76 protein-coding genes and 3 pseudogenes (1 of these 79 running past the window's edge) are annotated in these 115,343 nt (G+C 46.0%); 44 read left to right on the forward strand and 35 right to left on the reverse strand.

Annotation, left to right across the window (positions count from 1 at the left end):
* The first annotated feature begins 102 nt into the window (after nucleotides 1-102).
* A complete protein-coding gene (locus BM135_RS17870; RefSeq protein ID WP_422646150.1) occupies nucleotides 103-204 on the forward strand; it encodes an aconitase X swivel domain-containing protein in 102 nt (33 codons plus the stop codon).
* Between the two features lie 130 nt (nucleotides 205-334).
* Here the strand turns inward: BM135_RS17870 and BM135_RS03260 are convergent, their stop codons facing one another.
* Entirely contained in the window at nucleotides 335-682 is a 348-nt protein-coding gene (locus BM135_RS03260) for a hypothetical protein (protein WP_092517774.1), read from the reverse strand.
* 183 nt (nucleotides 683-865) lie between these two features.
* Between BM135_RS03260 and BM135_RS03265 the strand changes: the two genes are divergently transcribed.
* A complete protein-coding gene (locus tag BM135_RS03265) occupies nucleotides 866-2,548 on the forward strand; it encodes a hypothetical protein (protein ID WP_092517776.1) in 1,683 nt (560 codons plus the stop codon).
* Nucleotides 2,549-2,560: 12 nt separating this feature from the next.
* Nucleotides 2,561-3,796, forward strand: coding sequence for a phosphopyruvate hydratase (gene eno / locus BM135_RS03270; RefSeq protein WP_092517778.1), 1,236 nt, complete (start codon nucleotides 2,561-2,563; stop codon nucleotides 3,794-3,796).
* A 96-nt stretch (nucleotides 3,797-3,892) separates the two neighbouring features.
* On the opposite strand, the gene BM135_RS03275 is transcribed toward eno (BM135_RS03270), so the two are convergent.
* Nucleotides 3,893-4,717 (reverse strand): AraC family transcriptional regulator, encoded by an 825-nt coding sequence (locus BM135_RS03275; protein WP_092517962.1) that lies wholly within the window; start codon nucleotides 4,715-4,717, stop codon nucleotides 3,893-3,895.
* A gap of 285 nt (nucleotides 4,718-5,002) precedes the next feature.
* On the reverse strand, nucleotides 5,003-6,907 hold the full coding sequence (speA, locus tag BM135_RS03280) for a biosynthetic arginine decarboxylase (RefSeq protein WP_092517780.1): 1,905 nt from the start codon (nucleotides 6,905-6,907) through the stop codon (nucleotides 5,003-5,005).
* Between the two features lie 673 nt (nucleotides 6,908-7,580).
* Here speA and metK point away from each other — a divergent pair.
* Entirely contained in the window at nucleotides 7,581-8,735 is a 1,155-nt protein-coding gene (gene metK, locus BM135_RS03285) for a methionine adenosyltransferase (RefSeq protein ID WP_092517782.1), read from the forward strand.
* A gap of 72 nt (nucleotides 8,736-8,807) precedes the next feature.
* The gene (locus BM135_RS03290; RefSeq protein WP_092517784.1) at nucleotides 8,808-9,305 is read left to right on the forward strand and encodes a SprT family zinc-dependent metalloprotease; all 498 of its coding nucleotides are present in this window, start codon (nucleotides 8,808-8,810) and stop codon (nucleotides 9,303-9,305) included.
* 142 nt (nucleotides 9,306-9,447) lie between these two features.
* Here BM135_RS03290 and BM135_RS03295 read toward each other — a convergent pair whose 3' ends face one another.
* Nucleotides 9,448-9,795, reverse strand: a complete 348-nt coding sequence (locus tag BM135_RS03295; protein WP_092517786.1) for a DUF6694 family lipoprotein — start codon at nucleotides 9,793-9,795, stop codon at nucleotides 9,448-9,450.
* An 854-nt stretch (nucleotides 9,796-10,649) separates the two neighbouring features.
* Between BM135_RS03295 and BM135_RS03300 the strand changes: the two genes are divergently transcribed.
* Both BM135_RS03300 and BM135_RS03305 read left to right on the forward strand, forming a co-directional pair.
* Entirely contained in the window at nucleotides 10,650-11,786 is a 1,137-nt protein-coding gene (locus tag BM135_RS03300) for an ABC transporter substrate-binding protein (protein ID WP_092517788.1), read from the forward strand.
* A gap of 289 nt (nucleotides 11,787-12,075) precedes the next feature.
* Nucleotides 12,076-13,560, forward strand: a complete 1,485-nt coding sequence (locus tag BM135_RS03305) for an aldehyde dehydrogenase family protein (RefSeq protein WP_092517790.1) — start codon at nucleotides 12,076-12,078, stop codon at nucleotides 13,558-13,560.
* Between the two features lie 55 nt (nucleotides 13,561-13,615).
* Here the strand turns inward: BM135_RS03305 and BM135_RS03310 are convergent, their stop codons facing one another.
* The 6 genes from BM135_RS03310 to rlmD form a co-directional block, all read right to left on the reverse strand.
* Entirely contained in the window at nucleotides 13,616-15,001 is a 1,386-nt protein-coding gene (locus BM135_RS03310) for an SLC13 family permease (RefSeq protein WP_092517792.1), read from the reverse strand.
* Nucleotides 15,002-15,354: 353 nt separating this feature from the next.
* Nucleotides 15,355-16,656: a phosphopyruvate hydratase gene (gene eno / locus BM135_RS03315; RefSeq protein ID WP_092517794.1), complete on the reverse strand. Its 1,302-nt coding sequence runs from the start codon at nucleotides 16,654-16,656 to the stop codon at nucleotides 15,355-15,357.
* Between the two features lie 100 nt (nucleotides 16,657-16,756).
* A complete protein-coding gene (gene pyrG / locus BM135_RS03320) occupies nucleotides 16,757-18,394 on the reverse strand; it encodes a glutamine hydrolyzing CTP synthase (RefSeq protein ID WP_092517796.1) in 1,638 nt (545 codons plus the stop codon).
* 260 nt (nucleotides 18,395-18,654) lie between these two features.
* Nucleotides 18,655-19,446 (reverse strand): nucleoside triphosphate pyrophosphohydrolase, encoded by a 792-nt coding sequence (gene mazG, locus BM135_RS03330; protein WP_092517809.1) that lies wholly within the window; start codon nucleotides 19,444-19,446, stop codon nucleotides 18,655-18,657.
* A 45-nt stretch (nucleotides 19,447-19,491) separates the two neighbouring features.
* Nucleotides 19,492-21,729, reverse strand: coding sequence for a GTP diphosphokinase (gene relA, locus BM135_RS03335; RefSeq protein WP_092517811.1), 2,238 nt, complete (start codon nucleotides 21,727-21,729; stop codon nucleotides 19,492-19,494).
* Between the two features lie 9 nt (nucleotides 21,730-21,738).
* Nucleotides 21,739-23,076, reverse strand: coding sequence for a 23S rRNA (uracil(1939)-C(5))-methyltransferase RlmD (rlmD, locus tag BM135_RS03340; RefSeq protein WP_092517964.1), 1,338 nt, complete (start codon nucleotides 23,074-23,076; stop codon nucleotides 21,739-21,741).
* A 53-nt stretch (nucleotides 23,077-23,129) separates the two neighbouring features.
* On the opposite strand from rlmD, the gene BM135_RS03345 reads away from it, so the two are divergent.
* The gene (locus BM135_RS03345) at nucleotides 23,130-25,490 is read left to right on the forward strand and encodes an ATP-binding protein (RefSeq protein ID WP_092517813.1); all 2,361 of its coding nucleotides are present in this window, start codon (nucleotides 23,130-23,132) and stop codon (nucleotides 25,488-25,490) included.
* On the opposite strand, the gene dgt is transcribed toward BM135_RS03345, so the two are convergent.
* Nucleotides 25,480-27,006 carry a dGTPase gene (gene dgt / locus BM135_RS03350; protein WP_092517815.1) on the reverse strand — a complete coding sequence of 509 codons (1,527 nt, stop codon included), beginning with the start codon at nucleotides 27,004-27,006 and terminating at the stop codon, nucleotides 25,480-25,482. The genes BM135_RS03345 and dgt overlap by 11 nt on opposite strands.
* A 111-nt stretch (nucleotides 27,007-27,117) precedes the next feature.
* Here dgt and mtnN point away from each other — a divergent pair, with 111 nt between their 5' ends.
* A complete protein-coding gene (mtnN, locus tag BM135_RS03355) occupies nucleotides 27,118-27,816 on the forward strand; it encodes a 5'-methylthioadenosine/S-adenosylhomocysteine nucleosidase (protein WP_092517817.1) in 699 nt (232 codons plus the stop codon).
* Nucleotides 27,817-27,850: 34 nt separating this feature from the next.
* Nucleotides 27,851-28,732 carry a vitamin B12 ABC transporter substrate-binding protein BtuF gene (btuF, locus tag BM135_RS03360; RefSeq protein WP_092517819.1) on the forward strand — a complete coding sequence of 294 codons (882 nt, stop codon included), beginning with the start codon at nucleotides 27,851-27,853 and terminating at the stop codon, nucleotides 28,730-28,732.
* A 183-nt stretch (nucleotides 28,733-28,915) separates the two neighbouring features.
* On the opposite strand, the gene erpA is transcribed toward btuF, so the two are convergent.
* Nucleotides 28,916-29,260: an iron-sulfur cluster insertion protein ErpA gene (gene erpA / locus BM135_RS03365; protein ID WP_092517826.1), complete on the reverse strand. Its 345-nt coding sequence runs from the start codon at nucleotides 29,258-29,260 to the stop codon at nucleotides 28,916-28,918.
* A 239-nt stretch (nucleotides 29,261-29,499) separates the two neighbouring features.
* Here erpA and hemL point away from each other — a divergent pair, with 239 nt between their 5' ends.
* Nucleotides 29,500-30,783: a glutamate-1-semialdehyde 2,1-aminomutase gene (hemL, locus tag BM135_RS03370; protein ID WP_092517827.1), complete on the forward strand. Its 1,284-nt coding sequence runs from the start codon at nucleotides 29,500-29,502 to the stop codon at nucleotides 30,781-30,783.
* A 43-nt stretch (nucleotides 30,784-30,826) separates the two neighbouring features.
* Here hemL and BM135_RS03375 read toward each other — a convergent pair whose 3' ends face one another.
* From BM135_RS03375 to hrpB, 3 genes are all read right to left on the reverse strand, one after another.
* A complete protein-coding gene (locus BM135_RS03375; protein ID WP_092517828.1) occupies nucleotides 30,827-31,600 on the reverse strand; it encodes a sulfite exporter TauE/SafE family protein in 774 nt (257 codons plus the stop codon).
* Nucleotides 31,601-32,109: 509 nt separating this feature from the next.
* Nucleotides 32,110-34,584, reverse strand: coding sequence for a bifunctional glycosyl transferase/transpeptidase (gene mrcB / locus BM135_RS03380; protein ID WP_092517829.1), 2,475 nt, complete (start codon nucleotides 34,582-34,584; stop codon nucleotides 32,110-32,112).
* A 99-nt stretch (nucleotides 34,585-34,683) separates the two neighbouring features.
* A complete protein-coding gene (gene hrpB / locus BM135_RS03385) occupies nucleotides 34,684-37,200 on the reverse strand; it encodes an ATP-dependent helicase HrpB (RefSeq protein ID WP_175485931.1) in 2,517 nt (838 codons plus the stop codon).
* A 91-nt stretch (nucleotides 37,201-37,291) separates the two neighbouring features.
* Between hrpB and sfsA the strand changes: the two genes are divergently transcribed.
* From sfsA to BM135_RS03455, 14 genes are all read left to right on the forward strand, one after another.
* Nucleotides 37,292-38,002, forward strand: coding sequence for a DNA/RNA nuclease SfsA (gene sfsA, locus BM135_RS03390; protein ID WP_092517831.1), 711 nt, complete (start codon nucleotides 37,292-37,294; stop codon nucleotides 38,000-38,002).
* A gap of 196 nt (nucleotides 38,003-38,198) precedes the next feature.
* Nucleotides 38,199-38,654, forward strand: coding sequence for an RNA polymerase-binding protein DksA (dksA, locus tag BM135_RS03395; RefSeq protein WP_092517832.1), 456 nt, complete (start codon nucleotides 38,199-38,201; stop codon nucleotides 38,652-38,654).
* A gap of 57 nt (nucleotides 38,655-38,711) precedes the next feature.
* Nucleotides 38,712-39,593 (forward strand): tRNA glutamyl-Q(34) synthetase GluQRS, encoded by an 882-nt coding sequence (gluQRS, locus tag BM135_RS03400; RefSeq protein ID WP_092517833.1) that lies wholly within the window; start codon nucleotides 38,712-38,714, stop codon nucleotides 39,591-39,593.
* A 309-nt stretch (nucleotides 39,594-39,902) separates the two neighbouring features.
* Entirely contained in the window at nucleotides 39,903-41,258 is a 1,356-nt protein-coding gene (gene pcnB / locus BM135_RS03405) for a polynucleotide adenylyltransferase PcnB (RefSeq protein WP_217644284.1), read from the forward strand.
* A gap of 1 nt (nucleotide 41,259) precedes the next feature.
* The gene (folK, locus tag BM135_RS03410) at nucleotides 41,260-41,742 is read left to right on the forward strand and encodes a 2-amino-4-hydroxy-6-hydroxymethyldihydropteridine diphosphokinase (RefSeq protein ID WP_092517835.1); all 483 of its coding nucleotides are present in this window, start codon (nucleotides 41,260-41,262) and stop codon (nucleotides 41,740-41,742) included.
* Nucleotides 41,743-41,993: 251 nt separating this feature from the next.
* Entirely contained in the window at nucleotides 41,994-42,788 is a 795-nt protein-coding gene (gene panB / locus BM135_RS03415) for a 3-methyl-2-oxobutanoate hydroxymethyltransferase (RefSeq protein WP_092517836.1), read from the forward strand.
* Nucleotides 42,789-42,827: 39 nt separating this feature from the next.
* Nucleotides 42,828-43,685: a pantoate--beta-alanine ligase gene (gene panC, locus BM135_RS03420; RefSeq protein ID WP_092517837.1), complete on the forward strand. Its 858-nt coding sequence runs from the start codon at nucleotides 42,828-42,830 to the stop codon at nucleotides 43,683-43,685.
* Nucleotides 43,686-44,319: 634 nt separating this feature from the next.
* Nucleotides 44,320-45,720: a type VI secretion system baseplate subunit TssF gene (locus BM135_RS03425; RefSeq protein WP_092517838.1), complete on the forward strand. Its 1,401-nt coding sequence runs from the start codon at nucleotides 44,320-44,322 to the stop codon at nucleotides 45,718-45,720.
* A gap of 78 nt (nucleotides 45,721-45,798) precedes the next feature.
* Nucleotides 45,799-46,056, forward strand: coding sequence for a hypothetical protein (locus BM135_RS03430; protein WP_092517839.1), 258 nt, complete (start codon nucleotides 45,799-45,801; stop codon nucleotides 46,054-46,056).
* Between the two features lie 12 nt (nucleotides 46,057-46,068).
* A complete protein-coding gene (tssI, locus tag BM135_RS03435; protein ID WP_092517840.1) occupies nucleotides 46,069-47,958 on the forward strand; it encodes a type VI secretion system tip protein TssI/VgrG in 1,890 nt (629 codons plus the stop codon).
* 15 nt (nucleotides 47,959-47,973) lie between these two features.
* Entirely contained in the window at nucleotides 47,974-49,194 is a 1,221-nt protein-coding gene (locus BM135_RS03440) for a DUF2169 family type VI secretion system accessory protein (RefSeq protein ID WP_092517842.1), read from the forward strand.
* Nucleotides 49,184-49,540, forward strand: a complete 357-nt coding sequence (locus BM135_RS03445; protein ID WP_092517844.1) for a DUF4150 domain-containing protein — start codon at nucleotides 49,184-49,186, stop codon at nucleotides 49,538-49,540. The genes BM135_RS03440 and BM135_RS03445 overlap by 11 nt, the downstream gene beginning before the upstream one ends.
* 12 nt (nucleotides 49,541-49,552) lie before the next feature.
* The gene (locus BM135_RS03450; protein ID WP_092517846.1) at nucleotides 49,553-54,097 is read left to right on the forward strand and encodes an RHS repeat-associated core domain-containing protein; all 4,545 of its coding nucleotides are present in this window, start codon (nucleotides 49,553-49,555) and stop codon (nucleotides 54,095-54,097) included.
* A complete protein-coding gene (locus tag BM135_RS03455; RefSeq protein WP_092517848.1) occupies nucleotides 54,094-54,531 on the forward strand; it encodes a hypothetical protein in 438 nt (145 codons plus the stop codon). Before BM135_RS03450 ends, BM135_RS03455 begins: the two co-directional genes overlap by 4 nt.
* Nucleotides 54,532-54,603: 72 nt before the next feature.
* On the opposite strand, the gene BM135_RS03460 is transcribed toward BM135_RS03455, so the two are convergent.
* Together BM135_RS03460 and BM135_RS03465 are read right to left on the reverse strand one after the other, a co-directional pair.
* Nucleotides 54,604-54,924: a SymE family type I addiction module toxin gene (locus BM135_RS03460; protein ID WP_092517850.1), complete on the reverse strand. Its 321-nt coding sequence runs from the start codon at nucleotides 54,922-54,924 to the stop codon at nucleotides 54,604-54,606.
* 76 nt (nucleotides 54,925-55,000) lie between these two features.
* The gene (locus BM135_RS03465; RefSeq protein WP_339385128.1) at nucleotides 55,001-55,342 is read right to left on the reverse strand and encodes a helix-turn-helix domain-containing protein; all 342 of its coding nucleotides are present in this window, start codon (nucleotides 55,340-55,342) and stop codon (nucleotides 55,001-55,003) included.
* A 130-nt stretch (nucleotides 55,343-55,472) separates the two neighbouring features.
* Here BM135_RS03465 and BM135_RS03470 point away from each other — a divergent pair, with 130 nt between their 5' ends.
* On the forward strand, nucleotides 55,473-58,187 hold the full coding sequence (locus tag BM135_RS03470; RefSeq protein WP_092517854.1) for a CHC2 zinc finger domain-containing protein: 2,715 nt from the start codon (nucleotides 55,473-55,475) through the stop codon (nucleotides 58,185-58,187).
* 218 nt (nucleotides 58,188-58,405) lie between these two features.
* A complete protein-coding gene (xerC, locus tag BM135_RS03475; RefSeq protein WP_092517860.1) occupies nucleotides 58,406-59,488 on the forward strand; it encodes a site-specific tyrosine recombinase XerC in 1,083 nt (360 codons plus the stop codon).
* 218 nt (nucleotides 59,489-59,706) lie between these two features.
* Here xerC (BM135_RS03475) and BM135_RS16535 read toward each other — a convergent pair whose 3' ends face one another.
* A complete protein-coding gene (locus BM135_RS16535) occupies nucleotides 59,707-59,907 on the reverse strand; it encodes a hypothetical protein (RefSeq protein WP_139204072.1) in 201 nt (66 codons plus the stop codon).
* 495 nt (nucleotides 59,908-60,402) lie between these two features.
* On the opposite strand from BM135_RS16535, the pseudogene BM135_RS17875 reads away from it, so the two are divergent.
* The 3 genes and pseudogenes from BM135_RS17875 to BM135_RS03490 form a co-directional block, all read left to right on the forward strand.
* A pseudogene (locus BM135_RS17875) lies at nucleotides 60,403-60,492 on the forward strand (RHS repeat-associated core domain-containing protein); the annotation flags it as partial.
* 270 nt (nucleotides 60,493-60,762) lie between these two features.
* Nucleotides 60,763-60,918 carry a hypothetical protein gene (locus tag BM135_RS16865; RefSeq protein WP_175485933.1) on the forward strand — a complete coding sequence of 52 codons (156 nt, stop codon included), beginning with the start codon at nucleotides 60,763-60,765 and terminating at the stop codon, nucleotides 60,916-60,918.
* Nucleotides 60,918-61,268 carry a hypothetical protein gene (locus BM135_RS03490; protein WP_092517864.1) on the forward strand — a complete coding sequence of 117 codons (351 nt, stop codon included), beginning with the start codon at nucleotides 60,918-60,920 and terminating at the stop codon, nucleotides 61,266-61,268. The genes BM135_RS16865 and BM135_RS03490 overlap by 1 nt, the downstream gene beginning before the upstream one ends.
* 73 nt (nucleotides 61,269-61,341) lie before the next feature.
* Here the strand turns inward: BM135_RS03490 and BM135_RS03495 are convergent, their stop codons facing one another.
* Together BM135_RS03495 and BM135_RS03500 are read right to left on the reverse strand one after the other, a co-directional pair.
* The gene (locus tag BM135_RS03495) at nucleotides 61,342-61,662 is read right to left on the reverse strand and encodes a SymE family type I addiction module toxin (protein ID WP_092517850.1); all 321 of its coding nucleotides are present in this window, start codon (nucleotides 61,660-61,662) and stop codon (nucleotides 61,342-61,344) included.
* A 76-nt stretch (nucleotides 61,663-61,738) separates the two neighbouring features.
* Complete coding sequence (locus BM135_RS03500) at nucleotides 61,739-62,080, reverse strand: helix-turn-helix domain-containing protein (RefSeq protein WP_339385128.1); 342 nt, start codon at nucleotides 62,078-62,080, stop codon at nucleotides 61,739-61,741.
* A 130-nt stretch (nucleotides 62,081-62,210) separates the two neighbouring features.
* Between BM135_RS03500 and BM135_RS03505 the strand changes: the two genes are divergently transcribed.
* Nucleotides 62,211-64,925 (forward strand): CHC2 zinc finger domain-containing protein, encoded by a 2,715-nt coding sequence (locus BM135_RS03505; protein WP_092517854.1) that lies wholly within the window; start codon nucleotides 62,211-62,213, stop codon nucleotides 64,923-64,925.
* Nucleotides 64,926-65,143: 218 nt separating this feature from the next.
* Nucleotides 65,144-66,226 carry a site-specific tyrosine recombinase XerC gene (gene xerC, locus BM135_RS03510; RefSeq protein WP_092517860.1) on the forward strand — a complete coding sequence of 361 codons (1,083 nt, stop codon included), beginning with the start codon at nucleotides 65,144-65,146 and terminating at the stop codon, nucleotides 66,224-66,226.
* A 218-nt stretch (nucleotides 66,227-66,444) separates the two neighbouring features.
* Here the strand turns inward: xerC (BM135_RS03510) and BM135_RS16545 are convergent, their stop codons facing one another.
* Entirely contained in the window at nucleotides 66,445-66,645 is a 201-nt protein-coding gene (locus tag BM135_RS16545; RefSeq protein ID WP_139204072.1) for a hypothetical protein, read from the reverse strand.
* Nucleotides 66,646-67,140: 495 nt separating this feature from the next.
* Between BM135_RS16545 and BM135_RS03525 the strand changes: the two are divergent.
* Both BM135_RS03525 and BM135_RS03530 read left to right on the forward strand, forming a co-directional pair.
* A pseudogene (locus BM135_RS03525) lies at nucleotides 67,141-67,515 on the forward strand (polymorphic toxin type 17 domain-containing protein); the annotation flags it as partial.
* Nucleotides 67,512-67,847, forward strand: coding sequence for a hypothetical protein (locus BM135_RS03530; RefSeq protein WP_092517869.1), 336 nt, complete (start codon nucleotides 67,512-67,514; stop codon nucleotides 67,845-67,847). The pseudogene BM135_RS03525 and the gene BM135_RS03530, both read left to right, overlap by 4 nt.
* A gap of 70 nt (nucleotides 67,848-67,917) precedes the next feature.
* On the opposite strand, the gene BM135_RS03535 is transcribed toward BM135_RS03530, so the two are convergent.
* Nucleotides 67,918-68,187, reverse strand: coding sequence for a SymE family type I addiction module toxin (locus BM135_RS03535; protein ID WP_092517880.1), 270 nt, complete (start codon nucleotides 68,185-68,187; stop codon nucleotides 67,918-67,920).
* A gap of 45 nt (nucleotides 68,188-68,232) precedes the next feature.
* On the opposite strand from BM135_RS03535, the gene BM135_RS03540 reads away from it, so the two are divergent.
* The 3 genes from BM135_RS03540 to BM135_RS03550 all read left to right on the forward strand — a co-directional run bounded on the left by BM135_RS03540 (nucleotide 68,233) and on the right by BM135_RS03550 (nucleotide 70,523).
* Nucleotides 68,233-68,580, forward strand: coding sequence for a metalloregulator ArsR/SmtB family transcription factor (locus tag BM135_RS03540; RefSeq protein WP_175485935.1), 348 nt, complete (start codon nucleotides 68,233-68,235; stop codon nucleotides 68,578-68,580).
* A gap of 65 nt (nucleotides 68,581-68,645) precedes the next feature.
* Nucleotides 68,646-69,923, forward strand: coding sequence for an arsenic transporter (locus BM135_RS03545; RefSeq protein WP_092517884.1), 1,278 nt, complete (start codon nucleotides 68,646-68,648; stop codon nucleotides 69,921-69,923).
* A gap of 279 nt (nucleotides 69,924-70,202) precedes the next feature.
* Nucleotides 70,203-70,523 carry a heavy metal-binding domain-containing protein gene (locus BM135_RS03550; protein ID WP_092517886.1) on the forward strand — a complete coding sequence of 107 codons (321 nt, stop codon included), beginning with the start codon at nucleotides 70,203-70,205 and terminating at the stop codon, nucleotides 70,521-70,523.
* Nucleotides 70,524-70,719: 196 nt separating this feature from the next.
* Here the strand turns inward: BM135_RS03550 and BM135_RS03555 are convergent, their stop codons facing one another.
* Complete coding sequence (locus BM135_RS03555) at nucleotides 70,720-77,892, reverse strand: TcdA/TcdB pore-forming domain-containing protein (protein ID WP_092517888.1); 7,173 nt, start codon at nucleotides 77,890-77,892, stop codon at nucleotides 70,720-70,722.
* A 500-nt stretch (nucleotides 77,893-78,392) separates the two neighbouring features.
* Between BM135_RS03555 and BM135_RS03560 the strand changes: the two genes are divergently transcribed.
* The gene (locus BM135_RS03560) at nucleotides 78,393-78,896 is read left to right on the forward strand and encodes a helix-turn-helix domain-containing protein (protein ID WP_092517890.1); all 504 of its coding nucleotides are present in this window, start codon (nucleotides 78,393-78,395) and stop codon (nucleotides 78,894-78,896) included.
* 783 nt (nucleotides 78,897-79,679) lie between these two features.
* On the opposite strand, the gene BM135_RS03565 is transcribed toward BM135_RS03560, so the two are convergent.
* Both BM135_RS03565 and BM135_RS03570 read right to left on the reverse strand, forming a co-directional pair.
* Entirely contained in the window at nucleotides 79,680-80,537 is an 858-nt protein-coding gene (locus tag BM135_RS03565) for a queuosine precursor transporter (protein WP_092517892.1), read from the reverse strand.
* Entirely contained in the window at nucleotides 80,521-81,135 is a 615-nt protein-coding gene (locus BM135_RS03570; protein ID WP_092517893.1) for a helix-turn-helix domain-containing protein, read from the reverse strand. The genes BM135_RS03565 and BM135_RS03570 overlap by 17 nt, the downstream gene beginning before the upstream one ends.
* A gap of 394 nt (nucleotides 81,136-81,529) precedes the next feature.
* Between BM135_RS03570 and BM135_RS03575 the strand changes: the two genes are divergently transcribed.
* The gene (locus BM135_RS03575) at nucleotides 81,530-82,225 is read left to right on the forward strand and encodes a helix-turn-helix transcriptional regulator (RefSeq protein ID WP_092517894.1); all 696 of its coding nucleotides are present in this window, start codon (nucleotides 81,530-81,532) and stop codon (nucleotides 82,223-82,225) included.
* 46 nt (nucleotides 82,226-82,271) lie between these two features.
* Here BM135_RS03575 and iolB read toward each other — a convergent pair whose 3' ends face one another.
* From iolB to BM135_RS03610, 7 genes are all read right to left on the reverse strand, one after another.
* A complete protein-coding gene (gene iolB, locus BM135_RS03580; RefSeq protein WP_092517895.1) occupies nucleotides 82,272-83,135 on the reverse strand; it encodes a 5-deoxy-glucuronate isomerase in 864 nt (287 codons plus the stop codon).
* A 21-nt stretch (nucleotides 83,136-83,156) separates the two neighbouring features.
* Nucleotides 83,157-84,047, reverse strand: a complete 891-nt coding sequence (gene iolE, locus BM135_RS03585; RefSeq protein WP_092517896.1) for a myo-inosose-2 dehydratase — start codon at nucleotides 84,045-84,047, stop codon at nucleotides 83,157-83,159.
* A 54-nt stretch (nucleotides 84,048-84,101) separates the two neighbouring features.
* The gene (locus BM135_RS03590; protein ID WP_092517897.1) at nucleotides 84,102-86,006 is read right to left on the reverse strand and encodes a bifunctional 5-dehydro-2-deoxygluconokinase/5-dehydro-2-deoxyphosphogluconate aldolase; all 1,905 of its coding nucleotides are present in this window, start codon (nucleotides 86,004-86,006) and stop codon (nucleotides 84,102-84,104) included.
* Nucleotides 86,007-86,063: 57 nt separating this feature from the next.
* Nucleotides 86,064-87,719: a solute:sodium symporter family transporter gene (locus BM135_RS03595; RefSeq protein WP_092517898.1), complete on the reverse strand. Its 1,656-nt coding sequence runs from the start codon at nucleotides 87,717-87,719 to the stop codon at nucleotides 86,064-86,066.
* Nucleotides 87,720-87,949: 230 nt separating this feature from the next.
* Complete coding sequence (iolG, locus tag BM135_RS03600; protein ID WP_092517899.1) at nucleotides 87,950-88,936, reverse strand: inositol 2-dehydrogenase; 987 nt, start codon at nucleotides 88,934-88,936, stop codon at nucleotides 87,950-87,952.
* Between the two features lie 176 nt (nucleotides 88,937-89,112).
* Nucleotides 89,113-91,062, reverse strand: a complete 1,950-nt coding sequence (iolD, locus tag BM135_RS03605; protein ID WP_092517900.1) for a 3D-(3,5/4)-trihydroxycyclohexane-1,2-dione acylhydrolase (decyclizing) — start codon at nucleotides 91,060-91,062, stop codon at nucleotides 89,113-89,115.
* Nucleotides 91,063-91,069: 7 nt separating this feature from the next.
* Entirely contained in the window at nucleotides 91,070-92,581 is a 1,512-nt protein-coding gene (locus BM135_RS03610; protein ID WP_092517902.1) for a CoA-acylating methylmalonate-semialdehyde dehydrogenase, read from the reverse strand.
* A 284-nt stretch (nucleotides 92,582-92,865) separates the two neighbouring features.
* Here BM135_RS03610 and BM135_RS03615 point away from each other — a divergent pair, with 284 nt between their 5' ends.
* Nucleotides 92,866-93,699, forward strand: a complete 834-nt coding sequence (locus BM135_RS03615) for a MurR/RpiR family transcriptional regulator (RefSeq protein WP_092517904.1) — start codon at nucleotides 92,866-92,868, stop codon at nucleotides 93,697-93,699.
* Nucleotides 93,700-93,874: 175 nt separating this feature from the next.
* Here the strand turns inward: BM135_RS03615 and BM135_RS03620 are convergent, their stop codons facing one another.
* Complete coding sequence (locus BM135_RS03620) at nucleotides 93,875-109,558, reverse strand: non-ribosomal peptide synthetase (RefSeq protein ID WP_092517906.1); 15,684 nt, start codon at nucleotides 109,556-109,558, stop codon at nucleotides 93,875-93,877.
* Between the two features lie 1,032 nt (nucleotides 109,559-110,590).
* Between BM135_RS03620 and BM135_RS16870 the strand changes: the two genes are divergently transcribed.
* Nucleotides 110,591-110,746 carry a hypothetical protein gene (locus BM135_RS16870; protein ID WP_175485937.1) on the forward strand — a complete coding sequence of 52 codons (156 nt, stop codon included), beginning with the start codon at nucleotides 110,591-110,593 and terminating at the stop codon, nucleotides 110,744-110,746.
* A gap of 161 nt (nucleotides 110,747-110,907) precedes the next feature.
* On the opposite strand, the pseudogene BM135_RS03630 reads toward BM135_RS16870, so the two are convergent.
* Together BM135_RS03630 and hpaR are read right to left on the reverse strand one after the other, a co-directional pair.
* Nucleotides 110,908-111,535, reverse strand: a pseudogene (locus tag BM135_RS03630) (SDR family oxidoreductase).
* Between the two features lie 398 nt (nucleotides 111,536-111,933).
* Entirely contained in the window at nucleotides 111,934-112,374 is a 441-nt protein-coding gene (gene hpaR / locus BM135_RS03635) for a homoprotocatechuate degradation operon regulator HpaR (RefSeq protein ID WP_092517910.1), read from the reverse strand.
* A gap of 444 nt (nucleotides 112,375-112,818) precedes the next feature.
* On the opposite strand from hpaR, the gene BM135_RS03640 reads away from it, so the two are divergent.
* The 3 genes in view from BM135_RS03640 to hpaE are tightly spaced (each overlapping or abutting the next) and all read left to right on the forward strand, a layout consistent with a single transcriptional unit that may run on beyond the window.
* A complete protein-coding gene (locus BM135_RS03640; protein WP_092517912.1) occupies nucleotides 112,819-113,451 on the forward strand; it encodes a fumarylacetoacetate hydrolase family protein in 633 nt (210 codons plus the stop codon).
* On the forward strand, nucleotides 113,448-114,212 hold the full coding sequence (locus BM135_RS03645) for a fumarylacetoacetate hydrolase family protein (RefSeq protein ID WP_092517914.1): 765 nt from the start codon (nucleotides 113,448-113,450) through the stop codon (nucleotides 114,210-114,212). The genes BM135_RS03640 and BM135_RS03645 overlap by 4 nt, the downstream gene beginning before the upstream one ends.
* A protein-coding gene (gene hpaE, locus BM135_RS03650) for a 5-carboxymethyl-2-hydroxymuconate semialdehyde dehydrogenase (RefSeq protein WP_092517922.1) crosses the window boundary here: on the forward strand, nucleotides 114,209-115,343 show its 5' portion. It continues 332 nt past the right edge of the window; only the first 1,135 of its 1,467 coding nucleotides appear in the window; it begins with the start codon at nucleotides 114,209-114,211; the stop codon falls past the right edge of the window. The genes BM135_RS03645 and hpaE overlap by 4 nt, the downstream gene beginning before the upstream one ends.

Here is a 115,343-nt window from a genome sequence, read left to right on the forward strand (position 1 = left end):
TATAGGCCATAGCGCATTTTCCTTTGGCGAGAAAGATGCCTACTATAGCAACTGACCACCTTTTTCAGAAATTGCACCTATCATGCGAATCCAAGTTTTATAATCTATGAAGCAGCTCAGAAAGGTAATGCGCCATCAGCGATTATTTGTAACAATGTAGATCCCATCTTATTTGAATCTGCAATGATTATTGATATTCCCTGATTTGATCAATTTCAAGATAATGTATTAAATATTTTTAGTAATAATAGCACCGTAATCATCAACGGTAAATCAATAGAAACTTTCTGAATAATCTCTGATACAGTTACAAATTGGTTGTTCTACAACTAATCTACAACATATTACTTTGTAATATCTGACTCTTAACCCAATATTTTTCTTGACATATATTATGAAAATTCTTTTCGCGCGGAGTAATTAAAAATCCGTTACTATCCAGTACCTTATAACTCATCCATTTCTCTTGGCATAACTCTTCAGAAGATTCATTATCCTCTTTTTCAGACTCTTCCAGATAAAGAATACTTACCCCGTTATCAAACATATAAACAACTTCCTTATCTTCAAGGATCAAGTTTTCATCCGTTAAAAAATTATTTTTTTCATTTTTTGAAATGATCTTAACAGGCGAAGATAATGATTTTATAGCCAAAATATAAATTAATAAAGATTGCGTCATTTCACTATCCATCTCTCTAAAATTTTTAATAGTATATCATACTAAAATTGGAAACATAACTTCATGTTAAATTAAGTGATGTCAGATGTCAGATATTTGATACATTATGACAGAATTTAGATATTAATTAAGATAGCGTTATTCTACGATACTGTAAAAGATAAAAACAATTTGGAGACGATCATGACTAATGATAATGATTATTGGACTTATGATCCTAGAGGAAATCTGGCTTGTGAAGTTATTAAACTGGCTAAGAGAGTTAGTATTTCAGAACACAAAAACAGAGAGATATTATTTTTTGATAATACCAAACTTAGTTTTTGCAACTATAGCCAAATTTACAAAAGCATTATAAACATTTTCAAAGAAAGAGACATAATAAATATCAAATACGTCTGCCAATCTGTTCGAGGAACCATGACGCAACAGATTAGAGAGCTGGCTTCAGAATTATCAAAGAATAACTACTCTGCTGCAATAATCGCCCTGGCAGATATGGGAACTTCAGTAATGACAACCATTCTGGCTGGTGAATTAGAGAAAAAAGGAATACCCGCATTATTAATTACTTCACCTCCAGGCAATTATTTAGCAGAACATGTCGCATTTTATCGATTTGGTAAGTTGTGTATTTGCCATATAGATATATATCAAGCAAGTAAAATAGAAGAAATAGAGAATGAAATTGAGAAACAAAAAGAATATATCATTAGTTCTCTGACTAAAAATGAAGTTGAATTAGATAAGTTATCCATATTAAAACCTAAAATGGATTTAGATAAAGTAAACTCAGATAAAAAAGAAATCCGACTTATAAACTCAGATGAATTAATGAAGGAATATGATAATCTTTCTATTGGTGATGGATTACCTATAATACCACCGACACAGGAAAGATATATCCAAATGCAGCAATATTGCCAGGAGCCAGTAGACAAAGTAGTTATTCCGGAAGCTGGCCCCTCAGGACAGAATATTACTATTAATGATATTATTATTAACAGTATTCTGGCAGGTTGTGAACCTCAATATTTACCTATTATCATTGCAACATTTTATGCAATGGCAGAAAGTAAATTTAATTTCCAGCAATCAATTACCACTTCTTACAACGGTGGAAACCTTGTTCTCGTCAGTGGGCCAATAGCCAAAGAAATAGGAATGAATTCGGGGCAAGGATGTTTAGGACCGGGATTTCGGGCAAATGCCACCATCGGAAGAGCAGTTAATTTAACAATTTTAAATGTCTGTCGGGCTTACCCGGGAAAAGCTGATTTAGGTTGTTTGGGATCTCCCGCTGAATTTACCTATTGTTTTGCAGAAAGTATAGAGAATAGCCCATGGGAAACCATCAATGAAGAAAATTATGACAAGGAAATTACAACGGTTTATCTCATGAAGGGAGAACCTCCTACAGATGTTGTGGATTTCTTAAGTCAGGATGCCGATAGTTTATTATCTGTCATTATTGATAGTGCAACTCATCTTGGGCGAATGAATGCCTATGTACCGGGTCGGATAATGGTTATTTTGACACCTGACCATGTTAAAATTTTAACGAACTCAGGATGGACAAAAAATGGTCTTCGACAATATTTACATGAGGAAATTTATAATCTCCGTTCTGATGTTGATGGAAAAGGAATAGTCCCTGTCAGACCAAAGCAATTCTCTGAGCGAGAGAAAATACCCGCAACACGCTCACCACTTGATATTGATTTAGTTGTTGCCGGAGGTCGTGGGGGGCATTCAGCCATTATTGCCAGTTGGGGGCTTTATTGTGATGCAGTATTAAAACCATTAACTTTACCTTCAGGAAAATTAGCAAAATCCATTACTGACTTTTACGTTCAAAAAGACTAGTTGAGAATATTTATGGCTAAAATAATTGATATTATTTCACGCGAAGTATTTGACTCAAGAGCAGATATTACGTTAGAAGTTGAAGTAATCCTTAATACAGGAAATAGAGGTCGCGTAATTATTCCAACAGGAAGTTCAATAGGAAAATATGAAGCAATTGAAGTTCGTGACAATGATAAAAATAGATTTGATGGAAAAGGAGTAAAATGTGCCATTGATATTATTAATAAAATAATTAAACCAAAAATATGTGGTTTATCGCCTTTCGAACAGGAATCAATTGATAATATTTTAATTGAACTGGATGGAACTAATAATAAAAGTCACTTAGGTGCCAATTCTATTTTAGGTGTCTCTTTAGCTGTAGCTCAATCTGCTGCGATTGAGAAAAACGTTTATCTCTATGAATATCTTAAGAAAGATGACGATCTTTTTATTCCTCAACCAATTTTTTCTATGCTGTCTGGGGGAAGGCATGGTGATGGGAATTGTGATTTTCAAGATTTTCAAATTATTGTCTCAAATAAAACAAATTTAAAGGATTCCATGCAGATTGGAAAAAACATCTATCTTAAACTTCGTGATATTCTGCTAAAAAGCAACATGTGTATAGGCGTTTCTGGTACAGGTAGTTTTATGCCCTCATTAAAATCGAATGAAGATGGCTTATTATTACTAATGGAAGCTATATATAATGCAGGTTATGAAGTTGGAAAAGAAGTCAATTTAAGCATGGATATTGCCGCTGAAATGTTTTTTAAAAATGGGAAATACCATCTTGCAACCGACGGTAATATTCTATCCACAGATGATTTTGTTACTTATTTAAAAGATATTTGCAATAAATTTCCTATTTCATTAATTGAAGATCCTTTAGCTGAAGATGATTTCAAAGGATGGATTGCTCTTTCACAGGCTGTTGGTAAAAGAATTGAACTAGTTGGTGATGATTTATTCACAACCAACATTGAGCGATTTAAAGACGGTTTATCTAAAGGTATCGCTAATTCTATACTAATTAAACCCAATCAGATTGGAACAGTAACTGAAACAATTAACTTGGTATCTTATGCTAAACAAGTTGGTTATAAGACTATTCTTTCCAGACGTTCTGGGGAAACAGAAGATACAAGTATAGCCGATTTAGCGGTAGCTTTAAAAACAGATAAAGTTAAATTTGGTTCTTTTGCCAGAACAGAGTCTCTGGCTAAATACAATCGCCTATTAAGAATTGAAGAAAAACTATAGTATATATAGCTATTATAGCGGGAATGATAATGTTTTAGAGCTGCTTATTTTTGTTAAAATGATTATGTAACCACATAATCATTTTAATGATGACCTTTATGAATTCAATTTCTTATATCTGCTTGGCGTAATATTTAATCTTTCTCTAAAAAAGGAAATAAATGCGCTAGTTGATGAAAAGTCTAAAATATAAGCAACCTCTGTTATTTTCTTACCTGAAAGTAATAAATTTATCGATAGAGTCAATCTATATTTTTGACGCCATTGTTGATAATTCATTCCCGTTTCTTTGATAAATAATCTATGAATAGTTCTTTCTGAGGCTCCAACGATAGTTATAAATTTATTTAATTTTGGGGGTAATAGCTCTTTTTTAATAAATGAAGAAAGTATATTATTAACTCTATAATCATGTGGGATTTCAGGAAGTTTATTTTCTTTTATAATTGAAGATAAATTTTTTATTAAAATGGACTGCAAATGATATTCTATTCCTACATTCCAATTAGAATTGAATGACATGTCACATATTGATTCAATAATCTCGTGCATAAGCGACGTGGCATTGTAAATTTTCACTTCTTTAGGAAGTTGGGGGAAAATTTCCTGATCAATATAAATTGCTCTGAATTCAGCTTCATTTTTTAAAGTAACTTCGTGAGGAGTACCAGCAGGTACCCATACGATTTGATTAGCTAAAATATCATATGTGGTGTCTGTTAATATTAGTTTTGCCATACCACTATTTAGAGATATCAACATTCCTTTTTGATGTGTGTGTATTTTGTCTCTTAATGATCGACTATCTTTACTAATAAATTTAGCTCGGATCGGTACAATGCAGGCAGTTATAGTATCGGGATCAAAATATTCATTTAGTAGTTCTGGATTGTTAAATATTTGTTTGGATATTTTTGCCACTTTTAACCTCACAATATCGTTTAACATCATTCCCACATAAAAAATTTTTCATACCACTCTTCTGTCAGATTTACATTATTTTTTAAAAAAATCTACTAACTGTTTCAAATAATAATGAAATGGCATCAGAATAGTGGTATCAGAAAAAATAATGGAAATATATTTATGAGAAGATTGCAAATATAGATAACAAATAGCCATTCAAAGCCAAAGTATTGGCTAAGAGCTTGACTAAGAATGACTATTAGTGAAGGTCAATTAATGAAGGTTAATAACTAATAAAGATTACTCATCTTCCAAATAAGTGTAACCATATAAGCCGTTTTCAAACTCTTGCAGGAACTGTTCCTGTAAATTTTCGTCCAGATCAGCCGATTTCACCTGATCACGGAAACGAGTCAACAGTATCTGCGGCTCAAGTTTGACGTATTGCAGCATATTGGCGACAGAATCACCTTCTTCGCTTTGCTGATAAGTTACTTCACCATTTTCTGCAAAATAAACATCAATGGCTGCTGTATCACCAAACAAGTTATGCATGTTGCCCAGAATTTCCTGATAGGCCCCGACCATAAAGAAACCGATCAATGGCGGGTTTTCTGGATCATAAGCGGGCATTGGCATTGTTGTCGCCACACCATCACCATCAACATAATGGTCAATCGTACCGTCAGAATCACAGGTGATATCCAACAGAACGGCACGGCGATCCAGCGGCTTATCCAGCCCTTCAATCGGCAAGACCGGGAAAAGCTGATCAATTCCCCACGCATCCGGTATTGACTGGAATAACGAGAAGTTCACGTAAAATTTATCTGCCATGCGCTCTTGTAATTCATCAATGATCGGACGATGGGCACGATTGCTTGGATCAAGATCCTGCTGAATATGGCGACAGATATTTAAATACAGTTCTTCCGCCCATGCACGCTCTGACAGATTCAACATACCGTGAGCATACTGAGTATGAACATCATGCAGATCAAACTGGCTATCATGCAACCATTCACGCAGGGAGCGGCGGCTGCCGTCAGATTGCATCTCCGTCCATGTTTTCCACAGACTGGTCAGGGGACGCGTTGCATTTTCTGCCGGTGGCGTTGTTTCAGTGAATTCATTGCGTTCAACCCCAATCACATTGGAGACCAAAACTGTATGATGAGCTGTCAATGCACGACCGGATTCCGTAATAACTGTCGGGTGAGACAGGCCGTGTTCTTCACATGCATCACCAATTCCCCAAATAACGTTATTTGCGTATTCATTCAAACCGTAGTTAACCGAGCATTCTGACTGAGAGCGTGTGCCTTCATAATCGACACCTAATCCACCACCTACGTCGAAGCACTGAATATTGACACCCAGTTTAGACAGCTCGACATAAAAGCGTGCAGATTCACGTACACCCGTTGCCACATCACGAATATTCGCCAATTGGGAACCCAAGTGGAAATGCAGCAATTGCAAACTATCCAAGCGCCCTACTGCACGCAACATCTCAACCAATTGCAATACCTGCGCCGCAGCCAAACCAAACTTGGATTTCTCTCCACCACTGGACTGCCATTTTCCCGCTCCTTGTGAAGCCAAACGTGCCCGCACCCCAAGACGTGGTATCACATTGAGGCGCTCAGCCTCTTCCAGCACCATAGCGATTTCAGACATCTTCTCGATAACCAGATACACCTTGTGTCCCAGCTTTTCACCGATCAGCGCCAGACGAATATATTCCCGATCCTTATAACCATTGCAAACAATCACAGTACCTGTCATGCCTGCATGAGCCAAGACTGCCATTAATTCCGCTTTGGAACCTGCTTCCAATCCAACTGGTTCATCAGCGTTTGCTAATGTTTCAATGACACGGCGCTGCTGGTTCACCTTAATCGGGTAAACAAGGAAGTAATCCCCTTTATACCCATAAGATTCACGGGCGCGCTTAAACGCCCCATTAATCGAACGCAAACGATGTTGCAAGATCTGGGGAAAACAAAACAATGCCGGCAAACGCAATTGTTCTTTTTCTTCCTGAACTTTCTTCACCAGATCGGCGAGTTCAATTTGAGCTCCCGGTAAATCAGGGTTTGGGCAAACACTGACATTACCCAGATCATTGACATAGTAATAGTTGCCGCTCCAGTATGCGATGTTATAGGTCTGACGCATTTTGCGAGCGATATTATCATTCATGGCAGTCTCCTTTATGGAGTCGAGGTTTGCCTTCACCTGTAAGGTCAATAACCCAAGACACTATTTTATCGTGCGTATCTTGCGCATTAAAAAATGTCAGGGAACAGCATGCTCTTAAATTATAAGGACGTTTAGAGAGTACTAAACAATATATTTACTGTGTGATATTTACTGTGTGGCTATATGAATGATGCCAACTCAATATTACCCACTTATGTGTTACGAGTAACATCGGAATGAGAGTATATTCAAAAGGAAGGAATAAGATGTGAAGACATCAATGACATAATGTGGCTGTTGGCCGTTAACAATCAGCAGATAATGGTTCATAACCCCATTCACCCCACATGGCTTACTTGCAGCAAGCCGTTTCTCAATTGAGAAGCAGGACACGCATACATTTCCTGCAAACACCTGTAACTTTAAGTACAAAAATTAACTTATGTTACGCGCGCAGTTTATACCTGTAATCCAATAAAATTGCAAAATGAAATTGACCTAAATGAAACGAGTACCTCCATCCTTTTCAAAGGGGAAAGCTAAAGTGTCACGCACCGAAAGATATTTAAAATTAAAAAAACTGGTAACCTTGGCAAGAGTAACTTAAAATAGCCGTCTAGATGGTAAAACATCCGCCCTTAAACCAAGATTATATTTAAGGTAATAAAATATAATGACTACACATCTTTTCACTTCTGAGTCTGTTTCAGAAGGACATCCAGACAAAATTGCCGATCAGATTTCCGATGCCGTTCTAGATGCAATTTTAGAGCAAGATCCTAAGGCTCGAGTTGCCTGCGAAACTTATGTTAAAACAGGCATGGTGATGGTTGGAGGCGAAATCACCACTAGCGCTTGGGTGGATATTGAAGAAATTACTCGCCGTACTGTACGTGAAATCGGCTATACCAGTTCCGATATGGGATTTGATGCCAGCTCATGTGCCGTTATCAGCGCAATAGGTAAACAATCTCCTGATATCAATCAGGGTGTTGATCGTGCAGATCCTCTGGAGCAAGGTGCAGGAGATCAGGGCTTGATGTTTGGTTATGCAACCAACGAAACTGATGTTCTCATGCCAGCACCTATCACCTATGCACACCGTTTGGTTGAGCGTCAGGCTGAAGTGCGTAAAAACGGTACTCTACCGTGGTTGCGTCCTGATGCAAAAAGTCAGGTAACCTTCCAGTACGATAATGGCAAGATTGTTGGTATTGATGCAGTTGTACTTTCAACCCAGCACTCCGAAGATATCGCTCAAAAAGCGCTACAAGAAGCTGTGATGGATGAGATCATCAAGCCTGTACTGCCTACTGAATGGCTTACTCCGATGACCAAATACTTCATTAACCCGACAGGTCGCTTCGTGATCGGTGGTCCAATGGGTGACTGTGGTCTGACTGGTCGTAAGATCATTGTTGATACCTATGGTGGTATGGCTCGTCACGGTGGTGGTGCATTCTCAGGTAAAGATCCATCCAAAGTTGACCGTTCAGCAGCCTATGCAGCACGTTACGTTGCTAAAAATATCGTTGCGGCAGGTTTGGCTGATCGCTGTGAAATCCAAGTGTCTTACGCCATCGGGGTTGCTGAACCGACATCTATCATGGTGGAAACATTCGATACAGAGAAAATTCCAACCTCAACACTGACTCAATTAGTGCGTGAATTCTTTGATCTGCGCCCTTATGGTCTGATTAAAATGTTGGATCTGTTACACCCAATCTATCGCGATACCGCAGCCTACGGACATTTTGGTCGTGAACAGTTCCCTTGGGAAGCAACAGATAAAGCTGAAATTCTGCGCTCAGCAGCAGGATTGAAATAATTCTTTGCTAATATATGAAACCCGCAGCACTGCGGGTTTTTATTATGATTAAAAAAACAGTATTCCGCCGCAATGAAATTCGTTAGAGTTCCCCTCTCCTTACAGCAAACTGTTATGCACACCATGCGACAAAAATTAACTCAGGCGAGTTATTTTTGGCAGCAAAATTTTCCTGAACCCCACATAACCTATCAGCAACGAGGAACAGCTGCCGGCACTGCCCGACTGCAAGATTGGGAGATCCGCCTGAATCCTATTTTGTTAATCGAAAATCAACAAACATTCATTGATGAAGTTATTCCACATGAATTGGCGCATCTATTGGCTTATCATCAATTTGGCAAGGTTGCCCCACACGGAAAAGAGTGGCACTTTATCATGGAAACAATATTTAAAGTAAAAGCCAGCCGGACACATCAGTTCCCTGTACATTCTGTCCGCAGTAAAATATTCATTTATTGTTGCAGCTGTCAGCAACATGAGCTGACAATAAGACAGCACAATAAAATTCTCAGAGGAAAAAATTGCTATGTTTGCCGACAATGTGGAGAAAAGCTAATATTATTGTGACAAATTTAATGGAATAAACTTAGCTAAAACCACAAAATGCCCTTCAATCAGGGCACCTTGATTAAAGAATTCGAGGCAATATCAGCGCAAGTACATTATTGTTATCAAATGCACTATGTTATCAGGTACATTTATAATACATTTATCTTTTAATTATATTCGCTGCTTTAATTTTTTCAGCTTCTTCAATGACTTGATCAGCAGTTTTTCCATGAAGGGATTGAAAAAATCTCTGTTCCAACTTTTGTATATCTCCATATTGGATATTCCCATCTTTGTTATCCTTAAACAAATCATCAAAGTCGATACTATTGGTCATGGCAACATTCAATGAATCATCAAATTGTAATTTTTTATCTTCTGATAAAGTATCTCTGATTTTTTCAATGGATGTTTTTACAGCAATTTCATTTGTTCCATCAATTCTGAGTTGATTATCACATCCAACCAATATAAATCCCAATAAACAAACTGTTAACAATTTTCTCATGATCAACCCCACCGATTACCGATAAAGCAATAATAGCAGAAGTAGAGCATATAAATCGTTTTAAGGAAAATTTTTATTACTAAATCAGGAATATTTATAACTTGATTATTTATTACTTTATGTCATTAATAAGCGTTTACTTCTAGCTCTTGTTTTATAAGCATAAAAGTCACACCCGTTATTTTAAATGGCAACCTGATACCGTAGCTTTCTGCTAGTCATCCTCCCAACAATGACATTATCGCTGCGAAAAAAGCAACCGATCTCCGTACCATTTCCGTTAGTATCGAATTCATCGGATACAATACTGAAATATTTCAATATGATTCCTCCAATTCTATTATTAATTTATCTTTAACATTTAGATATTTTTTCGAAAATATAATTTTATATATTCAGATTAATTTTCAACTGTAAATTTTCAGCTTATAGGTTATATGAAATAAATCTTCCTTTTATTATAAAAACACCCCATCAAATTGTTAAAAAATTGTGATTTAAAAACAGCTTTAATAGACATTTATAAATTCAGATTATGCCTTCTATACCCAATGGATTTCAAGATGCGTCGCGACGGCAAGGGAGCGAATCCCCGGGAGCATAGATAATTCTATGTTCATAACAACAGTGACCGGGGTGAGTGAGCGCAGCCAACAAAGAGGCAACTTGAAAGACGAAGGGTATAATGATGGTGACGCCATAACCGATTGTTATTAAATTAAAAGCGTAAAGGTTAAAATTTTTAGCCTAATAAAGTGTAAAAATAGTTGATTGACTTGAATAATAACTATTATTATCTATTTTAAACTGAAATAATACAAAGACTCTTCAATATGCCCTCCTAAGGAGAAACAATGCCTGCCATTCATTACTCCATAAAATACTTTCTGTCTATGTTATTCATATTATTACCATTATATGCTCAAGCCGAAAAAATTATGGTTAAAGATGTCGCAGGGCGTGAAGTGACGGTCAATGCACCTGTTAAACGAGCCATGCTAGCAGATAGCCGAGTGGTTATTGCCCTGAATATCCTGCATCCCTCTGAACCTTTGAAAGGCATTGCAGCGTGGGATAATGCACTGGAGAAAAAAGCCCCTGATCTTGCAACAGCTTATGAAAAGAAATTTCCTCTGTTAAAAAAAATCCCGGTCTTCCCTAATCCTTATACCAGTGATTTCAGCGTCGAAAAAGCCATGACTTATCATCCTGATATGGTTATTTTCGATATTGGTTTGAAACCAAAACTGGATAGCAGCAATACAATTAACTTATTGGAGAAAATAGGTATTCCTGTCATTTTCATCGATTTTCGCCAACACCCTTTAGCCAATACTGTTCCCAGTATGAGATTATTAGGCAAAGTCTTCAGACAGGAAGAAAATGCCAACAAATTCATTCAGTTTTATGAAAATCGTCTATCCATGATTACTAAACGTATTGCGGCATTATCCTCTAAGCAAATCCCCAGCGTTTTTATTGAACGCCATGCAGGAATGTTAGGTGCTGAAGATTGTTGCAATACTTTTGCCAGCAATAATTTCGGCGAGTTTGTTACTGCCGCAGGCGGTGATAATATAGGTAGCAAATGGTTTTCAGGTATGGGAGGAAAAATTAATGAAGAGCAATTATTGGCTACTAATCCCGATTATTATCTGATGACGGTGGCAGATTGGGACACTGTTCATTCAAACAGCCAATCTGTTCCATTAGGTTATACTGGTGATCTGACAACATCCGAAAAACGTTTCCAAAAATTACTCTCTCGCCCCAAGCTGAAAGTTCTGAAATCGTATCGTGAAAAACACGTTATGGCTATTTATCATCAATATTATGATACTCCATTTAATATTATTGCTGTAGAAGCCATTGCAAAGTGGTTACATCCCGAACTTTTCAAAGATATTGACCCTCAAGCTGATAATATTTATGTCCATAAAACATTTACCGCACTTGATGGCAGTGGTGCTTTCTGGATAACCGCAAAATAATTTTTATCCTGAATCCCACTCATTTTGAGTGGGTATTCTCGTTATTTATTTTAGATCGTTATTTATTTTGGTATAGACATACCATCATGGAAATAAATCACAGTCGGAAAAAATTCATTTATATAGTTGTTTTACCTATTAAGAATTGTTTTATCTATTAAGGTTTATATTTATTGATATAGAACTGTTATATTTTATTTCAACTTCAGTGAAAATTAAGAATTAACCGGATAATCACCTTCAAATATATATCCTAGTATACTTAAAATCAAAATATCCGGAGAATATAATGAAAAAACTACATAATATTGAGAAAGAATTATTGCCTTGTAAATCTTATAAGATGTTGATTAATGGTGAATGGGTTGATAGTGTTTCAAAAAATACGCTGCAAAGCTACAACCCTGCAACAGGTGAATTACTGACAGAATATGCAGCAGGTAATGTCGAAGATGTTGAGCTTGCTGTCAAGGCTGCTCAAAAAGCCCTGCCAGCATGGGGTAAAACCTCCGCGTCTGAAAGACAATCTCTATTATTGAAAATTGCCGACCTGCTGGAAGCAGAAGCTGAGCGCTTTATCGTCCTTGAGGCTCTAGATGGTGGTAAAACTCAAACCCTGTGCCGTCATTTTGATATTCCTTTTTCTGTTGATCATTTCCGCTATTTTGCCGGGGTTATCCGTGCTCATTCTGATGCTAGTGATGTCATCGATAACGACACACTGAGCTTAGTAATCAGAGAACCCATTGGTGTGGTAGGGCAGATCATTCCCTGGAATTTCCCGTTATTGATGGCGGCTTGGAAACTCGCACCTGCTCTTGCTGCCGGTAATACTATTGTTATTAATCCTGCAAGCTTAACCCCAATAACTCTACTCGAATTGGGGCGTATCATGAGTCAAGTTCTGCCACCGGGCGTTGTCAATATTGTCACGGGGCGTGGTTCAGTTGTGGGTCAAGCGATCCTCGACCATGAAGGCATTGACAAGGTAGCCTTTACCGGCTCAACTGAAATCGGCTACAACGTTGCCGCAGCAGCAGCGAAAAGACTCATTCCTGCAACTCTGGAATTGGGCGGTAAATCTGCCAATATCGTCTTCCCTGATGCCAATATGAAAAAGGCAATCAAATATGCTGCTAATGCTATTTTGCTGAATCAAGGGCAAGCCTGTGAATCCGGTGCCCGTCTGTTCCTGCATAAAGATATTCACGATAACTTCCTGAATTCACTGAAAACTGTGTTTGAATCAGTCAAGGTGGGAGACCCCATGCTGGCAGAAACAGAAATGGGCAGCCAGGTTAGTGAAGAGCAGATGAATACTATTTTGAGTTACATCGACCTTGCCAAACAGGAAGGTGCAACCATCCTGACAGGTGGAAAACGCATGACAGGAGCGGGATATGATGATGGTTTCTTTATCCAGCCGACAATTCTTGCCAATGTGACTAATAATATGCGGGTTGCGCAGGAAGAAATTTTCGGGCCAGTGCTATGTGTCATTCCATTCAGCAATGAAGAAGACGTTATCGAAATGGCCAATGATTCCGAATATGGTCTGGCAGGTGCGGTATGGACGCAAGATATTAATCGTGCTCTTCGTGTAGCGAAAGCGGTAAAAACAGGCCGTATGTGGATCAATACCTATCACGAGCTGCCCGCCCACGCTCCTTTCGGAGGCTACAAGAAATCAGGACTTGGGCGCGAAACCCATAAGATGATGCTGGATGCTTACACTGAAGTGAAAAACATCTATATCAGTACTAAAGAAGACTAAAAAAACAATCGCCACCCTTGTAGGTGGCGATTCTCACATGATTTTATTCCAATTATTACATCCAGAAGAACCAGGCAACCACAGAAATAATGGCAATACATGCCAAGTTCAACACCATACCCACTTTGACCATTTCTATTTGTTTGATATAGCCGGAACCATAGACAATCGCGTTAGGTGGGGTTGCTACAGGCAACATAAATGCACAGGATGCACCGATACCAATTATCATGGTTAAAGCCATAACTGGCATTCCCAAAGCTTCTGCAACTGTGGCAAAAATAGGCACAAGTAACGCAGCACTCGCGGTGTTACTGGTGAATTCTGTCAGGAAGATAATAAACGCAGTAACCGCAATGATGATCACAAACCAAGGGCTTGCACCAAAAGCTGTGGCCATGCCATTCGCCATAACTTCACTGGCACCAGAATTTTTCAAGACAGCACTCAGTGTCAGACCACCACCGAATAGCATCAACACGCCCCATTCTGTATTATTTTGAATCTGTGACCATGTTGATACACCAGTGATACCAATCAGAATCGCAGCACTCACTGCAATAATCGTATCCAGATCTTTGACACCGCCCAGAGCATCACTGATCAATGAACTGAAAATCCAGCATACTACTGTTAACAGGAAGATAGTCATGGCAATAACACGCTTACCATTCCATTCCAAATGTTCCAATTCCAGATCAAATTTGTGATTTAGATTTGGACGCAGCATGATGTACATTATCCCAACCATAACAGGCAACAGAATAATCACCATTGGCACGCCGTACTTCATCCATGTAAAGAAATCCATACCCAGCTGTGCGGCAGCAATGGCATTTGGCGGACTGCCTACCAACGTCCCCAAACCACCAATACTGGCGCTGTATGCAACCCCTAACAGTACAAATACAAAGGTATTGCGTTCAGTGCGAACATCCAGATTTGCCAGAATACCAAGGATGAGTGGCAACATCATTGCTGCAGTTGCAGTATTGCTGATCCACATGGAAAGTAGCGCAGTAATACCAAATATCAGCAATACCGCCACAGATAAGCGCCCGCGGGCAATCATCAGCAAACGATTAGCTATCAACCTGTCCAGACCTTGGATATGCAGCGCCGTTGCTAGAGCAAAGCCACCAAAGAACAGAAAGATTATCGGGTTTGCGAAAGATTTCAGCGCGTCACCGGTATTCAGCAATCCCATACCAACAGCCAGAATAGGAATACACAGTGCAGTAATGGTGACGTGAATGGCTTCCGTTAACCATAACACACCAACAAATGCCAGTAATGCCAAGCCTGCATTCGCTTTTTCTCCATAAGGCAAAAACTTAAGCAATGCTACAAGCAAGATGATATCCAGCGCGAGAATAATTAAGCCTCTTTTATTTGAGGGTGTAGGCCCAACCGCTGGGGTTAAAGATTCAGAAGCGTCCATGAAGACTCCATAAAACAATGAAACATAACTCTGTAATGTAAAAAAGAATAATTAATGAATCATTGCTATAAATGTTAAAGAATTACATTACATGTGAAATAATAAGGAGTATTAACAAGGAAGAAAATATGAGTTACATAATTTTGGGATCTAATACGTGGGATTTGTTAATTTATTAATAAATAGTTCAGAAAAGGAACAGGACTTTTGTTGTCATATCACACTTTTGTACTGTTACGGTGTAAATAATCACCATAAGAAATAAAATTTTCTTTTATTAAAAAGGCGAAAAAGTATACTCCCTTTCGCCTAAACATAAATAATATTTATTTTTTAGAGGAAACAGTCGACAATTATGCCTGACCTTTCACTTCTTTCAGACCGTTGAAAGGAGCGCGATTGCCCAATGCTTCTTCAATGCGGATCAGTTGGTTGTATTTAGCAACACGGTCAGAACGGCTCATAGAACCCGTTTTGATTTGACCCGCGGCAGTACCTACTGCCAAATCAGCAATAGTTGCATCTTCAGTTTCACCAGAACGGTGAGAAATAACCGCTGTGTAACCTGCATCTTTTGCCATCTTGATTGCAGCCAGAGTTTCAGTCAAAGAGCCGATCTGGTTGAATTTAATCAGGATGGAGTTTGCAATGCCTTTTTCGATACCTTCTTTCAGAATCTTGGTGTTGGTTACGAACAGATCGTCACCAACCAACTGGATTTTGTCACCCAGCACTTTAGTCTGGTAAGCAAAACCGTCCCAATCAGATTCGTTCAGACCATCTTCGATAGAAACGATTGGATACTCTTTAGTCAAGCCTTCCAGATAATGAGTGAATTCCTGAGAGGTGAAAATTTTGCCTTCGCCTTTCAGTTCATAGTTGCCAGTTTCTTCGTTATAGAATTCAGAAGCTGCACAGTCCATCGCCAGAGTAATATCTTTACCCAGTACGTAACCCGCTTGCTCAACCGCTTCTTTGATTGCTGCCAGCGCTGCTGCGTTGGATTCCAGGTTTGGCGCATAACCGCCTTCATCACCCACCGCAGTGCCCATGCCTTTTGCTTTCAGCACTTTTGCCAGATTGTGGAATACTTCGGAACCCATGCGCACAGCTTCTTTCAGTGTGCTTGCACCAACTGGCTGGATCATGAATTCTTGAATATCTACATTGTTATCTGCGTGCTCACCACCGTTAATGATGTTCATCATTGGCAGAGGCATGGAGAATTTACCCGGAGTACCGTTCAACTCAGCGATGTGCTCGTATAGAGGCATACCTTTCGCTGCTGCCGCTGCTTTGGAGTTAGCGAGAGAAACAGCCAAAATCGCGTTAGCACCGAAGTTAGATTTGTTTTCAGTACCATCCAGCTCGATCATGATCTTGTCGATGTTAGCCTGATCTTTCGCATCCTGACCAGCCAGAGCCTGTGCAATCGGGCCGTTGACCGCAGCAATTGCTTTCAGTACACCTTTACCTATGAAGCGAGATTTATCGCCATCACGCAGTTCCAGCGCTTCACGAGAGCCGGTTGATGCACCTGATGGAGCAGCAGCCAGACCTACAAAGCCCCCTTCCAGATGTACTTCTGCTTCTACAGTTGGGTTACCACGGGAGTCGATAATTTCACGGCCAAGCACTTTAACGATTTTGGACATTAGGTTTTCCTCAGTACAAGTTAAATTCCGGGCAACAGATTGAAACTAAAGCGATTATGTTAAAAGCGATTAGCTTAACTCCAATCCATTGCCCCATATCTTATTTCAACTGGCCTTTCTGATATTTGCCTGCGGCTTCAACAAAGCCAGCAAATAACGGATGACCATCGCGAGGCGTTGAAGTGAATTCTGGGTGGAACTGACACGCCACAAACCACGGATGCGCTGGGTTCTCGATAATCTCCACCAGTTTGGTGTCGATTGAACGGCCAGCAACACGCAAGCCTGCATCTTCAATACGTTTCAACAACAAATTGTTCACTTCATAACGGTGGCGATGACGCTCAATGATGTCATCCTGACCGTAGAGTTTACGTACCAGACTGTTTTCAGTCAGATGGCACAACTGGCCACCAACACGCATCGTTCCACCGAGATCGCTCTCTTCACTACGTACTTCTACGTTGCCGTTCTCATCACGCCATTCAGTGATCAAACCAACAACCGGTAACTTACATTCAGGCTCAAATTCAGTAGAATTCGCTCCTGCCAGACCCGCAACGTTGCGAGAGAATTCAATCAGGGCAACCTGCATACCCAGACAAATTCCCAAGTATGGAACCTTGTTCTCACGGGCATAGCGTGCAGTCATGATCTTACCTTCGATACCACGGCCACCGAAGCCACCGGGTACCAGAATCGCATCCAGATCTTTCAACACATCAACACCACGAGTTTCGACGTCCTGTGAATCGATCAGCTTGATGTTGACGGTCAGACGATTTTTCAGTCCGCCGTGTTTCAATGCTTCAATCACTGATTTATAAGCATCTGGCAGTTCAACATACTTGCCCACCATCCCGATGGTAACTTCACCAGATGGATTAGCTTCTTCATAAATGACCTGTTCCCATTCGGACAGATCCGCTTCCGGACGCTCGATGCTGAATCGTTTACAAATATAATCATCTAAGCCCTGAGATTTCAAGAGGGCTGGGATTTTATAAATAGAATCAACATCTTTTAAAGAGATAACTGCTTTCTCTGGTACGTTACAGAAAAGCGCAATTTTTGCCCGCTCATTGGCTGGAACAATACGATCCGAACGACAGATCAACACGTCCGGCTGAATACCAATCGACAGCAATTCTTTTACGGAATGCTGAGTCGGCTTGGTTTTCACTTCGCCCGCAGCTGCCATATAAGGCACCAGAGTCAGGTGCATGAACAGTGTGTTTTCACGACCCACTTCCACCGCCATCTGACGAATGGCTTCGAGGAATGGCAAGGATTCGATATCACCGACAGTACCGCCGATTTCCACCAATACAACATCATGGCCTTCTGCACCACGAATGATACGGTCTTTGATTTCATTGGTGATGTGTGGAATGACTTGAATGGTTGCACCCAAATAATCGCCGCGGCGTTCTTTGCGCAACACTTCAGAGTAGACACGACCCGTCGTAAAGTTGTTACGGCGTGTCATTTTAGTTCGGATGAAACGTTCGTAATGACCTAAATCAAGATCAGTTTCAGCGCCGTCTTCGGTAACGAAAACTTCCCCGTGTTGGGTTGGGCTCATTGTGCCTGGATCGACGTTGATGTACGGGTCCAGTTTCATAATAGTGACATTGAGTCCACGGGCTTCGAGTATAGCCGCCAAAGAGGCTGCGGCAATGCCTTTACCCAGTGAGGATACGACCCCGCCGGTCACAAAAATATAATTAGTTTTCATGCTGAACCTGAAGTTTAGGTTTAAAAGGATGATGAATATAACAGGACGGGAAAGCAGTATACCCTAACCTTAATTTCGCTACAAACCATCTAAACAGGGTAAAGTGCCACATAATCAGCAACCCCCAGAAAAAACCACACTTCTTTCTCTTTAAATTCATTGAGTTATTAGTATGAAATTTTTTCACACAACTTAGGTTATTCAGCCATTTAATTGACATCCTTCTCACTATTTCCGTATATTTTTGCGTGATTGCAGCGCTATACCTTCTGATTTTTCACCCGCTGCCACATTTCTTCCATCTCATCCATTGTAGCAGTTTCCAATGACAAGCCTTTGTCTAGGATCAGTTTTTCGACATTGCGGAAACGGTTTTCAAATTTTTGACAGGCTTTTTGTAGTGCCATCTCCGGTTTATGCCCCAAATGACGGGATAAATTGACTACCGAAAACAGCAAATCACCCACTTCTTCTTCCAATCGGTCTTTATCAACCACCGCTTGCTTCGCTTCGTCCATTACTTCATCAATTTCTTCGTAGACTTTGTCCAGCACTGGCCCAAGTGTATCCCAATCAAAACCCACCGAAGCACAGCGCTTCTGGATCTTATAGGCTTTCATTAGAGCCGGCAGGCTGGCAGGAATATCGTCCAGCACTGAATGCTGATTTTTTTCTGCCCTTTCTGCGGTTTTGCGCTGTTCCCAACTTCCTATCGCCTCTTCGCTGCTGATACCTGCTTGCTGATTGAAAATATGGGGATGGCGGCGTTCCAGTTTGTCACACACCGTCTCACAGATATCGTCAAAATCGAATTGTTGCTGCTCTTGAGCCATTTGGGCATAAAACACGATATGAAACAGCAAATCCCCCAATTCTTCTTTCAGGGCGTTAGCATCATTGCGCTCAATCGCATCGAGCACTTCATAAGTTTCTTCCAGCGTATAAGGGGCAATCATCGCAGAGGTTTGTACTTTGTCCCAGGGACAGCCGTTCTGGGGATGGCGCAACTGCGCCATAATCCCCTTCAGTCGTTCAATAGAGATAGGTTTCATCTTAATCCATGCTTTAATCAATTATTGCTTTAATTACTGCTTTACTCAGTTACCGTGCAAACGTCTGGCTTCAATCACATCAGGTAACTGATTGAGCTTAGCCAATACCCGCCCAAGCACTTGCAAGTTATAAATCTCAATGTTCATATCAATGGTCGCAAGCTGTTGCTTAACATCACTGCGGCTACTGACGCCCAATACATTGACTTTTTCATTGGCGAGGATGGTCGTGATATCACGCAATAATCCACTGCGATCATTGGCAAGGACTCTTACCACAAGTGAATAGCCCGTGGAATAACTCTCACCCCATACCGCTTCGACTATCCGCTCCGGTGAACTAGCTTCAAGCTCCGCCAGTTGATCACAATCAGCACGGTGAATGGAGATTCCCCGCCCACGAGTAATGAATCCAATGATTTCATCACCAGGGATAGGCTGACAGCAACGAGCAATGTGGTGCATTAAGTTGCCAACCCCCTCAACGACAATACAGCCATTATCTTTGCTTGTATTGCGTGGTGTATAGGTTTTGTTCTCCAGATTGCGAAGCGCTTCGCGATCCTCTTCTTCTGCTGTGGTTTTGTTGAATTTGTTTTGCAGGAAGTTTGTTAACTGATGGATGCGGATATCACCGACACCAATGCCTGCCAGCACTTCTTCCAGCGAATGGACGTTATAACGGGCAATCAGTTCTTTTTCCGCTTCCTTGACCGTGATACCTAAATGTGCCAATTCATTGTCCAGCATTTGGCGACCCGCAATGATGTTTTTGTCACGATCTTGCTTGCGGAACCAGTTGTGGATTTTCGCGCGTCCACGGCTGGTCGTCACATAACCGAGGTTAGGATTCAACCAGTCACGGCTTGGGTTAGGCTGCTTTTGAGTGATGATTTCAATCTGATCGCCCATCTTAAGCTGATAGCTGAACGGTACAATACGTCCGCCAATTTTTGCCCCAATACAGCGATGACCGACATCACTGTGAATATGATAAGCAAAATCCAACGGCGTAGAGCCAATTGGCAAATCAATGACATCCCCTTTTGGCGTAAAGACATAAACGCGATCATCAAATACCTGACTGCGCACTTCATCCAGCATCTCGCCGGTATCCGCCATTTCCTCCTGCCATGCGATCAATTTTCGCAGCCATGCAATACGGCTTTCATAACTGCCGGATTTACCACCGCCAACCGCAGTGCCTTCTTTATATTTCCAATGCGCCGCTATTCCAAGTTCCGCATCATCATGCATCTGACGAGTACGGATTTGGATTTCAAGAGTTTTACCGTTCGGTCCCAAGACAACGGTATGAATGGATTGATAACCATTCGGTTTCGGATTGGCAACGTAATCATCGAATTCATCCGGCAAATGACGATAGTGAGTATGTACTATCCCCAATGCTGCGTAGCAATCCTGCAAACGATCGACGACAATCCGCACAGCACGCACATCAAATAATTCATCAAAGGCCAGAGATTTCTTCTGCATTTTGCGCCAAATGCTGTAAATGTGCTTCGGACGCCCATAAATTTCAACGCTGATCCCTTCTTTCAGCATGTAATTACGCATTTTTGTCACAAATTTTTCGATATATTGTTCACGATCAATTCGGCGCTCATGCAGCAACTTGGCAATTTTCTTATATTCATCGGGATGCAGGTAACGGAAACAAAAATCTTCCAGTTCCCATTTTAGCTGCCCAATTCCCAGCCGATTAGCAAGGGGAGCATAGATATTGGAACACTCTTTGGCTGCCAGCACTCGCTCATCTTCACTGGCATCTTTCACTTCCCGCAAGTGGGCAATGCGTTCTGCCAGCTTGATAATCACACAGCGAAAATCTTCCACCATCGCCAGCAGCATCCGACGAACATTATCAACCTGTGCCGAACAAGTAGAGTCAGTATGAGTGGCTTTCAGTTGGCGAATGGCGTCCATTTCCAATACACCATTCACCAAATTCGTGATGGTCTTACCAAATGTTTCTGTCACTGTTTCGCTATCGAGTAGCTTAGCATCAAGGATGGGAAAGAGCAGCGCAGCGCGCATACTGTCATTATCCATGCTCAATGTGGACAGGATCTCCACCATTTCCACACCGCGCCATAACAACAGTTCCGCATCGGGGTGACCTTGGACTTTTTCGTGACAGTATTGCCAGGTTTTGACCAATTTTTCACTGGATTGTGGGTTAGTGATGTTTAAACTTGCGATCCACTTATCAACAGCAAATTCACCTGCCGGTGTGAGATGCGCACTTCTTACCGCAACCATAATTTCTCCCTACTCGATATCCATTAGCCCACTACTAAATAGAGCCATGGATTCCAGATGGCCTGTGTGCGGAAACATATCCAACATCCGCACACTGACTAGATGATAACCAGCCTCCAGCAAGACTTTGCTGTCCCGTGCCAGTGTCGTGGGATTACAGGAAACGTAAACCACTTTTTCGGGAGCCAGTTTTACAATATGTACCATAACACCCGCCGCACCAGCGCGAGCGGGGTCCAGAAGCACTTTATTGAACCCTTGTGCGGCCCAAGGCTGCTGGTGAATATCTGATTCCAGATTTTCATGAAAAAAATCAACGTTATTAAGTTCATTGAGCCGGGCGTTATATTGCCCACTCGCCACCAGCGCAGTAACCCCCTCCACACCAACTACTGTCTGTACTTTAGTGGCAATCGGCAAAGTAAAATTCCCCATGCCACAAAACAGATCCAATACCCTGTCTGTTGGTTGTAAATCCAGCCATGCCAACGCCTGTGCCACCATTTGTTGGTTAACTTCATCATTAACCTGAATAAAATCTTGTGGGCTGAATACCAGTTTTAACCCATCCACCTGATACCACGGTGCTGGTTGCCTCGCTATTAATGGCTCAAGGGATTTTTCATCACCAAGCAGATAAAACGCTACATTGTACTGCACCGAAAAAGTGCACAGTATTTCCTTATCTTCATGCTTAAGTGGATCAAGATGGCGCAGCACAATTAATGGGCCACTGTCAGCCAATACCAACTCCACATGCCCCAAGCGTTTTACTGCATTCAGACTATTCAGGCACTGATGCAGCGGCTGCAATAATTGTTCCAATTCAGGACGCATAACAGGGCAGTGTTTAATATTGACCAAATCGTTGGTCTGGCTCTGGCGGAATCCCATCAATAAATTGCGTTGTTTGGTGTGATATTGCAGACCGAGTCTGGCTCTGCGCCGATAACCATATTCCGGACTGTGAATAATGGGATGTGCGCTGATACTGACACCCGTTTCCCGCTGGATCAAGTGTTCCAGTACACTGGCCTTAGTGTTAACTTGTAGCTCAGTGGTAACGTGCTGCTGCTGACATCCGCCACACACTTTAAAGTGTGGACAATGGGGATCTACACGATGCGGGCTATCTGAGAGCCTCTTCACTACTTTAGCCTTAGCAAATTGGCGTTTTTCCTCTGTCAGTTGGATCTGTGCCTGCTCACCCGGCAATAATCCTGGAATAAAAATAGTTTTTCCCTGATGACGAGCAATGCCTTGCCCTTGTGCATCAAGATTATCTGCGGTAACGGAAATAATGCCTCGGTTTACGAAGCAGCGATTTGGGGAGTAAAATTGCACCATGATTCTGACTGACTTTGAAAAATTGAGTTTTGATTTTCCCACAATGGACGCCTATGACCAAATATAGCCTACGCACCCGTATGATGAGCCTGATATTGGTTCCTGTTTTACTGGTCGGAACGCTTGTAAGTATATCATTTATCTCATACCGCTATTACGAGTTGAAGAAGCTGATAGTCCTCAGCGGGATCAGTATTATTGAACCGTTGTCCATCGCCAGCGAAATTGGCATTAATCTGGACAATCGCAAGCGAGTCAACTCACTGATAAATAACCTGCATCGCCATAATTCTGAAATTGTAAAGGTCATTGCCATTTTTGATGAGCGGCATAAATTATTTGAAATTTCTAATGACAAATATGATGTGAATCAGCTACGGCTCAGTCCAAATGCCCCTATTCCGACAAAACTGACGAAGGAAGAGGATAGTAACAGCATCATCCTGAAAATGCCGATTATCCCGGAAACCACCTCTTCCCATAAATGGTTCAATACGACCAACAATAGTGAACCTATCGGATATATTGCCATTGATTTGGATCTACAAGCTGCACAACTTCAGCAATACAAAACCATTACCACTTCTATCATGCTGTTAATCCTCAGTCTCGGGGGAACAGCTCTGTTTGCCCATATTCTGGTACGTAAAGTCACAGAGCCTCTGGAGTGCATGGTAAAAGCGGTTAACCGCATCCGGCAAGGACAATTGAACAGTCGAATAACCGGTGCCATGCCTGGGGAGTTGACTGCTCTGCAGAATGGTATCAATACGATGGCGGAATCGTTGTCTAAATATAAAAACGAGATGCAATTACATATTGATCAAGCGACTTCCGACCTGCAAATTACGATGGAGCAGTTAGAGATCCAAAATGTTGAGCTGACTATCGCTAAAAAACGTGCACAAGAGGCAGTCAGAATCAAAACGGAATTTCTGGCTAATATGTCCCATGAATTACGCACACCACTTAATGGAGTCATTGGCTTCACCCGCCAGATGTTAAAAACCTCCATTACGCCACAACAGATGGAATATCTATATGTCATTGATCGCTCAGCCAATAATCTACTAAAAATCATCAATGACATTCTGGATTTCTCACGGCTGGAATCCAATAAACTGGTATTGGATCAAGTGCCTTTTCTACTACGGGATACCGTCAATGAAGTTATTGAACTGCTGACTCCTGCTGCCAGTGTGAAAAACCTTCCTCTGCATCACCATATTAATGAAAAGTTACCCAACCTGATGATTGGCGATCCCATCCGCTTGCAGCAAATACTGACTAATCTCATTGGCAATGCCATTAAATTTACTGACAAAGGCAGCGTGACGCTGGATATCACATTACACCAGCAGCAACATCATCTTGTACAGATCGGTTTTACCGTGACCGATACCGGTATCGGTATCAAACCGGAATATCGTCCGATTCTATTCCAAGCCTTCAATCAAGCAGATGCGAGGATTACCCGTCATTACGGGGGAACCGGGTTGGGATTAAGCATCACTAAGCGGCTGGTCAATGAAATGAAAGGAGAAATTGACTTTACCAGTGAAATCGCTAAAGGCACGGTATTTTATTTTGATATCTGGCTGGAAAAAGAAGAATACTTATTCGGCTCATTTCCAGTAGATCTGCCAATTTCTTCGGCATCACCGCGTTTACCTATGACCGTGATGGCTGTGGACGATAACCCCGCTAACCTGAAATTGATCGGCACATTGCTGAATGAATTAGTTGAAAACACCTTACTGTGCAGCAGCGGAATCGAAGCGCTGAAAATGGCGCGAAAACATTCGCTGGATCTCATTTTGATGGATATCCAGATGGCAAATATGGATGGTATCCAAACATCTGAGCAGATCCATTACTTACCCCAACATAAAGAGACACCCGTTGTTGCTGTTACAGCTTTTCCCTGCCATGAGGCAAAAAATACACCGTTTATCGACTGTCTTTCCAAGCCCTTGGATGAAAACCGTTTAAAAACATTGCTGAACCAATATTGCCAGCAGAAAAAACCACAAGCCATTGATTGGGATATGGCTTTGGAACAAACCGCCGGGAAAGAGTCATTAGCACGGGAAATGCTGGGGATGCTGGTGCAATCGTTGCCCGACATGAAGAACATGATTGAACAAGCCTTAACCATTGACGGAGAGGCAACCCGCAAACACTTTCAGCTTCATGTCCATCAATTGCACGGTAGTTGCTGCTATAACGGTGTCCCTAAACTGAAAGCAATTTGCGAATTTGTTGAAAAACAACTTCGACAAGACATTGCTCTGGCCGATCTGGAGCCAGAATTGCTGGAATTTATAGACGAGATCAATCATGTAATGGCAGCGGCTCCTGACATACTCAGAGTCACCAGACTATCCAAGACAACCGAATCCGTTACTTTGTGACCATAAACTTACGATATTCTTCATAAGCGTAATGGTCTGTCATGCCGCTGATATAATCCTGAATAAGACGTGCCCGATAATAAAATTCGATCATATCTTTTTCGGCTTCATCAGTGGCAATAATTCCCTCCACTGCCTCACCATAAGCCAAACGATGCTTGGTCGAAAGTTTGTGTAGCAGGCGCGTTTCAATAAAGTATTTTTTGTGAAAATTATTCTGATTCAATTCCATGAAATCCTGTCGGGACAGTTCCAGCAAAGGGTTATACACATCCAACAATCCGGTAATAATCCGGTATCCCTGTAATTCCAATTCTTCCACTTCAGGATGATTAAAAACCCGTTTACGTGTGACACTTTTCAAGGTTTTCAATAAACGATGTTCATCTCCATTTCCTTCCAACAGGGCGTGATTAAATGTGCCTGCATAAATTTCTGGAAGATATTCAATAAACAGTTTAGCGGTATAAGGCACTAGTTTCCCGGTGATAAATACCCGCAAATACATGAAAAACTGTTCGTGGGCATTACGGCGAGCTTCGTTATTGGCTGTTTTCTTATAGGCTTGTGCCACTGTAGATTCGAACAAATCACCCTTTTTGTGCCCGCCATTTTCTTCCCACTCTTTTTTCAGGTATTCCACCAACTGAGCGACATTGAAAATACCCTTTTCAACAGCATCGTCCAAATCAGCAATGCAATATGAAATATCATCTGCGGCTTCCATAATGTATGTCAGCGGGAAACGACAAAAATCTCCCATTTGCAATTCTTTTCTCAATTCACGGATAAAACTCTCTTCTGACCAGTAATAGCCTTTTTTCTTCATCAGATAACTGAATTCAGCCGGAGCTTCTTCCAGACGATAGGCCGGACACGTATATTTCAATACACAGCCAATCTGGGCATAAGTGAGATTCAAGCGCAACAGATTATGTGCCAGACGGATAGCTTGGGCATTGCCCTCAAACTGGCATAAATCTTTACGCAATTGCCGCCGGAATAAATCTTTTTTTTCTTCCCCCGTCAGACATAACGCCGCGACTTTACAAGTATCCCGCGACCCTTCCGTTTTAGGTGAATAATCAGGAGTCAATCGGCGGGAGAACCAATCTCTAATTGCAGCCTCACCAAAATGCCCAAATGGGGGATTGCCGATATCGTGCATCAGGCAAGCCATTTCAATCAGACTTTCAAAAGCAAGTAAGCGATCACTCAGCCCATATTTTTCCAATAAGTTTTGCTTTGCCAGCTCCGCAATAATCGTTTTTGAAATATATCGTCCTATTTGCTGTACTTCGAGCGAATGCGTCAACCGACTGCGTACAGCGGCATTACGTTCCAGAGGAAATACCTGTGTTTTTTGCTGCAAACGCCGAATGGCGGCTGAATTGATGATCCGTCCCCGATCGCTTTCAAACTGGCGGTTTACTTGCTCTTCATCATCGGAATGAATGGAAGATTTACTGAACTTACGTTGGTAATTCAACTTCTGCTTAAAATCAATCTTAGACATTAATCCCCCATACCAAATGAAATGACTATTTAGAATTGGAATCTCTAGTAAATGGCTATTCAATGATACACTTCCCGATTAAATCAGCCTTTTAATAGCGAGTATGACACAATGAAAGTAGGTGTAATAGGTGCAATGGAACAAGAAGTGACCTTGCTGCGTGACCAGATCGAAGGTCTGCAAACATTGTCACGAGGTGGGTGTGAAATCTATACCGGCAAGCTGAATGGCGTGGATATCGCCTTGTTAAAATCCGGTATTGGCAAAGTCTCTGCCGCACTTGGAACCACCTTGTTGATTGAACATTGCCAGCCAGATATCGTGATTAACACGGGTTCAGCAGGTGGGCTTGACCCTAAGCTGAAAGTGGGAGATATCGTGGTTTCCGAAGAAGTTCGCTACCATGATGCCGATCTCACTGCCTTTGGCTATGAGCCGGGACAAATGGCACAATGCCCTCCTGCTTTTGTTGCCGACGATAAATTAATCACTCTGGCAGAAAAATGCATCCAATCCCTCAATCTGAATGCCGTTCGCGGTCTGGTTTGCAGCGGTGATGCCTTTATCAATGGTTCTGAACCATTGGCACGCATCCGGGCTACTTTCCCGAAAGTTGCTGCTGTTGAAATGGAAGCTGCGGCCATTGGTCATGTTTGCCATCAATATAAAGTCCCCTTTGTTGTCGTTCGTGCTATTTCTGACGTTGCTGATCAAGAATCCCATATCAGTTTTGATGAGTTTTTGGTTGTCGCGGCGCGTGAATCCACGCGGATGGTCAATACCATGCTGATCGAAATCAGTAAACAGTAAACAGTAAACCATGATTAAAAGTGGAGCATTGATAATGAAACCATTCTTGAAAAGAATCTCCCATCGATCCGTTTGGCTAACATTCTCATTCCTTTTGTATGTTTTCAATGCTCCACTTTATGCAGCAGCTTCCCGTGTTATTAGTCTTGCGTCATCAACGACAGAACTGGCATATGCTGCGGGGCTGGGCAATCAGCTAGTCGCAGTTAGCGCTTATTCCGATTATCCCGAAGCTGCTAAAAAGCTGGAGCAAATCGCTGACTGGCAAGGTATCAATGTAGAGCGAATCATTGCCCTGAAACCCGACCTAATTCTGGCATGGCGTGGCGGTAACCCTCAACGCCCTCTGGAACAACTCGCTGCTTTGGGCATTCCGATTTTTTATTCTGATATAAAAAAAGTAGAAGATGTTACCACAGAACTGGAACGGCTTGCTGCCTATAGCCCACATCCCGAAATAGCTAAAAAATCAGCCGCAGATATTAGAAATAAATTCAATAAATTAAAACAAGATTATGCCAATCCGAATCCTACGCCTGTCTTCTTGCAATTTAGTATGAATCCGATTTTTACTTCATCCAACCACACTATCCAAAGCGAAATTGTCTCCGTATGTGGTGGTAAAAATATTTTTGCTGACAGCCCCGTTCCGTGGCCGCAGGTTAATCGTGAGCAAGTACTTACCCGCAAACCAGAAATGATTGTAATAGGTGGAACAGAAGAACAAAAACAGCGAGTTGCGGATTTTTGGCAGTCACAAATGAACGTCAGTATTATCGCACTGAACGATGACTGGTTTAGCCGCGCGGGGCCGAGGATTATTCTGGCGGCAGAGCAACTTTGTCAACAGTTAAATTATCCTGAGAAAAAAGCAACTGCTCAGGCGAATAATCTCATTCGCTATCCTCATAATTAACGAGTACTAAATCTATTCATAGGGGAAACGTTAGGATGGCTGGGAACACTGGGAACGGCTTTCGTCATTGCAATAGATGCTACAAAATAGCCTCCCAAAAAGGAGGCCATTATTTCTATTTATTAAAACAACCAATATCTTATTAAAACAACCAACATTTTATTACAACAGCTAACGTTCCACTCAGACACTGAAAGAAGAGCCACAACCGCAAGTCGTTTTTGCATTCGGATTGGTAACGATAAAACGGGATCCTTCCAATCCTTCCGTGTAATCCACACAACCGCCTACCAGATATTGCAGACTCATTGGATCAACCACCAGCTCAACTCCTTGTTTCTGAATCGTCAAATCGCCTTCGTTCATTTGGTCATCAAAAGTGAAACCATACTGGAAGCCGCTACAACCACCGCCTGTAATATAGACCCGCAGGCGCAGGTTCGGGTTATCTTCATCAGCAACCAGTACTTTTACTTTGTTAGCTGCGGCATCAGTAAACTGCAAAGGCAGGGTAGCATCATCGCTCATATTTTTACTCCAGTCCGGTTTTCCGGTAAAAATTCCCGGAAAGTCGTTTTTATGCTTTCTGATCAGTTAGCCGCGATTATCTAATACCTGACTGATTCGTTCAAGTTTTGCCACACAAATGCAACAGCACATATTTCTCTCTCCATATTTCCCACCATATGATGATTTGGCTTCCCCATCGGGGTACTTTAGAATGGCATTCCCATATCTATACCTTTGTCTTTCAGGAGCTTTTATTAATGAGCCAGTCCGAAACGCTTTACTCTCAGGCAAAACACGTAATTCCCGGTGGTGTCAATTCACCTGTACGTGCTTTTAACGGTGTTGGTGGTACACCTGTCTTTATCCAACGTGCCGATGGTGCCTACCTTTATGATGTTGATGGCAATGCTTATATTGATTATGTTGGTTCATGGGGTCCGATGGTTCTCGGTCATAACCACCCTGCTATCCGCAATGCTGTTATTGAAGCCGCTGAGCGTGGATTAAGTTTTGGTGCACCAACTGCTGCTGAAGTGGAAATGGCAAAACTGGTTACCGAACTGGTGCCTTCCATGGATATGGTGCGCATGGTGAACTCAGGTACAGAAGCCACCATGAGCGCCATTCGTCTGGCTCGCGGTTATACCCAACGTGACAAAATCATTAAATTCGAAGGTTGCTACCACGGTCATGCCGATTGTTTGCTGGTAAAAGCTGGTTCTGGTGCCCTGACTATCGGCCAACCAAACTCTCTGGGTGTTCCTGCTGATTTTGCTAAACACACTCTGACTTGTGTTTACAATGACCTGAACTCCGTTCGTGAAGCCTTCGAAAAATATCCGGAAGAAATCGCCTGTATTATCGTCGAACCCGTCGCAGGTAACATGAACTGCATTCCACCACAGCCAGAATTCCTGCCGGGTCTGCGTAAATTATGTGATGAATTTGGTACCCTGCTGATTATTGACGAAGTGATGACTGGTTTTCGTGTCGCCCTGGGTGGCGCACAAGAGTACTACGATGTTAAGCCCGACCTAACGTCTCTTGGCAAAATCATCGGCGGTGGTATGCCTGTAGGCGCGTTCGGTGGGCGTCTGGAAATCATGGAAAAACTGGCACCAACAGGCCCTGTTTATCAGGCGGGAACCCTTTCTGGCAACCCAATCGCTATGGCTGCTGGTTTGGCTTGCCTAAAAGAAGTTGCCCAAGTGGGTATTCATCAACGCTTGAGCGAACTGACCGATAAACTAGCTACAGGTTTAAAAAATGCGGCATCAGAAGCCGGTATTCCTCTGGTTGTTAACCACGTCGGCGGTATGTTCGGTATTTTCTTTACCGATGCGGAAAATATCACCTGCTATCAGGATGTCATGAAGTGCGATGTAGAACGCTTCAAGCAATTCTTCCACTTAATGCTGGATGAAGGTATCTATCTAGCTCCTTCTGCGTTTGAAGCAGGATTTATGTCCATCGCTCACTCAGATGAAGATATCCAGCGCACAGTTGATGCGGCAGAACGTTGTTTCGCAAAACTGAAATAAAATATTTCTCAGATGCCGCAATTCTGTGGCATCTGAGAAATATTTATATCAAAGTGCGTATTGCCTGAATGGTCGACACCATTGCCAGAATACCTAGTAGAATCAGCACCAACCAACGAAAATGCTGTAGACTGATACAGGATCTTAAGCGCGTACCGATAAAGAGGGAAAGCAGGGATAAAGCCGTTAATATCACTACCGAGCATAGATAATCAGAGGAAAATAGTTCAAATGCTTCATGACGTAACACCAATAACTGACTGATCTTTCCAAGTAAAAAACACAAATTCGCTGCCCGCGCAATTTCATGGCGATCATTGCTCATTGCTAATAGGCACATAATCAGGATAGGTGACATAGCATTAGTTGCACCACCAATAATTCCAGCGGCTAAACCAAAAAATGACAAAATAATTGGATTTTCCGGTAAATGAAAATGGCTGCTACACGTATTATTAATAATGTAAAATACAATTACGCCACTCAATAATAATTGCAAGTAGGCAGGATTCATTAAGAATAAAAGTTTTGCACCAAAAAAACTGCCGACTAGAGAAAAAAATGCCAATAATCCATATTTATATAATATCTTACTAATCCTCCCGCCAAATATGACACTCAAGACATTAACCAATAACGTTGGCCATAAAGCTAATACGACCGCTTCTTTTAATGGCATAAATAGACTTAATGCAGTTGTACTGGCTATCGGGAAGCCGATCCCACTAATGCCATGCAATAATGCAGCGATAATAAAAAGCAAGGATAAAATAAGGATATTCAAAATATCATGTCCCCCTAATTCAATACTGTTCATTGGTTTTACTCCATTAAATAATTTCTTACTCTAAAAATTAAAACTTATTTTTATTCCAATAAAATTAATTGAATATCAATATTAAAATCACCTGAACAGCTAAAATAAAAACCCAAAAAAATAGAAATTTAAAATAAGAAGAGTATATAAATGAAATAACTGATGGACAACATGTTGAAGTTAAAACCATAGGAAAGGCTCTTTTCAGCACTTTAAAGTCTTACACAGTAAGATTACAAGACAATCTAACTAATGCGGAGAAATCCCAGCTTAAAGCGGTTGTGACTATTCACAAAGGACAGTTGGAGCCAACAAAAATCACTAAATTAGCCATTCCTGATGTAAAGGCTATATGTGCACATACAGGGCTTAAGCAAAAAGAATTTGCAAGCATGGGAACAACACCGAAGACCCCCCCGCAAGTAGCAGTTTAAAACTCTTGTGTATAAGCCCCCTACCCGTTTTTGGTAGGGAGCCGCATTCTATCAGTAGTAACTTATTACTGACTGTTACTGACCAAACATCTCGCGCAGCCAGCCGGGAGCTTCTTCTTGATTCTCTTTTATGGGCTGTTGTACAGATTGCTGACACAATCCCTGTGGATCATCAGTCCAAACCGGTAATACCCTAATACCGCCGCCCTCACAGTTGAAACTGCCGTCTTCATTGACTGACATATCCACAATACCTTCCGGTGGACGGTTATTCAGCATCAATGGTGTTTCATTTTCCAGATAACGACGGTAAATCGTCAGTGCGCCCGTCGCTCCGGTCAATTTGGTTGGGCCATTGTTATCACGCCCAGTCCAGACAACCGCTACTTCTTTGCCATCAATGCCGGTAAACCAGCTATCGCGAAGATCATTGGTCGTTCCGGTTTTACCCGCCAGAGTGTATTTACCATATTTACCACTCAGTGAGCGTCCTGTACCTCTCTCCATAACCTGCTGCATACCGTATAGTGTCAGATAGGCAGCCTGTGGCGGTACAACATGCTCTGCCTGCGGGTAGCTCTGGTAAACCACTGTACCATCTTCGGTAATAATAGAGCGCAACGCTGAGAGTTTTGCCCGATTACCGCCGCTGGCTATGGTCTGGAACTCCTGCGCCATTTCCATTGGGGTCAGGCTAATTGCCCCTAACAGCATAGAAGGAATCTTTTGGATCTCTTTAGCAGGAATCCCCAATGAAACTAAGGTATTGGAAATACGATCCAGCCCAATATCCATTCCCAAATTTACTGTCGGAACATTCATCGAACGCGCTAACGCGTCGATCAACATGACACGCCCACTAAAAGTACGACTAAAGTTTTTCGGCTCCCAAGGCTTGCCACCCGCCTGAGGGATAGAGATAAGTTCATCCGCCAGCCAAGTGTTCAGACGATATTTATCCGGCTGACTCAATGCCGTCAGATAAGTAGCTGGTTTAGCCAAGGAACCAATCAAACGACGGGCATTCAATGCTCGGTTAAATCCGGCATATTGTGGTTGGGAACCACCAACCATTGCACGAACTTCACCAGTGAAACGGTCAACAACGACCATCGCCCCTTCCAGATCACTAACCTTGCGTGTTTTTCTCAGAGCAGCAACGCCCTCTTCAACGGATTTTTCCGCAGCATCCTGTGCAACAGGATCGAGGGTAGTAAAGATCTTCACGCCTGACAGGTCATTGGTTTTATCGCCCAGCTTTTCCTGCAATTCCTGACGCACCAATTGCATAAAAGCAGGTTGCGGTGTAATCGATTCATTTTTCGGTTTTACACCCAATGGACGGGCACTTAGCAAATCATACAGTTCCTGATCGATGATTTTTCGGTCCTGGAGGATTTTCAAAACAATATTACGTCGCTCCAGCGCAGTCTTAGGATTGCGCCATGGATTATACCACGAGGCTCCCTTGACCATTCCCACCAGCAACGCTTGCTGATCCAAACTCAGCTCATCAACCGGACGCCCGAAATAGTACAAACTCGCCAGCGGGAAGCCATGGATCTGCTCATCACCACTTTGCCCCAGAAAAACTTCGTTCAAGTACAATTCCAGAATACGATCTTTGCTATAGCGTGCATCCATCAGCACCGCCATATATGCTTCATTCGCTTTACGACTCAAAGTACGTTCATTGGAGAGAAACAGGTTTTTCACCAATTGCTGTGTCAGAGTACTTCCTCCCTGAACCGTATGTCCTGCCGTCAGGTTAGCTAAAACAGCACGGGCAATGGAAAGCGGCCTGACGCCATCATGTTCATAAAAATAGCGATCTTCTGTTTCCAGTAAAGTCTTCACCAGTAAATCAGGAAAGCCCGAATACGGCACAAACAGACGCTGTTCACCGTTCGGCGACTGCATCATGGTGATCAATTTTGGATCAAGGCGGAAAAAACCAAATTGACGATGGTTTTCCATATTTTCAATACTGGAAAGATGATTATTATCAAAAGTCAGCCGTGCCTGAATTTGCTCTTCTTTACCGTCAGGGAAATCAAATGGGCGGCGTAGCATCTCAATACTATTACCCCTGACCACAAATTCACCTGCCCGGGTGATTTTGGTTACCTTCCGATACTGCATACCTTCCAGCAAACGAATCATTTCGACCTTACTGTAATTCATGCCCGGTTCAAGGCTGACCACCCGACCATACACCGCAGCCGGTAAATCCCAGACTTTGCCGTCGATACGATGGCGAATTTTGTTATCCAAGTAGAAGCCATAAATAACAATGAGTACTGCCAGTACAATAAAAATTTTCAACAGCAGCCACAAAAACCTGTGCCCACCGCTTTTAGATTGGCGAACCTTAGACCCGCGGGAGTTCTTCCCCTTGTTAGTCATGACTTCATCCTCATCGTCGTCAAAATCATCATTTTCATAATCATCATAATTATCCCGCCGATTGCGTTTTTTAGATGTTCGCCCACGACGAAGTCCTGATTTTTTACCCTTGCGTCCGATTGGCTGACGATCATCATCAGACATACCGAATTCTCCAAATGTTCATTAAATACAGGCTCATAACTTCACAAGTGCATAATTTTACAAGCACATGACTTTACACAAGTACACGATTTCAAATAATTACATATGTTTTTTTACACGCCTCGTCGGTGCTGTGTTAGCAGGATCATCTGGCCATAAGTGTTTGGGGTAACGCCCTTTCATCTCTTTTTGCACCTCACGATAAGTTCCCTGCCAAAATGCAGCGAGATCTTGTGTGATCTGTAATGGTCGATGGGCAGGAGATAACAGCTCAATGACAATCGGAACTCGTCCTTTCGCCAATACTGGATTTTGCTGTTCTCCATACATTTCCTGCATTCTGACTGCCAATACAGGAGGCTTATCGCTGAAATATTGGAGAGTGATCCTGCTCCCAGTTGGCACAGTGTAATTAGTAGGCAATTCATTATCCAGTATTTGCCGTTGCTGCCAATCAAGCAAACCCATCAAACAAGATGACAGCTCAATCTGGCGCAATCCCTTTAAATCCTCAACACCGACCAAAGCAGGCAGCAACCATTTTTCAAGGGAATTCAACAACGCTTCGTCATCAACCGCTGGCCATTCCACTTCCGGTAGCCATTCTGTTGCCCTTTGCAAACGAGTGCGCAACTGCAATGCTTCCTGTGACCAATTTAACGTCGACAAGCCTTCCTGCCTAACCCAGTTCAGCAAGGCTTCCTGTAATTCCGATTCTGAAGGTTTTGCCAATGGCTGTGCTTTGACAATCAATCGCCCACATTGCAAGCGCTTCCATGCCCGTAGTGAACCTTTATTCTCATCCCACTCAACGGCTGTATTTTCACTAAACAGAAGAGAATGTTGCTTTATGGTTTGTTCAATATCCAACGGACAAGCGAGCAGAACGCGGGCATCAGGATGGCTATTTCCTTGCTGAAATGAAGGAATAACTAACCAAGCCTCTCCCGAAAGTGGCTCTTCACGTTCCATTGCCACCCCCAAACCATTGGCCAACTGAAAACGCCCAAGATTATCACGGTTTTTGGCGATCCGATCTGGGAATCCCTGCACTAATAGCTCAGGTACAAGATCCAGTCTGATGTTTTCAGAATTGTTTTCAGAATTGCTTTCAACGCGCTGTTTCTTACTTTTATCTGCTTGTCTATTTGCAGCAAATTTATCGGCAAGATTCCTGATAAGCTGATTGGTTCGTTGCTGCCAATGACGCTGATTCGTCATCATCCAATAAAGAAGATCTGGCTGCCTACGACGTGGTGGCTCTTCCAGAATCGCAACCAATTTTACTGCCGTTACCAAGGCTGCACGGCTTTGTTCCTTCTCCTCACGCTCTTTACCCGAACATAATATCGCCGCCAAACGCGGCTCACTGCCAGATTCCGCCATTTGCCAGCCACGGGAAGTCAGTTGCTGATTATCATCCAATGCCCCCAGCCGCAATAACAGGGATTCCGCGACAGCCAATGCAGGCTTTGGTGGATTGTCCAACCAACGAAGTTGGGTGCTGTCACGACATCCCCACTGCAATAAAGAAAGCAACAAGCTACTGAGATCTGAATGCAAGATCTCCGGTTCGCTGTGTTCTCTGGCTCTTTCTGCTTGTTCCTGACTAAATAAGTGCCAGCAAATACCTGTCTCCAATCGTCCAGCGCGTCCAGCCCGTTGAACCATTGATGCTTGGCTGATGCGCTGGGTGATCAAGCGTGTCAGGCCACTTTTCGGTTCAAATCGACTGCTACGTTCCAGCCCACTGTCTACAACCAAACGGATACCTTCAATCGTCAAGCTGGTTTCTGCAATATTGGTAGCCAGCACAACCTTTCGCATACCTACTGGAGTTGGCGCTATTGCCTTGCGTTGATCTGATAACGACAATGCACCATACAACGGACACAGAAGCGTATCGTCATTGACCTTTCCTTCTAATTGCGACAATACCCGTTGGATTTCACCAACACCTGGCAGAAACAACAACAACGATCCCGTCTCCTGCTGCAATAACCGCAATACTACCGATGCAACTGATTGTTCAAACGGTTGATGAGGAGAAAGTGGATGGTATGATCTCATTACCGGATAGCTACGCCCTTCTGACACAATCACAGGTGCATCTGGTAATAACGAGGAAAGGCGCTGATTATCCAATGTCGCAGACATCACCAAGATACGCAGATCATCACGCAACCCTTCCTGTACATCCAGTAACAGTGCCAATGCAAGATCGGCCTGTAAACTACGTTCATGGAATTCATCAAGGATTACAAGAGAAACATCACTCAATTCCGGATCTTGTTGAAGCATTCGTGTTAGTATCCCTTCGGTCACGACTTCAAGGCGTGTAGAAGCACTGACTTTGGTCTCCGAGCGCATCCGATAACCAACGGTCATACCAACAGGTTCATTGAGTTGTTCAGCCAGTCGCTCAGCCACACTGCGGGCAGCAATTCGCCTCGGTTCCAGCATAATGATGCGCCCCGCCAACTGTGCCTGATGCAAAATCATCAATGGCAACCCAGTTGATTTTCCCGCTCCCGTTGGCGCATGTAATAACACTTGTTTTGACGTTTGTAACTCAGCAATTACTGACTCCACAACGTCATGAATTGGTAATGACAATGGATCACCATAATGAATTAACTTTCAATGGGTGCCATTGTAGCATTAGCACCTTTGATTTCATTCGCCCACTGGTTATGAAGGAAAGTTTATGGAATTTTCACCGCCCCTGAAGCCTGCTACCTTAATCCGCCGCTATAAACGCTTTCTTGCGGATGTCCTCACGCCAGAAGGAGAAACACTCACTATACACTGTGCCAATACTGGTGCCATGACAGGATGTGCCACGCCAGGAGATACCGTGTGGTATTCCACATCAGATAATCCGAAACGCAAATACCCGAATAGCTGGGAATTGACGCAAACCCAAGATGGTCACTGGATTTGTGTCAATACTCTCAGAGCCAATGACTTGGTCTATCAAGCCATCGACAAAAATATTATTTCGGAATTATCTGGATATGAGCACATTAGTCGTGAGATTGGCTATGGAAAAGAGAAAAGCCGTATAGATTTATTATTACAGTCAAAACAAAGAGTTAATTGCTATATTGAAGTCAAGTCAGTGACATTATTACAGGAAAAATATGGATATTTTCCTGATGCAGTCACAATTCGGGGGCAAAAACATTTACGTGAGCTATCATTGATAGCACAACAAGGCCAGCGTGCTATCTTGTTATTTGCTGTTTTACATTCTGGGATCAGTCAGGTTGCGGCAGCAAAACATATTGACCATGATTATGCTTTTCTTTTGGAACAAGCATGTAAATCAGGAGTCGAAGTAATTTGTTATAAGGCTTGCATGACAGAAAACAGGATGGTTCTGGGTGACAAATTGCCTTTTGTATCAATGGGATAATTTGTAAACAGATCATGCTGATGAGCGTTGTTTTGCAACATATTTAGACAGTAAACATGTCTGTCTTCACACCATTGCAAAACTAATGGCAGGAACAATTGCCAACCTCGCAGTCATCTGCTATTTATAGCGGCCTATTTTTTCCCTCCTACTGTTGGAGGGGTCGTGTGATAGTGCATGTGTAAGGAGAAGCATTATGCAAGAAGGGCAAAAACGTAAAACCTCGTCCTTGAGCATTCTCGCCATCGCTGGGGTAGAGCCTTACCAGGGAAAACCAGGCGAAGAATACATGAACGATGCCCAGTTAGAGCATTTCAAGCTGATTCTGGAAGCATGGCGCAATCAACTCAGGGATGAAGTAGACCGTACTGTATCTCATATGCAAGATGAGGCAGCAAACTTCCCTGATCCAGTTGACCGTGCGGCGCAAGAAGAAGAGTTCAGTCTTGAATTACGTAATCGGGATCGTGAGCGTAAATTGATCAAAAAGATCGAAAAAACGCTGAAAAAAGTTGAAGACGAGGACTTTGGCTATTGTGAGTCCTGTGGGGTTGAAATCGGCATCCGCCGTTTAGAAGCTCGCCCAACAGCCGATTTATGTATTGACTGTAAGACGTTGGCCGAAATTCGCGAAAAGCAAATGGCTGGCTAACGAATAGGGTTAAGTACGGCGCTATCCGGCGCCGTATGCCCCTATATTGAACCTGTTATGACTCAACCTGAACATTCCTCGTTATATATTGGGCGCTTCGCTCCATCTCCTTCCGGCGATCTCCATTTTGGTTCCCTAGTGACTGCACTGGGTAGTTATCTGCAAGCTCGTGCCTGCCTCGGAAAATGGCTGGTGCGTATTGATGATATTGATCCTCCGCGGGAAGTTCCCGGCGCTGCCGACCGAATATTAAAAGCCCTTGAACATTACGGACTTTACTGGGATGGCGAAGTGCTCTATCAATCCCAGCGCCATGACGCTTACCGCGCCATCCTCGATCAATTAAAACAGCAAGGAGATAGCTATTGCTGTACCTGTACCCGCCAATACATTCAACAAATAGGCGGCTTTTATAATGGTCATTGCCGACATTTACACCTCCCTGATCATAACGCAGCTGTTCGTATAAAACAGCACCATCCGGTTTATGGTTTTTACGATAAATTGCAAGGACACATCACTGTGTCCACTGAAATGGCTGAGGAAGATTTCATTATTTATCGCAAAGACGGTTTATTCGCCTATAATCTTGTCGTTGTTATTGATGATAACTATCAAGGCGTCACTGAAATTGTCAGAGGAGCGGATTTAATTGAACCAACGGTTCGTCAGCTATCTCTGTATCAGCATTTGAATTTTACAACGCCAGATTATATGCATTTACCTCTCGTACTAAATAAAGAGGGAAATAAACTTTCTAAGCAAAATCATGCCCAACCGATCCCATTGGATGATCCAAGGCTATTGATTAGTGATGCGTTATCATTCTTGAATCAACCCACTATTGCAGGCTGGCAGGATCTCACTACAGATCAACTGCTACAGCAGGCTATCGTCGGTTGGAATATATACACAGTTCCGCCAAAAAAATATTGCTAATAGATAAAGTTAAATAAAGTCTTTCTATTGATACTGTAAGCATTCTCAAAAAATGTTCAGTAAGTTATGATTGGCAGCTGTTTTTTTGTTTTAATTGATTAGTCACTATCGAGGTGTACCATTTTTAACCGAGTAGCAACTTTCTGCCGTAATTTGCTAATCCGCGATAACAGGGTAAAACGCAACACACAGGCAGTCAGTGAAAGGCCAGTCACCGTATCTGACCAATCTGCTCAAATAGAGGGCAGTTCTCTGCGTAAACGTCGCAGGGATAATCATTCATCTTCATCATATGCCAAAAGCGACAAAATGAAGAAAAAATCCGCAAAGGCAAAGCCTTCGGACTCCCAGATCACGGTGATCCCACGAGAGCAACACCCAATTTCACGCAAAGACATTAGTGATAATGCCCTGAAGGTTCTGAATCGCCTGAATAAGTCAGGGTTTGAAGCTTATCTGGTCGGTGGTGGCGTTCGCGACCTACTGCTGCATAAAAAACCCAAAGATTTTGATATAGCAACCAATGCTACACCCGAGCAAGTTCGTACACTGTTTCGTAACTGTCGCCTTGTCGGCCGCCGCTTTCGCCTTGCCCATATCATGTTCGGGCCTGATGTGATTGAGGTTGCTACCTTCCGTGGGCCACATGATCAAATTGAAAGTAATGACCGGAATCAGTCACATAAAGCTCAAAGCGGCATGTTACTGCGTGATAATATTTTTGGTTCAGTAGAAGAAGACGCCGCTCGTCGCGATTTCACAATCAATAGCCTCTATTATGGCATTGAGGATTTTGCCCTGCGGGATTACGTTGGTGGAATGGCAGATCTGAACGCAGGTATCATTCGCCTGATTGGTGATCCAGAAACCCGCTATCGGGAAGATCCCGTGCGTATGCTGCGTGCTGTCCGCTTTGCCAGCAAACTGGACATGACCATCGAACCAGCCACTGCTGAGCCTATCTCGCGTCTTGCATTTCTGTTAAAAGATATTCCACCAGCACGCTTGTTCGAAGAATCCCTGAAACTGTTACAGTCGGGACAGGGTTACAAGACCTATAGACTGCTGCGAAAATATCATCTGTTCCAGCCATTGTTCCCACTTATTCAACGTGGTTTCACCCAGCATGGTGATACACCGATGGAGAAATTGTTGGTACAAGTGCTGAAACATACTGATTTTCGTTTGCAAAACGATAAGAGAGTTAACCCCTCTTTCTTATTTGCAGCCATGCTGTGGTATCCAATGATTGAACATGCGGAACAATTGAATCAGGAAAGTGGATTACGGTATAAAGAAGCCTTTTCGGTAGCAATAAATGATATTTGCATGAAACAATGCGGCTCCATCGCGATACCGAAACGCCATACCACAACCATGCGCGAGATCTGGTTACTTCAGCTTAGCCTGCCGAATCGTCACGGAAAACACGCGAATAGACTGATGGAACATCCGAAGTTCCGTGCAGCGTATGATTTACTGGAATTGCGTGCCAATATTGAGTCCCGTAATGATCTGAAAGAGCTAGTACAATGGTGGACGGAATTCCAACAGTCAACACCGACACAGCAGCGCGGAATGATAGCAAAACTGGGCAACAGACCCATTCGCCGCAAAACACGCCATCGTGGTAAATTTACTCGTCAAAACAGGGACGGTGATTAATATGACCCGAGTCTATATCGCCATTGGCAGTAATCTGGCCAACCCTTTGCAGCAAGTCGATAACGCACTTGCTGCTCTGAAAAAGATCCCTGATACCACTTTGGTTGTTCGATCATCTTTTTACCGAACTAAGCCAATGGGGCCACAAGATCAACCAGATTACCTTAACCTTGCCGTCGCATTGGAAACCCAATTATCACCAGAAACATTGCTTGATCACACCCAATCGATCGAACTGGAACAAGGGCGTGTCCGCAAAGATGAACGCTGGGGGCCCAGAACGATCGATTTAGATATCATGCTGTTTGGCAACCAAATCATCACTACTGAGCGTCTGACCATTCCTCACTATGGGCTAAAACAGCGTGAATTTATGCTTTATCCACTTGCAGAAATTACACCGAACCTTGTATTCCCCGACGGAGAGACATTAGCAGAACGATTGAAACAAGTTCCAGAAAATGGCCTGACGCTTTGGTTATAGCCAATTTAAGTTATAACTAATTTGAGTTATAGTGCATCATTTTAGTTATCGTTGTAACACGACAGTTTTATGAAGGAAAAGTAATCCAATATCTCATACAGCTATGGCCTATTTCTGGATAATTGGGGCCTATCCTATCGGATATTTTGGGAGTCCCCAATAGGATAGGCTCTATACCCAATTAAATTTCAAATTGCAGACAACAAAACAGCCATTTGAAAATAAAGGGTATAACTATTCAGGAGATAATAATGAAACCAACAACCCTGGCTGACCTGCGTCAGTTAAAAAAAGAAAAACGCAAGTTCGCTACTATCACCGCTTACGATGCCAGTTTCGCCCATCTTTTCGCCGAACAAGGCATCAATGTCATGTTAATTGGCGATTCACTTGGCATGACTGTGCAGGGATTCGATTCAACCTTACCTGTCACGTTGGAAGATATTGCTTACCATACTCGTTGCGTTCGCGCAGGTGCCCCTAATTCTTTCTTAATCGCAGATATGCCATTCATGAGTTATGCCACACCAGAGCAAGCTTGTGAGAATGCAGCCAAATTGATGCGTGCCGGTGCTAATATGGTAAAAATTGAAGGTGGAAGCTGGCTCAGTGATACAGTGAAAATGTTGACCGAGCGTTCTGTTCCTGTCTGTATTCATTTAGGCCTGATGCCACAATCCGTCAATATCCTTGGGGGTTATAAAGTTCAGGGACGTGATGAATCATCAGCCAATCAATTGATTACCGATGCTATCTCACTAAAAGATTCAGGGATGCAAATGCTGTTGTTAGAATGCGTTCCTTCCGGACTGGCGCGTCAAGTTACCGAAGAACTAACCACAATTCCAGTGATTGGCATTGGTGCCGGTAACAGTACTGATGCTCAGATTCTGGTTATGCACGATGCTTTAGGCATCACCGCAAAACCGCCCAAATTTGCCGAAGACTTCCTCAAAGAAACTGGCAATATCAGGGATGCCATCCGCCTGTACATTGAACAGGTAGAAAGTGGAGCCTATCCCGACCAGGCACATTCATTCAAATGATTATTCTCCAGCATGACTGCTAATTAAAGGAGTACAGCAATGCTGATTATAGAAACGATCCCAATTTTACGCCGGGAAATCCGCCGCTGGCGTCAAGCGGGCAAGCGTATTGCTTTTGTCCCCACAATGGGAAACCTGCATGATGGTCATATGGCGTTAGTTGATACCGCCAAAGCACAGGCTGACGTCGTTATCGTCAGCATTTTCGTTAATCCAATGCAATTTGATCGAGAAGACGATCTGGTCAATTATCCCCGCACATTACAGGAAGATTGTGAAAAACTGAGCCGTCGCAATGTCAAGCTAGTGTTTGCCCCCAACGCTAACGAAATGTACCCGGATGGCTTAAACGGCAACCAAACTTTTGTCGAAGAGCCAAAATTTTCCCATATACTTGAAGGTGCCAGCCGACCGGGACACTTCCGTGGTGTCATTACCGTTGTCAGTAAATTGTTTAATCTGATCCAACCAGATCTGGTTTATTTCGGCGAAAAAGATTTCCAGCAATTGCAAATCATCCGCAAAATGATCGCTGATATGGCTTACGATATTACATTGGTTTCCGTACCTATCGTCCGTGATAAAAATGGATTAGCACTCAGTTCACGTAATAATCTTCTGTCCGTTGAAGAGAGAGAAATTGCGCCTTTGCTAAATAAAGTTATGCAGTGTGCAGCTGAAAAGCTGAAAAATGGCGAACGGAATACAGAACATCTCATTGAACTGATATCTGCACATTTGCGTGAAGAAGGCTTTATGCCGGATGAGTTATTTATTCGTGATGCAGAAAACCTAATGCCATTGACAGAACAAAGCAAAAAAGCCGTGATCTTGATGGCGGCATGGTTAGGACAAACACGACTGATTGATAATCAGCAAGTTGATTTGGCTGACTGATTTTAATTATGAGATATATGTGTTACTGGAATGATAATAGTAATGCATATATCCCTAAGCAATATTTATAATAATTCTCCCATTAATTCCACCATCCTATTTAATTAATCAATAATTAATGCATATTTACAGAATAAAATGACCTCAAGTCATTTCGATAATGATCAAAATCTTTTCCATTAAGATATCGTTAAAAATATAACTTTATTAAGATAATAATGTGACAAAGATCACTTTTTTAAAATGATCATGATATTTTTAAATCAAAAAAATATCTTTTTATTGTAAATCAATAAAATAAAAAACAAGAAACCCAAACAAGCCAGATGAATGCTTTTTGAAAGCATAAAAAATTAGATTATAAATCCAAATTAGCAATAATTTTAACTTTTTATCCCTGTGATGCTGGATAATGAAGTTCATTTTGTTTAGTTTTATTTTATTTTCACTTAAATGTCATTTAATATTCATTACTATTTTTTAGTAATAGATGAACTGAATTATTTATTTCAGTAGAAATTTTTTGTCTGCAATTATCATGCTGTTTATTCTATAAGCAACTATTTTTCGAATAAGAGTTAAAAACTTCACGAAGAACATCTTCCATTAAGTACCGAACTTGCAAGAGGTAATTTTGGATTTATTTGAATCTTATTTCCAGCAGGAACGTCATTACCTGCGACAACTCGAACAACTGACCGCTGAAGAAAAACCGCATCTGGCGGACAGCCTCAGCGGCCATGACCCGGATATTGAGCGGCTGAATGAGGGCTTTGCGGCATTAATGGGTCGTCAGCGCCAGAAAATCGATGATGCCTTCCCTGAAATCACGCTGCCCTTGTTGCAACGTTTGCAGGCCCAGACTGTCAAGGGCATTCCTGCTACCAGTGTGGTGCAATTTGACGGCGGAACCGATGTTGATTTTTCCTGTACCCTGCCGCGGGGCACCACAGTCACAACAAGCAGTGGTGTACCGTTTATCACCAGCCGGACCTGCGCGATTGAACCGCTGGCTCTGGTGGCGCGGCATTTAACCCATCAGCTGGACACCACCCGCCTGACCCTGACCTTTCAGTACATCGGCAAGGAAGACCACTGGCCGATTAAACCCTTGAGCCTGTTTCTCAGTCCCGATGAAGCCGTGGCGGATACGCTGATGTTGGCTCTGTGCCACCATTTCAGAAACGCCGAACTACACCACAACGGGCAGGTCTGGCCGGCTGAACCGCTGGGTTTTTCACCATTGTCAGGCACTGACCGGCTGGTGCTTTCTCCGCCGATTGCCGTTGCCAGCAACTGGGCACCGCAGATGCTGATGGAATCCCTTTACCTACCGCATGTGCACCATTTCCTGACGCTGGCTTTGCCCACGGTGATGAGCAGTCGCCTGTCCATGACAGAAAGCCAACAGTTCAGTATTACCCTTATCTTCGATGATATGTTGCCGCTGTCTGAATCGCAGCTGGCAGAGGCCTTCCGGCTGCACTGTGTGCCGGTAGTAAATCTGGAACGCAAAGCACAAGTCACGTTCCCCTTTGCCCCAGAAACAGCCCGCTACCCACTGCCCTTACCAAACGGACAAGCGCTATTGCACGTCACCCGTCTGGAACTAAAAGATGAACCGGAAGAAGCGCGCGGGCAGCGCTGCACCTTTGCCCCCATCAGCCAGCTCAGCCATTTTGTCCGCGACACAGGGGAAGAACAGTGGTTCTATGCCCTTGATATCACCCGAGATGCGCTGGGGCGTCTGGAATATGCGCTGGTATTCTACGACAGCCACGCCCGGCTGATGGCACAACCCCCGGAACGGGAATTTACCTGCCATTTTGTGGCATTTGACAGCCGTCTGCCGGAGCTGGTTGCGGGCGATATCTGCCACGCGGATGAAAACATTCCCGATGGCTTGCAGGTCAAAAATCTTACTCCCTGCTCACTGAGCTATCCGCCGGTGACCGACAGCCACCGCCATTGGGCGCTGCTGTCCCATTATTCCGCCAGCCTGTTCTGGCTGCATTCAGTGGACGCGCTCCGGTAGCTTTTACGGGATTACGATTTTTATCCCGACCTTGATCGGCCGATCCACCGTGATATCCAGCGCATGACCGCCGCCATAATGGCGATTCAGTCTACGCCCGGAGACCGGATTTACCGCGGTCAGCCCTATCGCTGCCTGCATATTGAACTGAGCCTAGATGATAGCACTTTCGCCAGTGCCGGTGAGTTGTTTCGCTTTGCCAACACCCTGTACCAGTTTTTACCGTTCTGCCTCTCACAGGATATGCGTCTGCGGATGACGGTCACCGGCACCTCCTCCGGTACCGTCTGGTGTCTGTCTCCCAGCCCCCTTCAGGGCTATCGTCCCATCATGTAAGGAAACGTAATAATGGATGGATTAGTCTTTACCTGCCAGATTGGCTCGCTCACCCCAACCACCTTTCAGGTGGTGGATTTCAGTTTACAGGAAGGGTTGTCCCAGCTTTATCACCTAAGCCTGAACGTGGTCAGTGCCCTTGATAACATCGTCCTCAATGACCAGTTGGGTGCCTATGCCTCACTCGCCATTTTGCGCAACGGCAAAGTGGAGCGCACCGTCAACGGCATTGTGGCCGGAGCCTCACAGGGCAATACCGACGGGCGGCAAACGTTTTATTCCTTTATCATCCGTCCGGAAATGTGGCGCATGACCCTCAATCAGGACAGCCGCCTGTTCCAGCGCCTGTCCGTACCGGATATCCTGAAGCAACTGCTCAAAGAGCACCGCATCAAGTCGGGCAACAAGTTCTATGACGATGCCGACCACCATCCGGTGCGGGAATACACCACCCAGAAACGCGAGTCAGCCTATGATTTCTGGTGTCGGCTGGCCGCCGAAGAAGGGATGATTTTTTGGTTTGAAGAAGAGCAGTTGTTTTACAGCGACTCCCATCTGGGGATGACCGCCGGTCTGACCCTGACCTACAACGCCCAGCACAATACCGATGATACCGACACAACCGCATGGCAGTGGCAATACGGTGAATTCCTCTGTCCGGATGAGTATCTCCACAAGGATTACAACTACTTGCGTCCTTCCCAGCCCCTGCAACCCAAATCAGTATTGCCGAACGGTGCCGGACACCCGGTATTTGAAAGCTACGGCCGCTTCCCGTGGAGCAAAGAAGGCCAGCCGCTCGGGGATACACGGTTAAATCAGCTTAACAGTGAAAGCAAGCTCGGCTCAGCGAATACCAACTGTATTCAGTTGCGCCCCGGTAAAATCTTTACCCTACAATCCCACCCTGTTGCCGCCATGAATGACCGCTGGCAGGTAGTGACCGTGACCCATCACGGCTCACAGCCTCAGGCCGCTGGTATTGCGGGAGAAGGCACAACCCTGACCAACAATGTCACCTTTATTCCCGGGCGAGATGACTGGCGTCCGCCGTACCGTTACAAACCGATGGCAGACGGGGATGAACTGGCAACAGTCGTCGGCCCTGAAGGGGAGGAGATTTTTGTCAACGAACACGGTGCGATTAAGGTGCACTTCCACTGGAACCGCTACGACCAACCGGGGGATGGTTCTTCCTGCTGGGTGCGAGTGGCACAGGGCTGGAACGGCAACGGCTTTGGTTTTATGGCTATCCCCCGTATCGGGCAGGAAGTGATTGTCTCTTATCTGAATGGCGATATTGACCGCCCGATAGTAACTGGCTGCAACTACAACGGGCGCAACCGCCCACCATTGGATTTACCGGCCGAGAAAACCCGCACCACCCTCAAAACCCACACTCACAAGGGCGAGGGCTTCAACGAACTGCGTTTTGAGGATGCGAAGGGCAGCGAAGAAGTGTTTATCCATGCCCAGAAGGACATGAACACCAAAGTGCTCAATGACCGTGACACGCATGTACTGGCGAACCACAGCGAAACCGTGGAGAAAAACCAGACCATTAAGGTTAACCAGCACAAGCAAGAAACGGTGAAGCTGACCAGCAATGAAATCGTCGGCATCTCCCGTACCCTGACAGTCGGTGCCGGTTATGCCATTACCGTCGGGGCAGGCATGAATACCGCCGTGGCCTTAAGCCAGACAGAGCAGGTCGGTAGCCACAAGTCCATTACCGTCGGCAATACCCTGTCCATTAATGCCGGTGACGTGATTGAACTGACATGCGGCAAAAGCACCCTACGCATGGACAGTGCCGGACGCATCACCATTCAGGGCAGCGAATTCAAGTTTGAGGCCAGCGGCCCGGTACAAATCACTGGCAAGGATATTGACCTGAACTAAGGAGCATATACCGAGATGGAATTTCGTAACCTGACGCCCTTTGCGGTGATGAACTACCAGATGTTTGATATCGAAGATACCGAGCATCACGTCGCAGTGATGAAAATGGGTTACCAGTTATTGCCCGCCGGACAGGGAGAATATCTCGCCGAGCTACTGCCCGCACCACCTTTATGTTTACAGGATGAATACCGCGGACAGATGAATTCTTCACAGGTGCTACAGGAAAGTGATCTTGCACCGTTTAAACCACGCTGCGATGTGATTGTTAACGGCACAGCGTATACGCCTGACGGTCGCCCCTGTACTGAATTTCCCGTGCGATTGCAGGTAAAGAACAAGCAGGGTCAGACTCTGCTCGACAAAACCCTGACCGTCACCGGTGAACGGGAATTTATCCGTGACATCAACGGCAACTGGAAACTGACTGAGCCAAAACCCTTTACTACTCTGCCGCTGGATTATCGCTACGCCTTTGGTGGTGAATGCAAAATTCATGCAGATGATAAGGCCAACGAATACCTCAAGGAAAGTGATCGGCTGACACCAGAACAACGTCAGCAGTATCCAGACGGGGAAAATGCGCCTGTTGCTCATGCGGTTTGTGAGACCAATCCACTGGGAACGGGGTTTATCACACCGTGGTACGCTAACGCCAAACAACCCACCCGTTACCCTGCGCCACGCATTATCCGACCGGATGCCCCCTTCACTGCCCAGCATTTTGCGTCTCAACTGACCGATACATTATCGGCTGATACGCCGGCTTGTCAGCCACAAGGAATGGGATTTATCGGCCGTCCGTGGCTACCCCGCCGTCAGCTTGCCGGCACTTACGATGCCGAATGGCTGGAGCACCGCCATCCTTATCTGCCGAAAGATTTTAACTTTGGCTACTGGAACGGTGCACCGGCTGACCAGCAGATTGACTGGACTGAAACCGATATCGCCATCACCCTGAGCGGCCTGACACCCAACGGAGACTTACATATCACCCTGCCGGGGCATCGTCCGTTTATCCTGCTGCGAATGCACAACGGCATGCTGCTGCCCATTCCGATGCGCCCTGACACCCTCATTATCGACAGCGAAGCAAGGACGCTGCATATGACCTGCCGATTGAGCTTCAAAGCATCCCTACCCGTACGGGTCGCCGAAGCCCGGTTTGAAATCAACCCGGATGCCCCTTTGCTCAAACTGGCACCACTGGAAGAGGAGAATACGCATGGCGGATAACTACATCGCCCGTACCGCCGGCACATGGATGATTATCGGCATGCTGCCGGACGTGTGCAAAACCCCAATGGGTTCCTCCACACCACCGATTCCCTATCCAGTGGTGGCGAAACTGGCAGACAGCTCAGCCCCGGAGAAAACCGTGCGCGCCAACGGCAAACCCGTGGTGGTCTTTGCCCAGAGTTTTGTACCGCAGACCCTCGGTGATCAACCCGGTGTGGCGAATGGCGTTAAAAGCGGCACGGTGGGGGGTAAGTGCCACCCGAAAGATCACACCCGCACGGTACGCGCCGGCAATAAACTGGTGCTGCGCCACGGGGATAAGTTTTGGATGAATGGGGCATAAGGAAGAGAAACCATGTCAGAAAGGATTATTGTCACACTGAATAGCGCCGATGTTAAAGCCGAAAAATATTGTAAAGAATTTAACATCCGCACACAGGCTGAGGCGGAGCAAGCATTAAACAATGCTGATTCGTTATACCGACAAAGTTCTCGCTTTTACGGTGATTACGGAAACGATCCCGAATTAGACGTTTACTATAATCAGGCAGACGCTGACTTCGAAGCCCAATCTTTTAAAAAAACAGCTCAAGATACCGTTGAAAAATTCAAAAGCGGTGAGTTTCCAAAGAAAGAATGGGAAGAAGAGAAAGAAGAGGACGATCATCCCGGACCCAATGCAGCGTTGCCTAAAAAGCCACGAGACGACAGCCAGACCGGTGAAGGTAACACGCTGGGTAGTGTTGTCGGGCAAGCTGGTGCCGCCCAAAACACACCTCATGATGCTAATCCCGCCGTTAAACCTGAGGCTCCGGCGGAAAAAGGGATGTGGGATAAAACCGTTGACTGGTTTCAGGAAACCGCCGATGACATCAAAAAATGGGCTAATGAGAGTAAACATAACCTAGAGGCGGCTTGGGATAATCCGGGAGCAGCCGTTATCGGAGCAGGAAAAGAGCTATGGAATACCATTCCGGAAATGGCAGAACTCCTTGGCAAAGGAGCGATTATAGCCGCAACAACCCCCTCCGTTGTAGTTGAACAGGCATTGGGATATATGGGAGTCGCTCCTGTCGGAATTTCTGACCTTCAGCAAAAGGCAGTTGATATGGTCAATGCTGATGCAATTAAGATGGAAATGAAAAGCGATGCCGAGGAAGGTGGTGCCTTGATCCTTACTGGAGTTTCTTCTGCTACAGGCATTGGCGGATTTATCAAAGGGGATGCTAAAGCAGGAGCCAAAGTGGGGACAAAAATCAAAAAACCATTACAAAACAAAAAACAACCGCAAAAAGAGACTCAACAACATAATGATGACGCTACCCCGTCAGGCAACAAAGAAGGCAGTTGCAATGGCACCTGTAACGTAAAAGGTGAACCTGTCGATATGGCCACCGGTGACTTCCTGCAAGTCTGGCCGGTTATTGCCATTCCGGGTTTATTGCCCATTACCCTAACCCGCACCTATCGCTCCACTTCTAGGTTCAATGGCCTGTTTGGCCCTAAATGGGCTGATGACTGGTCACGCCAGTTGGTACTAGCCGACGGTAAAGTAAATTTCACTGATGCAGACGGGGTGATCTATGATTTCAACACTCCGGATAATCAAGTACTCGCCCGTAACCAACATATTCCCCATTACCTGCTGACTGGAGAATTAACGGGTGAACTGAAACTAACCGATCGCCAGTCCCAGCTTACCTACCATTTCAATCACGCCGTCGGGAACACCCGCAAACTGTCGGCTATCACCGATCGGCGCCAGAATGCTATCCGGTTTATCTACGATAAACAGTCACAACTGATTGAAGTGGCACGCACAGATGGTTTCCGTCTGATCTTCGGTTATCAGCGTCAACAGCTCCAGACGGTGGATTATCTTGAACAGCACAAGCAACAGCGGCTGGTGACCTGCCACTATGATCCACAGGGCTACCTGAACGAATGTGAGGCTTTTCAGCACAATCACCTGTGGCATGAATATGACTCTCAGGGACGGATGATCCGCTGGCATGATACCGACCAGACCGATCTGAACCTCACTTATGATGAACAAGGGCGGGTTCTAAGTACAACTTCACCCAGTGGCTATTGGAACGACCGTTTTCTCTATGATGATAGCGCCCGTATCACTACTTATATAGATGTGGAGGGCGGTAAAACCCAACATCACTATGATCATAACGGACTGGTTCTCCGTGAAGTTGATCCATTGGGACGCATCACCCGCCGCCAGTGGCGTCACAGCCAAATCGTCTGGGAGTCCGATCCGTCAGGCGGTATCACCACGTTCGATTACAACCCCGATGGCGCCCTGACCGGAATAGTACTGCCGACCGGAGAAACCTTCGCGTATGGCTATGATGAACACGGGCAACTGACAGAGAGCATCCTGCCCACCGGGGAATGCTGGCAGTTTCATTACGATGAGCAGGGCAATCTGACAGCCCTGACCAATCCGCTCGGTCATAAAGAAGAGTACCAATACGGCATCCACGGTGAATTACGCCAGTGCTTGTTGCCTGATAGTCGCCAGTGGCATTACGCCTATGACGAACAGCAGCGGCTGGCGGCGGTGATGACTCCGGACGGTCAAACAACCAATCTGCAACTGGACGAACTAGGCCGTCTGCGTCAAATTACCGATGCCCTCAAGCACCAAACCCGTTACCGCTACAGTGACGCCCACGCCAGCCTCAATGGCAGCCTGACCGAAGTGGAACTGCCGGATGGTGCTACCCAGCAACTCACCTACGACAGTGAACGGCGAGTTGTAGCAGCTACCGATGGTGAAGGCCGTACCACCCGTTACCAGTACGGGGCTTTTGACCTGCTTAATCAGGTTATCCGCCCTGATGGCACCATCCTGAAATTTGGCTATGACCGTTTAACCCGCCTTAGTACGGTTACCGCCTCCACCGGTGAAACTTACCGCTATGAGCGGGATGTCGCCGGACAGATTATCCGCGAAACCGACTTTACCGGACGTACTATCGATTATCAGTACGATAAGCTGGGACGCCGCATTCAGGCACAATACCCAGATGGTCAACAGTTACGCTGGCACTACTCTGCCGCTGGTTCACTGGCTAAACAGGAAAGCTGGCAGCCGGAAGATAACCAGCTAGTACTCAAAGCAACCACAACCTACGAATACAATAACCGTCATCAGTTAGTTAAAGCCATCAATGATGATGCGATAGTGGAATATGAGTACAACAAAACCACTGGCCTGCCCACCTGCGAACGTATCAACGGACGAGAGATTACTCGCGAATGGGATAGCCTAACCGGACGCCCGGTCAGCGAGAGTATTGATGGCAACACCCTACACTTTGGCTATAATCTGCCGGGGGCGCTGAACCATTTTCAGTTCAACCAGCATGCGCCATTAACCTTTCAGCATGATGCGCTGGGACGGGAAACGGTACGTGAAAGTGCCAACGGCTTTATCCTTGCCAGCCGCTACACTGCGACGGGGTTGCTGGCGCACCAATCTGCGGGCCAGGCGACTAAACTGTTCAGGGAAACGCTGGCACAGAATGACCCGCACTTCCCGCCACAAGCAACCGCGGTAAACCGTAGCTGGCAATATGATCGTGCCCATAACGTCAGGGTGATTGATGACAGCCGCTGGGGACAAACCCGCTATCGTTACAACGTCAACGATCAGATATTGCATACCTTGTTCGATGGCTCCCGCCCGTATGAAGAACAGTTCCGTTATGATGCCAACGGTAACCTGAGCCAGCATATTCCGATGGCTGCTCAGGACGCGATGACACAAATTAACCAGCGCCAGCAGGCCGGACGGGTGGTACAGCGGGGCAATATTCGTTATCGCTATGATGACAACGGGCGGCTGGTCGAAAAAACCGAGCAGCGTGACGGTTTCCGCCCGCAAATCTGGCGCTACCGCTGGGATGTGCTGAATCAACTGACGCAATGTGAAACCCCGGACGGCTCGCGCTGGCACTATCAATACGATGCGTTTGGGCGGCGTATCCGCAAGCTGAAAGTGCACGATGGGAAACTAGCGGCTGCTAATTTGCAGCGCTGGCTGAATGGTAAACCGGATTTGGCTCCCAAAGTCAATGCGACTGCTGGGTATGATTATCTGTGGAGCGGCGACCAGCTTATTGAGGAAACACCGCTTTATGCGGATGGCACGCCAGTGGAAGATCAGCGCATCCGCTGGCTCTACGAACCGGGCACCCTGACACCGTCAGCACGTTTTGAGTGCGGCAAGCTACACTATATTGTCAGTGACCATCAGGGCACACCGCGTGAGATGTTGAACGAGGAAGGCGGGCTGGTCTGGGCACAGCGGCTGACCACATGGGGTAAGGCGGAACGTTCACAGGTCATTGCTTCCAATGATGCGGATTATCATGTTAACTGTAACCTACGGTTTATGGGACAGTACGAAGATCAGGAAAGTGGGTTATACTATAACCGTTTTCGGTACTATGATCGGAATACGGGACAGTACCTGACCCCCGACCCCATCGGGCTGCTGGGCGGGGTGAATCCGTATGGCTATGTCGATAATCCGGTCAATTTTGTTGATCCTTTCGGGCTGGAAAAATGTCCAACAATTAAAGACTCATTCGAGCAAGCAAGAAATAGGGCTTTAGCTTGGCTTACGGATAGAGGATTTAAAGCAGAAAAAGTGAATACTGGGAAATTCGGAGCTACAAAAAACCAACCTGTAGGAATGACTACAATGGATGGAAAAACTGGTTTCAGGATTGAATATGATGAAAGAAGTGGTGCTCATATCAATGTCTTTAGTGGAAAAGATAAAGGTGAACATTTCCTTTTTGATGCAACAGAAAAAACCGTTACTAAACTACAAAAATTATTTGATCACCCATCAAAACCACGGAGAGGATCATGACTCTTGATGAAGAAATTATAAATGAAATAAATCAACAGATTAATCCACCTACAATAATAAATGATTGGGAGAAACTTGCTGACTCTTTATCTGATTCTTTTGCATGGAAAGGATCTAAGATAGATTGGTCAAAGACCCGTCATCATCAGACTTGTTTATATAAAAAACATGATGATTTAAAAGTATTAACAGACAAATTTATCAAGGAACATTCTATTGATGAACTTATCTCTAATAGTAACGTCATTTACTACATAAATGACTCATCTTTAGATTTTGCAATAGCTATGACTCCTGAACAATTTGAGTCTATTTTTTTTATTGTTATCAATAAAGTACCACAACACCATTATTTTTTTAGTGATGATAAAAAATGGTGTTTTGTCATAAGTTCTGAAGGGTATATAGATTTTGGTTTTTCAAGTCTAAGTTAGAAAATACAAAACCGGAAAGATCCCCGTGATCTTCCGGCTTTCTTCTTTTTAAGAGCGGCTCACTCCCTGCCCTTAGTTGCTGTTGTAATCGCCAATCAGTTCCCGCATCCGCAGCTTAATTTCGCTGAGCTGGTCTTGCTGGCGCTGGTACTGTTGTTTCATGGTGCGGGTGTCGTCACTGTCAGGAATAAGCACCAGACAGCCCTCCAGTATTTTGACGGTGAGTGTGCCACCAATATCAAAGCCTGCGGCCTTAAGCCATTGCCCTTTAAGATGGATTGCAGGCGGGGCATTGGCCTTGTCATTTTGCGGCACGTATCCCACGGTGTAATAACGTTCTGTTTTCGTCGCTTTATTTACGGCACGGTTTTGCTTAGAATGCGCCTTAGCCATCATTCAACTCCTTGGTAGTTGCTTGTGGTGAGCAGCGTGTTCGGGTGCCCGCCCGAATACGTTGCGTTAATCGTTTTTACTTCATCTTGGAAGACCAGCGTTCAGCTTCATACTTAATGATCATGCCTTCCAGTACTTCTTTTATCACCTGCCGCTGTTCCGGCTGCATATTGCTGATCGCCTGAAACTGTAGAGCTAAATCGCTATCAGGTTGTAGCTCATCGTCTTCAAATATCAGTGAATCTGTCGTGACTCGCAATGTCTGCGCTATCTTCTTAACCGCTTCCAGAGACGGTAACGAAATCCCGCCCTCATAGCGTTTTACTTGTGTCACGTGAATGCCGATAGCATCCGCTAATGCCTGTTGTGATAAGCCTTTTTGCTTGCGCAGGGTGATGAGTCTGTTAGCAATACTCATTGAATTAAACCAGTCAGAGAAATTTGCCTTCATTCTATCCCCCAAAAAATGCTTGCTTTATATCGGTATCCTATCGGATACTAAATAAAAGAGCAATGGAATCTTGACGCAATTTTAGGAAGGTCACTTTATGGCTCGCATTCCCGAAGCAGAGTTGCAACACCTGAAATCCGCCGTCTCCTTAGTGGCTGTCATTGAGCAGCAGGGGCGGCAGTTGTTTAAGCGCGGTAAGGATATGACTGTGCTGTGCCCGTTCCATCAGGAGAAAACGCCCTCGATGATGATCACGCCCGCCAAAAATCTCTATCACTGCTTTGGCTGCGGGGCAGGCGGTTCGGTGCTCGACTGGGTAATGAAAACCGAAGGGTTAAGTCTGCGCCATGCCGTGGAACGCCTGCGTGCCGTGCTGGGGCACAATCCGGCGATCGAGCCGCTGGTGCAGCCTGCGGAGCTGGCCGATGAGACCCTCGGGCAACCGGTGCTGCTGTCACGGGTGGTTGCGTTTTATCACCATACGCTGCTGAATGCCCCGGAAGCACAGGCCTATCTGGCGAAGCGGCGACTCAACCATCCTGAATTAGTCGCGCAGTTTAAGCTGGGCTTTGCCAACCGCACGCTGGGCTACCGTCTGCCACCGAAAAAAGTCAAAGCCGGCGAGGAGATCCGCCGCCGCCTGATAGCGACCGGGGTGCTGCGGGAGAACGGGCGTGAGCATCTGCGTGGATCGCTGGTTGTGCCCGTTATCGGCGCTGAGGGGCAGGTACATGAGCTGTACGGGCGCAAAATCGGCGACGACCAGCGCCAGTCCATTATCCGTCATCTGTACCTGCCGGGGGCACATCAGGGGGTCTGGAATGAAGCGGCGCTGGGTGCCTCCAGAACGCTGATCCTGTGCGAATCGCTGATTGATGCGATGTCGTTCTGGGTGACGGGGCAGCGCAATGTGACAGCCGCTTACGGGGTGAACGGCGTCATCGCGGATCACTGGCAGGCGTTCGAACAGCACGGCATTAAGCAGGTGCTGATCGCCTTTGATAATGATACCGCCGGCAATGATGCGGCCGTGAAACTGGCGGCAGCACTGGTTGCTAAAGGGATCACGCCCTTGCGCGTGGTGTTCCCGCCGGAAATGGATGCCAACGAATACCTGTGTCAGATGGCCGAACCCGAATCGGCCTTTGCCCTGCTGATTGAGAGTGCTGTACCGATGCAGGATGCAGCGGATATGGTAGCCCTTGAGCGCCAGACGGCTGAGCCGGACACCGCGCCAGAACCCGCTTCCCCTTTAGCCGCTGGACCCGTACCCAGCGTGACGCCGAATGTCGTCTGTGAATCCGGTGAGCATGGCGAGCTGCTTATCTCGATCGGCACACTCCAATGGTGCTTACGGGGCATGGGCGCAGTCAAAGCAGGCGCTGCCACGATGAAACTCAATGCGCAGGTGCTGGACACACAAAGCGGCGTCCTGTTCGCCGACGGGGTTGACCTGATGAGTGCCCGCAGCCGAAACAGCTATGCCAGACTGGCCGCCACCGAACTGGGGCTGGGAGAGGCTGAGTTGCGCCGTTCGCTGGGGCAGGTGTTACTGGCCGTCGAACAGGGGCAACAGCAACCCACCTCAGGCACCGAACCCCACGTACCGGCGATGGGGATCGCTGAACGGGAAGCGGCACTGGCCTTGCTGCAAGATCCCTATCTGACAGCACGAGTGACCGCTGACTTAGCCGCCTGTGGCGTGGTCGGTGAATCCACTAACTTACTGGCGGGTTTTTTGGCGGCCGTGAGTCGCAAACTGCCCAAACCGTTAGCCGTCCTGATCCAGAGCAGCAGCGCCGCGGGAAAGAGCAGCTTAATGGAGGCGGTACTGAACCTGATACCGGAAGAAGAACGCATCCAGTACAGCGCCATGACCGGGCAAAGTCTCTTTTACCTCGGTGAAACCAATCTCCAGCATAAAATCCTCGCCATTGCGGAAGAAGAAGGCGTGCGGCAGGCGGCCTATGCGTTGAAACTGTTGCAGTCGGATGGCGAATTAACGATGGCGAGCACGGGCAAAGACGAAGCGACCGGAAACCTCGTTACCAAAAGTTACACGGTCAAAGGTCCGGTGATGCTGATGCTGACCACGACCGCCATTGATGTGGATGAAGAGCTGCTGAACCGCTGTCTGGTGCTGACGGTCAATGAATCCCGCGCCCAGACCGAAGCCATCCATGCGTTACAGCGCCAGAAGCAGACGCTCGAAGGCCTGCTGGCCGAGAACGAGCGGGACTATCTGACGCAGCTTCACCAGAACGCCCAGCGGTTGCTGAAACCGCTGAATGTCGTCAATCCGTATGCGCACCAACTGACCTTTATGTCAGACAAAACCCGCACCCGCCGTGACCATATGAAATACCTGACGCTTATCCAGAGTATCGCCCTGTTGCACCAGTACCAGCGGGAAATCAAAACGGCAGAGCATCGCGGCAACACACTGGACTATATCGAAGTCACCAAAGAAGATATCAAATTAGCGAACCAGCTCGCGCATGAAATCTTAGGCCGGACGCTCGACGAGATGCCGCCGCAGACCCGCAAACTGTTATTGCTGATCCAGCAGATGGCGAACGACATGGCCGCGGCCGGGCAGCAGACGTTACGGGAAGTGCGCTTTACCCGGCGGGATATCCGCGCTTACACGAACTGGAGCGACAGCCAGCTTAAGCTGCATTGCCAGCGCCTGAGCGACATGGAATACCTGCTGATCCACGGCGGCAGTCGCGGGCACCTGTTGCAATACGAACTACTCTGGGACGGTGACGGCGACAGTGCGCACTTAAGTGGCCTGATTGTCCCCGTATGATCTGCGCAAGTCTGGACAGGACTGAGGCAAGTCTATACCAAGTCTGCACCAAGTCTGGGCTAAGTCTGGGAAGCCAAAACCGCCCTAAAGCCATAGCCAGACAAGGTTCAGCGCCCGCAAGTCTGACAAAACGAAAAATCACTGTTCCGGCAACACAATAAAAACTTCCCGTCATACCGTAGTGCCGGATAGCTTCTATAACAAAAAGGACAATCCGCATGACCACTTCACACGCCAACCCGCTTATCACCTTACGGGCGCAACTGGACGCCTATCTGGATACACAGGCCGCACAGGGAAAAAGCCCGCGTACACGGGAAAGCTACCGGGAACGGCTGCTGCCTTTCGTGGACTGGTGCGAACAGCGCACCGTGCAGTATCCGGCTCAGGTGACGCTGGCGTTGCTGGAAAGCTGGCAGCGCTATCTGCGGGCTTACCGCAAGGCCGACGGCCAGCCTTACAGCCATAACGGCCAGCGGGAACGGTTGATCGCCCTGCGGCTGTGGTTCCGTTGGTTGTTGCAACGCCATCATATCCTCTACAACCCGACAGAGCAGATGGTGTTGCCGAAAGAAGAGAAGCGGCTGCCAGCCCAGATCCTGAGTGAACGGGAAACTGCGCAGGTGCTCGACAGCCTTGACGACCAAAGTATCTTGGGGCTTCGCAACCGGGTGATGCTGGAAGTGCTGTGGAGCAGCGGCATCCGGCGTATGGAACTGCGCCAGCTCCGGCGGGGGGATATCGACGTCGAACGCGGGGCCGTGGTGGTCAATCAGGGCAAAGGTCATAAAGACCGGGTGGTGCCCATCGGCGAGCGGGCGCTGGGCTGGCTGACACGTTATCTGGTGCAGGTCCGGCCCCGGCTGGCCGCGCACTATGACAGTGGCTACCTGTTTATCTCGCAAAAGGGCAGGCCGCTCAGTCCGGGGCACCTGACCCACATCGCCGCGAAAGCCATCCGGCAACAGGCTCAGCTTGACAAGCCGGGCGCCTGTCACCTGTTCCGGCATTCCATGGCGACCCAGATGCTGGATAACGGGGCCGATATCCGCCATATCCAGGCGATGCTGGGACACGAAAAACTCAATACCACCCAGGTGTATACGCGGGTCGCTATCGGACACCTAAAGAAAGTGCATAAGCAAACCCATCCGGCCGAGCGTGACCCTCAGGCCTTGCCGGAAGTCGACAAGCCTGCCGAACCGCCGGAGAGCCGCTCAGCCCGTGCCAGCGGAAAGCCTGACACTGAACCGCCCCCCCGTGCACCGGACAGCCCGATCCTCCCCGTTGAGTCCGCTTAAGTTCAGTGCGGGGGCAGACCGTGGCCGGACTGCCCGTCAGCTTCAGTGTCTGCGGGGGTACGTGGGCAATGGGCGGCCTGCACAGTTGTGTCCCCGTTAAACATATGCAGGCCGCCCAAAGCCCACTCAACATAATGTAAGGGAATTATCCGCCCCTCACCGGGCGGCTCCGCGGCCCGAATCAACACTGTGCAGCGGTTCGCAGCGTATAATTAACATTATGTCTGTCGCCCCCGCTTATCGGCATCGCTGGGTGTGGCGCACAAGGCTGCGCCTTCTGCTGTCAGCGCCTGAGCCAGTCCTCGGCAAAAACCCGTGTTCTGCTTTAGCTGCCATGCCACCGTCCGGCAAACAACCCTGAAAGCAGGTCGGCCTGCGGCCTCCGTGAATTTACCTCCCCCGCCCCAACCCTGCTGCACTGGCTGCGCCCGGCTCGCAGTCGCTGCGCTCCTCGCTCGTTGCCGTGCTCGCCATCTCCGCCCCGTGCAGCCCCCGCAGGGGGCTTCCCTTGGAAACACGGTGCGGTCATGCAAAGCCGTGCCCCATCTGAAACACCAGTGATCCCGAGCGTCGCAGGGCGCCGCTGGCAGGCTCTGTGCCGCCCGCACCCGCAGAACGGCCGCCCGCCGCCCAAGCAAGTTGGGCGACGTTCGCCCGTTGCTGAAAGTGAAAAACATCACAAAATCAGGCTGTTCACCAATCACAAGAAAAAAGGGGCGCTATACTGCACAATGGCTTGCGACAGTAGCCGGGCAAAAACGCACAGGGGCAAACGGGTTAAACCGCCCAAAAGTGCACTTCGGCGTTTTAGGTTCGCGGGCGTGAGCGAAACGGGTAAAAAGGGTTCTTTAATAAGCTGATAATCAAGGAAAAAATCGCTTAAAAAAGTATGACCGCACCCGAACCCACCCTATGACCCCATCGGACTTGAAGGGGGCTTTAACCCGTATTCGTATGTCCATAACCCTACAAATTGGATCGATCCATTAGGGTTAGCGAGTTGTGATCCTACTGGATACCATAAACGCAAAGCTCTTCGAACAGATGTTTATAATGCTCAACGCCCTACTGCTGGTCGTCATGCAACAAAACATATCAATGCAAAAGATGTTACTGAAGCTAAAAATCTGAGTGTAGGCAAAGGAAGCTTAGATAAAAGACCTGAAGCATCTTATTTCCCGGAATATGCAGGTAAGGTAGCTGGCTTTGAAAAACAAGCTGCATATGGAGCTATTCGGAATGGTCATGCGTTTGACCACGGTGGAACTCGATTCATGTTCTATAAAAACCCTACAGGTCATGTTGGATATAATGAAGGAAAATTAACCGATTGGGTAAGAATTGAAATGACGAATGCACCTATTCCTACTATTCACAGTTTCCCCGCATCGTTGGAACAAGTCGGAAAATACATTCCAGGAGTTCGTTAATGAAAAAAGATATATGGAAGAATATTCAGCCCTTAAGAATACCGAGTAGGTGGGTAATTGATGTAAATAATTTCTATGACTATGAGCCTACTAAAGAAAATATGGATTGGTTCTATGGATCAATTTTGATTAGTGGACATAATTCTCTTGATGGCCTTTGCTTTGATTCACGGTATGAACCAGAAGGAGACCCTAACGGTTTATTTGTGTTAGATTTTTTCATCATAAAAATAAATAAAAAGACAGGAAAAACAGAAGAGGAAAAATTCCTAGGTAGTAAGCAAACAAGAGATAAAACCATGTTCATTAACATGCTTGAAGAATTTATGTTTACTGGAAAATATGAATAGTTAAATTTAAAGCCGGAAAGATCTCTGTGATCTTCCGGCTTTCTTCTTTTTAAGAGCGGCTCACTCCCTGCCCTTAGTTGCTGTTGTAATCGCCAATCAGTTCCCGCATCCGCAGCTTAATTTCGCTGAGCTGGTCTTGCTGGCGCTGGTACTGTTGTTTCATGGTGCGGGTGTCGTCACTGTCAGGAATAAGCACCAGACAGCCCTCCAGTATTTTGACGGTGAGTGTGCCACCAATATCAAAGCCTGCGGCCTTAAGCCATTGCCCTTTAAGATGGATTGCAGGCGGGGCATTGGCCTTGTCATTTTGCGGCACGTATCCCACGGTGTAATAACGTTCTGTTTTCGTCGCTTTATTTACGGCACGGTTTTGCTTAGAATGCGCCTTAGCCATCATTCAACTCCTTGGTAGTTGCTTGTGGTGAGCAGCGTGTTCGGGTGCCCGCCCGAATACGTTGCGTTAATCGTTTTTACTTCATCTTGGAAGACCAGCGTTCAGCTTCATACTTAATGATCATGCCTTCCAGTACTTCTTTTATCACCTGCCGCTGTTCCGGCTGCATATTGCTGATCGCCTGAAACTGTAGAGCTAAATCGCTATCAGGTTGTAGCTCATCGTCTTCAAATATCAGTGAATCTGTCGTGACTCGCAATGTCTGCGCTATCTTCTTAACCGCTTCCAGAGACGGTAACGAAATCCCGCCCTCATAGCGTTTTACTTGTGTCACGTGAATGCCGATAGCATCCGCTAATGCCTGTTGTGATAAGCCTTTTTGCTTGCGCAGGGTGATGAGTCTGTTAGCAATACTCATTGAATTAAACCAGTCAGAGAAATTTGCCTTCATTCTATCCCCCAAAAAATGCTTGCTTTATATCGGTATCCTATCGGATACTAAATAAAAGAGCAATGGAATCTTGACGCAATTTTAGGAAGGTCACTTTATGGCTCGCATTCCCGAAGCAGAGTTGCAACACCTGAAATCCGCCGTCTCCTTAGTGGCTGTCATTGAGCAGCAGGGGCGGCAGTTGTTTAAGCGCGGTAAGGATATGACTGTGCTGTGCCCGTTCCATCAGGAGAAAACGCCCTCGATGATGATCACGCCCGCCAAAAATCTCTATCACTGCTTTGGCTGCGGGGCAGGCGGTTCGGTGCTCGACTGGGTAATGAAAACCGAAGGGTTAAGTCTGCGCCATGCCGTGGAACGCCTGCGTGCCGTGCTGGGGCACAATCCGGCGATCGAGCCGCTGGTGCAGCCTGCGGAGCTGGCCGATGAGACCCTCGGGCAACCGGTGCTGCTGTCACGGGTGGTTGCGTTTTATCACCATACGCTGCTGAATGCCCCGGAAGCACAGGCCTATCTGGCGAAGCGGCGACTCAACCATCCTGAATTAGTCGCGCAGTTTAAGCTGGGCTTTGCCAACCGCACGCTGGGCTACCGTCTGCCACCGAAAAAAGTCAAAGCCGGCGAGGAGATCCGCCGCCGCCTGATAGCGACCGGGGTGCTGCGGGAGAACGGGCGTGAGCATCTGCGTGGATCGCTGGTTGTGCCCGTTATCGGCGCTGAGGGGCAGGTACATGAGCTGTACGGGCGCAAAATCGGCGACGACCAGCGCCAGTCCATTATCCGTCATCTGTACCTGCCGGGGGCACATCAGGGGGTCTGGAATGAAGCGGCGCTGGGTGCCTCCAGAACGCTGATCCTGTGCGAATCGCTGATTGATGCGATGTCGTTCTGGGTGACGGGGCAGCGCAATGTGACAGCCGCTTACGGGGTGAACGGCGTCATCGCGGATCACTGGCAGGCGTTCGAACAGCACGGCATTAAGCAGGTGCTGATCGCCTTTGATAATGATACCGCCGGCAATGATGCGGCCGTGAAACTGGCGGCAGCACTGGTTGCTAAAGGGATCACGCCCTTGCGCGTGGTGTTCCCGCCGGAAATGGATGCCAACGAATACCTGTGTCAGATGGCCGAACCCGAATCGGCCTTTGCCCTGCTGATTGAGAGTGCTGTACCGATGCAGGATGCAGCGGATATGGTAGCCCTTGAGCGCCAGACGGCTGAGCCGGACACCGCGCCAGAACCCGCTTCCCCTTTAGCCGCTGGACCCGTACCCAGCGTGACGCCGAATGTCGTCTGTGAATCCGGTGAGCATGGCGAGCTGCTTATCTCGATCGGCACACTCCAATGGTGCTTACGGGGCATGGGCGCAGTCAAAGCAGGCGCTGCCACGATGAAACTCAATGCGCAGGTGCTGGACACACAAAGCGGCGTCCTGTTCGCCGACGGGGTTGACCTGATGAGTGCCCGCAGCCGAAACAGCTATGCCAGACTGGCCGCCACCGAACTGGGGCTGGGAGAGGCTGAGTTGCGCCGTTCGCTGGGGCAGGTGTTACTGGCCGTCGAACAGGGGCAACAGCAACCCACCTCAGGCACCGAACCCCACGTACCGGCGATGGGGATCGCTGAACGGGAAGCGGCACTGGCCTTGCTGCAAGATCCCTATCTGACAGCACGAGTGACCGCTGACTTAGCCGCCTGTGGCGTGGTCGGTGAATCCACTAACTTACTGGCGGGTTTTTTGGCGGCCGTGAGTCGCAAACTGCCCAAACCGTTAGCCGTCCTGATCCAGAGCAGCAGCGCCGCGGGAAAGAGCAGCTTAATGGAGGCGGTACTGAACCTGATACCGGAAGAAGAACGCATCCAGTACAGCGCCATGACCGGGCAAAGTCTCTTTTACCTCGGTGAAACCAATCTCCAGCATAAAATCCTCGCCATTGCGGAAGAAGAAGGCGTGCGGCAGGCGGCCTATGCGTTGAAACTGTTGCAGTCGGATGGCGAATTAACGATGGCGAGCACGGGCAAAGACGAAGCGACCGGAAACCTCGTTACCAAAAGTTACACGGTCAAAGGTCCGGTGATGCTGATGCTGACCACGACCGCCATTGATGTGGATGAAGAGCTGCTGAACCGCTGTCTGGTGCTGACGGTCAATGAATCCCGCGCCCAGACCGAAGCCATCCATGCGTTACAGCGCCAGAAGCAGACGCTCGAAGGCCTGCTGGCCGAGAACGAGCGGGACTATCTGACGCAGCTTCACCAGAACGCCCAGCGGTTGCTGAAACCGCTGAATGTCGTCAATCCGTATGCGCACCAACTGACCTTTATGTCAGACAAAACCCGCACCCGCCGTGACCATATGAAATACCTGACGCTTATCCAGAGTATCGCCCTGTTGCACCAGTACCAGCGGGAAATCAAAACGGCAGAGCATCGCGGCAACACACTGGACTATATCGAAGTCACCAAAGAAGATATCAAATTAGCGAACCAGCTCGCGCATGAAATCTTAGGCCGGACGCTCGACGAGATGCCGCCGCAGACCCGCAAACTGTTATTGCTGATCCAGCAGATGGCGAACGACATGGCCGCGGCCGGGCAGCAGACGTTACGGGAAGTGCGCTTTACCCGGCGGGATATCCGCGCTTACACGAACTGGAGCGACAGCCAGCTTAAGCTGCATTGCCAGCGCCTGAGCGACATGGAATACCTGCTGATCCACGGCGGCAGTCGCGGGCACCTGTTGCAATACGAACTACTCTGGGACGGTGACGGCGACAGTGCGCACTTAAGTGGCCTGATTGTCCCCGTATGATCTGCGCAAGTCTGGACAGGACTGAGGCAAGTCTATACCAAGTCTGCACCAAGTCTGGGCTAAGTCTGGGAAGCCAAAACCGCCCTAAAGCCATAGCCAGACAAGGTTCAGCGCCCGCAAGTCTGACAAAACGAAAAATCACTGTTCCGGCAACACAATAAAAACTTCCCGTCATACCGTAGTGCCGGATAGCTTCTATAACAAAAAGGACAATCCGCATGACCACTTCACACGCCAACCCGCTTATCACCTTACGGGCGCAACTGGACGCCTATCTGGATACACAGGCCGCACAGGGAAAAAGCCCGCGTACACGGGAAAGCTACCGGGAACGGCTGCTGCCTTTCGTGGACTGGTGCGAACAGCGCACCGTGCAGTATCCGGCTCAGGTGACGCTGGCGTTGCTGGAAAGCTGGCAGCGCTATCTGCGGGCTTACCGCAAGGCCGACGGCCAGCCTTACAGCCATAACGGCCAGCGGGAACGGTTGATCGCCCTGCGGCTGTGGTTCCGTTGGTTGTTGCAACGCCATCATATCCTCTACAACCCGACAGAGCAGATGGTGTTGCCGAAAGAAGAGAAGCGGCTGCCAGCCCAGATCCTGAGTGAACGGGAAACTGCGCAGGTGCTCGACAGCCTTGACGACCAAAGTATCTTGGGGCTTCGCAACCGGGTGATGCTGGAAGTGCTGTGGAGCAGCGGCATCCGGCGTATGGAACTGCGCCAGCTCCGGCGGGGGGATATCGACGTCGAACGCGGGGCCGTGGTGGTCAATCAGGGCAAAGGTCATAAAGACCGGGTGGTGCCCATCGGCGAGCGGGCGCTGGGCTGGCTGACACGTTATCTGGTGCAGGTCCGGCCCCGGCTGGCCGCGCACTATGACAGTGGCTACCTGTTTATCTCGCAAAAGGGCAGGCCGCTCAGTCCGGGGCACCTGACCCACATCGCCGCGAAAGCCATCCGGCAACAGGCTCAGCTTGACAAGCCGGGCGCCTGTCACCTGTTCCGGCATTCCATGGCGACCCAGATGCTGGATAACGGGGCCGATATCCGCCATATCCAGGCGATGCTGGGACACGAAAAACTCAATACCACCCAGGTGTATACGCGGGTCGCTATCGGACACCTAAAGAAAGTGCATAAGCAAACCCATCCGGCCGAGCGTGACCCTCAGGCCTTGCCGGAAGTCGACAAGCCTGCCGAACCGCCGGAGAGCCGCTCAGCCCGTGCCAGCGGAAAGCCTGACACTGAACCGCCCCCCCGTGCACCGGACAGCCCGATCCTCCCCGTTGAGTCCGCTTAAGTTCAGTGCGGGGGCAGACCGTGGCCGGACTGCCCGTCAGCTTCAGTGTCTGCGGGGGTACGTGGGCAATGGGCGGCCTGCACAGTTGTGTCCCCGTTAAACATATGCAGGCCGCCCAAAGCCCACTCAACATAATGTAAGGGAATTATCCGCCCCTCACCGGGCGGCTCCGCGGCCCGAATCAACACTGTGCAGCGGTTCGCAGCGTATAATTAACATTATGTCTGTCGCCCCCGCTTATCGGCATCGCTGGGTGTGGCGCACAAGGCTGCGCCTTCTGCTGTCAGCGCCTGAGCCAGTCCTCGGCAAAAACCCGTGTTCTGCTTTAGCTGCCATGCCACCGTCCGGCAAACAACCCTGAAAGCAGGTCGGCCTGCGGCCTCCGTGAATTTACCTCCCCCGCCCCAACCCTGCTGCACTGGCTGCGCCCGGCTCGCAGTCGCTGCGCTCCTCGCTCGTTGCCGTGCTCGCCATCTCCGCCCCGTGCAGCCCCCGCAGGGGGCTTCCCTTGGAAACACGGTGCGGTCATGCAAAGCCGTGCCCCATCTGAAACACCAGTGATCCCGAGCGTCGCAGGGCGCCGCTGGCAGGCTCTGTGCCGCCCGCACCCGCAGAACGGCCGCCCGCCGCCCAAGCAAGTTGGGCGACGTTCGCCCGTTGCTGAAAGTGAAAAACATCACAAAATCAGGCTGTTCACCAATCACAAGAAAAAAGGGGCGCTATACTGCACAATGGCTTGCGACAGTAGCCGGGCAAAAACGCACAGGGGCAAACGGGTTAAACCGCCCAAAAGTGCACTTCGGCGTTTTAGGTTCGCGGGCGTGAGCGAAACGGGTAAAAAGGGTTCTTTAATAAGCTGATAATCAAGGAAAAAATCGCTTAAAAAAGTATGACCGCACCCGAACCCACCCTATGACCCCATCGGGCTGCTGGGCGGGGTGAATCCGTATGGCTATGTGCATAATCCGGTCAATTTTATTGATCCGTTTGGATTAACGAAATGTCCAACAAAGAAAGGAAGAATCAAAGAAGCTCAATTGCCAACAAGAGGGCGAATTCGCTATGTTCCTCCAGAAGACTGGAAGCCAACAATGCCCTTACCTAAAAAAGATGGTGGTTATTTGGATCGTTTTGGTAATGTGTGGACTAAGGGGCCTTCTCGTACTGCTGGAGAATCGTTTGAATGGGATATTCAACTATCAAAAACGGGTAGAAAACAAATAGGTTGGGTTACTCGTGATGGGAGTCACGCAAACATTTCTCTGAAGGGTGAGGTAACTCATAAATGATTTTTAGCATATATTTTAATTTTTTCTTTGACACTAAATCTATTTCAGGAAAGGAAAAGATATTACGAAAAGTAAATCAAACTCTCATTAATAAATATGGAGTTAACTCTGTTCACTGCAATAGTGATACAAAATTTATGGTTCATGTTGAAAATGATAAATGGGATTCTTTACTATTAGATTTAATTGAGTTTTCTCAGGTTATAGGACAGCAATGGATTATTACTGGTAGTATAAATTTTGAATGTAGCTTATGGAGTAATCATTCAAAAATTGTCGGTGTAAGTTCAATAGGAATTGATGTAGATAACGTAATTCCCATCACCCCTTAGTAGATAGTAGCCGGAAAAATCCCCATGTTCTTCCGGCTTTGTTCTTTTAAGAGCGGCTCACTCCCTGCCCTTAGCCGTTTTTGTAGTCGCCTATCAGCTCCCGCATTCGCAGCTTAATTTCGCTGAGCTGGTCTTGCTGGCGCTGGTACTGTTGTTTAATGGTGCGGGTGTCGTCGTTGTCAGGAATGAGCACTAGACAGCCCGCCATAATCTTGACGGTGAGTGTGCCGCCAATATCAAACCCAGCGTGTTTGACGAACAATTTACCCGTAATACGCAATATCAATATCGAAAATTCTCTCTGAATTGATTTTATAAGCGCCTCTTTAAATTCAATCATATATGAATTAACATATGTAAAAAATTATCAGCGGAGAATAAAATCGTGCTATCCCCCGTTCAGCTTTTCAAACTTCTTGCGGATGAAACCCGTATTAACATCGTATTGTTGCTACGCGAAGCAAGTGAACTATGTGTCTGCGATATTTGTACCGTACTCAGTGCGTCTCAGCCCAAAATTTCACGACATATCGCACTATTGCGTGATGCAGGGTTGTTACTAGATCGTCGTGAAGGTAAGTGGGTTCATTATCGTCTATCACCTCATATTCCAGCATGGGCAACCAATATTATTGAAGCGTCATGGAACTGCCAACAGGTAGAAATCAAAGTTCTAGTAAATAAACTGGCGAATTCAAACTGTACGCCTGATGGTAAGATACTCTGCCGTTAAAACCTCAACTCAATCATATATGTTAATTCATATATAAAAATCAAACTAAAGCAGAAGGAGATAACATGCTATTTGCAGGAGAGATCTTTATCCTGACGATAATTTTGGTCATCTGGCAGCCACGAGGGTTGGGTATTGGATGGAGCGCATCACTGGGAGCCATACTTGCCCTGCTGACAGGAGTCATTCAATTGAACGATATTCCCATTGTCTGGAATGCTACAACTGCTTTTATTGCGATTATTATCATCAGCCTGTTACTTGATGAGTCTGGTTTTTTTGAATGGAGTGCCTTACATGTTGCACGCTGGGGAAAGGGTAATGGACGATTACTGTTCACTTTCATTATTCTGCTGGGAGCCGTCGTCTCAGCTCTTTTCGCAAATGATGGAGCAGCGCTTATCCTCACACCAATTGTCATCGCCATGTTACTGGCTCTGGGGTTCAATCGGGCAACCACTCTCGCATTTGTGATGGCGGCAGGATTTATAGCCGATTCGGCAAGTCTGCCTCTTATAGTCTCCAATCTGGTTAACATTGTTTCTGCTGACTTTTTTCACATAGGTTTTAATCACTATGCCTCGGTCATGGTGCCGGTTTATGTTGTCGCAACCCTTGCTTCACTGCTAATGCTGCATATCTTCTTTTATCAAGAGATTCCCGCAGCTTACGATCAGGCAAAGCTTAAAATTCCCCGGAATGCTATCAAAGATCCCATAACGTTTCGCACTGGCTGGGTAATCCTTATATTTTTGCTGACTGGTTTTTTCCTACTTGAACCCCTTGGAGTCCCAGTAAGCCTAATTGCTGCTATTGGCGCTTTAATCCTGTTTCTGGTTGCCAGAAAAGGGAAATCTATTGATACCGGAAAGGTTCTGCGTAATGCTCCTTGGCAAATTGTTATTTTTTCTCTTGGCATGTACCTTGTCGTATATGGTCTCCGTAACGCAGGGTTAACAGAATTTTTGGCTCAAATCTTCAGTGCATTCGCTAATCAGGGTTTGTGGGAATCAACTCTGGGAACGGGTTTTGTAACAGCCATATTGTCCTCAATCATGAACAATATGCCAACTGTGCTTATTGGTGCCCTCTCCATTGATGAAAGTTCAGCTCAGGGTGTGATTAAAGAAGCTATGGTTTACGCCAATATCATTGGCTGTGATCTTGGGCCTAAAATCACCCCGATTGGTAGTCTTGCTACCTTACTCTGGCTTCATGTCCTGTCACAAAAGAATATCAATATCAGTTGGGGGTATTACTTCCGCGTCGGCATCATTATGACATTCCCTGTTTTGTTCGTGACGCTTGCCGCACTAGCACTTCGCCTATCTTTCATAGCTTAATGAGTAAAATATCATGACTAACGTTATCATTTATCAAAGTTCGGCTTATTGGTCTGAGGTGCTGGCTCAAATCACCAGCAATAACCAGTAATATCAGCGAGTTGAAGTAGAAACTACTTTAATTGAAGCGATAATGCTCGCAGACATTTAACATCTTGCCGCCCAATATATTGGGGAAAAATGAGAAAATGTTTAAGATGATCCAAGCTCAGGTGGCAAATAGGGCCATCTGAGTGCCAAGAAAAATCAAAGTGATGTGATATCAAACGGAGAGCGATTATGAAAAACACAACAACACCCACACTAGAAGGCCATACCATCACAGATTATCTGGGTGTCGTCACAGGGGAAACGATTCTTGGGGTCAATATTATTAAGGATTTTTTTGCCGGAGTGAGAGATATCGTCGGTGGGCGTTCCGGGGCGTATGAGAAGGAATTGAAAAACGCTCGGGAAATCGCCTTTGCGGAAATGAATGCGCAGGCTCAAGCGCTAGGAGCCAATGCAGTTGTCGGGATTGATATTGACTATGAAACCGTCGGCAAAAATGGCGGCATGTTGATGGTCACGGTATCAGGGACAGCTGTGAAGGTGGTTTGAAGAGGTAATAGTTCATTGACATGAGCTATTATATATACCCCCTTCCATTGTTGCATTGAGACAATATCGAACCTTTGGAAGACAGTCTGGTTCATCAAGAGATATATAATTAAAACAAAGTGCCGGATAACAAACCAGTATTTTGTCAGTAATCTGAAACAGGAGAGGCTAGTTGCCTCTCCTGTTATTTTCGTACTTATCTTATGACTGACTTGAGATCAGGTGACAAAAGCTGCTGTTCGGCCTTCGCAGGCTTAAAACCTTGCAGCAAGTTCTCGTGAGAACTGCCGGTATCAGGGAATGAAGCCATAGCTCCAATCAAATTCGCTGGCCCCAGATTTTCAGCTTCTGAACCCGTGGTCACTACGTTAGCCGTCCTGGCTGGTTGCCTGCTGGCCCAAGATAAATCCATCAACACTCCGTTAATGTTACCCTGTTGATTCATGCTCTCGACTAAGTGCTCCACATCGATCATTGACGAAGCTTTTCCCTCCAGATTGATATGCAGATGCTGATGGGCTTTGGCTTGATCACCAAATACCTGACGTACTACCAATGCTGTTCCGTTGCTAGAATCGGTCAACATCAGGTCATCATCACGTCGGCTCACCAGAACGCTCTCCGGGTTGGCTATTGGTAGATGCAAGTAATCCAAGGCTTGATTTGGATCGTTATTATCAATGATAACCGTACGGTAATGAGTCCACATTTCCTTACTGAATTGATAGGTATCTTTATTCGCCCCCCCATACAGCACTAAACTATCAACACCGTCAATGGGCGGTAGCGCCAGCTTGTCAGCATTCATCCCTCCCTTAAGTAGCAGGGATGAATTGATGCGTTCCATTCTGGTGAAACTATTGGATCTATTTACCTTGCTACCGTTGATTTCATATAGCTCCTGAGAGGTTTGGTTATACACATATGCCGTCTGACTTTCTGCATTGGTACCTATAAAACGCAGATTGTCCGAGGCAGGGATTCCATTACCTGAAAATATCTGACCACTGCCAATATCGAACCAACTTTGCATATTGCTGTCCTGCACGGTCAGTACTCCTTTGGCCTGCTGCCACTGATTCGCAAGTTTAGTAAGTGCCTGTGACAATTGAGACATATTGCTCTGCTTCCAGTCCTTATCAACACCAACTAACCGCAATTCGCCATTATTGGCTCGCAACAGGATCTCGCCCTTGTGCGTAGTCAGGCGCATTCCGATATCGATCTGTTGCACCGCTTTGAAATGCACCCCAGGTATTAATTCGCTGACAGTAGGAAGTTGCGCGGAGGCGCTAAGCACTTGTTCAGCCCTAAAGGCTGCGTCCAACTCATTGTTGGTCATAATGGGCTGAAGATACAACTTACCGCTTTCTGGCTCGAACAGCCGCGCAGAGGTGCCATTCGCTTCAAATCCCAGGAATTGCAGTGACTTTCCTTGTAGTGCCTCCGAAGCCACCACCACCTGCCCACTGTGATACCATACCGGAAGCAGGCTCTTGCCATCAGAACCTTTGATCCCAAACACAGCCAGAGTAGCGCTGCCATCAGTGACGTTGCCCAACTCCTTCCACCAGTGAGTTCGCCCCTTGAGCCAATGCTCGTTGACCGCTTCATAACTAAGCACCCCTTGCTCATTAAGCTGAGCCACACGGCCATCCTCAGTGACGGCAATCAAGTTACCCTTCAGATTAACCACGTTAACCAACGGTGGAGTGCTGACGAGCAATGCCGTAGGACGGTTAGCATCAAGCATTGCCTGACCCGGGCCTTCTTGACGGAACAGAGCTTTTTCTTTCCTACTGTAGAAGAAGAACACTTCCGTGTCAGCAGGTCGGGAAATACTGCCTACTAATACGAGATCGGCAGGGATCTGCCATGCGCTGTAGCTCTGTTCGTACTCTTTAACGTGTAAAGTCAGATCTTTCGGTGGTGCCAGATTTGGCTTGATCAGCGTACCATCACTGGTACGTATCCAGTAACGCTGTTCCATACCAGCTGTATCCTTGCCGAGCACAGTGACCAACTCCGCCCCCTCTCTAGTCGGCTGGATTATCTGTGTGCCTAACGTATACTTCGGTGTTTTACGCTGATTACTTTCATAGCCTTGGAATATGCTCTTAAGATCTCTCTCAGACTGAGCAATGTATGCCGAAAGCTGGAGCAGATCATCCCCGACTACACTGATCAACTCAATTCGATCACCGACAATCCGATAGCTTAACTCAACTTCCCTCTCTTTCAGCTGATAACGGCGCGCCAGATAAACTACATTCCCCTCTTGCCACAGGTGACTGATCTTACCTTCATTGTTGTTGAACCATGGTTCAAACTGGGCGTTGACCTGTCCAGTGGCAATATCTACCCGCCACGCAACTGCATTGTCGGTATCATAGAAATAGGCATAATCATCCACTACTGCACCCAATTGGGCATGTTTGGCCAGTTCAAGCGTAGTATCGGTAAACAGCATCCGCTTCTTATTTATGTCGTAGAAAGCTCGACCAACATCACGCTCGTTGTGCTTGTAGTTCTCCACTACCACATACTGTCCATGCAACTGATGCGCCTTGATCAGATTACTCAGGTGCTGCTCGATTTTCTGGCCGGATACTTGCCACTGACTTGCATCTACACTTATCAACTTAATTTTCTGGTTAGAGACGTCAACTTCGTGCACTTCGTTCTTGCTGTTAACCACTAGCACTTGTCCGTTCTGGGACGGATCGAGCTCAACAACCACTCCACCTACTTCCAGTCGGTTTTTCGAGATTTTTATACTATTGCTGGCGAGCTGACTGCTATCAATGATCCAGCGCGATGGTATATTGCCACTGCCTTTCGGTTTGGGAACGTCGCTCATAAGCTTCACGCTGGTGCCTTTATTCAGCCTGATCAGGTACTCGCCACCTGCGCCCTTGATCTCGTAATGCAGGTAGCCATACAGTTCTTTAGGTAGTTCAGGCACTATCAGTTTCCTGCGATGCTGGTCGAGCATAACTTCAATCGGTGTCGCCACATACTCTTGAGAAATCCTGCGGATCGTAACTTCACCCGGAAAAACGTAGAAATCGTAGTCGAATCGCTCATCCTCTTCGAGTCTGCGAATCACATCAAAACCAGCATCTTGACGTGTAGTTGCACCGGGTAGCTGCATGTATTCGTACCGGATGAAGGACTTCGGTGTTCCCGGCAGGATCAGCACTTCGCTGTCACTGTGATCAAGTTTATGGGAAGCTTCTTTGTAACCGATCCCGCTGCGTACCTCGATAGCTTGTGTACGGTCATGCACCATCTTTGGACGGTCTCCTATCCAGAAGAAATAATTGATTTTTCCAGAGCCGGTAGAGCCTGAACGGGTGCGATAAATATACTGACTGTCGAAATCGATCTGACTCTTGCGCAGATCAAGGGTTTTGATCACAGCACCAGCCAGAGGTACCAATACTTTCTTCTCACTGTCATATTGATAGCCATTACCCTTGTAAGCCTTGTCGAGCATATCGAAGTAATGGCCTACTGCCTTCGCATCCTCGGCGACAGCGCCAAAAGCTTGAGCCAGCGCCGTAAAGCCCACCCCAAGTCCACCAAGGATCACTCCAGCCCCACCGAGTACAGCCGCTGTTGTCGAGGCGCCAACCAATCCGGCACCCAATCCGGCGGCACTAGTGACGAAGCTCGCCGAATCGAAAGCTAACTGAGTTCCATATACCGCTTTCTGCGTATCTGTTTCAGCATGAGCCAATTCATAAGCATCCAGTCCAACAAAAACTCCACTAAAAAGTAAGCCTATACCTTCATTGGCGGTGTGAGCCAGAGCCGAAGAAAATTCATGAAGTGAGGTCTTAGCGCCTACCACTCCACCGCGCAATGCAGTGGTCACCAGCTTGGTCACATTGGCAATATCATTTAAGCCACTGTAAGCCATCTGAGCATAATTCAAGTAACTGTGGATCTTGAGCGCGGTAGCCAGATCGGGCGAAGCGATCCCATGTGCTGCATCGTTGCGATTCTTGTCGGCAAACCACTGGATCAATGTTTGTATCGCAAAGCCGGCATTCAGCCCATCAACCGGAGCTCCCTCACTGACACCGCCTTTAGGCCGCATCTGACCATGTTCGAGTGTGAAATGCTGGCCCAGAGTGGAAATATGTTTATCAATAAAGCGGCGGAATTTCACAAAGGTGTCGTCATTGCTACTTACCCAACGAGTTTTCTCAGGCTGATCACGATTGATGAATTGGACGAGATATTGGCCTTCTTTCGGTTCCTTAGTATTGCTAATTATTGGCATCCAATGCTGGTCAAGTTTATTTTCCTGAGCAAGTCTTGTAATAGCTTTATCGAATTGTGCTCCCCACTGCTCGGTATCATGAGTAATCAATGCAGTGCGCAACTGGGCATCCTTGGTCATCTTCTCTTGGGCAATGACTGTTTTCTTGACCAATTGCCGTTGCTCTATGACAGTGGCTAGATCATTGGTGCTACTCAAGTCCGCGACATCCAGCCCGTTACCCAACGACACTCTTGCCATCTTATCCGTATCGATTTCTATCAAGTTAAATTCAGGGTTCGATTCACTGCCAAGCGAGTCGTAATGAACAGCCAGCTTGCGCTTTACCAGATGATTATTGATGGCTTGGCGGAAATTGTCTGAATTGTCGAATGCAAAAATCCCGACATTTGGATCATAAAAATAGTAACGGCGCCCTTTATCTCCGCTAGTGACCCCCACCATCATCGCGTGCCTCTGGGTATTGAGAGCGAACATTGAAGACCCGGTCTTTTCATTCAACAGAGAAACAACATTCTGTAACGTAACCTTCCCTCGCTCCATTGATGCCATCCCAGGCATAGTCCCAGCCTCAACACTGATATGCAGGTTTGCCAAACTGTGTTTTAGCAATGTAGAACTGCCTTCCTGAGGAGCGGCCGCAGCCAAGAAGAGTTTTTCCACCAGCCTGTTGATACCCGTCTCGCCATTGTTGGCCAGCGCCACCGCCATGGCCCTGACTAAAGGATAACAACGACCACTAGAAACATCTCCGACCAATGACAGATAAAAGTCTTGAGGGGCCAATTGACTGAAACTGCTACCAGCACGCTTAAAATCCTCGCTGAACACCGCTGTATGCTTCAGTACCTTGTCGATATATTCAGCCCGGCGAGCTTCAGTTATGCGGCCGCTCAAGGCACCCTTCTGTTTAAGGGTAAGTTGGCCGTCAAAAAACAGACTTTGCATCTCTGGGATCAACATCCCATCATTAAAACCTGGGATATTGATATCCTGAAAATTATGCAGGCCATCAGTAAACTCGATACTCGTCTCCCTTCGTTTGGCCGCTTCGTAACGCTTATCCAAGCTACGTTCGCGTTCCTGACCACCACCTCCCTGGATGGATATATCACCAATCTGCAACACTGCATCCATACCGTCCTTGGATTTGATCTGCTGCCACAACCAGCTTTGTTCGACGGAGAACAGTTCACGCAAGACTGAATCGTATTGTTCTTTGTAGTACTCCAGCGTGATATTGAGCTGTTTTATCTGCTCGTCTCTGGTGCTACTCTGGGTCTTATAGAGTTCGCTTCGCTTATTCACTAACTGCTGAGTATCTGTTGTGATCTTAGCTTGAACCTTGTCACGCAGCTCAATCCACGCAGCAATCGCCGGATGATGAGGAGAAAACTCGCCCCCTTTGTATGCACTATCAGAGAATCCTTCAATGGGTACTCCGAACTGAGTAGCGATCTTTTTGAGTTTTTGATGAATCTCTTCACGGTAAGCTGCGAATTGAGTCTGGTTACGCTTGGCCCTTTGACCGTCAGCAATTTGAATCGATAATGGCTCCTCACCATTGCGTAATCTCGGCCAGAGCATCTGTCCGTCTCGCTGATACTCCTGACGCTGGAACACCAGTTGCCATTCACCATTAACGTATTGCATGTACGCTGCCGCGAGGCCTTCAGCGGTGCCTGCTACTTGATAATCCTTATAGTCCACTGCCATGACCACATCGTCGTACAGCAGCGAACTGTTGACCCGACCGTCGTGGTAGACCCGGTAAGTATTGGCATCAAGGTTGGTCACCACAATCGAACATCCCGACAACGACCCCGTGAACAGAAAACTCCCCGGAGTCGCATGCTTAGGAATATCCACATAAGCTGGCGATGCATTGGCCTGATTTGCGCCGTTGTAGCCGAGGAAATATGCGGGCACACTGTTAGTTTCCTTCCCAACAACATTATTCGTGCTTTGGGCAAAGTATTCGACTTCGTATAAGCCTTTTTTAATATTCACTAACTGGGCACGCCCTTCTGCCGGAAGTCGTCCTGCTCTAACCAATGTCTCCATACTGATAGTGTTGGATTCAGCGAATAATTTAGGATTTTTGACAAACTGCTTAATATCAGCGCTGCCCTTGCGGGACTCGGTTCCACCACTTATGGGTATTAACCCCCCTTTGAGTCCAAGATCCTTCACCGCTTGCGCTAGCAGTGCGGGATTTTGTATATCGTACCCGCGCTCCTGCAAGGTTCTCGACAGGGTTCTCTCGATCGAAGTATTAGTGAGCAAGGATTCTGTGCCCGCAGCAGCTATCAACTGTGCTCGGGACTGACCATGACTGCTTGATTCACCTTCAACTGTTTCAGAATAGGCAATGCCTTTGCCTACGCGATACATGCCAGTCGGAGTATGTTCAATAAAGGCCGTCGCCGGTAGCAGTTCACTGAGCTTATTGCTGATAGCATGGGCATATTCGACCCCTGCGCTGGAAAGGTAGATCACGGCTTGGTCGGTACGGCTACCCAAATTTTTCGGACCCATGATTTTGGCCTGTTCCAGCCAGCTACGATTGTCATCATTGAACAATTGGGTTAACGCATTGGCAAGCGAGTTGAAGTGAGCCTTGTCAACGTTGATAGTAAGCCTCGCACCAATCTTGGTTCGAGTACTATGACGTTGCTTGAAATCTTTGGGAAGCACTCGGAAAGCATCGGCACCGCCCAGAGCGGCATCGGTTTGAGAAGACAAAGCTGTCTTCTCGCTGCCTTGTACCAAAATATCGACCGTTGGAGTGCGCGCCGACAATGCTTTGATATAATTGACAAATAATTGTTTTTCACCTTCATCGAGTCTACTGACACCAACCGGTCTGTCATTGCTATAGCGCATATAAGCGTCCTTCTCCAGCGACTCTACCAACACTTTATGTTTTTTGAGCAGCTCCGGGGTCCACTTGTGACTACTTTCACTAAACCCTTGCTTAATAGACTGGATCAAAGCCTTGATATCAGGTTTGCTCTGCATTTCTCTAAGGGTCGCCTGTGCGGATACAAGCAGCGATTGGTAGCTGTTATTGGGCATGATAATTTTCCTTAAAAAATCCTATTGTTCTAGTGACGGTCTTTACTAGTTGCAACATTTTAAATATGTCCATGATGAATTTATCTGACTTCAAACTCGTTTTGATGGAAAACACTTCCATTCTCATTTTGTTGGAAGAAGACGTATTGGTAAATGGAAATAATCCATATTAAGAGTGGAGGATTTAAGCCAAAAATTTCTCTCACAAGGCGGTATTCTCCCTATAGGAAACTAATTATAAATTAATAATTATTGTAGAAATAATGATCATGATCAATTTATTTTTTCAAAAAAATTAATTTAAAATCAATTTGTTGATCTTATTTGTAATATTTGTTATCGAATTATTGTTTATTTTGTGTATCTATATTTAGCACAATAAATGAACAGAAGAGACTATAGAGATAACAGACAAAATTAAAAGTCAGCAATTATCATCATGCCTTGCCACAGGAGGTTATATAGCATGCCTTTGACCAGATAGATTGGATAAATCACTTATGATTAAACAACGATTGAGCGCTCTTCTTCATTATTACATTGATGAAAATATTGATACACGGATGAATGGAGAAAACCTGAGTAATATTGCAGCTTGCTCTAAATATCACTTTCACAGATTGTTTTCCGCAACTTATGGTATCGGTGTTGCTGCATATATCAGGCAAATTCGATTAAAGAAAGCTATTTATGATCTGGCGTATGACGATAATTCGGTTATGAATATTGCTCTTGAGTGTGGATATGAAAGCTCGGAGGACTTCTCCAGAGCGTTCAAAAGTTCAGTTGGTCAAAGTCCGATTGAGTTCAGGAAAAAACCTGATTGGTTTGTCTGGCATAGTCACTACCAAATTATAAATGATATTAGGACTGATGTTATGAATGAGAGACTACCTTCTGTTGCAGTAAAAATCGTTAATTTTCCAGAAACCTTTGTGGCAGTCATGGAGCACAGAGGTTCACCATCAAATATTGGCAATACAATTAGAGAGTTCAAAGAATGAAAAGATCGCTTTTTATACTTTATAAATGATATACCTTGCGAATGATATACTTTGAAAATAGTTGCTATGTTAGCTTGTAATCTATTGGCTAGATGATAGTTCCAGTCTCTTAACCCAAAATATTCGGCTAAGAGACTGGCTATCACAAGTTCAAAAAACAAACTAATATTGCCCTAGTGTAGGCGAGTAAAATTATAATTCAAAATAATGAAAATAATTTGTCTATATAAAGGGAGACATGTCTCCCTAATCTAACGTTCAGACAAAATATAAATTTTAACTTATGTTTTGATAGTGAAATTAATACACCAGACAAATATTAAAATCAACATATAAAAGCACAAATGTTGATTTTAATGATGAATAAATGTGTCATTATTTTATGCAGCACAAACAAAATAAAATCAATGCATTGATATTAAAGGAATATTTCCCAAGCTATAATCTATCTGCTCTTAGCAGCAAGATAAAAACGAATGATATTATTTACCTTACAAACAGAAAGTATTTTTACCCTCAAATTACATAAATATTCATATAACCAATTTATGTGATAACAATCACATTTATAAATTGATATAAAAAAATCTATAATGCTATTTAGTTATATACTTCGTCTTTTTTAATCATTTGCAATGTAATCCAATTACACTGGTACTTTAATCAGGCGAACAAGGTTTTCTGTGAACGCTAATTGAGATCCTTTAGATATGGCTTGGGCACGAGAAATGAGGCAAATCTTAGTGGGGAAACCACATGAGGGAAGTTCCCCCATGTGCTTCATTAATGTGCTGTTTTAACAACCCACCTATTAAATAAATAACGTGAGCCGTAAGCAGGAAAAACATTAAACAATGCAAAGAAAATTTTAATTAATATTTGTACAATCATCATTGCAATAATTTGATTTACAGGAAGTTTTCCATAAAATGCAACAAAGCAGAAAACAAAACTATCAATCACCGATGCAACAAATGTACTGAAAAACACCCTTAATGCCAAAAAGCGAGAATTTGTCATATCCTTCAGCTTGCACAAGATATAAGAATTGACCAGTTCCGAAACTAAAAATGACAGAGAGGATGCAAAAATTGCCGATAGTATATGATTCATTAGTGCATTATATTGCTCATTCAAATCCCAAGTTGGAATGGCGGGTAAGCTTGTTGAAATACTCAACAGGGATACAATGATCAGGTTTGAAGCTAATGACATATATATTGCTTTTCTTGCCAGCCTGAACCCATAAAATTCACTCAATAAATCAATCACTAAAAATGAAAAAGGGTAAATGAAGGTGCCAGGGGTGACAATAATACCAAGGTATTCAATGCAAACGGGTTTGGCTGCCGCTATGTTGCTGAATGTATAGAATATTGTTAGTAATAATGCGAGAAATGAATAAACAACCCAAGATTTTTCATTGCGCTCTTCAATTTCATAAACTGAGGGGGTATTTGGAAAACTAGAATATAGTTTTCTATAAAGCAATTTTATTTCGTGATTGTCAAGATCATCAGCTATTTCACTCTTTTCAAGCTCCTTTATGTTTATTTTTAATACTTTTCCAGCTGATAAAATTAATACGTTCGCTGTATTATCCTGACTATTAAATCCCAATAACTTATATTTTCTTCCCATATCCGAACCGTTCTTCTATTATATTTCCAATCACCATCAAATTATCGGGATTTTCGCTATTAAATTCTTTGATATGAAACTGCCGCTGTTTTGGATCGAAACATAGTTTTGGATTGTTGTGCTGACAATTACCTCTCTTGATTATTAATAAGTCTCCTGCATTATATTTACCTGAAAAATCATTCTCAAGTAAAACGGCAACGATATTAGATCCTGTACCAAAATAATAAGTCAATTGTCTTTCAACAATCAGAGAACCTATCTTGCCGTCAGAAAATTCAGGAGTAATGCATTCAGATTGCATAAATAACGGAACAGCGCTGGGATTCATGTTTCCTTCATAAGAAACTATCCCATCCAAACGCTCTTTTTCTGCGATATCAGTTGCCTCTATTTCACTATATGATATGCCAAAGAAATTGGAGACTTTCTGTATTGTGGAGGAATGAACGCTTTGAACTCTGCCATCTAAGATATTATAGATGGTTGTACGGTTAAGCCCTGTTCGATCACAAAGCGATACCCTTGTTTCTCCCCTGGAATCAAGTAAATATTGCAAATTTTTTCTCAGGTGTTCCATTTTTTGTTTTTTATACATAATAACGCCCAGAAAAATATATAACCATCTAATTTATATGATCTTTTAGGTTAACTACTTTTCATAAGAGCAAGAAAGGGTGAAAAACACTCTTGTCATTAAACAATAAAAATGATAGCAGTTTTCTTTTGAATGGAATCATTTAATAACATTAAAAAATTATTTTTAATGGAAAATATTATTTGAATAATATATATTTTTCAAAAACAGATAATAAATAGCATAAGAGCAGTTCTAAACAAAGAAAATATAACTTATGTTGATATTTTTTAATTTAAACCCACCAATAATCTTGGGAAATTAGCTTTGGTCGACATTATATTAATGAAAGTATAAATACATAAGTTATTATTTACACATAAGAATTAACGCATATAAATTATATGAGATAGAAATGAGTTTATCCTATAAAAATAATGAACCCTATTTAAAGGGGCTGATCGCCATGATGGAAAATCTCAGCGATCCTTGGGGCATTAAGGATTTGGAATCCAGGCATATCTATATGAATAAAGCAGCTTATCTTTATACCAACACACCAGAGAACTTTGACGTTGAAGGTAAATTAGACTGTGAATTCCCAACTGATTGGTCTGACGACCAATTTTCACAAGATCTCAAAGAGCATGATCGGAGAGCCGAGGAGTCAAAAGATAGAGTTTCCATTATCGAAACACATTATTGGTACGGAAAAAACAGCTTAGCGCCTTTCATTAGTGAAAAATTTCCCGTATATAACGATGAAAAAGAGTGCATCGGGATAGTTTGGAATGCCAAACCCCTGAGCAGCTTTTCTCCTTTAAAATACATTAATCGCCATAAACCCAGTATACTCACTACAGAAGCTGCCACAGATCTGTTTACTCGCAGTGAGCTGGATATTATCTTCTTGATGTTGCAAAGACGCTCAAATAAAGAGATTGCCCAGATATACAACGTTAGCCACAAAACGATAGAAAATAGAGTTTATAACATCTATCAAAAAGCAGATGTTCATTCGATCCAACAATTTGAGGAGTTTTGCAGGCAATTGCAATTAGATAGCTATATACCAGAACGTCTAATTGAAAAAGGCATCCTATTTCTTTAAAGAAGTCAACAGAATGATTATTGCTCCCCCGCCAGGGGAGCAATGCTTAACGGCTAGCATGTTTCTCAGCATATTCTTCACCATTAACCCATTGATGATCTTTTTCCCAGGTGAATAACCATTTGCGAACCGGCCCAGCCATGACATTTAGGTAGTAATTGTCATAACCCGCAATAGTAGCTACGGGATGATACCCTTTTGGTACCATCACTACATCCTTGTCATAAACCGCCATTGTTTCATCCAACGAACGATCGTCGGTATAGACCCGCTGTACACAAAAACCCTGTGATGGATTCAAGCGATGGTAGTAAGTCTCTTCCAAATACGTTTCTTGTGGTTCGTTATCAGTATCGTGCTTGTGGCTAGGGTAGGAGCTGGTACATCCTTCATCTGTATAAACTTCAACAACCAATAAACTATGCGCTGCTTGATCCTCTGGCAGAATGTTGTGAACATAGCGTCGATTACAGCCATTACCACGCTGTTCAGCTCCAATATCCTGTGGCGCAATTAAACGGGTGGGATAACTTCCTTTTCCGTTCGCCTGATGTACAGTCGCCTGACATACAGCTAATTCAAGTTGGGTTTCAGCAATGATTTCTATCGCTTCATCGGGTGCGACATAGACAGCATAAGGCTTTTTGCGTTCAAATGGATTCATGCGCTCCCCAATTTTTTCAAACCGTTGCTGAGGCGCTACTATCGTAGCTTTTCCTGCCACCAGCACCAAACAGGTTTCATTTTCTGAGGCGGGTAAAATAATCGATTCCTCCGCATTCAGTTCATAAACAGCAAAGTGAACATGCCCCCAGTTGGCTATTTCCGGCGTAATATGTTGTGTCCGTTTATCCTGATCCGGTGCCTGGTATTTTGACAATAGCGGATGTTTTAATAATAAATTAGACATTTGACCTCCCAATCTCCGCGTTTAAACCAATCCTGCCTCTTTGGCAAACTTATGCAAGTTGCGATATCCCATCGTGGCATAAGTCAGTGGATGGGCAACAGCAGGATCTTGTTCTGCTTCAACCACCAACCAACCGTTATAGTTATTCGCTTTCAAGATCTCAAAAATGGCTGGATAATCGACGCAACCATCTCCTGGTACGGTAAAAACACCGTTCAATACAGCATCAAGGAAACTGGTTTTACGGTTTTTGATATCTTTTAATACGTCTGGACGAATGTCTTTGCAATGCACATGATTAATGCGTGCACACCAACGTTCTGCTACTGCCAATGGATCATCTCCCGCAAAGGTCAGGTGCCCTGTATCCAATAACAAACCAACTTCTTTACCCGTATTTTCCATTAGGTTATCAATATCGTCTGCACTTTCGATCACAGTCCCCATGTGATGGTGATACGCAATCTGTACTCCTTGTGACTGAGTATAACGGGCAAACTCTGTCAGTTTTTCGCCATATTCTTTCCAGCACCTTGTCGGAAACACTGGACGAAGATGAACTGGCTTATCCTGATTGCCATAAATACAATGTGTCACTTCGGCAAACACCATTACAGTGGCACCCAATTCACGCAACAAGGTCAAATGCGGCTGAACTGCGGCAATTTCTCCTTCAACACTGCGAGCCAGCAGTTCTCCGGAATACCAGCCAGACACCAGTTTCAAATCATGGGCAGCCAGAATAGGCCCCAAAATTTGCGCCTTACGAGGAAATTTATTGCCTAGTTCAAAACCCGCAAATCCTGCCTGTCTTCCTTCTGTCAGACAAGTTTCCAACGATGCTTCAGCACCTAAAGACGGTAAATCATCATTGGTCCATGTCAGGGGGTTGATGCCAAGTTGAACAGCCATTAGAGTTCTCCTGTAAGATGAAAAAAGTTAATAATTTGTTTTTCTATCGTTTTTCTATCCACGTTGGCGCCAGTAGCTAATCAGATTGTGATAGTTAGTTTTTATTTTCAGAATAAGCGTTTCCTCATCAATTTCTCCCGCCAACCATTGCAATGACGGCTGACAGAACAATGTTCTTCCAATAGCAAAACCTTTGACGATTGATTTACCTGCCGCCGCATTGAAACTGGCCTTCAAAATCGTTTCTGGGGCATCGAGGCCAAGGATCACAACCCCACGGCAATGAGGATCACGCTGTTTAATCAATACAGAGATTTGATCCCAAGTGGCAGATTGCATTGGTGGTAATTTCCACCAGTCTGGCTTAATGCCAAGATTATAAAAACGCTGGAGCACACGCAGGTAAAACTCATCAGAATGGGGCATGTCTACTGGCAAAATAACTTCCAGCAACAACTCATGACCGGATTGGCAACAGGCAGCATAGACTTCCTGTATGGTTTTTTCCTGTTCCAGACGTAATGGATGGTCATCTTCTGGATGAAAAAACACTAAGCATTTCACGATATGTTCCCGTGGCCAACTCACCAGCTGAGAACCAATATCATCATGTTCAAGGCAAAGCGGTCGAGAACCGGGCAGTTCAATTGGACGGCCAATCCATAACCCCTTCCCTGTTGCGGCATTCAGTACATCTTGACCGAAACTGCTGTCACACAATATTCCGGCTTTTCCTTCCAAATGGGCTTCTGTGCTGACTTCCTGACTAGCGCGGAAAAGGAGTTTTTTCAGTTGCGGAATTCGATCGAGACTTGCGTTTACCTTGCATGCCATTTCGGCAAACTGGGTGCGGTGGTCAAATGCCATGACATATAATTCATCCCATTGTTTGTGACGGCTGCCAATCCGATGCAAATGGTTGAGATGTGAATCTAAATCGGGATGTGGTATTTCTGTCGCCCGCATTAAATAATTATCCAATTCCGTTTTATCTGGCATAGCGGGTGCACAACCATGACGGGAGACAACCAAAGCCCCACAAGCATTGGCATAGATGCAAGCTTGATCCCAGCTTTCGTGATTAAGGTAGCCACGCAATAAGCCAGACATAAAGGCATCACCCGCTCCCAAAACGTTCAAGATTTCTACCTTGATGCCCTGTACGGTAATCCCTTCATCCAAGGTGTCGGGGATATTGGCAATAAATACCGAACATCCCAAAGCGCCACGTTTGCAAACCAATGTTGCCGCCGTCAATTCCCGAACTCGACGTAAGGCTTCGACAGTATCCGTAGAGCCACCAGCAATATGAAACTCTTCTTCCGTCCCCACGATCAGATCAAACAGGGAAAGCACTTCCTGCAATTGCGCTGTCACTTGTTCTGAGGCGATATAGCGAGTTTCTCCGTCGCCAAGTGAAGTCAATCCCCACAATACCGGACGATAATCGATATCAATGACGGTTTTAACACCATTGCGGCGGGCATATTGCAGTGCAGTCAAGACAGCATCACGAGTTTGCGGGTGGGAAAGATGGGTTCCGGTGATCGCCAAACAACGGGCAGATGCAATATAGTCTTCGCTGAAATCATCTCGGGTGATCGCCATATCAGCACAATTATCGCGATAAAAGATCAGCGGGAAAGTTTCATTATCCTTAATACCGAGTAAAACCAAAGCTGTCAGCCGTTCTTTGTCGGTGATTAAATGGCTGGTATCACAGCCTGCCCACTCCAACTCTTCACGCAGAAAACTCCCCATATGTTCATCGCCAACCCTTGCCAACATTGAGGATTTTAATCCCAGGCGCGCGGTTCCATAGGCGACATTTCCCGAAGAACCACCTAAATATTTTGAAAAGCTTCCCATATCTTCCAGACGGGAACCAATTTGTTGACCATACAAATCAACCGCGATACGTCCCATGCAGATAACATCAAACTTTCTATGCTGCTCCATGATTCACCTCTTACCGGATTAGGGTGCATTTCTTTAAGTCTTTGATTTTTTTGAACATCAGAGTTTAATTATCTGATAGAAGATATAACTCAGAATGATGGCTACAAATGCATAGTAAAGAGCCATCACATAAGCTGGCACGTTCTCGGCAAGGAAAACATACATGGAGATAGCAGCCAATGTAATGAGCCATCCCATCGGTTTCACCATCGACCAAGGAGTAATATCCACCTGTTCTGTATACACTTCTTGATAAGACTCGGCAGGGAATAAATAACCAATCGCCAACATGAAGATGATATTCAGGACAAACAGAACGCCAACTAGATGGAAGAAGTGAATATTAATGTTCAGGATAAAGTTGCAAATGATGTAAGCCAACATGCCGAACAACAGCCCCAATTTTGCTGCGATCGGGGGAACACGTTTTGTCATCAACCCAACCAGAACCACACTGAGGATCGGAGCGTTGAAAATACCCTGTAGCTGCTGGATAAGATAGAACAAACCATCAGGCGCATTAGCGACAAGTGGGGCAATAATCATTGTTGCCAGTGCGAGCCCGATCCCTAAATATTTACCTACAGCCACAGTCTGCGCTTCAGTGGCATTTGGATTGATCCGAGGCTTGTAGATGTTGACGGTAAATAATGTTACGGAAGAATTCAGGCCACCACTGAATGTCGAGAATACAGCTCCCACAACAACCGCAGCAAAGAAACCAACCAGAACTTTGGGCAATACCAGTTGCACCAATGCAGGGTAAGCATTATCTGGATTATCTATTTGGCCACCGAAAATATGGAATGCAATTATCCCCGGTAAAATAATGATGGAAGGAATGATGAGCTTGAATAAGGCGCACAGCATTACGCCTTTTTGCCCTTCCGCCAGATTCTTGGCACCCAATGCTTTTTGTACAATGGATTGATTAGTACACCAAAAGAACATGTTGGAGACAATCAGCCCCGTGAACAGGGTCGAAAATGGCACAAGTGAGTCTTCACTGCCAATAGAATTGAATTTCTCTGGATGAGCCTGATAGACATCAGTTAAACCTTTCCATGCACTGCCATCCCCTACGTACAATAAGGCAAACACAGTTACCATCAAGCCGCCCACAATCAAGCCAACACCATTAATGGTATCGGCAACCGCAATCGCTTTGATCCCACCAAAGATTGCGTAAACCGCCCCAAGCCCTCCCATTCCCCAAACCATCATCCAGAGCGCGGTGGTTTTATCGATCTGAAAAACTTGGGTAACCTGAAACAAGCTTTCCAGAGCAATCGCTCCTGTATACAGAACAATAGGTAATAATGAGATCACATACATTGCCAAAAATAGAATTGATGTAATCAGTAAAGTGTTTTTATCAAACCGGCGTTCAAGATATTCTGGAATAGTTGAAATGCCTAATTTCAGATATTTTGGTAAGAAGTAAATGGCAAATAAGACAATAGTTAAAGCTGCAATCACTTCCCAAGCCATAACAATAAATCCGGTTTTAAACGCCAATCCATTTAAGCCAACCAAATGTTCTGTAGACAGATTCATTAGTAACATGGAGCTGCCAATATATATTCCGGTCAGGGAACGCCCACCAAGAAAATAACCTTCGGTAGAATCACTTAAATGTTTGTTTCGCGTTTTGTAATAAGCAAACCCCGCTACCAGCAAGGTAAAACCAATAAAAGAAAGAAAAGATGACATATATCCCTCCACTTATTGAAAACAATCTTCCTGTTCTTATTTTGTGGAAATAACGATACACCTGAGAATCCGATCCCTTAGCGTCACGCCATACTTCAAAATCTATTGGGCATAGAAACGGTCTGCCGCGGTTATGGTTATTATGAATGCTGGAGCAAACATGTTGTTTTTATGAAATAATTGTTTTTATGAAATAAATGTTCCAGCAATGATTTTATTGAATCTTATAGTTATAGTTTGACTTCTTTACCGGATTGCAAGGATTCAAGCGCCTTGTCTGCGAGATATAAAGCCCGTTCCCCATCAATGCCGCTGGTTTCTGGAGTTGCCCTGCCAGCCATAACATCAACAAAATGACTCCATTCCGCGATGTATGCGTCACGGTAACGTTGCAAGAAGAAATACTCTGGCTTGGCTGCGGTACAGCCATCTTTTCCCCAGAACTCCACACTGTTTTCTTTAATATTTCCGACTGTCAGAAGACCTTTTTCGCCATGCAGTTCCAAGCGTTGATCATAACCGTAACCAGAACGACGGCTGTTAGTGATGGTCGCCATTGCCCCCGATGGGAATTTCATGACAATAAACGCAGTATCAATGTCGCCTGCCAGACCAATGGCAGGATCAACAAGATTGCTGCCCTGAGCATAAATAGCACAGGGTTCTTCACCAATGATAAAACGCGCCATATCAAAGTCATGAATGGTCATATCCCGGAACATGCCACCAGATACACGGACATAATCTGTGGATGGAGGGGAAGGATCACGAGAGGTAATGAGCAGGGATTCTGCTTTGCCAACCGTACCAGCATCAAGCAGGTTTTTCAGCCGACGAAATTGCGGATCGTAACGGCGATTAAACCCGACAAATAGAGGAACCTGACATGCTCTTACCGTTGCAAGGCACTGGTGAACCCGTTCAAGATCAAGATGAATCGGTTTCTCGCAGAAAATCATTTTATTGTGCCGAGCTGCCAATTCGATCAGATCGGCATGAGTATCCGTCGCTGATGCAATCAAGACACCATGAACATCAGGATCTGACATCGCTTCTTCAGTGGCCTGTATTTTGGTCTGATATTGCTGTGCCAATGCTTCAGCACTTGCCAGATGTGGATCTATCACAGAATAAAGATGAGTTTCTTTATGATTGGCAATGTTCACAGCATGAACCTGCCCAATTCGCCCTGCGCCAAATAATGCAATATTGAACATGAATGCTCCTTGATACCTCAGTGTCTGCTTTTGGTGTGGATAAAAACATACCAAATAAAATATTTATTTCAATTTAGATTTATTTGAAAATTTTATTTTTTAGAACTGGCTCATATAACTTTCATCTGAGGAGCAGATTTATGTGAGAATCGATATATTTGGCAATATTAAGAGGGTTAATATTGACGCACTTTTTTCTCTACGTATTCCCTGATTTTTTCCGCTGATGCAGTTATCTTAGGATTGTCAGCAAGCTGTGCGGTTCCTGTTCTCCACCATGACTCATAATCATGGGTCATCGTTTTGGGTAGTACTTTTATATCGATCAACGTTGCACATAGCTGCTTCTGTGCATCCTGCAAAGCTGCTATCAATTGTTGCTCATCATGCACCCGATAGCTTTTGCAACCGTAACTTTCCGCATTCTTGGCAAAATCCACGGGTATCAAAGCACCATCCAACGTGCCGTTTTTCTGATTGCGATAACGATTTTCTGTGGCAAAACTTCCCATACCTTGGCTCATCTGCAAGTTATTGATGCAGCCGAATCCTGCATTATCAAACAACAGCACGGTGATCTTAATGTTTTCCTGAATAGCTGTTTGTAATTCGCTGTTCAACATCAGATATGAACCATCACCAACCATTGCGTAAACGGGTTGTCCTGGACAAGCGAGTTTTGCCCCCAGAGATGCGGCAATTTCATATCCCATGCAGGAATAGCCATACTCAAGGTGATAAGTATCAGGCACTTTAGGCTGCCAAAGTCGCTGTAAATCTCCCGGCAGAGACCCCGCAGCCCCTACAATGATGGCGTTGGGTTCCAGATACTGATCCATCAAGCCAAGCACGCGGGTTTGGGTTAGATGGGTTTGCAGTGTTTCGCTGTACTCTTCCAGTTTATCGTCCAAATGCCCTGTAATTTCTGGCTTGAATCCAGCCTGATATTGAATGGAAAACAAGCGTTCTAATTCCTGCTGCCAAGCGGCTTTCACCTGTACAATTTCTTGCTGCCACTCTGAACACCATGCTGTTTTTGTCAGTTCCTGTGCAATGGCATTCAGCCCTTCTCTAGCATCCGCCAGCACACCTACGGCATCCAGTTTACAGGCATCAAATTCCGCTACATTGATGGTAAGGAACTCGACTTCCGGGTGTTGGAACAGGGATTTTGAAGCCGTTGTGAAATCGGTAAAACGTGTGCCAACACCAATAATCAAATCGGCTTCCTTGGCAAGCTGATTCGCCGCCAAACAACCTGTCGTGCCAATTCCGCCACAATTCAGCGGATGAGCAGCCACAACTGCACTTTTTCCTGCCTGCGTTTCAGCAAACGGGATATTGAATGTTTCTGCAAAGTGGCAAAAAACCGCATGAGCCTCGGAGTAACGTACTCCGCCACCACAAATCAACAACGGTCTTTTCTTGCGATGAATCAGTGCGATTGCCTCTTGAACCCGCACCAGAGAAGCGGGACGGCGTTCAATCCGGTGAACCCGTTTTTGGAAGAAGTAAGCCGGATAATCCCATACTTCTCCCTGAACATCTTGCGGAAGACAAATTGTGACAGCGCCAGTATCTGCCGGATCAGTCAATACTCGCATGGCGTGAATCATGGCTGTCATTAATTGCTCTGGCCGGGAAATACGATCCCAATAACGGGATACTGGCCGGAAACAATCATTGGTACTGATAGTGCCATCGCTATATTGTTCAACTTGCTGCAAAACCGGATCAGGCTGGCGACAAGCGAAGGTATCTCCCGGCAATAACAGCAATGGAATACGGTTCGCCGTTGCAGTTGCGGCAGCCGTTACCATATTAGCAGCTCCGGGGCCAACAGAAGAGGTTACGGCAAAAATCTGCTGACGTTTTTTCTGTTTAGCAAACCCCGTTGCAATATGCGCCATTCCCTGTTCATTACAGCCTTGATAAACGCGAAGGTGTCCTGCTTCCTGCTCCAATGCCTGCCCTAATCCCAGCACATTACCGTGACCAAATATCGTGAAGATACCCCGAATAAAAGGATACTCTTCCCCATCAACATTAATATATTGCTGGTTAAGGAATTTGACCAAGGCCTGAGCCATCGTCATTTTCTGCGTATTCGTTGATCTGTTTTTCATAAAATAGCTACTCCATCGTTGGCATCACAAAATGGCTATCATGATGTTCCAAACATACGCTGGCAGGCCAACGGCTGGTGACGGTTTTCATGCGGGTATAAAAGCGCACACCATCATTACCGTGTACATTCAGTGGCCCAAAAATGGAACGCTTCCAGCCACCGAAACTATGAAATGCCATTGGCACTGGAATGGGAATATTCACCCCAACCATACCGGCTTGCACGTCTTCACTAAATTGGCGGGCGGTTTCGCCATCACAGGTAAAAATTGCCGCCCCATTGCCATATTCATGGTGATTAACTAATTTCAATGCAGTGTCATAGTCAGGTACGCGGACAACAGCAAGAACGGGGCCGAAGATCTCTTCTTTATAAATTTTCATCTCTGGCGTGACATAATCAAATAGTGTCGGCCCCACAAAATAACCATTTTCATAACCGGCTACCTGATATCCTCGCCCATCCACCAGCAATTTTGCGCCCTGCTCTACGCCACTACGAATGTAGTCACAGATTTTTGCCTTATGCTGCGGGGAAATCACTGGTCCCATATCGTTTTCTTTTCCTTCAGTAATACCGATACCAACAGACATATGGCCGATTTGATGCTGGAGCTTTTCTACTAATTTGTCTGCAATCTCATCCCCAACCGCCAGTACAACAGACAATGCCATACAGCGTTCTCCGGCTGCACCAAAAGCTGCCCCCATGATGGCATTCGCGGCCATATCCATATCCGCGTCCGGCATCAAGACACTGTGGTTCTTCGCACCTCCCAATGCCTGACAACGTTTGCCATGCACTGATGCTGTAGCATAGACATATTCCGCAATCGGGGTTGAGCCAACAAAACTCACCGCCTGAATGCGAGGATCGGTCAGTAGCACATCAACCGCCTCTTTATCCCCATGCACGATATTGAACACGCCATCTGGCAAACCGGCTTGCTGTAATAATTTCGTCAGTTCAATCGAAAGAGATGGATCTTTTTCAGATGGTTTCAGGACGAAGGTATTTCCCGTCGCCAATGCAATGGGGAACATCCACATTGGCACCATCGCAGGAAAGTTAAATGGCGTGATACCGACACAGACGCCCAATGGTTGCATCAGGGAGTGGCTATCAACTCCCGTCCCTACATTGGCAGAGTGTTCCCCTTTTTGCAGATGAGGTATCCCACAGGCAAATTCGACCACTTCAAGGCCACGCATCAATTCCCCCACAGCATCAGAATAGATTTTTCCATGCTCCTCAGAAATCAGCCTTGCCAACCTGTCCCGGTTTTCTTCAAGTAATGATTTGAATTTGAACAAGATCCGGGCACGTTTCAATGGAGAGGTTTGTGACCATTCTTTAAAGGCCAGATGGGCAGATTCAATGGCATCCTCAGTTTCCTGGACTGTGCTCAAGGCAACCTGTCTAATCTTCTGCCCTGTAGCTGGATTGAAAATGAGTGAAATACGATCACTTTGACTATCAACAAGTTGTCCGCCAATAAAATTTTTAATCTGTTCCATTCTGAGCCTCTCTAAATACAATTGCTATTGAACTAATTACGTTTGAACCAGCAAGTTACGATTGAATTACAGGTGTGAATCATGGTGATACAGATATATGAAATATATATTTCATTTTCAATTGAATTTGGAATACTCTTTAATTAATGTGATCAACACGCTATTTTTATGCAATTACATTCATTACACAGTGGCAACTTGCGAGCATCTTCACCTGCATCAAGCATAATGGCCTGAGGATGAATAACTTATCCATTTCATTACAATTTCTTTATGGGGGCATGATGTCTGCTGCGTCTAATCTGAATGAACTTCAAGAACAAGTACGATCCCGTTACGATGAATTAAGTAAGCGGTTACAACAAGTTGCAAGATATGTACTGGATAATACCAATAGTGTCGCATTTGATACTGTCGCTGTTATTGCAAAAGAGGCCAATGTTCCACCTTCTACATTGATCCGCTTTGCCAATGCCTTTAATTTCAGTGGATTCAATGAAATGAAACAATTGTTTCGCATGAATTTAGTGGAGGAAACAGCCAGTTATACCGATCGGGCGCGGTTGTTCAAAGAACTGGATAACGATCATCAAGTACCGGAAGAGCCTCAGTATATTTTGCAGGAATTTGCCCATTCCAATGCTCAGGCCATGCAGCAACTCGCAGCCCGCACACCCGCAGAAGATTTGAATAAGGCAGTGAGTTTACTGGCGAATGCCCACAATATTTATATTATCGGCCTGCGCCGTTCTTTCAGTGTCGCGTCATATCTTGCCTATGCCCTCAGTCATCTGGAATGCCGTCCCCTGCTAATTGATGGTTTAGGTGGTATGTTCCGCGAGCAAATGAATATGATTGGCCCTAAAGATGTCGTGGTATCCATCAGTTTTACACCGTATGCCGAAGAAACGGTGATGGTCAGTGAAAAAGCCGCACAAGCAGGTGCAAAACAAATTGTGATTACTGATAGCCAAATTAGCCCACTCGCCAGTTTCAGTGATGTTTGCTTTGTGGTGAAGGAAGCGCAGGTTGATGCATTCCGCTCTCAGTCTGCAACCTTGTGTTTGGCGCAATCATTGACGGTAGCGCTGGCGTATCGGCAGGGTAATGCAAGTTGACATGCTTGGTCGTGCCTTTTAGCCGCCACTGATTTTTTTCCCGAATAGAAAAAATTCAGTGGCGGGTTCTTTATCTTAGTTCTATTTGGGAAGAGATGTCCGGCCATTATAAACATCTTTAACCGGACAATACCGCCGTCAATAATCGCTTGCTATTTCTGCAATACCACTGACATTAAACCGCCTCTGTTTCACAATTCATTGCCAACGCTATACTTAAGGTTTTAGCCAAAATGGTTTTATTTTCACTATCCTCCATCAGGCTAAAGTGGTCACCCGGTACAGATGTTAGCTGGAGCAAAGAGTCAGGCACAACCTGCTTCCAACCTAACGACGGTTCCATACCAAAGGAAGGTAATTCGGCTTCCGTAACAAAAGGGAGCTGCGGATAAGGCTCTCTTGCATAAAATTGGTGGAGCGTTATCGCCAATGCTTGTGGCTCATATTCTTTGACCATTTGCATATAATTTACCATCTGTTCCCAACGTTTTGCGATCAAGTCAGGACGCAGGTTTGCCGGATAGAGTTCCAGTCCCTGCGCCGCAGCAATAAATTGTACCAAATTCAGTTTATCAATTCCCTGATGCAATACCGCAATCTCCTCTTCATGTTTTCCCCCCGACTGTTTTGCCAGTTCAGCAAGAAACTGGAGTTTTGGTTGAATGACCTGCTGCTTGAAACAATGAGGGGCTGGCGTATCAATCAAACCCAAGAAATCGACGGTTTCACCGGCATGCAAAAGTTGTTGGGCAATGGCATAAGCCAGTACACCACCAGAAGAGTAACCGTAGATCCGGTATCGGCCTTCCGGTTGAACCGCTTTCATAAAGGTGATCATTTTGGCGGCCAGCGCTTCAATAGTCGATATCTGCTCTTCATTGATAGACGGCCAAGCTAATGCATAAATCGGATAGCCGGACTGAATATGTTGAGCCAATCCAAAAACATAGGAGTAATCATCCATGCCGCTAGGCACAAAGAATAGCGGCGGTTCCGTTCCAAATGGCCGCACAGGTATCGCACTGCTTTGCGGCTGAGATAGTGGATCTAATGTGATTTTTGATGCCAGTTCAGCCAGCACAGGGAATTGGAATAGGTTATTCAATGTACACATCAAACCACGACCGGCGGCAAGGTTTATCATCCGCATAGCAAGCAGCGAATGTCCACCCAAGGCAAAGAAATTGTCATACCGGCCTATTTGCTCAACCTCCAGCAGCTCACACCAGATGGCAGCCAATGCGATCTCAACCTCTCCCTGTGGCGCTTCATAGGCTTGATGAGCAAAGGCATTCTGATCAGGGTCCGGCAGTGCCCGACGATCCAGCTTACCGTTAGGGGTTAGAGGAAATGCGTCCAGACGTACAAAAGCCGCCGGCACCATATAATCAGGCAAAATAGCACTCAGATGTTCACGCAGCCGAACAGCCAATCCGTTATCTTCTTCCGCCACGACATAAGCGATCAGACGTTTATCCTGCCCATCCCCCAGAGCCAGTACGATAGCTTCACGCACCGCCGGATATTCTATCAACCGAGCTTCGATCTCACCCGGTTCAATACGGAATCCCCTGATTTTAACTTGCTGGTCGTTACGGCCAATAAATATCAGGTTACCATCCGGCAAGTAACGGGCTAAATCTCCGGTTCGGTACATCCGTGCTTCCGGTGTCTGATTAAATGGGTCAACCAAGAAACGTTCAGCGGTCAGATCAGGACGGTTGAGATAGCCACGCGCGACACCATCACCACCAATATACAATTCCCCTGCCGCCCCCAATGGAACCGGCTGGCCACAGGCATCCAGCAGATAAACACAGGTGTTGGCCGTCGGACGTCCAATAGGCGTTAATACATTGATATAATCTGCCGGACAATGCCAAGTGGTGGCACATACCGTGATTTCTGTCGGGCCATAAGCATTGAACAACGTGGCTCGGCCACACAGTGATTGGAGCAGTGCCGCACTGGGAGCTTCTCCACCCAGTATCAGTGTTGGCTTTATGTTTATCTCCGGTAAATCCGCCCCATCCCTCAACAGAGCCGGTGTCAGGCAGGCATGAGTCACCGCCTGTTCTTCCAGATAATGCCACAGGCGGATCGGATCCTGACGAACCGTGTCGGCAGGAATATCCAAGGTGGCACCACCACACAATGCCATCATGATTTCCCAGACGCTGGCATCGAAACTAAATGAGGCGAATTGCAACATTCTGCTATGGGAATGAATGTCAAATTGGCTGATTTTATCTCGGATAAGGTTGACTAACCCACGATGTTCAACCATCACCCCTTTCGGCATACCGGTCGAGCCGGAAGTATAAATCACATAGGCCATATGCCGTGAAGTTAACGCAGGAGTCTGCGGGTTGTTGTCCGGCTGGTCAGGCAGGGTATTCGGGTCAAGTACGGTTAATTTCGCCAGTGCTTCTTCACCCAGTGCGGCACGACCAGTATTATCCGCCAGTACCACCAACGGAGCGGCATCATCCAGCATATAAGCCAGACGATCAGCCGGATAGGCGGGATCCAGTGGTACGTAAGCGCCACCCGCTTTTAGGACTGCCAATAGCCCCGCTATCCTTGATGGTGCACGTTTCACACAAATCGCCACCCGTTGATCAGGCTGCACACCCAATTCGATTAATTGGTGAGCCAGCCGGTTAGCATAACCGTTCAGCTCCGCATAACTGAAAATTTGCTCTTCATAGATCAACGCCGTGGCATCAGGGTTTTTCTCCACTTGTTGTTCGAACAGTTGATGAATGCACAGTTGGTCAGGATATGCTGTTTCAGTTGCGTTCCAGGTTTTCAGTAATAAATTTTTTTCTGTCTCAGGCAGGATTTCCAGCATCCGCACCGGCGTTTCCGGAGCCTGTTCAAGGGCTTCCACCAAACTTTCCAGCGCCCGTTGCATATAACCACAGACCCGCTCCGGATCAAATGGCTGGACAATTTGCGCGGTTAAACCCAGCGCTTCACCAAAATCTTCCACTGACAGCGTAAACGGATAATTGGTTCGCTCCTGTGCGCCAAGGAATTCAACACCGTCCATGATTTCATTCGAAGCCGTCGGCAATGCGTTGTGCCGATAGTTCAGCAAGGTACTGAACAGTGGAGTTCCGCCTTGTACTCCACTGCAACGTTGAGCCAGCGCCAGTGATGCATGCTCATGTGCCAACAATCCCGCCAGCCAGCGATGTGTCACCTGTACACTGTCCTGTACCGGTGTATTATCTATATCCAGCCGTAACGGCAAGGTATTGATAAACAATCCCATGCCATTGTCTGCACCTTCACCGGCTGCCATGCGCCCGAACAATACGGTGCCGAATACTACTTGTTCCTGTCCGCTGGTACGTGACAACACCTGCGCCCAAGCCAGATGACACAAGGCAGCCAGGCTAACGCTCAGACGCCGTGCCTGACTGCGTAAACGTTCGTTCAGCTCTGCGGACAACATCCGGTGCGATTCTGTGACTTGCGAACCATCATGATGAACCTCTGTCAATCCGAACGGCAACGTAGGTTCCTCCACCTCAGCCAACATGTCGGTAAAGAAGCGAATATGCTGCTCCTGACTTACCCCCAGCCGAGCCTGCGCCACCAGATTGCGGAAAGGTGCCGGCGCAGGTAAATCGTTTTCCTGCCCATCAAGATAGGCCTGAACTTCGTTGCTCATCACATCCAACGCAGTATGATCACCAATCAGATGATGCATCAGTTGCAATACAATCCAGCGACCATCGCTCTCAGGTGCCACGACAAAACGCAGCAACGGCGCCTGTCCCAAATCAATACGATATTGGCGCGGATCGAAATGTTGAGCTAACTGGTCACTGACTGATCCGTCGGCGGGATCCAGTGTCAATTCAGACACTGATAATCGCACTTGACGGCAAACCACCTGAGCAGGAACAGATAATCCTTCCCAGATAAAAGCAGTACGCAGGATGTCATGGCGATCAATGACCTGTTGAACCGCAGCCAGATAACGATCCAACAGAGGACGATCAGCAAAAGCCATTCGACCAGCCAGCAAATACGGATCACCGTCATGTGCCAATAGATGGTGGAACAAAATGCCGTCCTGTAACGGCGACAACGCATAGATATCCTGAATATTGGCAATCCCGCCCGGGATCTGTTCGATAATGCGATCAATCTCAGGCTGAGTGAGATCAATCAACGGTAACATTTCCGGTGTCAGCTTCGTCGTTGCGGGCGTAATGACGTTGGCAGGCACACATTCGTCCTGATTCAGTTTCAAGGTTTGGGCAAGTTCAGACAATACAGGAGATTGGAACAGGTCACGTATTGCCAGTGTAAAACCCAGATTACGCAAACGTTCAACCATGCGTACCGCGAGCAATGAATGACCACCCAATGCAAAGAAACTGTCATACCGGCTTATCTGCTCAACGCCCAGTAGGTCATGCCAAATCGCGGCGAGGGCGGTTTCCGTTTCCCCTTGTGGTGCCGCGTAAATCTGGCGGGCAAAGGCTTCTTCCCCTGGCATCGGTAGCGCCCGACGATCCAGTTTGCCGTTAGGTGTCAGCGGAAATGCGTCCAGACGTACAAAGGCCGCCGGCACCATGTAATCAGGCAATGACGCGCTCAGATGTTCACGCAGACGATTAACCAATCCATCATCTGCTTCTGCCGTTTCTACTACTTCTGCCGTTTCTACTACTACATAGGCAACCAGACGTTTCTCCTGCCCATCACCCAGTGCCAATACTTGTGCTTCACGTACCGCAGAATGTTCTGTCAGCCGAACTTCAATTTCCCCTGGTTCAATTCGGAAACCACGGATTTTAATCTGCTGATCGTTACGGCCAACAAATACCAGATTGCCATCCGGCAAGTAGCGAACCAAATCTCCGGTTCGATACATACGTGCATTGGCTGCGCCACTAAATGGATCAGCAAGGAAACGTTCACTGGTCAGTTCAGGACGATTGAGATAGCCACGTGCAACACCGGCACCACCAATATACAGCTCACCTACTGCTCCCAAGGGTACCGGCTGACTGAGGGCATCCAGCAAATAAACACAGGTGTTGGCCGTCGGGCGTCCAATCGGAATGAATCCCCCCTGATAGTTTGATGGACAACGCCAAGCGGTGGCACAAACGGTAATTTCTGTCGGGCCATAGGCATTGAATACCGTTGCCCTGTCACTCAGTGCCTGAAGCAAGGCCACACTGGGAGCCTCACCGCCCAATATTAGTGTTGGCTTGATGGTCATCGCCGGTAAATCAGCCCCATCCCGCAACAGGGCAGGTGTCAAACAAGTATGCGTTACCGATTGTTCTTCCAGATACTGCCACAGACGGCGCGGATCCTGACGAACCGTATCGTCAGGAATAGCCAGACTGGCGCCACTGCATAATGTCATCATAATTTCCCAGACACTGGCATCGAAACCAAATGAAGCGAATTGCAACATCCGGCTATGGGAATGAATGGCGAACTGAGTGATTTTATCCCGAATAAGGTTGACCAACCCACAATGTTCAACCATTACCCCTTTCGGTGTCCCCGTCGAGCCAGAGGTATAAATCACATAAGCCAGATGATGGGCGGTCAATGCAGCGATTTGTGGGTTATGATCCGGTTGATCGGTATCTGGCTGATCAGGTAATGAATTCGGATCAAGAACAACTTGCTGCGAAAGTATTTGCTCATTTAATACTGAGCGTCCGCTATTATCTGCCAATAAAATAGCCGGTGCAGCATCGGTCAAAATATGGTGCAAACGCTCACCCGGATAAGCGGGATCTAGCGGCACGTAAGCACCCCCTGCTTTCAATATTGCCAACATCCCCACTATCCGTGCCGGTGAACTTGCCATGCAAATCGCCACCCGTTGATCCGGCACGACACCCAGCGCGACAAGCTGATGCGCCAGCCGGTTAGCACGGATATTCAATTCCGCATAGCTCAGAGATTGGTTTTCATATACTAACGCTGTGGCATCCGGTGCATTCTCCACCTGTTGCTCAAACAATTGATGAATGCACAGTTGGTCAGGATAGGTTGTTTCGGTCGCATTCCAGGTTTTCAGCAACAATGTGCGCTCAGTGGCTGGCAAGATTTCCAACATCTGTACTGGCATTTCCGGCGCCTGTTCAAGCGCCTCAGTCAGGCTTTCCAGAGCCTGCTGCATATAATCGCATATCCTTTCTGGATCAAAGGGTTGCACTACCTGAGCAGTCAGCCCCAAATCGGAACCACCATCCTCTACCGATAACACAAACGGGTAGTTGGTTCGCTCCTGTGCCCCCAGAAATTCAATTCCGTTGATGATTTCATCCGGTGTGACCGGTTGTGTATTGTGTCGGTAATTCAGCAACGCATTAAACAACGGTGTCCCACTGGCTACCCCGCTGCAACGTTGAGCCAGTGCCAGTGATGCATGTTCATGCGCTAATAATCCAGCCAATCGGGTGTGGGCGGCCTGTACACTCTCCTGCACCGGCGTTTCATCTATATCCAACCGTAACGGCAGGGTATTAATAAACAGCCCCATGCCATTGTCAGCACCTTCGCCAGCCTGCATACGCCCGAACAGCACCGTGCCAAACACCACTTGCTTCTGACCACTGGTACGCGACAATACCTGCGCCCAAGCCAAATGGCACAGTGCCGCCACACTGACGCCCAAACGCCGTGCCTGATTACGCAGACGACTATTCAATGCAGGCGTCAGCATTCTGTGTGATTCCGCCACCTGCGAGCCGTCATGGTGTACTTCCATCAATCCGAACGGCAGCGTCGGCTCATCCACCGCCGCCAGCATATCGGTAAAGAAACGGGTATGTTCTTCCTGACTGATCCCCAATTGAGCCTGAGCTACCAAAGTACGAAAAGGTACTGGCGCAGACAAACAGTCTCCCCGTCCGGTAAGATACGCCTGCACTTCGTTGTTCATCACTTCCAGCGTGGTATGGTCACCAATCAAGTGGTGTAACAGTTGCAACAAGATCCAGCGGCCATCAGTATCCTGAGCAATAACAAAACGCAACAACGGCGCCTGACTCAGATCAATACGATGCTGACGCGGATCAAAGCGTTGGGCCAGTTGGTCACTGATCGAGCCGTCAGCCGGATTGAGTGTCAATTCTGTGATAGATAAGGGAACTTGGCGACAAACTACCTGAGCCGGAGCGGATAATCCCTCCCAGATAAAAGCGGTACGCAGAATATCATGGCGGTCAACCACCTGTTGAACCGCAGCCAGATAACGATCCAGCAAAGACCGATCCGCAAAAGCCTGTTGGGTTATCAGAAGATAAGGATCGCCTTCGTTTGCCAGCAAATGGTGGAATAAAATGCCATCCTGTAGCGGTGACAAGGCGTAGATATCCTGAATGTTGGCAATCCCGCCAGGAACTTGTTCCACTATGCGGTCAATCTCCGGCTGAGTCAGATCAATCAACGGCAACATGTCTGGCGTCAGCGTAATCATATCCGGTGTAATGCCGTTGTCAGGTACTCTGATTTCACAATGTTGAGCCAGAGACTGAGCCAAGACACTGAGTGTCGGCTGCTCGAATAGCGTTTGAACCGATACGCCCAACCCCATACGCCGCAGACGTTCAATCATCCGCACAGCAAGCAGTGAGTGCCCCCCCAGCGCAAAGAAACTGTCGTGCCGGCTAATCTGCTCAACCTCCAGCAATTCACTCCAGATAGCGGCGAGCGCGTGCTCAATTTCGCCTTGCGGCGCTTCGTAAACCTGACGGGCAAAAGCATGTTGATCAGGTGCCGGCAACGCCTGGCGATCCAATTTTCCATTCGGCGTCAAGGGGAATTCATCCAAACGCACAAAGGCCGCTGGTACCATATAATCCGGTAATCGCGCACTCAGATGTTCACGCAGAGTGACAGCCAGTCCGTTATCCACTTCTGCTACTATATTATTTTCTATCGCATTATTTTCCACCACATAGGCAACTAAACGCTTATCCTGACTGTCACCCAACGCCAGTACCAATGCTTCACTCACCAATGGATGTTCGGTTAGGTGCGCCTCAATTTCCCCCGGTTCAATACGGAAACCACGGATTTTCACCTGTTGATCATTACGACCAGCAAACACCAAATTGCCATCCGGCAGGTAACGGGCTAAATCCCCAGTGCGATACATACGGGCATCAGTGTCATCACTAAACGGATCCGTCAGGAAACGTTCGGCAGTAAGCTCAGGGTGATTGAGATAGCCACGGGCTACACCCACACCGCCAATATATAACTCACCTACTGCGCCCAGCGGCACCGGCTGACCGTGTTTGTCTAACAGATAGAGACGTTTGTTAACTGTCGGTTTACCGATGGGAATTAATCCCCCCGTATAGTCTGACGGGCAATTCCAAATGGTGGCGCAAACGGTGATTTCCGTCGGGCCATAAGCATTGATCAAATCCGCCCTGCCGCACAATGTTTGAAACAAGGCGGTAGCCGGTGTTTCTCCTGCAAACATTAATGTGGGTTTTATGGCTATTTCCGGCAAACCGGTGCCATCGTGGAACATGGCTGGTGTCATACAGGCGAGTGTTATTCCCTGTTCTTCCAGAAAATGCCAGAGACGGTGCAGATCTTGCCGGATTGTTTCAAGTGGAATAACCAGCATAGCCCCACTGCTCAACGCCATCATGATTTCCCAGACGCTGGCATCGAAGCCAAATGAGGCAAACTGCAACATCCGGCTGGTAACACCAACATCAAACTGAGCAATGTGTTCCAGCGTCAGGTTAACCACACTCTGATGTTCAATCATCACCCCTTTCGGTCTGCCGGTAGATCCGGAAGTGTAGATCACATACGCCAGATGCCGTGAGGTGAGTTCAGGAACCTGTGGGTTACTGTCCGGCTGATCTGGCAGGGCATTTGGATCGAGTACTGTGAACATCTTCAGTGCTTCTTCACCCAGTGCCGCCCGTCCAATACTATCCGCCAGCAAAATAGTGGGCGCAGCATCAGTGAGCAAATAAGCCAGACGTTCACCCGGATAAGCCGGATCCAACGGTACATAAGCGCCACCCGCTTTCAACACCGCCAGCAATCCCACTATTCTCTCCGGTGAGCGTGTCACACAAATGGCTACCGGCTGGTCTGGTATGACACCTAATGCAATCAGTTGATGCGCTAATCGGTTGGCGCGGGCATTCAATTCAGCATAGTTGAGTGTCTGGTTTTCATACTTTACTGCTATGGCATACGGCGTTCTCTCCACCTGTTGCTCAATCAACTGATGAACACACAACTGTTCAGGATACGGCGCTACGGCCGCATTCCAGGTTTCCAGCAATAATGTCCGCTCAGTGGATGACAAAATATCCATAGTCGTGACTGGTTGTTGAGGATGACTCACCATTGCCCGCAATAGGGCCTGCAAATAGCCGACCTGTCTTTCAATCGTTTCAGGGTTGAACAGAGCCGAAGAATAATTCAGTTCCCCAACAACTTCACCCACCTTCTCCGTCAATTCCAGTTGCAGATCGAATTTAGCAATATCGTATCCCTGTACGACTGGCGTCACCGCTAATTCCGGTAGTTGCCACTCTTCTGTATCATTCTCCTGCCAGGCAAACATCACCTGAAATAACGGGGTATGTTCTGGTCTGCGCGGCGGTTGTACGATCTCAACCACCTGTTCGAAAGGCAGATCCTGATGCTCTTGCGCGTCCAGTATCGTCTGCCGTACACGCCGGAGTAGTGTGACCATATCCGGTGTACCGGACAAATCAATGCGCAATGCCAGGGTATTGACAAAGAATCCGATCAGCGGCTCGATCTCCCGCCGGTTGCGGTTGGCGCTTGGTATACCGATCACCAAATCATCCTGCCCAGACAGACGTGACAATAATGCCGCCCAGGCGGTCAGCAATGTCATAAATAATGTGGCACCGTGTTGTTGTCCCAACTGTTTCAGAGCCTGTACCAACACGGCATCAATCTGCACAGGTATCCGGCCGCCGGTAAATGATTGGCGGGATGGGCGGGGTCGATCTGTCGGCAATTCCAGCAATACAGGAGCATCGGCCAGTGTGCGCTGCCAGTAATCACTCTGCGCCCACAACCCTTCAACAGAGAAGACCTTACGCTGCCAAGCGGCATAATCAGGATATTGAATAACCAGCGAGGGCAATGGATCAGGCAGTTCATTCAAGCAAGCCGAATAAAGGGCGCTCAGTTCTGATTTCAATATCCCTAAAGACCAGCCATCAGACACAATGTGATGCTGAGTCAGTAAGAAAACGTAATCCCTATCAGTCCGTTGTATCAGCGCGCAACGGATTAAGGGACCACGGGCAAGATCAAACGGCGTTTCTGCTTGCTGTGCGCACAGAAGCTTAAATTGTTCATCTATTTCAGGCACGCTACGCAGATCGTATTGTTTCATCGGCAAACCATATCCCGCCGGCAACAATTCAACCTGAGGCTGACCGTCAACCATGATAAAAACTGAACGCAGCGCTTCGTGACGGGCAAACAGACGATTTAACGCCTGCTGCCAAGCGGCAATATTAAGCTGACCACGCAAATGCAGTGCCAACGGAATATGATAGGTATCACTGACGCCATCAAACTGAGCCAAAAACCACAAACGCTGTTGGGCGAATGACAGTGGTAAAGCACTAGCACGGGATACGGGAATAATCTCAGACAATTTATTCCTTCCCTCATTGCGTTGGGCGCTAATCCTCTCAGCAAAGGCCGCGAGTGACGGTGACGTAAATAAAGCAACCAGCGGCAATTCAACACCGAAAGCGGCGATACGATTCATGACCCGTACCGCTAACAGTGAATGACCACCCAACGCAAAGAAGTTGTCATAACGGCTGATCTGCTCAACGCCTAATAATTCACTCCAGATAGACGCCAATGCGGTTTCTATCTCTCCTTGTGGTGCTGCGTAAACCTGACGGGCAAAGGCATTCTGCTCCGGCGCCGATAACGCCCGACGATCCAATTTGCCGTTTGGTGTCAGCGGGAAGGCGTCCAGACGCACAAAAGCCGCCGGCACCATATAATCAGGCAAAATAGCACTCAGATGCTCACGCAAACGGGCAGCCAATCCGTTGTCTTCTTCCGCGACAACGTAGGCAACCAAACGTTTATCTTGCCCGTCATCCAGCGCCAGTACCCACGCTTCGCGCACCGCAGGATATTCTGTCAACCGAGCTTCGATTTCAGCCGGTTCGATCCGAAATCCGCGGATTTTAACCTGCTGATCGTTACGGCCAACAAATACCAGATTGCCATCTGGCAAGTAGCGAACCAAATCTCCGGTGCGATACATTCTCGCATCAATTGCATCACTAAACGGGTCAACCAGAAAACGCTCATCAGTCAGATCGGGGAGATTGAGATAGCCGCGTGTCACGCCGACACCACCAATATACAGCTCTCCCACTACCCCCAATGGCACTGGCTGACCGTAGTCATCCAGCAGATAAATTCGGGTATTCGCCGTTGGACGCCCAATAGGCGCTAACGCCTCGGTATAGTTTAGCGGACAGCGCCAGTGGGTGGCACATACGGTAATTTCTGTCGGACCATAGGCATTGAACAGTGTAGCCTGACGGTGCAATGTCCGAAGTAACGTCGGGCTGGGTGCTTCACCACCCAGTATCACGGTCGGTTTTATCGTCAACGTCGGTAAATCAGCCCCATCCCGTAGCAGAGCCGGCGTTAAACAAGCGTGCGTCACCGCTTGTTCTTCCAGATAATGCCAGAGGCGGTGCGGCTCCTGACGAACCGTGTCGGCCGGAATGGCCAAACAGGCTCCACCAGCCAGCGCCATCATGGTTTCCCAGACACTGGCATCGAAACCAAATGAAGCGAACTGCAACACGCGATTACCGGAATGAATACCAAACTGGACAATTTTATCCCGAATAAGATTGACCAACCCACGATGTTCAACCATCACCCCTTTGGGCACGCCGGTAGAACCAGAGGTGTAAATCACATAGGCCAAATGACGGGAAGTCAGCTCCGCTACCTGCGGATTGCTATCCGTTTGATCAGGTAAGGAATTCGGATCAAGCCGACTGTTCGGATCAACCAAAGTCAACCCGACAAGCGCTTCCTCGCCCAACGCTACCTGTCCGGTCTCATCAGCCAATATTATTGAGGGAGCCGCATCATTCAGGATATGCGCCAGACGTTCCCCCGAATAAGCTGGCTCCAGAGGCACATAGGCACCACCGGCTTTCAACACCGCCAACAAACCCACCACCCGCGCCGGTGTGCTTGCCATGCAAATCGCTACCCGCTGATCCGGCTTGATTCCCCATGCTATCAATTGATGGGCCAGTCGGTTAGCATCAGCATTCAATTTGGCATAGCTAAGGGTTTGTCCTTCATACACCAACGCTGTGGCGTCAGGCGTTTTTTCTACCTGTTGTTCAATCAACTGATGGATACATAACTGTTCAGGATACGGTGTTTCAGTTGCGTTCCAGGTTTCCAGCAATAATGTACGTTCCGTTTCAGGCAAAATGTTCAGTGCCCGTACCGGTGTTTCCGGTGCCCGCTCCAGCGCGTCTGCCAGACTTGCCAACGCTTGTTGCATATAACCACATATCCGATCCGGCTCAAACGGCTGTACTACCTGCGCAGTCAGCCCCAGAGTAGAACCCCCGTCCTCGACCGACAGCACAAACGGATAGTTGGTTCGCTCCTGTTCACCCAGGAATTCGATACCCGCTATCGCCTCATGTGGGATCAACGGCTGCTCATTATGCCGGTAATTCAACAAGGCGCTAAATAGTGACGTGCCGCCAGCTACCCCACTGCAACGTTGAGCCAGTGCCAGTGAAGCATGCTCATAATCCAACAATCCGGCCAGCCGGGACTGTGCCAACCGTACACTGTCGTGCACCGATGTATCATCTATATCCAGTCGCAGCGGCAATGTGTTGATAAATAACCCCATTCCACTATCAGCCCCTTCCCCCGCCGCCATGCGTCCGAACAGTACAGTGCCAAACACGACTTTATTCTGTCCGCTGGTTCGAGATACCACCTGCGCCCAGGCCAGATGACATAACGTTGCGACACTGACGCCCAGGCGTTTTGCCTGCTGACGAAGGCGGTTGTTTAACTCTGGCGATAACATCCGGTGCGACTGTGTGACCTGAGAACCATCACGATGCACCTCGGTTAGGCCAAACGGCAGCGTCGGCTCATCCACGTCAGCCAGCATGTCGGTAAAGAAACGGGTATGCTCTGCCTGATTGATATTCAACCGAGCCTGCGCCACCAGATTGCGGAAAGGCACCGGTATCGGCAAATTGTCATCCTGTCCGGCAAGACACATCTGCACTTCGCGATGCATCACTTCCATTGTCGTATGGTCGCCAATCAGGTGATGCTGCAATTGCAGCACATGCCAGCGGCCATCGGTTTCCTCCGCTACTGTTTCTTGTGCTACTACAAAGCGCAACAAGGGAGCCTGACTCAGATCAAAACGATACTGACGTGGGTCAAAATGGTGAGCCAATTGCTCACCCACTGGCCCATCAGCCGGATCCAGAGTCAGTTCAGTGACCGATAAAGGCGCTTGACGCCAGACCACCTGCACCGGTGCAGATAATCCCTGCCAGATAAATGCAGTTCGCAGGATATCATGGCGATCAACCACCTGTTGTACTGCCGCCAGATAGCGATCCAGCAGCATCCGATCAGCAAAAATCATCGGATAGGTCAGCAGATAAGGATCACCTTCCTTCGCCAGCAAGTGATGGAACAAGATACCGTCCTGCAACGGCGACAGGGCATAGATATCCTGAACATTAGCGATCCCGCCCGGCACCTGTTCAACAATATGGTCAATTTCGGACTGGGACAGATCAGTCAGCGGCAACATTGCCGGTGTCAGCACAGTAGTCGCTGGGGTAATAACATTCGGTGGTATCACTACAGCCTGATGTTGTTCCAATGTCTGAGCCAATTCTGATAGCACCGGACACTGGAACAGGTTACGGGCGGCCAGTGTCAATCCCAGACTGCGCAGGCGTTCAATCATCCGTATTCCGAGCAAAGAATGGCCACCCAGCGCAAAGAAACTGTCATGTCGGCTAATTCGCTCAATACCCAGTAATTCGCGCCAAAGGGTTGCCAGAACAATTTCTTTCTCTCCTAGCGGCGCTTCATAAACCTGACGGGCGAAGGCGTTCTCCCCCGGTGCCGGCAACGCCCGACGATCCAATTTACCATTCGGCGTCAATGGAAATTCATCCAGACGCACAAAGGCCACCGGTATCATATAATCCGGCAACCGTACACTCAGGTGTTCACGCAAGCGAGCGGCCAATTCGTCATTCTCTTGGGTCAGCACATAGGCAACCAGTTGTTTGTCCTGCCCCTCCCCTAACGCCAGCACCACAGCTTCACGTATCGCCGGATATTCCACCAATCGAGCCTCTATTTCCTCTGGTTCAATTCGGAATCCGCGGATTTTCACCTGCTGATCGTTACGGCCCAGGAATTCTAGATTGCCGTCCGGCAAATAGCGGGCTAAATCTCCGGTGCGGTACATACGCGCATTCGGTTTATCGCTAAATGGATCGGTGAGAAAGCGTTCAGCGGTCAATTCAGGGCGATTGAGATAACCGCAAGCTACTCCGTCACCCCCGATATAAATCTCACCGGTTATCCCCAATGGCACCGGTTGACCATCAGTATCCAGTAAATAAATCCGGGTGTTGGCAATAGGTCGACCAATAGGAATAGAAGTCGTACCCGATGTTAATCCGTGAATAGGGTAGGTAGTGGTAAATGTGGTTCCCTCACTCGGACCGTAGGCATTCAATAACTTTTGTGGTGGGTTCTTATGCAGCACTTGAGCAATGACATGCGGATCGAGAACATCTCCCCCGACCAGCAGCATTTTAAGTTGAGGTAGCACCGGAGATAGCTCCTCCGCCAATCGGTTAAACAGCCCGACACTCATCCACAAGACCGTAATGCGATGCGCCTGTAACGCCTGGACAAAATCTCGCGGCGTCAGCAACGTAGTATGATCAATAATCACCAGCGCAGCACCGTTGAGCAACGGTGCCCAAACTTCGAAGGTGCTGGCATCGAAAGCCGGATTAGCGGCAAAAGCAATCCGGTCATTGGGTTCGATATCAGTATAGCCATTATTGATAACCAGCCGGACGACAGCCCGATGGGGCACGATGACCCCTTTTGGTATACCCGTCGAACCGGAGGTATACATGATATACGCGGGCTCGGCACTGGCACCCAATAAATCAAGATTACGATGCTCTTCTTTCGTGATCGGTTCTGTCTCACAAGTGAGACGGAGCCGCGGGATAACCAATTCAGCCGGAATCTCCGTCTGCATATCAGTCAGCAGTAATTTGGCGGCACAATCGTTTATCAGCCAGTTTTTCCGTTCATCCGGTACGTTGGGATCGACGGGGACATAAACCGCACCAGACTTAAGGATAGCTAACTGAGCCACCACCAGTTCGATTGAGCGTTCTAACAGGATCGCTACATGGTCACCCAGGCAAATCCCCTGTTCAATCAGTTGACAAGTCAGCCAGTTGGCCCAAGCGTTCAGTTCCGCATAACTCAGTGTCTGGTCTCCGGCGATTAACGCTATGGCAGCCGGGGTTTTCTCTACCTGTTGTTCAAACAACTGATGAATACATACATGGTCAGGATATGGGGTTTCCGTGGCGTTCCAGGATGCCAGCAACAGAGTACGTTCAGACTCAGATAATCCATTAAACTTTCCCGCAAATATGTCATTACCTACCTTTTCTGACGACACATTCACTAACCCTGATTTAAGGGAGTTTTCCTTGCTGGTAATACTGTCTTTCATCTACTTACTACCTCAACGAATCTATTGGATATTTGAAAATTGTTATTCCCAGAAACCATCAAAAATGTTTTTCTTTTATTTTTAGGAGAAATAACAACGGGCACGCCAAGCATCGAAAGATACTCAGACAATATTTGTCTCAGGCGCTGGATGTCATAGTTTGGTTAATAACCGCACAGCCAAAAATAATGTGACAATAATTTTCCAGACAACGGAATAAAGGATTCATTTGATGAACCATAAGAAGGCATTCTATTTTTTTCCTGTTTTTTAGATAAGCGTTTTTGATCTACATCAATTTTTTGTTACGCTGAATTCCACAACTAAATAAAAATGGATCTGTTGAATATATCTATTGGCATGAGCGCTAAGTCCTTGCTGTATTTTATCCATTTAGTATTAATATCTAATTGAAATTATTTCAGATGAAATAAAGTATTTATGAATATATATAACCCCTAACAACCAAGGAACAAGGCAGGCCAAATTAAGTCACTGATTATCAACAAGTTACAATAAACACATGTATATTTACCCATATAAAAAATAAACTAACTTTACTACATGTTATTTTATAATAATCAAATTGCATAACTAATGTAAATGTAAACAATGATTATATTTAATACCGAAACAAAACAATTTAGAGTGAACACTAATTTTCGTACATATTCCTTTGCAATAATGGAAAAACATTATGAATATGAAAGCTCATTGAATTTAATACCATTACAAAATAATATTAAAATAAAAAAATAACATTACTAATTATTTATTTAAACATATATTTTATTTTCATTGATGGAAAAATTAGTGACATAAAATCACAATCTCCAGCTAATATTTATAAATAATCAGCATATTAAACTTATAAAATTAATATAATAAACAAAATGACCATAATATTATAAATATAAATTCATTAATTCCATTAACTCTACATAGTTTCTATGGAAAATTATTAGGTATGTAAGAACCTATATTACTATTAATATCAAATGTAGTTCCCAAACCGTACAGACACAATAGAAGGTGTGGCTGCAATACCGAACGATCCATCGCCTCGTAAGTTATCGGGCTTTTCAAGGCATCAGTAAAGCTCAACCGCAAGTCGGTTTCCTTGATCATATCGAGCAGAAGTCACAGGTTATTGATAGTATTGAGGGAACGTTAGAACTGGCTGATTAAGCCGATTTAAGTAAACTTTTGGTAAAAAAGGCGCAATTTTTAGGGTGAGAGTCCTATTAATTGCGCCTGACCATTTCCTAATCTGATTAGGAAATATATATCCTTCATCTTTTAAAGTTGAGGCTTAGTTGGCTCAACTTGAAACCCACAGTGTTCAAAATTCATTCTAAATCCTTAAAAGTCGGCCCCTGAAAGTAAACGGCTTTAATGTGGCAACTGCGGGGTTGGGTGATCACAAACATGATGGGCTAAGTTCTGGCTAAATCCACTTATGGCATGTTTAGCTGCAAAGAATGCCGGATGAGCGACGGATTCAGTAAATTGAGGAATACCACAAACTGATACCATTGCAACAATATCGGCACCCTGTGACTGGCGCAGGCTCGGCAAGAGTGCCTTGGTCAGCAGGATAGAACCTGTTATACCTGAATTCACTGTACTGACGATATCAGCATCATGGTCACCTTCTCCTAAATGCCCTTCCAGCCATTGGGCAGCACTCAAAATCAGAATATCGACAGGTTGATTGTCTTGCAGCAACTGAGTGGCGAAATCACTAACGGATCGGGCATCACTCATATCACACAGATAACCTCTGGCTATGCCACCCTCACGGCGAATAATTTCACATGTCGCTTCAACACTGGCTAATTGGCGGGCACAGAGATCAACATGTGCGCCTTCGCGAGCCAACCAAACAGAAACTGCTTGTCCAAAATCGCGCCCTCCGCCTGTCACCACCACTCGCTTACCTTTCAAAACACTCGTTACATTAACTTCATTGAACATCATGTTGGCTTTCCTTATATCAGTGATTAAGCTGGATGAGGAAGCGTCACTCTGCTGGTCTGATTTATTAATAAGTTACGGTTTGGAAAGCCAACTTTACTTGAAAGTTTTCACTATAGTGCAACTATTTTGTGCTATTTTTATATAATTTGAAAAAACTTTGTTTATGTTTTAAATACAAAAAGTTATCTCAGATTCCGTTTTAATAATTATTCAATAACATATAATTCAATAATATATGATTCAATTAGCTTTGCTATAGAAGTTTGAAGTTGCTTTAATTAATTTTATTAAATTCATCTGCTTCGGATTTATACTACATTTAAAATAACCAGAAAATTAATTCGTTATTAGATTTATAAAGCGCTAATACTTATTATATTCATGAATTTTTAATCTTATACCTCATCTATATCTTCTGGAGAATGATTTACGATAGAAATAAACTCATCTAATAAATCTAAAAATTGAGCTAACTTTTCTGGAGAAAAGGCATCCTCAATCTCCTTATAACTTTCTTCTATCGGCCCTTTTACCTGATCATAGTATTTCTGGCCCTTCGAAGTCAGGCTAATATGCAGCTTGCGCATATCATTTAAAGGCTTCATACGGCAGATAAGGCCTTCACGCTCCATACGTGTCAAAATACCTGTCAGGCTTGGCCGCAAAATATAAGTGCAACAAGATAACTCATGAAAATCAATAGAACGCCTATGTGCCAGTATTGATATAATACGCCACTGTTGTTCAGTTAGATTATAATCTTTCAAGATAGGCCGAAAGAAATACATAGCTGTGCCTTTGGCTTGAAGTAATGATATTGTCAATGATCGGTCCATAATTAAAGTAAACTCTTTTCAGTTAAATCAGTTAGATATAGGATGAAATTTTAATTTTCAATGCTTTTCATTATAGTGATACTTTTCATTATAGTGATAGTGGCAACTTCAGATTTCATACAGTGGAATACATAAAGTAATAAAGATTATATCATGCTTATTGATTACCCCCTCATAAAAATAATTCAATATAAACAAGAAAATAAAAAACTCCTCGCTTAAAATCTTAAAAAGATAACCTAATAATGGTTAGATTTGATCTCAAATGACTTTATCAACAATATAATGGCAGATTTTATTGTATAAAAAACAACCGCGAACAAAGCATTGTTACATAGATCACAATTAAAATTAACAATTTATCTAACATATTGAAGATTATTACCACATGCCTTATTAATAAATCATCTTGCCATACGTCATTCAGGTTTCAAGGAGCTGTCAATGAAAGGCACTGTCTTTGCCGTTGCCCTCAACCATAGTAGCCAAATCAGTTTCTGGCATGAGACATTTCACGAAGTACCTTATAAATCCCTCCCAAAAACGCCGATTTGGTTTATCAAACCTCGCAATACCTTAATTAACTCAGGGGATGTTATTCCTTATCCCATCGGTGAAATGGTGCAAAGTGGAGCAACTCTGGCACTGTTGATTGGAAAAACAGCACGCAAAGTTTCAGTTCAGAATGCAGAACAATATATTGCAGGTTATGCATTGGCAAACGAAATTAGCCTGCCAGAAACTTCATTTTATCGTCCCGCCATCAAAGAAAAATGCCGGGACGGTTTTTGTCCGATGGGTCAAATGATCAAGACCCATTCAGTGGAATCACTCGATATCGTGACCGAAATTAACGGACACGAAGTTGATCGCTGGTCTACCCAAGATCTTGTCCGTTCAGCACCAGAATTATTGGCAGCATTAAGTGAATTCGCAACTTTAAAAGAGGGTGATGCAATTCTATTGGGAACTCCCCACCAGCGCGTCACTCTCCATCCTGCCGACAAAATCACAGTCAGTGCCAAAGGTTTCCCTAATTTGGAAAATACGATTGTATTGGCTGGAGGTCAAGAATGAGATACGCCAAAATTTTTTATCAAGGCCAAAATCTAAATGTCAACATTGACGAACAGGGCAATATCCTTCTGCCGGATGGAAATACGGTAAGCGGTGACGAAGTTTTATGGCTTCCTCCCGCTAATGGAACTCTGTTTGCATTGGGATTGAACTATGCCGACCATGCAACAGAGCTGGAGTTTAAGCCACCGGAAGAACCTTTGGTATTCATCAAGGCAGCCAATAGCTTAACAGGGCACCGTCAATTTTCTGTTCGTCCTGATAATGTGGAATACATGCATTATGAAGCAGAATTAGTTGTCGTGATTGGTAAACCAGCCCACAAAGTTTCCAAAGAAGAAGCTATGAATTACGTTGCGGGTTATACCGTTTGTAACGATTACGCCATCCGTGATTATCTGGAAAATTATTATCGCCCCAATCTGCGAGTAAAAAGCCGCGATACGCTCACTCCAATCGGCCCCTGGATCATAGATAAGCAGAAGATTGCTGATCCTCATAATCTGACCTTGAAAACATGGGTGAACGGTGATCTTCGCCAACAAGGCACAACAGCCGATTTAATCTTCGATATTCCTTTCTTAATCAGCTATCTCAGCGATTTCATGACACTGCAACCGGGCGACATGATCGCCACAGGAACGCCCAAAGGGCTGTCCAACGTTGTTCCGGGAGATGAAGTCATTGTGGAAGTCGAAGGTATTGGGCGTCTGGTGAATTACATCGTCAGCCAGCAGGAATATGAGGAGAGTTTGTTATGACCATGATTAACCATTGGATCAATGGCAAGAATATCGGCAGCAAAACCTATTTTGAAACGACCAATCCTGCTACAGGTGAGGTGCTGGCTGAAGTTGCATCGGGTGGGAAGGAAGAGATCGCCCAAGCCGTTGAGGCTGCCAAAGAGGCTTTCCCAAAATGGGCAAATACCCCAATGAAAGAACGCGCCCGTTTGATGTGCCGTTTGGGTGAATTGATCGACCAAAATGTTCCCGATATTTCTGCGATGGAAACTAAAGATACTGGTCTCCCTATCCATCAAACACAAAATGTCCTGATTCCACGGGCTTCCCAGAATTTCAATTTTTTCGCTGAAATTTGCCAGCAGATGAACGGGCGTACTTACCCCGTTGATGACAAGATGCTCAACTATACGTTAATCCAGCCTGTTGGTGTTTGCGCATTGATTTCCCCATGGAATGTGCCTTTCATGACAGCAACGTGGAAAGTTGCACCTTGTCTGGCATTGGGAAATACGGCTGTTTTGAAGATGTCCGAACTCTCCCCATTGACTGCCAACCGTTTAGGGGAGCTGGTGCTGGAAGCCGGAATTCCCGCCGGGGTGCTGAATGTGGTACAGGGTTACGGTAACACCGCAGGCGATGCGCTGGTAAAACATCATGATGTGCGCGCGGTCTCCTTCACTGGTGGGACAGCAACGGGTCGCCTGATCATGCAAAATGCCGGACTGAAAAAATATTCCATGGAGCTGGGCGGAAAATCCCCTGTTCTCATCTTTGAAGATGCAGATATCGAACGCGCGCTGGATGCCGCCCTGTTCACCATTTTCTCTCTCAATGGCGAGCGCTGTACGGCAGGTTCCCGCATTTTCATCCAGGAAAGCATCTACCCTGAATTCGTCAAGCGCTTTGCTGAACGTGCCAATCGGCTGCGTGTCGGTGATCCCCAAGATCCCCAAACTCAGGTTGGCAGCCTGATCAGCCAGCAACACTGGGAAAAAGTCTCCAATTATATCCGTCTGGGAATCGAAGAAGGCGCCACACTGCTAGCCGGAGGCTCTGATAAACCTGCTGATTTGCCTGCTCATCTGAAAAATGGCAACTTCTTGCGCCCTACTGTATTGGCAGATGTGGATAACCACATGCGCGTGG

This window comes from Xenorhabdus japonica, assembly GCF_900115195.1.
Classification (GTDB): domain Bacteria; phylum Pseudomonadota; class Gammaproteobacteria; order Enterobacterales; family Enterobacteriaceae; genus Xenorhabdus; species Xenorhabdus japonica.

Excerpts from the sequence above, each read along its gene's own strand:
- BM135_RS03260 (WP_092517774.1), bottom strand. The coding sequence starts at position 682 with ATGACGCAATCTTTATTAATTTATATTTTGGCTATAAAATCATTATCT.
- BM135_RS03265 (WP_092517776.1), top strand. The coding sequence starts at position 866 with ATGACTAATGATAATGATTATTGGACTTATGATCCTAGAGGAAATCTG.
- eno (WP_092517778.1), top strand. The coding sequence starts at position 2,561 with ATGGCTAAAATAATTGATATTATTTCACGCGAAGTATTTGACTCAAGA.
- speA (WP_092517780.1), bottom strand. The coding sequence starts at position 6,907 with ATGAATGATAATATCGCTCGCAAAATGCGTCAGACCTATAACATCGCA.
- metK (WP_092517782.1), top strand. The coding sequence starts at position 7,581 with ATGACTACACATCTTTTCACTTCTGAGTCTGTTTCAGAAGGACATCCA.
- BM135_RS03290 (WP_092517784.1), top strand. The coding sequence starts at position 8,808 with ATGAAATTCGTTAGAGTTCCCCTCTCCTTACAGCAAACTGTTATGCAC.
- BM135_RS03295 (WP_092517786.1), bottom strand. The coding sequence starts at position 9,795 with ATGAGAAAATTGTTAACAGTTTGTTTATTGGGATTTATATTGGTTGGA.
- BM135_RS03300 (WP_092517788.1), top strand. The coding sequence starts at position 10,650 with ATGCCTGCCATTCATTACTCCATAAAATACTTTCTGTCTATGTTATTC.
- BM135_RS03305 (WP_092517790.1), top strand. The coding sequence starts at position 12,076 with ATGAAAAAACTACATAATATTGAGAAAGAATTATTGCCTTGTAAATCT.
- BM135_RS03310 (WP_092517792.1), bottom strand. The coding sequence starts at position 15,001 with ATGGACGCTTCTGAATCTTTAACCCCAGCGGTTGGGCCTACACCCTCA.
- eno (WP_092517794.1), bottom strand. The coding sequence starts at position 16,656 with ATGTCCAAAATCGTTAAAGTGCTTGGCCGTGAAATTATCGACTCCCGT.
- pyrG (WP_092517796.1), bottom strand. The coding sequence starts at position 18,394 with ATGAAAACTAATTATATTTTTGTGACCGGCGGGGTCGTATCCTCACTG.
- mazG (WP_092517809.1), bottom strand. The coding sequence starts at position 19,446 with ATGAAACCTATCTCTATTGAACGACTGAAGGGGATTATGGCGCAGTTG.
- relA (WP_092517811.1), bottom strand. The coding sequence starts at position 21,729 with ATGGTTGCGGTAAGAAGTGCGCATCTCACACCGGCAGGTGAATTTGCT.
- rlmD (WP_092517964.1), bottom strand. The coding sequence starts at position 23,076 with ATGGTGCAATTTTACTCCCCAAATCGCTGCTTCGTAAACCGAGGCATT.
- BM135_RS03345 (WP_092517813.1), top strand. The coding sequence starts at position 23,130 with ATGACCAAATATAGCCTACGCACCCGTATGATGAGCCTGATATTGGTT.
- dgt (WP_092517815.1), bottom strand. The coding sequence starts at position 27,006 with ATGTCTAAGATTGATTTTAAGCAGAAGTTGAATTACCAACGTAAGTTC.
- mtnN (WP_092517817.1), top strand. The coding sequence starts at position 27,118 with ATGAAAGTAGGTGTAATAGGTGCAATGGAACAAGAAGTGACCTTGCTG.
- btuF (WP_092517819.1), top strand. The coding sequence starts at position 27,851 with ATGAAACCATTCTTGAAAAGAATCTCCCATCGATCCGTTTGGCTAACA.
- erpA (WP_092517826.1), bottom strand. The coding sequence starts at position 29,260 with ATGAGCGATGATGCTACCCTGCCTTTGCAGTTTACTGATGCCGCAGCT.
- hemL (WP_092517827.1), top strand. The coding sequence starts at position 29,500 with ATGAGCCAGTCCGAAACGCTTTACTCTCAGGCAAAACACGTAATTCCC.
- BM135_RS03375 (WP_092517828.1), bottom strand. The coding sequence starts at position 31,600 with ATGAACAGTATTGAATTAGGGGGACATGATATTTTGAATATCCTTATT.
- mrcB (WP_092517829.1), bottom strand. The coding sequence starts at position 34,584 with ATGTCTGATGATGATCGTCAGCCAATCGGACGCAAGGGTAAAAAATCA.
- sfsA (WP_092517831.1), top strand. The coding sequence starts at position 37,292 with ATGGAATTTTCACCGCCCCTGAAGCCTGCTACCTTAATCCGCCGCTAT.
- dksA (WP_092517832.1), top strand. The coding sequence starts at position 38,199 with ATGCAAGAAGGGCAAAAACGTAAAACCTCGTCCTTGAGCATTCTCGCC.
- gluQRS (WP_092517833.1), top strand. The coding sequence starts at position 38,712 with ATGACTCAACCTGAACATTCCTCGTTATATATTGGGCGCTTCGCTCCA.
- pcnB (WP_217644284.1), top strand. The coding sequence starts at position 39,903 with ATGAAGAAAAAATCCGCAAAGGCAAAGCCTTCGGACTCCCAGATCACG.
- folK (WP_092517835.1), top strand. The coding sequence starts at position 41,260 with ATGACCCGAGTCTATATCGCCATTGGCAGTAATCTGGCCAACCCTTTG.
- panB (WP_092517836.1), top strand. The coding sequence starts at position 41,994 with ATGAAACCAACAACCCTGGCTGACCTGCGTCAGTTAAAAAAAGAAAAA.
- panC (WP_092517837.1), top strand. The coding sequence starts at position 42,828 with ATGCTGATTATAGAAACGATCCCAATTTTACGCCGGGAAATCCGCCGC.
- BM135_RS03430 (WP_092517839.1), top strand. The coding sequence starts at position 45,799 with ATGGCGATTCAGTCTACGCCCGGAGACCGGATTTACCGCGGTCAGCCC.
- tssI (WP_092517840.1), top strand. The coding sequence starts at position 46,069 with ATGGATGGATTAGTCTTTACCTGCCAGATTGGCTCGCTCACCCCAACC.
- BM135_RS03440 (WP_092517842.1), top strand. The coding sequence starts at position 47,974 with ATGGAATTTCGTAACCTGACGCCCTTTGCGGTGATGAACTACCAGATG.
- BM135_RS03445 (WP_092517844.1), top strand. The coding sequence starts at position 49,184 with ATGGCGGATAACTACATCGCCCGTACCGCCGGCACATGGATGATTATC.
- BM135_RS03450 (WP_092517846.1), top strand. The coding sequence starts at position 49,553 with ATGTCAGAAAGGATTATTGTCACACTGAATAGCGCCGATGTTAAAGCC.
- BM135_RS03455 (WP_092517848.1), top strand. The coding sequence starts at position 54,094 with ATGACTCTTGATGAAGAAATTATAAATGAAATAAATCAACAGATTAAT.
- BM135_RS03460 (WP_092517850.1), bottom strand. The coding sequence starts at position 54,924 with ATGGCTAAGGCGCATTCTAAGCAAAACCGTGCCGTAAATAAAGCGACG.
- BM135_RS03465 (WP_339385128.1), bottom strand. The coding sequence starts at position 55,342 with ATGAGTATTGCTAACAGACTCATCACCCTGCGCAAGCAAAAAGGCTTA.
- BM135_RS03470 (WP_092517854.1), top strand. The coding sequence starts at position 55,473 with ATGGCTCGCATTCCCGAAGCAGAGTTGCAACACCTGAAATCCGCCGTC.
- xerC (WP_092517860.1), top strand. The coding sequence starts at position 58,406 with ATGACCACTTCACACGCCAACCCGCTTATCACCTTACGGGCGCAACTG.
- BM135_RS16865 (WP_175485933.1), top strand. The coding sequence starts at position 60,763 with ATGTTCTATAAAAACCCTACAGGTCATGTTGGATATAATGAAGGAAAA.
- BM135_RS03490 (WP_092517864.1), top strand. The coding sequence starts at position 60,918 with ATGAAAAAAGATATATGGAAGAATATTCAGCCCTTAAGAATACCGAGT.
- BM135_RS03495 (WP_092517850.1), bottom strand. The coding sequence starts at position 61,662 with ATGGCTAAGGCGCATTCTAAGCAAAACCGTGCCGTAAATAAAGCGACG.
- BM135_RS03500 (WP_339385128.1), bottom strand. The coding sequence starts at position 62,080 with ATGAGTATTGCTAACAGACTCATCACCCTGCGCAAGCAAAAAGGCTTA.
- BM135_RS03505 (WP_092517854.1), top strand. The coding sequence starts at position 62,211 with ATGGCTCGCATTCCCGAAGCAGAGTTGCAACACCTGAAATCCGCCGTC.
- xerC (WP_092517860.1), top strand. The coding sequence starts at position 65,144 with ATGACCACTTCACACGCCAACCCGCTTATCACCTTACGGGCGCAACTG.
- BM135_RS03530 (WP_092517869.1), top strand. The coding sequence starts at position 67,512 with ATGATTTTTAGCATATATTTTAATTTTTTCTTTGACACTAAATCTATT.
- BM135_RS03535 (WP_092517880.1), bottom strand. The coding sequence starts at position 68,187 with ATGATTGAATTTAAAGAGGCGCTTATAAAATCAATTCAGAGAGAATTT.
- BM135_RS03545 (WP_092517884.1), top strand. The coding sequence starts at position 68,646 with ATGCTATTTGCAGGAGAGATCTTTATCCTGACGATAATTTTGGTCATC.
- BM135_RS03550 (WP_092517886.1), top strand. The coding sequence starts at position 70,203 with ATGAAAAACACAACAACACCCACACTAGAAGGCCATACCATCACAGAT.
- BM135_RS03555 (WP_092517888.1), bottom strand. The coding sequence starts at position 77,892 with ATGCCCAATAACAGCTACCAATCGCTGCTTGTATCCGCACAGGCGACC.
- BM135_RS03560 (WP_092517890.1), top strand. The coding sequence starts at position 78,393 with ATGATTAAACAACGATTGAGCGCTCTTCTTCATTATTACATTGATGAA.
- BM135_RS03565 (WP_092517892.1), bottom strand. The coding sequence starts at position 80,537 with ATGGGAAGAAAATATAAGTTATTGGGATTTAATAGTCAGGATAATACA.
- BM135_RS03570 (WP_092517893.1), bottom strand. The coding sequence starts at position 81,135 with ATGTATAAAAAACAAAAAATGGAACACCTGAGAAAAAATTTGCAATAT.
- BM135_RS03575 (WP_092517894.1), top strand. The coding sequence starts at position 81,530 with ATGAGTTTATCCTATAAAAATAATGAACCCTATTTAAAGGGGCTGATC.
- iolB (WP_092517895.1), bottom strand. The coding sequence starts at position 83,135 with ATGTCTAATTTATTATTAAAACATCCGCTATTGTCAAAATACCAGGCA.
- iolE (WP_092517896.1), bottom strand. The coding sequence starts at position 84,047 with ATGGCTGTTCAACTTGGCATCAACCCCCTGACATGGACCAATGATGAT.
- BM135_RS03590 (WP_092517897.1), bottom strand. The coding sequence starts at position 86,006 with ATGGAGCAGCATAGAAAGTTTGATGTTATCTGCATGGGACGTATCGCG.
- BM135_RS03595 (WP_092517898.1), bottom strand. The coding sequence starts at position 87,719 with ATGTCATCTTTTCTTTCTTTTATTGGTTTTACCTTGCTGGTAGCGGGG.
- iolG (WP_092517899.1), bottom strand. The coding sequence starts at position 88,936 with ATGTTCAATATTGCATTATTTGGCGCAGGGCGAATTGGGCAGGTTCAT.
- iolD (WP_092517900.1), bottom strand. The coding sequence starts at position 91,062 with ATGAAAAACAGATCAACGAATACGCAGAAAATGACGATGGCTCAGGCC.
- BM135_RS03610 (WP_092517902.1), bottom strand. The coding sequence starts at position 92,581 with ATGGAACAGATTAAAAATTTTATTGGCGGACAACTTGTTGATAGTCAA.
- BM135_RS03615 (WP_092517904.1), top strand. The coding sequence starts at position 92,866 with ATGTCTGCTGCGTCTAATCTGAATGAACTTCAAGAACAAGTACGATCC.
- BM135_RS03620 (WP_092517906.1), bottom strand. The coding sequence starts at position 109,558 with ATGAAAGACAGTATTACCAGCAAGGAAAACTCCCTTAAATCAGGGTTA.
- hpaR (WP_092517910.1), bottom strand. The coding sequence starts at position 112,374 with ATGGACCGATCATTGACAATATCATTACTTCAAGCCAAAGGCACAGCT.
- BM135_RS03640 (WP_092517912.1), top strand. The coding sequence starts at position 112,819 with ATGAAAGGCACTGTCTTTGCCGTTGCCCTCAACCATAGTAGCCAAATC.
- BM135_RS03645 (WP_092517914.1), top strand. The coding sequence starts at position 113,448 with ATGAGATACGCCAAAATTTTTTATCAAGGCCAAAATCTAAATGTCAAC.